The 114,691-nt window shown below is 66.4% G+C and carries 100 protein-coding genes, 1 tRNA gene, 1 other RNA gene and 1 pseudogene (2 of these 103 cut by a window edge); 44 read left to right on the plus strand and 59 right to left on the minus strand.

The genetic code is table 11. The features are described from left to right. From ACZK13_RS16775 to gap, 5 genes and pseudogenes are all read right to left on the minus strand, one after another. On the minus strand, positions 1-486 hold the 5' portion of the coding sequence (locus ACZK13_RS16775; RefSeq protein ID WP_253144758.1) for an HAD-IA family hydrolase. 168 nt of this gene lie to the left of the window's left edge; 486 of the gene's 654 nt are visible here — the first part of the coding sequence; the start codon lies at positions 484-486; the stop codon falls past the left edge of the window. Then, entirely contained in the window at positions 483-1,658 is a 1,176-nt protein-coding gene (locus ACZK13_RS16780; RefSeq protein ID WP_032127869.1) for a phosphoglycerate kinase, read from the minus strand. Before ACZK13_RS16780 ends, ACZK13_RS16775 begins: the two co-directional genes overlap by 4 nt. Before the next feature lie 638 nt (positions 1,659-2,296). Then, positions 2,297-3,673, minus strand: coding sequence for a DUF3999 domain-containing protein (locus ACZK13_RS16785; RefSeq protein WP_049422663.1), 1,377 nt, complete (start codon positions 3,671-3,673; stop codon positions 2,297-2,299). After that, positions 3,670-6,344: pseudogene (locus ACZK13_RS16790) on the minus strand (DUF2339 domain-containing protein). Before ACZK13_RS16790 ends, ACZK13_RS16785 begins: the two are co-directional and overlap by 4 nt. A gap of 125 nt (positions 6,345-6,469) precedes the next feature. Next, positions 6,470-7,474, minus strand: coding sequence for a type I glyceraldehyde-3-phosphate dehydrogenase (gap, locus tag ACZK13_RS16795; RefSeq protein ID WP_032127866.1), 1,005 nt, complete (start codon positions 7,472-7,474; stop codon positions 6,470-6,472). Between the two features lie 193 nt (positions 7,475-7,667). Between gap and ACZK13_RS16800 the strand changes: the two genes are divergently transcribed. Then, on the plus strand, positions 7,668-8,297 hold the full coding sequence (locus ACZK13_RS16800; RefSeq protein ID WP_125894137.1) for an OmpW/AlkL family protein: 630 nt from the start codon (positions 7,668-7,670) through the stop codon (positions 8,295-8,297). 272 nt (positions 8,298-8,569) lie between these two features. On the opposite strand, the gene ACZK13_RS16805 is transcribed toward ACZK13_RS16800, so the two are convergent. Continuing rightward, positions 8,570-9,484: an IS110 family RNA-guided transposase gene (locus ACZK13_RS16805; RefSeq protein ID WP_180838801.1), complete on the minus strand. Its 915-nt coding sequence runs from the start codon at positions 9,482-9,484 to the stop codon at positions 8,570-8,572. 621 nt (positions 9,485-10,105) lie between these two features. Between ACZK13_RS16805 and ACZK13_RS16810 the strand changes: the two genes are divergently transcribed. Beyond that, on the plus strand, positions 10,106-10,924 hold the full coding sequence (locus tag ACZK13_RS16810; protein ID WP_180838622.1) for a S1/P1 nuclease: 819 nt from the start codon (positions 10,106-10,108) through the stop codon (positions 10,922-10,924). Between the two features lie 11 nt (positions 10,925-10,935). Next, a complete protein-coding gene (locus ACZK13_RS16815) occupies positions 10,936-11,736 on the plus strand; it encodes an MBL fold metallo-hydrolase (protein ID WP_071229432.1) in 801 nt (266 codons plus the stop codon). 57 nt (positions 11,737-11,793) lie between these two features. Here the strand turns inward: ACZK13_RS16815 and ACZK13_RS16820 are convergent, their stop codons facing one another. Genes ACZK13_RS16820 through ACZK13_RS16830 form a run of 3 tightly spaced genes read right to left on the minus strand, consistent with a single transcriptional unit; the run spans position 11,794 to position 13,914 of the window. Beyond that, positions 11,794-12,357 (minus strand): hypothetical protein, encoded by a 564-nt coding sequence (locus ACZK13_RS16820; protein ID WP_180838621.1) that lies wholly within the window; start codon positions 12,355-12,357, stop codon positions 11,794-11,796. After that, positions 12,354-13,556, minus strand: coding sequence for a M56 family metallopeptidase (locus tag ACZK13_RS16825; protein ID WP_180838620.1), 1,203 nt, complete (start codon positions 13,554-13,556; stop codon positions 12,354-12,356). The genes ACZK13_RS16820 and ACZK13_RS16825 overlap by 4 nt, the downstream gene beginning before the upstream one ends. After that, on the minus strand, positions 13,549-13,914 hold the full coding sequence (locus ACZK13_RS16830) for a BlaI/MecI/CopY family transcriptional regulator (RefSeq protein ID WP_010484077.1): 366 nt from the start codon (positions 13,912-13,914) through the stop codon (positions 13,549-13,551). Before ACZK13_RS16830 ends, ACZK13_RS16825 begins: the two co-directional genes overlap by 8 nt. Before the next feature lie 118 nt (positions 13,915-14,032). Between ACZK13_RS16830 and ACZK13_RS16835 the strand changes: the two genes are divergently transcribed. Beyond that, positions 14,033-14,590 (plus strand): flavin reductase family protein, encoded by a 558-nt coding sequence (locus ACZK13_RS16835; protein ID WP_125894125.1) that lies wholly within the window; start codon positions 14,033-14,035, stop codon positions 14,588-14,590. Between the two features lie 34 nt (positions 14,591-14,624). Then, the gene (locus tag ACZK13_RS16840; RefSeq protein WP_180838619.1) at positions 14,625-16,577 is read left to right on the plus strand and encodes an acetyl-CoA hydrolase/transferase C-terminal domain-containing protein; all 1,953 of its coding nucleotides are present in this window, start codon (positions 14,625-14,627) and stop codon (positions 16,575-16,577) included. Positions 16,578-16,703: 126 nt separating this feature from the next. Here the strand turns inward: ACZK13_RS16840 and tkt are convergent, their stop codons facing one another. The 13 genes from tkt to ACZK13_RS16905 all read right to left on the minus strand — a co-directional run bounded on the left by tkt (position 16,704) and on the right by ACZK13_RS16905 (position 32,832). Further along, positions 16,704-18,701, minus strand: a complete 1,998-nt coding sequence (tkt, locus tag ACZK13_RS16845) for a transketolase (RefSeq protein ID WP_253146060.1) — start codon at positions 18,699-18,701, stop codon at positions 16,704-16,706. A 476-nt stretch (positions 18,702-19,177) separates the two neighbouring features. Beyond that, positions 19,178-20,497 carry a dicarboxylate/amino acid:cation symporter gene (locus ACZK13_RS16850; protein WP_032127858.1) on the minus strand — a complete coding sequence of 440 codons (1,320 nt, stop codon included), beginning with the start codon at positions 20,495-20,497 and terminating at the stop codon, positions 19,178-19,180. Positions 20,498-20,554: 57 nt separating this feature from the next. After that, positions 20,555-22,258: a BatD family protein gene (locus tag ACZK13_RS16855; RefSeq protein ID WP_197616973.1), complete on the minus strand. Its 1,704-nt coding sequence runs from the start codon at positions 22,256-22,258 to the stop codon at positions 20,555-20,557. Beyond that, the gene (locus ACZK13_RS16860; protein WP_197616971.1) at positions 22,255-24,093 is read right to left on the minus strand and encodes a tetratricopeptide repeat protein; all 1,839 of its coding nucleotides are present in this window, start codon (positions 24,091-24,093) and stop codon (positions 22,255-22,257) included. The genes ACZK13_RS16855 and ACZK13_RS16860 overlap by 4 nt, the downstream gene beginning before the upstream one ends. Then, positions 24,090-25,094, minus strand: coding sequence for a vWA domain-containing protein (locus tag ACZK13_RS16865; protein ID WP_197616969.1), 1,005 nt, complete (start codon positions 25,092-25,094; stop codon positions 24,090-24,092). Before ACZK13_RS16865 ends, ACZK13_RS16860 begins: the two co-directional genes overlap by 4 nt. Beyond that, positions 25,091-25,540 carry a DUF4381 family protein gene (locus ACZK13_RS16870; RefSeq protein ID WP_197616968.1) on the minus strand — a complete coding sequence of 150 codons (450 nt, stop codon included), beginning with the start codon at positions 25,538-25,540 and terminating at the stop codon, positions 25,091-25,093. The genes ACZK13_RS16865 and ACZK13_RS16870 overlap by 4 nt, the downstream gene beginning before the upstream one ends. After that, a complete protein-coding gene (locus ACZK13_RS16875) occupies positions 25,537-26,466 on the minus strand; it encodes a DUF58 domain-containing protein (protein WP_049422629.1) in 930 nt (309 codons plus the stop codon). Before ACZK13_RS16875 ends, ACZK13_RS16870 begins: the two co-directional genes overlap by 4 nt. An 8-nt stretch (positions 26,467-26,474) precedes the next feature. Beyond that, positions 26,475-27,500 (minus strand): AAA family ATPase, encoded by a 1,026-nt coding sequence (locus ACZK13_RS16880; protein WP_032127852.1) that lies wholly within the window; start codon positions 27,498-27,500, stop codon positions 26,475-26,477. Between the two features lie 196 nt (positions 27,501-27,696). Next, positions 27,697-29,670, minus strand: a complete 1,974-nt coding sequence (locus ACZK13_RS16885) for a type IV pilus secretin PilQ (protein WP_049422631.1) — start codon at positions 29,668-29,670, stop codon at positions 27,697-27,699. Positions 29,671-29,691: 21 nt separating this feature from the next. Further along, positions 29,692-30,198 (minus strand): pilus assembly protein PilP, encoded by a 507-nt coding sequence (locus ACZK13_RS16890; RefSeq protein ID WP_010484064.1) that lies wholly within the window; start codon positions 30,196-30,198, stop codon positions 29,692-29,694. A gap of 26 nt (positions 30,199-30,224) precedes the next feature. Then, entirely contained in the window at positions 30,225-30,881 is a 657-nt protein-coding gene (locus ACZK13_RS16895; RefSeq protein WP_049400744.1) for a type IV pilus inner membrane component PilO, read from the minus strand. Then, positions 30,878-31,774 (minus strand): PilN domain-containing protein, encoded by an 897-nt coding sequence (locus tag ACZK13_RS16900; protein WP_180838614.1) that lies wholly within the window; start codon positions 31,772-31,774, stop codon positions 30,878-30,880. Before ACZK13_RS16900 ends, ACZK13_RS16895 begins: the two co-directional genes overlap by 4 nt. Continuing rightward, complete coding sequence (locus ACZK13_RS16905) at positions 31,774-32,832, minus strand: pilus assembly protein PilM (RefSeq protein ID WP_010484061.1); 1,059 nt, start codon at positions 32,830-32,832, stop codon at positions 31,774-31,776. The genes ACZK13_RS16900 and ACZK13_RS16905 overlap by 1 nt, the downstream gene beginning before the upstream one ends. A gap of 219 nt (positions 32,833-33,051) precedes the next feature. Here ACZK13_RS16905 and ACZK13_RS16910 point away from each other — a divergent pair, with 219 nt between their 5' ends. The 3 genes from ACZK13_RS16910 to ACZK13_RS16920 all read left to right on the plus strand — a co-directional run bounded on the left by ACZK13_RS16910 (position 33,052) and on the right by ACZK13_RS16920 (position 37,827). After that, the gene (locus ACZK13_RS16910; RefSeq protein WP_197616961.1) at positions 33,052-35,475 is read left to right on the plus strand and encodes a penicillin-binding protein 1A; all 2,424 of its coding nucleotides are present in this window, start codon (positions 33,052-33,054) and stop codon (positions 35,473-35,475) included. A gap of 295 nt (positions 35,476-35,770) precedes the next feature. After that, positions 35,771-36,415 (plus strand): hypothetical protein, encoded by a 645-nt coding sequence (locus ACZK13_RS16915; protein ID WP_010484059.1) that lies wholly within the window; start codon positions 35,771-35,773, stop codon positions 36,413-36,415. A 506-nt stretch (positions 36,416-36,921) separates the two neighbouring features. Continuing rightward, positions 36,922-37,827, plus strand: coding sequence for an IS110 family transposase (locus tag ACZK13_RS16920; RefSeq protein WP_478477332.1), 906 nt, complete (start codon positions 36,922-36,924; stop codon positions 37,825-37,827). Positions 37,828-37,900: 73 nt separating this feature from the next. Here ACZK13_RS16920 and ACZK13_RS16925 read toward each other — a convergent pair whose 3' ends face one another. The 11 genes from ACZK13_RS16925 to ACZK13_RS16975 all read right to left on the minus strand — a co-directional run bounded on the left by ACZK13_RS16925 (position 37,901) and on the right by ACZK13_RS16975 (position 54,136). Next, positions 37,901-38,644: a hypothetical protein gene (locus ACZK13_RS16925; RefSeq protein WP_107432127.1), complete on the minus strand. Its 744-nt coding sequence runs from the start codon at positions 38,642-38,644 to the stop codon at positions 37,901-37,903. Positions 38,645-38,713: 69 nt separating this feature from the next. Further along, on the minus strand, positions 38,714-43,546 hold the full coding sequence (locus tag ACZK13_RS16930) for an ESPR-type extended signal peptide-containing protein (RefSeq protein WP_253145413.1): 4,833 nt from the start codon (positions 43,544-43,546) through the stop codon (positions 38,714-38,716). Between the two features lie 61 nt (positions 43,547-43,607). Beyond that, the gene (locus ACZK13_RS16935) at positions 43,608-44,315 is read right to left on the minus strand and encodes a pilus assembly protein (RefSeq protein WP_253145422.1); all 708 of its coding nucleotides are present in this window, start codon (positions 44,313-44,315) and stop codon (positions 43,608-43,610) included. Positions 44,316-44,333: 18 nt separating this feature from the next. Next, positions 44,334-45,473: a CfaE/CblD family pilus tip adhesin gene (locus tag ACZK13_RS16940; protein ID WP_253145424.1), complete on the minus strand. Its 1,140-nt coding sequence runs from the start codon at positions 45,471-45,473 to the stop codon at positions 44,334-44,336. Continuing rightward, positions 45,470-48,202 carry a TcfC E-set like domain-containing protein gene (locus ACZK13_RS16945; RefSeq protein WP_478481963.1) on the minus strand — a complete coding sequence of 911 codons (2,733 nt, stop codon included), beginning with the start codon at positions 48,200-48,202 and terminating at the stop codon, positions 45,470-45,472. The genes ACZK13_RS16940 and ACZK13_RS16945 overlap by 4 nt, the downstream gene beginning before the upstream one ends. Before the next feature lie 51 nt (positions 48,203-48,253). Further along, the gene (locus ACZK13_RS16950; RefSeq protein WP_253145428.1) at positions 48,254-48,763 is read right to left on the minus strand and encodes a CS1 type fimbrial major subunit; all 510 of its coding nucleotides are present in this window, start codon (positions 48,761-48,763) and stop codon (positions 48,254-48,256) included. Positions 48,764-49,268: 505 nt separating this feature from the next. After that, on the minus strand, positions 49,269-49,631 hold the full coding sequence (locus ACZK13_RS16955) for a NirD/YgiW/YdeI family stress tolerance protein (protein ID WP_125894097.1): 363 nt from the start codon (positions 49,629-49,631) through the stop codon (positions 49,269-49,271). 300 nt (positions 49,632-49,931) lie between these two features. Next, positions 49,932-51,002: a hypothetical protein gene (locus ACZK13_RS16960; protein ID WP_125894095.1), complete on the minus strand. Its 1,071-nt coding sequence runs from the start codon at positions 51,000-51,002 to the stop codon at positions 49,932-49,934. A gap of 290 nt (positions 51,003-51,292) precedes the next feature. Next, complete coding sequence (locus tag ACZK13_RS16965; RefSeq protein WP_032127838.1) at positions 51,293-52,570, minus strand: citrate synthase; 1,278 nt, start codon at positions 52,568-52,570, stop codon at positions 51,293-51,295. Positions 52,571-52,866: 296 nt separating this feature from the next. After that, on the minus strand, positions 52,867-53,109 hold the full coding sequence (locus tag ACZK13_RS16970) for a type B 50S ribosomal protein L31 (RefSeq protein WP_005418951.1): 243 nt from the start codon (positions 53,107-53,109) through the stop codon (positions 52,867-52,869). Positions 53,110-53,197: 88 nt separating this feature from the next. Beyond that, entirely contained in the window at positions 53,198-54,136 is a 939-nt protein-coding gene (locus tag ACZK13_RS16975) for a nucleoside hydrolase (RefSeq protein ID WP_032127836.1), read from the minus strand. A gap of 223 nt (positions 54,137-54,359) precedes the next feature. Between ACZK13_RS16975 and ACZK13_RS16980 the strand changes: the two genes are divergently transcribed. Then, positions 54,360-55,688: a Fic family protein gene (locus ACZK13_RS16980; RefSeq protein WP_478481965.1), complete on the plus strand. Its 1,329-nt coding sequence runs from the start codon at positions 54,360-54,362 to the stop codon at positions 55,686-55,688. Between the two features lie 144 nt (positions 55,689-55,832). Here ACZK13_RS16980 and recG read toward each other — a convergent pair whose 3' ends face one another. From recG to gmk, 5 genes are all read right to left on the minus strand, one after another. Continuing rightward, positions 55,833-57,884 carry an ATP-dependent DNA helicase RecG gene (recG, locus tag ACZK13_RS16985; RefSeq protein ID WP_478482528.1) on the minus strand — a complete coding sequence of 684 codons (2,052 nt, stop codon included), beginning with the start codon at positions 57,882-57,884 and terminating at the stop codon, positions 55,833-55,835. A gap of 67 nt (positions 57,885-57,951) precedes the next feature. Beyond that, a complete protein-coding gene (locus tag ACZK13_RS16990) occupies positions 57,952-58,338 on the minus strand; it encodes a RidA family protein (RefSeq protein WP_005410875.1) in 387 nt (128 codons plus the stop codon). Positions 58,339-58,515: 177 nt separating this feature from the next. Continuing rightward, positions 58,516-60,678, minus strand: coding sequence for a RelA/SpoT family protein (locus ACZK13_RS16995; RefSeq protein WP_106551287.1), 2,163 nt, complete (start codon positions 60,676-60,678; stop codon positions 58,516-58,518). 106 nt (positions 60,679-60,784) lie between these two features. Then, a complete protein-coding gene (rpoZ, locus tag ACZK13_RS17000; protein WP_005410877.1) occupies positions 60,785-61,084 on the minus strand; it encodes a DNA-directed RNA polymerase subunit omega in 300 nt (99 codons plus the stop codon). 110 nt (positions 61,085-61,194) lie between these two features. Further along, positions 61,195-61,860, minus strand: a complete 666-nt coding sequence (gene gmk, locus ACZK13_RS17005; RefSeq protein ID WP_032956072.1) for a guanylate kinase — start codon at positions 61,858-61,860, stop codon at positions 61,195-61,197. A 290-nt stretch (positions 61,861-62,150) separates the two neighbouring features. On the opposite strand from gmk, the gene fdnG reads away from it, so the two are divergent. From fdnG to ACZK13_RS17020, 3 genes are read left to right on the plus strand one after another with little or no spacing between them, the layout of a single operon-like run. Beyond that, on the plus strand, positions 62,151-65,219 hold the full coding sequence (gene fdnG / locus ACZK13_RS17010) for a formate dehydrogenase-N subunit alpha (protein WP_478481967.1): 3,069 nt from the start codon (positions 62,151-62,153) through the stop codon (positions 65,217-65,219). A gap of 10 nt (positions 65,220-65,229) precedes the next feature. Further along, on the plus strand, positions 65,230-66,147 hold the full coding sequence (fdxH, locus tag ACZK13_RS17015) for a formate dehydrogenase subunit beta (protein ID WP_012481154.1): 918 nt from the start codon (positions 65,230-65,232) through the stop codon (positions 66,145-66,147). Beyond that, the gene (locus ACZK13_RS17020; RefSeq protein ID WP_032127833.1) at positions 66,144-66,791 is read left to right on the plus strand and encodes a formate dehydrogenase subunit gamma; all 648 of its coding nucleotides are present in this window, start codon (positions 66,144-66,146) and stop codon (positions 66,789-66,791) included. Before fdxH ends, ACZK13_RS17020 begins: the two co-directional genes overlap by 4 nt. 49 nt (positions 66,792-66,840) lie before the next feature. Here ACZK13_RS17020 and ACZK13_RS17025 read toward each other — a convergent pair whose 3' ends face one another. Beyond that, entirely contained in the window at positions 66,841-67,080 is a 240-nt protein-coding gene (locus tag ACZK13_RS17025; protein ID WP_478481969.1) for a hypothetical protein, read from the minus strand. On the opposite strand from ACZK13_RS17025, the gene fdhE reads away from it, so the two are divergent. The 6 genes from fdhE to ACZK13_RS17055 all read left to right on the plus strand — a co-directional run bounded on the left by fdhE (position 67,079) and on the right by ACZK13_RS17055 (position 73,973). Then, positions 67,079-68,062 (plus strand): formate dehydrogenase accessory protein FdhE, encoded by a 984-nt coding sequence (fdhE, locus tag ACZK13_RS17030; protein ID WP_049422645.1) that lies wholly within the window; start codon positions 67,079-67,081, stop codon positions 68,060-68,062. The genes ACZK13_RS17025 and fdhE overlap by 2 nt on opposite strands. 4 nt (positions 68,063-68,066) lie before the next feature. After that, complete coding sequence (gene selA, locus ACZK13_RS17035) at positions 68,067-69,491, plus strand: L-seryl-tRNA(Sec) selenium transferase (protein WP_478481972.1); 1,425 nt, start codon at positions 68,067-68,069, stop codon at positions 69,489-69,491. Beyond that, positions 69,488-71,419: a selenocysteine-specific translation elongation factor gene (selB, locus tag ACZK13_RS17040; RefSeq protein ID WP_478481973.1), complete on the plus strand. Its 1,932-nt coding sequence runs from the start codon at positions 69,488-69,490 to the stop codon at positions 71,417-71,419. Before selA ends, selB begins: the two co-directional genes overlap by 4 nt. A gap of 24 nt (positions 71,420-71,443) precedes the next feature. Continuing rightward, positions 71,444-71,539 (plus strand) — tRNA-Sec (locus ACZK13_RS17045). Positions 71,540-71,565: 26 nt separating this feature from the next. After that, a complete protein-coding gene (gene selD / locus ACZK13_RS17050) occupies positions 71,566-72,645 on the plus strand; it encodes a selenide, water dikinase SelD (protein WP_478445011.1) in 1,080 nt (359 codons plus the stop codon). A 182-nt stretch (positions 72,646-72,827) separates the two neighbouring features. Next, positions 72,828-73,973, plus strand: a complete 1,146-nt coding sequence (locus tag ACZK13_RS17055; protein WP_071228189.1) for a Fic family protein — start codon at positions 72,828-72,830, stop codon at positions 73,971-73,973. A 151-nt stretch (positions 73,974-74,124) separates the two neighbouring features. Here ACZK13_RS17055 and ACZK13_RS17060 read toward each other — a convergent pair whose 3' ends face one another. Further along, positions 74,125-74,985 carry a YicC/YloC family endoribonuclease gene (locus tag ACZK13_RS17060; RefSeq protein ID WP_019661992.1) on the minus strand — a complete coding sequence of 287 codons (861 nt, stop codon included), beginning with the start codon at positions 74,983-74,985 and terminating at the stop codon, positions 74,125-74,127. Between the two features lie 124 nt (positions 74,986-75,109). Between ACZK13_RS17060 and rph the strand changes: the two genes are divergently transcribed. The 7 genes from rph (at position 75,110) to pepQ (ending at position 82,356) form a co-directional block, all read left to right on the plus strand. After that, complete coding sequence (gene rph, locus ACZK13_RS17065) at positions 75,110-75,835, plus strand: ribonuclease PH (RefSeq protein WP_012512000.1); 726 nt, start codon at positions 75,110-75,112, stop codon at positions 75,833-75,835. Further along, positions 75,832-76,221 (plus strand): VOC family protein, encoded by a 390-nt coding sequence (locus tag ACZK13_RS17070; RefSeq protein ID WP_049400723.1) that lies wholly within the window; start codon positions 75,832-75,834, stop codon positions 76,219-76,221. Before rph ends, ACZK13_RS17070 begins: the two co-directional genes overlap by 4 nt. Then, complete coding sequence (gene rdgB / locus ACZK13_RS17075) at positions 76,218-76,814, plus strand: RdgB/HAM1 family non-canonical purine NTP pyrophosphatase (protein ID WP_014038346.1); 597 nt, start codon at positions 76,218-76,220, stop codon at positions 76,812-76,814. The genes ACZK13_RS17070 and rdgB overlap by 4 nt, the downstream gene beginning before the upstream one ends. Positions 76,815-76,870: 56 nt before the next feature. Further along, positions 76,871-78,097: a radical SAM family heme chaperone HemW gene (gene hemW, locus ACZK13_RS17080; protein ID WP_253145461.1), complete on the plus strand. Its 1,227-nt coding sequence runs from the start codon at positions 76,871-76,873 to the stop codon at positions 78,095-78,097. A 201-nt stretch (positions 78,098-78,298) separates the two neighbouring features. Next, the gene (locus ACZK13_RS17085) at positions 78,299-80,578 is read left to right on the plus strand and encodes a DUF1631 family protein (protein WP_125894953.1); all 2,280 of its coding nucleotides are present in this window, start codon (positions 78,299-78,301) and stop codon (positions 80,576-80,578) included. Continuing rightward, positions 80,575-80,949, plus strand: a complete 375-nt coding sequence (locus ACZK13_RS17090) for a PilZ domain-containing protein (RefSeq protein WP_180838787.1) — start codon at positions 80,575-80,577, stop codon at positions 80,947-80,949. Before ACZK13_RS17085 ends, ACZK13_RS17090 begins: the two co-directional genes overlap by 4 nt. Positions 80,950-81,024: 75 nt before the next feature. Beyond that, the gene (pepQ, locus tag ACZK13_RS17095) at positions 81,025-82,356 is read left to right on the plus strand and encodes a Xaa-Pro dipeptidase (protein ID WP_478450141.1); all 1,332 of its coding nucleotides are present in this window, start codon (positions 81,025-81,027) and stop codon (positions 82,354-82,356) included. Positions 82,357-82,860: 504 nt separating this feature from the next. On the opposite strand, the gene ACZK13_RS17100 is transcribed toward pepQ, so the two are convergent. Both ACZK13_RS17100 and ACZK13_RS17105 read right to left on the minus strand, forming a co-directional pair. Beyond that, positions 82,861-84,183, minus strand: coding sequence for an aminopeptidase P N-terminal domain-containing protein (locus tag ACZK13_RS17100; RefSeq protein ID WP_100437673.1), 1,323 nt, complete (start codon positions 84,181-84,183; stop codon positions 82,861-82,863). Positions 84,184-84,188: 5 nt separating this feature from the next. Continuing rightward, a complete protein-coding gene (locus ACZK13_RS17105) occupies positions 84,189-84,737 on the minus strand; it encodes a YecA/YgfB family protein (RefSeq protein WP_032128368.1) in 549 nt (182 codons plus the stop codon). Between the two features lie 154 nt (positions 84,738-84,891). Here ACZK13_RS17105 and ACZK13_RS17110 point away from each other — a divergent pair, with 154 nt between their 5' ends. The 8 genes from ACZK13_RS17110 to ACZK13_RS17145 all read left to right on the plus strand — a co-directional run bounded on the left by ACZK13_RS17110 (position 84,892) and on the right by ACZK13_RS17145 (position 89,178). Beyond that, a complete protein-coding gene (locus tag ACZK13_RS17110) occupies positions 84,892-85,113 on the plus strand; it encodes a TIGR02449 family protein (protein ID WP_005410898.1) in 222 nt (73 codons plus the stop codon). Next, entirely contained in the window at positions 85,110-85,406 is a 297-nt protein-coding gene (locus tag ACZK13_RS17115) for a cell division protein ZapA (RefSeq protein WP_005410899.1), read from the plus strand. Before ACZK13_RS17110 ends, ACZK13_RS17115 begins: the two co-directional genes overlap by 4 nt. A gap of 152 nt (positions 85,407-85,558) precedes the next feature. Continuing rightward, positions 85,559-85,744: non-coding RNA, 6S RNA (gene ssrS, locus ACZK13_RS17120), on the plus strand. Between the two features lie 83 nt (positions 85,745-85,827). Beyond that, entirely contained in the window at positions 85,828-86,421 is a 594-nt protein-coding gene (locus ACZK13_RS17125) for a 5-formyltetrahydrofolate cyclo-ligase (RefSeq protein WP_478481975.1), read from the plus strand. Further along, positions 86,418-86,897, plus strand: a complete 480-nt coding sequence (locus ACZK13_RS17130; RefSeq protein ID WP_032128370.1) for an EVE domain-containing protein — start codon at positions 86,418-86,420, stop codon at positions 86,895-86,897. The genes ACZK13_RS17125 and ACZK13_RS17130 overlap by 4 nt, the downstream gene beginning before the upstream one ends. A gap of 22 nt (positions 86,898-86,919) precedes the next feature. Beyond that, positions 86,920-87,567, plus strand: a complete 648-nt coding sequence (gene rpiA, locus ACZK13_RS17135) for a ribose-5-phosphate isomerase RpiA (protein ID WP_019338635.1) — start codon at positions 86,920-86,922, stop codon at positions 87,565-87,567. A 21-nt stretch (positions 87,568-87,588) separates the two neighbouring features. Next, a complete protein-coding gene (locus ACZK13_RS17140) occupies positions 87,589-88,035 on the plus strand; it encodes a DUF192 domain-containing protein (protein ID WP_012512009.1) in 447 nt (148 codons plus the stop codon). Between the two features lie 297 nt (positions 88,036-88,332). After that, a complete protein-coding gene (locus ACZK13_RS17145; protein ID WP_010484022.1) occupies positions 88,333-89,178 on the plus strand; it encodes a SirB1 family protein in 846 nt (281 codons plus the stop codon). 59 nt (positions 89,179-89,237) lie between these two features. On the opposite strand, the gene ACZK13_RS17150 is transcribed toward ACZK13_RS17145, so the two are convergent. Further along, positions 89,238-89,462 carry a rubredoxin gene (locus tag ACZK13_RS17150; RefSeq protein ID WP_080291769.1) on the minus strand — a complete coding sequence of 75 codons (225 nt, stop codon included), beginning with the start codon at positions 89,460-89,462 and terminating at the stop codon, positions 89,238-89,240. Between the two features lie 34 nt (positions 89,463-89,496). Between ACZK13_RS17150 and thiE the strand changes: the two genes are divergently transcribed. Both thiE and hemL read left to right on the plus strand, forming a co-directional pair. Then, positions 89,497-90,123 (plus strand): thiamine phosphate synthase, encoded by a 627-nt coding sequence (gene thiE, locus ACZK13_RS17155; protein ID WP_125894961.1) that lies wholly within the window; start codon positions 89,497-89,499, stop codon positions 90,121-90,123. A gap of 16 nt (positions 90,124-90,139) precedes the next feature. Further along, positions 90,140-91,429: a glutamate-1-semialdehyde 2,1-aminomutase gene (hemL, locus tag ACZK13_RS17160; RefSeq protein ID WP_293795504.1), complete on the plus strand. Its 1,290-nt coding sequence runs from the start codon at positions 90,140-90,142 to the stop codon at positions 91,427-91,429. 111 nt (positions 91,430-91,540) lie between these two features. On the opposite strand, the gene azu is transcribed toward hemL, so the two are convergent. Continuing rightward, complete coding sequence (azu, locus tag ACZK13_RS17165; RefSeq protein ID WP_049460658.1) at positions 91,541-91,990, minus strand: azurin; 450 nt, start codon at positions 91,988-91,990, stop codon at positions 91,541-91,543. A gap of 123 nt (positions 91,991-92,113) precedes the next feature. Here azu and ACZK13_RS17170 point away from each other — a divergent pair, with 123 nt between their 5' ends. Next, positions 92,114-92,716 (plus strand): HAD-IA family hydrolase, encoded by a 603-nt coding sequence (locus tag ACZK13_RS17170; RefSeq protein ID WP_293795510.1) that lies wholly within the window; start codon positions 92,114-92,116, stop codon positions 92,714-92,716. A gap of 53 nt (positions 92,717-92,769) precedes the next feature. Here ACZK13_RS17170 and ACZK13_RS17175 read toward each other — a convergent pair whose 3' ends face one another. Further along, a complete protein-coding gene (locus ACZK13_RS17175) occupies positions 92,770-93,996 on the minus strand; it encodes an acetylornithine transaminase (RefSeq protein WP_285301595.1) in 1,227 nt (408 codons plus the stop codon). Between the two features lie 63 nt (positions 93,997-94,059). Between ACZK13_RS17175 and ACZK13_RS17180 the strand changes: the two genes are divergently transcribed. Then, the gene (locus ACZK13_RS17180) at positions 94,060-94,932 is read left to right on the plus strand and encodes an ion transporter (protein WP_125894967.1); all 873 of its coding nucleotides are present in this window, start codon (positions 94,060-94,062) and stop codon (positions 94,930-94,932) included. A 65-nt stretch (positions 94,933-94,997) separates the two neighbouring features. Here ACZK13_RS17180 and ACZK13_RS17185 read toward each other — a convergent pair whose 3' ends face one another. From ACZK13_RS17185 to ACZK13_RS17195, 3 genes are all read right to left on the minus strand, one after another. Beyond that, positions 94,998-95,963 (minus strand): YiiG family protein, encoded by a 966-nt coding sequence (locus tag ACZK13_RS17185; protein WP_121504500.1) that lies wholly within the window; start codon positions 95,961-95,963, stop codon positions 94,998-95,000. 17 nt (positions 95,964-95,980) lie between these two features. After that, complete coding sequence (locus ACZK13_RS17190; RefSeq protein ID WP_125894969.1) at positions 95,981-96,973, minus strand: YiiG family protein; 993 nt, start codon at positions 96,971-96,973, stop codon at positions 95,981-95,983. 93 nt (positions 96,974-97,066) lie between these two features. Then, positions 97,067-97,885, minus strand: coding sequence for an SDR family oxidoreductase (locus tag ACZK13_RS17195; RefSeq protein WP_071228178.1), 819 nt, complete (start codon positions 97,883-97,885; stop codon positions 97,067-97,069). A 108-nt stretch (positions 97,886-97,993) separates the two neighbouring features. Here ACZK13_RS17195 and ACZK13_RS17200 point away from each other — a divergent pair, with 108 nt between their 5' ends. Continuing rightward, complete coding sequence (locus tag ACZK13_RS17200) at positions 97,994-98,677, plus strand: hypothetical protein (RefSeq protein ID WP_125894971.1); 684 nt, start codon at positions 97,994-97,996, stop codon at positions 98,675-98,677. A gap of 45 nt (positions 98,678-98,722) precedes the next feature. Here the strand turns inward: ACZK13_RS17200 and ACZK13_RS17205 are convergent, their stop codons facing one another. The 3 genes from ACZK13_RS17205 to ACZK13_RS17215 all read right to left on the minus strand — a co-directional run bounded on the left by ACZK13_RS17205 (position 98,723) and on the right by ACZK13_RS17215 (position 100,408). Continuing rightward, complete coding sequence (locus tag ACZK13_RS17205) at positions 98,723-99,085, minus strand: DUF4288 domain-containing protein (protein ID WP_071228176.1); 363 nt, start codon at positions 99,083-99,085, stop codon at positions 98,723-98,725. Positions 99,086-99,242: 157 nt separating this feature from the next. Beyond that, positions 99,243-99,731 (minus strand): DUF2867 domain-containing protein, encoded by a 489-nt coding sequence (locus ACZK13_RS17210; RefSeq protein ID WP_478481978.1) that lies wholly within the window; start codon positions 99,729-99,731, stop codon positions 99,243-99,245. Positions 99,732-99,745: 14 nt separating this feature from the next. Further along, positions 99,746-100,408 carry a serine/threonine-protein kinase gene (locus tag ACZK13_RS17215; protein ID WP_478481979.1) on the minus strand — a complete coding sequence of 221 codons (663 nt, stop codon included), beginning with the start codon at positions 100,406-100,408 and terminating at the stop codon, positions 99,746-99,748. Between the two features lie 85 nt (positions 100,409-100,493). Here ACZK13_RS17215 and ACZK13_RS17220 point away from each other — a divergent pair, with 85 nt between their 5' ends. Then, positions 100,494-102,488, plus strand: a complete 1,995-nt coding sequence (locus ACZK13_RS17220) for a bifunctional DedA family/phosphatase PAP2 family protein (RefSeq protein WP_478481981.1) — start codon at positions 100,494-100,496, stop codon at positions 102,486-102,488. 170 nt (positions 102,489-102,658) lie between these two features. Here the strand turns inward: ACZK13_RS17220 and ACZK13_RS17225 are convergent, their stop codons facing one another. From ACZK13_RS17225 to ACZK13_RS17235, 3 genes are all read right to left on the minus strand, one after another. Then, positions 102,659-103,237: an LON peptidase substrate-binding domain-containing protein gene (locus ACZK13_RS17225; RefSeq protein WP_032128383.1), complete on the minus strand. Its 579-nt coding sequence runs from the start codon at positions 103,235-103,237 to the stop codon at positions 102,659-102,661. Further along, positions 103,234-104,598 (minus strand): UDP-N-acetylmuramate:L-alanyl-gamma-D-glutamyl-meso-diaminopimelate ligase, encoded by a 1,365-nt coding sequence (gene mpl, locus ACZK13_RS17230; RefSeq protein WP_180838357.1) that lies wholly within the window; start codon positions 104,596-104,598, stop codon positions 103,234-103,236. The genes ACZK13_RS17225 and mpl overlap by 4 nt, the downstream gene beginning before the upstream one ends. A gap of 328 nt (positions 104,599-104,926) precedes the next feature. Beyond that, positions 104,927-105,490: an adenylate kinase gene (locus ACZK13_RS17235; RefSeq protein ID WP_032128385.1), complete on the minus strand. Its 564-nt coding sequence runs from the start codon at positions 105,488-105,490 to the stop codon at positions 104,927-104,929. A 136-nt stretch (positions 105,491-105,626) separates the two neighbouring features. On the opposite strand from ACZK13_RS17235, the gene ACZK13_RS17240 reads away from it, so the two are divergent. From ACZK13_RS17240 to ACZK13_RS17250, 3 genes are all read left to right on the plus strand, one after another. Next, positions 105,627-106,883: a 6-phosphofructokinase gene (locus ACZK13_RS17240; protein ID WP_253145197.1), complete on the plus strand. Its 1,257-nt coding sequence runs from the start codon at positions 105,627-105,629 to the stop codon at positions 106,881-106,883. Positions 106,884-107,088: 205 nt separating this feature from the next. Further along, positions 107,089-107,883, plus strand: coding sequence for a hypothetical protein (locus ACZK13_RS17245; protein WP_049400701.1), 795 nt, complete (start codon positions 107,089-107,091; stop codon positions 107,881-107,883). A gap of 120 nt (positions 107,884-108,003) precedes the next feature. After that, entirely contained in the window at positions 108,004-108,393 is a 390-nt protein-coding gene (locus tag ACZK13_RS17250; RefSeq protein WP_478481983.1) for a DUF488 domain-containing protein, read from the plus strand. A gap of 165 nt (positions 108,394-108,558) precedes the next feature. Here the strand turns inward: ACZK13_RS17250 and ACZK13_RS17255 are convergent, their stop codons facing one another. Further along, on the minus strand, positions 108,559-109,062 hold the full coding sequence (locus ACZK13_RS17255; protein WP_032128388.1) for a hypothetical protein: 504 nt from the start codon (positions 109,060-109,062) through the stop codon (positions 108,559-108,561). A gap of 407 nt (positions 109,063-109,469) precedes the next feature. On the opposite strand from ACZK13_RS17255, the gene ACZK13_RS17260 reads away from it, so the two are divergent. Both ACZK13_RS17260 and ACZK13_RS17265 read left to right on the plus strand, forming a co-directional pair. Then, positions 109,470-110,432 (plus strand): IS110 family transposase, encoded by a 963-nt coding sequence (locus tag ACZK13_RS17260; protein ID WP_132808894.1) that lies wholly within the window; start codon positions 109,470-109,472, stop codon positions 110,430-110,432. Positions 110,433-110,623: 191 nt separating this feature from the next. Next, positions 110,624-112,651, plus strand: a complete 2,028-nt coding sequence (locus ACZK13_RS17265; RefSeq protein WP_032128389.1) for a sodium-translocating pyrophosphatase — start codon at positions 110,624-110,626, stop codon at positions 112,649-112,651. A 93-nt stretch (positions 112,652-112,744) separates the two neighbouring features. On the opposite strand, the gene ACZK13_RS17270 is transcribed toward ACZK13_RS17265, so the two are convergent. The 4 genes in view from ACZK13_RS17270 to ACZK13_RS17285 are tightly spaced (at most 9 nt apart) and all read right to left on the minus strand, a layout consistent with a single transcriptional unit that may run on beyond the window. Then, positions 112,745-113,464: an energy transducer TonB gene (locus tag ACZK13_RS17270; RefSeq protein WP_293795532.1), complete on the minus strand. Its 720-nt coding sequence runs from the start codon at positions 113,462-113,464 to the stop codon at positions 112,745-112,747. Continuing rightward, a complete protein-coding gene (gene exbD, locus ACZK13_RS17275) occupies positions 113,461-113,886 on the minus strand; it encodes a TonB system transport protein ExbD (protein ID WP_107431600.1) in 426 nt (141 codons plus the stop codon). The genes ACZK13_RS17270 and exbD overlap by 4 nt, the downstream gene beginning before the upstream one ends. A gap of 9 nt (positions 113,887-113,895) precedes the next feature. Beyond that, the gene (gene exbB, locus ACZK13_RS17280; RefSeq protein WP_478481986.1) at positions 113,896-114,624 is read right to left on the minus strand and encodes a tonB-system energizer ExbB; all 729 of its coding nucleotides are present in this window, start codon (positions 114,622-114,624) and stop codon (positions 113,896-113,898) included. Further along, a protein-coding gene (locus ACZK13_RS17285) for a YbaN family protein (RefSeq protein WP_253145186.1) crosses the window boundary here: on the minus strand, positions 114,611-114,691 show its 3' portion. The gene runs 387 nt beyond the window's last position; only the last 81 of its 468 coding nucleotides appear in the window; its start codon lies beyond the right edge, outside the window — the gene reads right to left on this strand; the stop codon is at positions 114,611-114,613. Before ACZK13_RS17285 ends, exbB begins: the two co-directional genes overlap by 14 nt.

Here is a 114,691-nt window from a genome sequence, read left to right on the forward strand (position 1 = left end):
CGCCGGCTGCACCTGCAACCGGCGCAGCGCTTCGCCGACCAGTTCCGGCTTGTGGCTGCGCGAGCCATCCAAGGTTGAACCGACGATCTCCTCGAACAGCCCGCCGAACGGAAGGTGGGCAAGGATGCGGCGCGCGTGCGGTTCGTTCTTGGCAGTGACCACCGCCAGGCGATGGCCACGACCATGCAGCGTGCGAAGGGTGTCTTCCACCTGCGGGTACACCGTGTGCTCGCGCCAGCCCTCGGCGTCGAAGCGCTCACGGTAGTAGCCCACCGCCTGTTCCACCCGCGCCGGTTCACCGAACAGCGGCGCGAAGGTGGTGCGCAGCGACGGACCGATCCAGCCCAGCAGGGTCTCCTGCGGTGGCACCGGATGGTCCATCTTCTGCAGCGCATAGGCGATGCAGGCGGTGATACCCACCTGCGAATCGATCAGCGTACCGTCCAGGTCGAAGAACAGGACATCCTTGCTGCGATCGGCACTCATGCGCCGCGCGCGTCGAGTGCGGCCACCGCCGGCAGGGTCTTGCCTTCCAGGAATTCCAGGAACGCACCGCCACCGGTGGAGATGTAGCTGACCTGCTGGGCGATATCGAACTTGTCGACCGCGGCCAGGGTGTCGCCGCCACCGGCGATGGAGAACGCCGGCGAACTGGCGATGGCACGGGCCAGCGCTTCGGTGCCCTTGCTGAAGGCCTCGAATTCGAACACACCGACCGGACCGTTCCAGACCACGGTACCGGCCTTCCCGATCAGCTGCGCGTACTGCGCCGCGGTCTGCGGGCCGATGTCCAGGATCAGGTCGTCTTCGGCAACGGCGTCGACCGCCTTCACTTCGGCAACCGCGTCCGGCATGAACTGCTTGGCGGTGACCACGTCCACCGGCAGCGGGATATCGGCGCCACGCGCCTTGGCATCGGCCACGATCTTCTTCGCGGTGTCCAGCAGGTCCGGCTCGTACAGCGACTTGCCGACGTTGTAGCCGGCGGCAGCGATGAAGGTATTGGCGATGCCACCACCGACGATCAGCTGATCGACCTTGCCGACCAGGTTGGCCAGCAGTTCCAGCTTGGTGCTGACCTTGCTGCCGGCGACGATGGCCAGCAGCGGCTTGGCCGGTGCATCCAGCGCCTGCGCCAGCGCGTCCAGCTCGGCCATCAGCAGCGGGCCACCGGCCGCGACCGGGGCGAAGCGGATGACGCCATGGGTCGAAGCCTGCGCACGGTGCGCAGTGCCGAAGGCATCCATCACGAACACATCGCACAGGGCGGCGTACTTCTTCGACAGGGCTTCATCGTCCTTGCCCTCGCCGACGTTCATGCGGCAGTTTTCCAGCAGCACCAGCTGGCCCGGCTGCACGTCGACACCGTCGACCCAGTCGCGCACCAGCGGAACCTCGCGACCGAGCAGCTCGGACAGGCGCTGGGCCACCGGCGCCAGCGAATCGGCTTCGCTCCACACACCTTCCTTCGGGCGCCCCAGGTGTGAGGTGACCATCACCGCCGCGCCCTGCTCCAGCGCGCGCTTGAGCGTCGGCAGCGAAGCGGTGATGCGCTGTTCGGAGGTGATGCGGCCATTCTCGATCGGCACGTTCAGATCCTGGCGGATCAGCACGCGCTTGCCGGAGAGGTCGAGGTCGGTCATGCGGACGATGGACATGGGCAACTCTTTGGCTCAGGGACGGGATGCCGGGCTACGGCAGACGGCCATTGTATCGGGTGCGGGTGGTGGGAGGGCCGATGCCTGCGGCAGGCAGAGGCGCACAGCAACTGCAACAGCTACGGCAACGGCCAAAGCGCTGGCGCTTCGTGATGCTGGGGCTGGGCCGGGGTAGTGTGGGCTGGCAGGGGACGCCGTGAATCCGTCCCTGGAGGCTTAGCCGCGCCATCCATGGCGCGGATACCCCTGCCAGCCCACACTACCCCGGCCTCGAAAGGTTCATGAGGCGGAGCGGATGGCAAAGGCACAAGCAGTGTGTGGTGTCGGATGAAGAACGAAGAGGTCAGATCCGTTTTCCTGCGGAAAACGGATCTGACCCCGATGGCCGTCGAGCGAAGCGATCCGCTTCCGCTCTTGCTCTTCTTCTTTCTCTTCCGTGGGTGGACGCACACGGAAACTGTCAGAGGCCGGGCGGGGTGGGTTCGCGGGGGTGTCAGCCGCATGGATGCGGCTGCCAAGCCTACAAGGACGTACTTGCGGCGTCCCCCGCGAACCCACCCCGCCCGGCCAAGCGCGGCTTCTGCTTTTGCTTTGCACGACAAACCCCACCCACGAGGGGCTGCGCCGTTCGCCGGAACCTACGCCGAAGGCGCCGGCTTCTGCCGAAGCAGGCTGACCGCCAGGCCGCCAACAACCAACACACCCAGCCCCAGCAACGCCCACAGCAGCCACGACTTCCAGTCGTGCTGCGGCTTCAGTGCCGACTCACCGGCCAGCGGCTCCGGGCTGCCCTCCAGGCGCGCCAGCGTCGGCTGCCACGACGGATCATTGCGCTGCCGCAGCTCCTCGATCAGCACACCGATCGGCGCCTCCATCCGGCGCGCAGTCGAGCTGCCCACCGCCAGCGCATACGGCGCCGCGCCCTGGCTCAGGAACACCAACACTTCCGGCTGATAACCCAGACGCAGGGTTGGAGCCGTCGCCGTTTCAGCCGGATTCGCTACCAGCTTCCAGTAACGATCCCGATGCACACCGCCCAGCGGCTGCGCGGCCGATTGCTGACGCTGGCCCTGCGCGCCCTGCTGCAGCTGATAGGCAATCCACGGTGCACTACGGCGCTGCCATTCCGCGCTCTCGTCATCGCGGCTGAACAATGTCCACTGCACCAGGCTGTTGTCGGTGCTGGCCACGTCAGCACGCGCCGCCGGGAAGCGGCCATCCATCTCGAAGGTGTATTCGCCCTTGCGCTTCGAGGTCGGTTCCAGCGACAGCCACTCCCACGGCAGTGTGGCCGGTGCCGGCGGCAACTCGGCCAGTACGCTGCGCAGCGTTGGCAGACGGGCATCGCCCTGCGCCAGCACACGCAGATAGCGCGCTTCACCATCCACCTGCAGACGGCGCTGCAGCAGGCGCTTGCCGGCGCGCTGCAGATCCACCAGCGGAATGTCGCGGCCAATCGCACGCCAGTGCTGCAGGTCGTCGCTGACGTCCAGCTGCACCTGTGCCTGCAACGGCTGGCCACTATCCGCCCAATCCAGCACCAGTGCCGCCAATGGTTGCTGGCCGAGCACGCTGGCATCGATCAGCCAACCGCCCTGCCCGTTCGCTACCGCACCACCACCCACACGCGCCTCGACCCGGCGTACGCGACCATCGGTATCGCGCTCGGTCAGCAACTGCAGGTCGTTGCGCTGCGCTTCGGCCAGCGGCGGCAACGCGAACCACGGCAGCTCACGCTGCACCGGCGGCTGTGCCAGCGGCTGGTCCGGCGCCAGCAAGGCCGACGGCAACGATTGGCCGGCGGCATTGAACACCTGCACATCGCCCAGGTCCGCACTACCGGCGCGACGGTAGATCGCCGGTTCCAGCACGACACGGTAGGCACCCGATTGTGCGCTGGACAACGTCAGCGGCCACTGCTCGGCGTACTGGGTACGGTAATCGGCGGCCTGTGCGGTGACGGCGGCCAGCATGCCGAACATCGCCGGCAGCAGCGCCCTGCTCCACGTCTTCATTGTTTTTCCTCCACGGTCGGCGCCGCGCTCGGCGGTGCCGGTGCCAGATAACCCACGACCGTGCACAGCAGGCCGTAGGCGATGAACGATGCGATGCCCAGCAGGTTGCCCAGGTGCTGGCGATCGACGATGACCAGCTTGGCCAGCACCACGCCCATCAGCACCGCACCGACCATCCACAACACGCGCTGGCCACGGCGCGAGCCCCACACCCAGGCAATCACGCCGAGCACGCTCCACAGCACGGTCAGGCTGGTCTGCGCCAGGCTGAAGCGCATCATCGACGCGTTCCAGGACAGGCCGCCCCACTGATGCACGCCATGCAGCACAACGCTGGTCAACGCGACGAAGGTTGCCAGTGACAGCAGCGGCATGCGGATACCCAGCAGCGCCTGCGGCGCCTGATCGCTGTACAGCCAACGCGCCAGCAGCAGCAGGCTCAGCCACTGCCCGATCTCCGCCGGATTCAGCACCGGCAGCCACAGCAGCGGCGCAGCATCGCCCGGCAGCAGCTGGCCGGACAGCCAGCCGATCGACAACAGGCCGAACAGCACGCACTGCAGCGGCTGGCGCACGCGGTCGAACGCTGCACCCAGCGGCCAGCGCAGCGCATTCCAGCGCCACAGCGACAGCGCCGCCATCAGCAGCCACGGCAGGGTCACCAGCAGCGTCGTCCAGCCCTGTGCCAGATCGGCCTCGCCACCACCCCACAGAGCCAGCAGCGAAAGCAGCGACGGCCACAGCAGCCACCACAGGAACTGCGCGATGCGTGCCACGGTATTGCCGCCCTGGCGCAGGCACAGCAGCGTGCGCACGCCCAGCACCGCGAACACTGCCCAGGCCAGCGCGCCGTAGCCAGCGAACGGCTGATGGTGCGCGTCGCTCTGTATCAGCGCCAGTGGGAAGCCCAGCGCCAGCATCGCGAGTGCGGTCACCCCCAGCGCACGCGCCGGCTGGCGCCGCTGTACTTCGGCGGCCAGCCATGCGGTAACGGCAGCCAGCACCAGCAGTGCATCCACTTCGGTGCGGTACGGGAAGAAACGGGTGATCTCGTGCACCAGACCACCCAGCCACCACAGCAGGCCCCACAGGTAGTAGACCAGGGCAATCTCGTGGCGCTGCCTGCGCTGGTAGCTCCAGGCCGACGCGAAGCCGGCAACGGCCAGCAGCAATGCACCGATCGCGGTCGGGTTGAGCAGGAAGCGCAGGTCCTCATGCCAGTGATCGCCACCGGCCACGAAAGCGAACGCTGCGCCCATCTGCAACAACGCACCGGACACCTGCGGCAGCCAGCGTTTCTGGCGCAGGCCCAGCCAGGCCAGGCCTGCACCTTCCAGCGCGAACACCGCGCCGGTGGCACGCGCCGACAAGGCCAGCGGCACCGCCAGCGTGACGAAGCCCACCGCCAGCACCGCATGCGACTGCGCCAGCACGGTGTACGACGCGCGCGCAATCAGTGCCCGCGCCAGTACGGCGTAGATCGCCGCCAGGCCCAGTGCGCACAGCGCCAGCGTCATCGGCTGCTCGTGCAGCATGCCGGCCTGCAGCGAGAAGGCGACCAAGGGCGTACCGAACACCAGGCTGCCGTCGACCAGGTCACGCCGCCCGGCGGGCTGCCGGCGTGCGTACAGCAGCGGGATCAGCAGGTAGAAGGCGAAGAACAGCAGCAGGAACGGCTCGGTGCTGCTGAACTTGTCCGGCGCGTACTGCAGCACGCCCCAGAACGTACCGATGCCGAAGGTGAAGGCGAAGCCCAGCAGGTTCAGCGCGCGCCACGGCCGGAACCAGGCAATGGCGAAGATGCCGGCGTTGAGCACCGCGTAGTAGCTGAACAACCCCACGTGGTTGCCGCTGCCGGTGGACAGCCACAGCGGTGCCATGAAGCCTGCGAGGATGCCCAGCACCGCCAGCGTGCGCGAGTTCTGCACCACCGCCAGCACGCACAGCCCGGCCACCAGCGCGATCGAACTGGCGAAGGCAAACCCGGGGTTGAGCAACTCGAACCGCTTGAATGCGGCGAAGATGGTCAGCAGCAGCACGCCGATGGCACCGCCCTGCAGCGCCAGTGCGAACAAGCGCCGGCGCTCGCGCTGATGCCAACCGAACGCCAGCAGGCCCAGCGCACCCACGGTGACACCGGCCAGGCGCAGCTCGATCGGCAGCACCAGCCAGCCCTGGTCACTGACGTACTTCAACAGCGCGGCAACACCGGCCAGCAGCACCAGCATGCCGATCTTGACCGGCACGTTGCCCTCGGTGAACCAGCGCTTGACCGCTCCGATGCCGCGCTCGATGAAGTTCGGCAGCGTCGGTTCGGAAGGCAACGGCGGCTGCACTGGCACGGGTGGCACCGGCGGTGGTGCGACCGGGCGCGGCGCCTCCACTGCCGCAGGCACCGGTTCGTGCACCGGCGGCGGCATTGGCTGGGGGGAGGCGGCGCGGCAGCCGCCACCGGCCGCAGGAACGGCGGATCGGCGCCAGCCGCAGGCATGGGCGCAGCCCGTTCCGGCGCAGGCTCGGCTGCAGCCGGGCGGGCGGCCGGCGCGGCGGCCAAGGCACCTTCCAGCGCGGCCACTCGGCGGCGCAGGCCGGCAATCATCACCAGCGCCACCACCAGCAGCAGCGGGATGGCCAGCAGAACCAGTACCACCAGGGCTATCAATGCTTCCATTGCATGCTTCCATTGCAATCCCGCGCCCCAGCGGCAGCGGTCGACCGCCCCATGCTACGACAGGGCTGGCCCCATAAACGACGAACCCCGGCCAGGCCGGGGTCCGTGCGCGATCTTGGCCGGCCTTACTTGGCGGCGACGACCTTGGCCATTTCCAGGCACTTGTTCGAGTAGCCCCACTCGTTGTCGTACCAGGTGACCAGCTTGACGAAGGTGCCGTCCAGGGCGATGCCGGCTTCGGCGTCGAACACCGAGGTGCAGGTCTCGCCGCGGAAATCGGTGGCCACGACCTTGTCTTCGGTGTAGCCCAGGATGCCCTTCAGCGGGCCTTCGCTCTGTGCCTTCACTTCCGCGCAGATCTCGGCGTAGGTGGCTTCCTTTTCCAGCTCGACGGTCAGGTCGACCACCGACACGTCCGAGGTCGGGACACGGAAGCTCATGCCGGTCAGCTTCTTGTTCAGTTCCGGGATGACCACGCCGACGGCCTTGGCCGCACCGGTGGACGACGGAATGATGTTCTCCAGGATGCCGCGGCCACCACGCCAATCCTTGTTGGACGGGCCATCGACGGTCTTCTGGGTAGCGGTAGCCGCATGCACGGTGGTCATCAGGCCACGCTTGATGCCCCACTTGTCGTTGATGACCTTGGCCAGCGGGGCCAGGCAGTTGGTGGTGCACGACGCGTTGGAGACGATTGCCTGGCCGGCGTAGGTCTTGTCGTTCACGCCGTAGACGAACATCGGCGTGTCGTCCTTCGACGGGGCCGACATGATGACCTTCTTGGCGCCGGCATCGATGTGCTTCTGCGCGGTTTCCTTGGTCAGGAACAGGCCGGTGGATTCGATCACCACGTCCACGTCCACTTCGTTCCACTTCAGGTTGGCCGGGTCGCGTTCCTGGGTCAGGCGGATCTTCTTGCCGTTGACCAGCAGGTCGTTGCCCTGCACCGCCACGTCAGCCTTGAAACGGCCATGCACGGAGTCGTACTTGAGCATGTACGCCAGATAGTCCGGCTCCAGCAGATCGTTGATGGCCACGATTTCGATGTCGTCGCCGAAGTTCAGCACCGCCGAGCGCAGGACGTTACGCCCGATGCGACCGAAACCGTTGATACCAACCTTGATTGCCATGTTCTCAAGCTCCTGCGGCCGCGACGGGTGCGGCGGGATGGATAGGGCCCACAAGTCTAGCAAACCGGGGCTGGCCACCGCCGGGCAGCCCCGGCAGGCAGCAGGCCGGCGGACAGGATTTGATCCGGATCAAAGCGTTAGCGCGATGTGAGGCCGAGACTGGCTGCATCCACCCAGCAACGAGATCACCCCCATGCGCAAGACCTCCCCCCTGATCGTGGCCAGCCTGGCCGCCGCCCTGTCCCTCGCCGCCGCCCCGGCCATGGCCCAGTCCAAGGGCGACTGGACCCTCTCCGCCGGCGTGCACCAGGTGGCCCCGAAGTCGAACAACGGCTGGCTGGCCAACCACACCCTGAAGGTCGACGTCGACAACGACGTCAAGCCGACCATCACCGGTGAGTACTTCATCGCCGACAACCTGGGCATCGAAGTGCTGGCCGCGCTGCCGTTCAAGCACGACATCAACATCAACGGCCTGGGCCGCGTGGGCAGCACCAAGCAGCTGCCGCCGGTGGTGACCGTGCAGTACCACTTCAACAGCAAGGGCAAGGTGTCGCCGTTCATCGGTGCGGGCGTGAACTACACGACCTTCTTCAGCGAAGACACCACCGGTGCGCTGAAGGACAGCCGCCTGAAGCTGCAGGATTCGTGGGGCCTGGCCGCGCATGCGGGCGTGGACTTCGCGATCGGCGGGAAGGGCGCACTGCGCGTGGACATGCGCTGGATCGACATCGACAGCAAGGTGAAGTTGAACGGCGAGAAGATCGGCACGGTCAACATCGATCCGCTGGTCTACGGCGCTTCGTACGTCTTCAAGTTCTAAAGCGGTGTGTTGAGCGCGGGGGCTTCGCCCCCGCTCCCCCGCTACATGCAAAACCCTCGCAGCATGTTGCCCCGGTGATTGCCGGGGCTTTTTTATTTGCACGAAAAGCACCGGCATCTGGAATTGGGCGGAGAGGGTGGGGTGATCGGGACACGCCGTAAATACGTCCCTGTAGCAACTGTGTTGCTGGAGAGTCTCAGGCCCGTCAGGTAAACGGGCACGGTAGTGCCGGCCGCTGGCCGGCAGCCTTTGGTCTTTCGCCCTGGCTCGCCTCAGGCGGGGACTAGCCCGCTTTCAGCGTCGCGCACACGGGCGTTGAGGATGACCAGCATCTTCCGCATCACTGCCACGATGGCCACCTTGCCTTCCTTGCCGCGGGCTCGTAGCGACTGGTAAAAATCGCGCAGCCGAGGTTCATGCCGCATGGCCGACATTGCCGCCATGTAGAGCACTTGCCGGATTTCGGCTCTTCCACCGTGGATGCTTCGTTTTCCTCTCATCGTGCCGCTGTCGTGGGACATCGGGGCTACCCCGACCAGGCTGGCGATGCGCTTGCCAGTGATCCTGCCAAGCTCTGGCAGATAGCTGGCTAGAACTGCCTGCAGCACAGGCCCTACGCCCTTCATCGACTTCAGCATCTTCAGTTGAGGCTGCTGACCAACCTGCTCGACGATCTGCTTGCCCAGACGCTCAACCAACGTTTGTAGGCGGGTGATGTTGCCCTGCAGTAGTCGGCGCAGTTCACGATCAAGCACCATTTCCTGCTGTTGCCGCGCGATGGTCAGGGCGTCCATCGCCTGCCGACGTGCCCGAACGAACTCCCGCATCTTCTGCTGCCAAGACTGCAGCGGCTGATAGGGAGGCAGCTTCACCAGGGCGGCCATCTGCGCCAACGCGTAGGCATCCAAACGGTCGGTTTTGGCAGTCTGACCCAACCCCTGAGCCAGTTTCCGGGCGCGCAAGGCATTGGCACGGGCCACCGGATGACCGGCCTTGTGCAGGAAATCCAGCACCGGCTGCTCATAGCCACCCGTGGCTTCAAGCACGATCTGGCGGGTCGGACGCTTCTTCAGCCAAACATCCAGTTCAGAAAACCCGGAGCGGTTGTTGCTGACCTGCAGGGTTTCTCCGTCCGTCGTACCGATATCCAGCTGACGCTTGCTGACATCAATCCCGATCCCGTTCATCACCTGACTCCGTATAGTCTGGAAGGGTCGAGAGCTCCCCCGCTTGCCCAGTCTTATCGCTTCGAGTGGTCGCTCCAGCAACTGTTCGGGCGGATCAAGGGAGATTCCGGCGTGGGCGCCAAGCTACATGGCGATCGTCGCGATCCTGGTTACGGATCGTCGAGATCTAGGCTCGCACGGCGGCCCACGCCGGCTCTCGACGCCTACGCTGCCAGATTCCGATCAGATAAGGCTCGATCGCCGCATCCATGCGGCGAACGGTCCCGATCACCCCACCCTCTCCACCCTTCCCATCTGCGCGCGCGTGCCAGCTCAAGCAAAGGCAAGAGCAGAAGCAGAACCTGAACATCCGAGGCGTAGTGGTTGCCTGTAATTGCAGGAGGCCGATTTTGATCCTGCATTTGTTTTTGATGTTGCCTTTGACGTTTGCATCCGCCTCCGCGGCCATGTTTGGAGGGGAGCGCAGCGGGAGGGGCGGCGGGACCGTTGGTGCCATGGATGGCGCCATCGAGCCCCCATGGATGGGTTTACGGCGTGTCCCGCCGCCCCTCCCGCTGCGCTCCCACTTCGGAACAGGAACGCGCCGCTCTTCAATCCACCTGCCCCCGCTAGAATGTGCGCATGAAAGCCCTGCACTCCTTCTTCCTCGCCGCCGCCCTGGCGCCGGCCCTGCTGTCCGTCTCCGCCCCCGCCCATGCCTGGGGCGCGCAAGGCCACCGCCTTGTCGCCGAAGTCGCTGACGCCCGCCTCAACCCCACCACCCGCGCCGAAGTGGACCGCCTGCTGGCCACCGAACCGGACGCCACGCTGGCCAGCATCGCGCCGTGGGCCGATCAGCTGCGTGCCAAGGATCCGGGCCTGGGCCGTCGCTCGGCCGGCTGGCACTACGTCAACATCGCCGAAGACAACTGCCACTACGAAGCACCGAAGCACTGCAAGAACGGCAACTGCATCGTCGAGGCCCTGAAGGCACAGAGCGCCATCCTCGGCGACCGAAGCCTGACCGACGGCGAGCGCCTGCAGGCGCTGAAGTTCGTCGTGCACCTGGTCGGCGACATCCATCAGCCGATGCATGCCGGTTACGCCCACGACAAGGGCGGCAACGACTTCCAGCTGCAGTTCGGCAACCGCGGTACCAACCTGCACTCGCTGTGGGACAGCGGCATGCTCAACACCCGCAAGCTGGACGACGCCGGCTATCTCCCGCTGCTGCAGAGCCAGCGCGCGCCGAAGCTGGCGCGCCAGTCCAACCCGCAGCGCGACCCGCAGACGTGGGCCGAAGCCAGCTGCCGCATCTCCATGCAAGCTGGCGTTTATCCGGCCTCGCGTAAAATCGGTGACGAATACACCGAGCGCTACCGGCCGCTGGCCGAAGCGCAGCTGCGACTGGCCGGTGAGAACCTGGCGCAGTTGCTGAACCGCGTGCTCGGCACGCGCTGAGGAGCGTTCCAATGTCAGTCCAGGTGCAGTCGTTCTTCCACCGTGACAGCAATACCTTCAGCTATCTGGTCAGTGATCCGGCCAGCGGCGAGGCAGCGCTGATCGACCCGGTCCTGGACTACGACCCGGATACCGATGCCAGCAGTGAAGCGCCGCTGCATGCCGCGTTGCAGGCCATCGAACAACAGGGCCTGCAGCTGCGCTGGCTGCTGGAAACCCATGCCCACGCCGACCATGTGTCAGCTGGGCGCCGCCTGAAGGAGCGCTTCCCGCAGGCCACGCTGGCCATCGGCGAAGGCATCCGCGCGGTGCAGGCCACCTTCGCACCGCGCTATGGGCTGCAGCTTCCGGCGGCCGATGACATCTTCGATCACCTGTTCAGCGATAGCGAAACCTTTGCTCTGGGCGAACTGCGCTGTCAGGTGATCGCCGTGCCCGGCCATACCAGCGACAGCATCGCCTACCTGATCGACGATGCGCTGTTCACCGGTGACTCGCTGTTCATGCCCGACGGCGGTACCGCCCGCTGCGACTTCCCGGGTGGCGATGCCGCGCAGTTGTACCGTTCAATCCAGCGCCTGCTGGCGCTGCCCGATGCGACGCGCGTGTTCGTCTGCCACGACTACGGTCCGGGTGGTCGTGCATTCGCCAACGAAACCACCATCGGCGAACAGCGCGCACACAACATCCACGTGCATGACGGCGTGGCCGAGGCGGAGTTCGTCAGCGTGCGCCAGGCACGCGATGCGACGCTGGAAGAACCCAAGCTGATGCAGCCCGCGGTGAAGGCCAACATCCAGGGCGGGGCCTGACCCACGCCGCTGCGCTCGCCGGGCATGGCCCGGCGCTACCCCGGTCATCGCAAGCGATCATTTTCCCTGCGTACGCACCACGTGCTGTCCCTTCACGATTTCGAAGGTGAAGGCATACTGCAGGGTGACCGCCACCGGCTCGACGCGCTCGGCGCCGCGACAGTCGCCACGGTCGGCAGGCACCTTGCCAGCCGCGAAGTGGCAGACCGCTGCGGACGAGTACTTCCACATCGCCACGGCTTCCTGCGCCGCCTGCAGCAGGGGCGCATTCTCGCCTGCAGCACCTGCCGCGCACTCAGGGCGATCGGTCAGCGGCACGCTGCGTTCGACACTGCCCTGTGCATCAACCACCACCTGCAGGCAGATGGTGGTCGGTGCCAGCTCCGCACGCGGGTCACGATCACCGACCTCCGGATCCGGCGCCGCGTACAACTGCGGCATCCGGTAGCCCTCGCTCGCGCCCAGCGAATACGTCTGCACTTGCCCGCTGCCGCCACCGGCCTGCGGCTGCAGGCGCTGATGGCCGACATTCTCGCTGCGGGTATCCACGGTGGTCAGCCGGTCCTGGGTTGCGCATCCTGCCAACAGCGCCGCCATCATCAACAGCGGCGCGGACTTCACTGGGAGTCCTCGGTGTTGTCCATGGCATAGGTGATCGGAATCTTCACAGCCCCTGCAACGGGCTTTCCGTTCTTCATCGCCGGACGATAGGTCCAGCTCCGCGCAGCGGCGATCGACACCGCATCGAACACACCCGGATTGCTTGCACTGAGCACCTGGACGTCAGTCGGATGGCCGTTGGCATCCACGTCCACGCGCAGGTTCACCACGCCCACCTGGCGCTGTTCGATGGCGGACTTCGGATAGGACGGTGGCGGCATCTTGTCGACCTCTATCTCCCGATCCATGGCGGCCCCTGTCTGGCCGTCTGCGGCTGCACCGCCCTGGCTGGCCCACGCCACCGCTCCCATTCCCAGACACAACCCGACCACCAGAACTTGCCCCGACACCCACGGCAATGCCTTCCGCTTGGACTGCTTCAACATGGCGATACGCTCCTTCAACACGGGTTGGCTGCGCCAATGGCAGACCGCTGGCGCAACCGGATGGACCAGCTGCGCCTTCAGCAGCGTGCTGGCGTAGAGACCGCGCAGCGCAGGCTGCGGGGCAATGGTGCGGGCATCGCAGGCCAGTTCCTGGTCCCGCAGGAAGCGGCGTGCAGCCCATGGCAGAAGCGGATGGAACCAGAACACCGCGCGTGCCATCAGCAGCGCCCCATTGGCCCAGTGATCGCCATTGCGACGGTGGCTGCGCTCGTGCTGCAGGATCAGGCCCTGCTCCTGTGCGGTGAACTGCTGGTCGAAGTCCGGGCCTACCACGATGCGCGGACGCCACAGGCCGACCAGCGCGGGCAGGCCCGGGTCGGCGCTGGCCTGCCAGCTGCCATCGGCGCGTGCACACAGTTGGCCCATGCCACGTTCAAAGCGCCGCTGCGCACGTAGATCGCGTAGCAGACAAAGGACCGCCCCCAGCATCCATGCCAGCAGCAACAGCCCGGCCCACGGCAACGACTGCCCTGCCATGCCTTCGACGGCGCCGGGTACCACTTTCAGCGGCAGCGTCGGCACATGCTCCAGAAGTGCCACCTGTGGCAGCGGCAGCAGCAGGGCCAGCAGCAGCAGCGGCAGCAGCCACCAGCTGCGGTAGGCCAGCCCAGCGCCCCCCAACCGCACGAGCAGCGGTCGCAGCACCGCCAGCAGGACCACGCCCACTGCCAGCCACAGGCTGGCCTGCCACAGTCCGTCGAGCAGCTCAGTCATGGTCCAGCTCCTGGATCAGCTTCTTCAGTTCGGCGATGTCCTGCGCACTCAGCTGGCCCCGTTCGCTGAAGTGCGCGACCAGCGGCGCCACACGCCCTTCGAAGACACGGCCGATGAAGTCCTGGCTCTGCGCCTCCACCCACGCCTGTCGCTGCAGCAGCGGCCGGTACAGGTAGCGCCGTCCATCGCGCTCGGCGGCGATCGCCCCCTTGGTCAGCAGGCGGTTGAGCAGGGTCTTGATGGTCGGCTCGGCCCAGTCACGATGGGCCAGCGCGGCCACCACGTCATCGGCGCTACGCGGTGCCTGCTGCCACAGCACCTCCATCACAACGGCTTCGGCTTCGCTGATCGGGGTCATGGTTTACATCCGTAATCGATAACCCGATTACGCGCGTAATCGAATCGTCTGTCAAGCCCCTCGACTCCAGGTTCATCCCGGCTGCGCCAGCATCGATTCCTCCCGCCCCAGGCCCCGGATGAAAGCGCTGCCCAAGAAGGAATTCCCGGTCGAGCAGGCCCGCCGCTTCCTCGAACCCGGCCCGATCGTGCTGGTCAGCACGGCGTGGCGCGGCCAGCGCAACCTGATGACGATGGGCTGGCACATGGTGATGGGCTTCTCGCCCTCGCTGGTCGCCACCTACCTGTGGCACGAGAACCACAGCCATGCACTGGCGCGCGGCAGCGGCGAGTGCGTGATCAACGTGCCGGGGGTGGAACTGCTCGATACCGTGGTGGACATCGGCAACTGCAGCGGCCGCGAGGTCGACAAGTTCGCCCGTTTCGAGCTTGATGCGCTGCCGGCGCGCGAGGTCGGTGCACCGCTGGTCGGGCAATGCCATTCGTGCTTCGAATGCCGCCTCTACGACGATAGCCAAGTGGAATCGAGCAACCTGTTCATCTGGGAAATCGTGCGGGCCCATGTTGCACCACGCCCAAAGCTGCCGCGCACGGTGCATTACCGGGGCGATGGGCAGTTCATGGTGTCTGGCGCCGAAGTCTCGCGTCGACGGCGGTTCAAGCCCGACATGCTGTAATGCCCGCACTCCCCCACACGCAGGACCGCCGCGCATGACCGAACACCTCACCGACCTGGACGCCGCCGTCGATTGGTTGTTCGCGCGCGTGGACGGGCCGCTGCGGATCGGGGCACCGCTGGCACTGGGCAAGCCGCATCGGCTGCTCAATGCCCTTTACGCACGCGTCGAGCACGATCCGTCGCGGCCACTGCAGCTGTATACCGCGCTGTCGCTGAACCCGCCGAAGGCGCGCGGCAACGGCCTGGAAGCGCGCTTCATGGCGCCGTTTGCGCAGCGCCATTTCGGCGACGATTTCCCGCGCCTGGCCTATGCCGATGCGATCACGCGCGACGCGTTGCCGGCACATGTGCAGGTGGAAGAGTTCTACATGCAGTCCGGCGCCCTGCTCGGCTCGCGGCAGGCGCAGTCCAGCTATACCAGCCTGAACTACACCCACGCTGCCGATGCGGTGGCGCAGCGCGCGCCGCAGGTGATCGTGCAGAAGGTGGCGATGCGGCCGAACGACCGCCGGCTCTCGCTGTCGTGCAACAACGACATCACCCAGGACACGCTGGATGCGATGACCGCTCGCGGGCTGCCTCGCCCGCTGCTGATCGCCGAGATCGATCCGCAGCTGCCCTATATGGGCGGCTCGGCTACGGTCGATGTGTCGTTCTTCGATCTGGTGATCACCCCGCCGCCGCCGTATCCGGCGCTGTTCGGGCTGCCGCGGCAGCCGGTCGGCGATGCCGACTACGCGATCGGCCTGTATGCCAGCACGCTGGTGCGCGACGGCGGCACCCTGCAGATCGGCATCGGCACGCTGGCCGACGCGCTCAGCCATGCGCTGGTGCTGCGCCACACCGACAACGCGCGCTACCGGCGCGTGCTGCATGCGCTGGATCCGCAGCTGGCCAGCCACCCGCTGGTGCAGGAAATCGGCGGACTGGATCCGTTCGAGGTCGGCCTGTATGGCTGCAGCGAAATGCTCAACGAGGGCTTCCGCCGGCTGGTGCAGACCGGCGTGATCAAGCGCAAGGTGCACGACGATCTGGCGCTGATGCAGCGCATCGAGAACGGCAGCACCCTGTCCATCGACCACGCCACCCTGGCTGCCGAGGGCGAGTATCTGCATGGCGCCTTCTACCTGGGCTCGCCGGAGTTCTACGAGTGGTTGCGCACGCTGCCGGAAGACGAATGCCGTGCGATCGGCATGCGCCGCATCAGCGAGATCAACCAGCTGTACGGTGGCAACGAGACACTGGAACGCCTGCAGCGCCGGCACGCGCGCTTCTTCAACTCCTGCATGATGGCCACCGCGCTGGGCGCGGCGGTGTCGGATGCGCTGGATGATGGACGTGTGGTGTCCGGCGTGGGTGGTCAGTACAACTTCGTGGCGATGGCACATGCGCTGCCGGAAGCCCGCAGCGTCTTGATGTTCCGCGCCGCGCGCGATGACAAGGGCCAGCGCGAATCCAACGTGCGCTGGAACTACGGGCACACCACCATCCCACGCCACCTGCGCGACATCTACCTCAACGAATACGGCATCGCCGACCTGCGCGGCCTGACCGACGAGGACTGCGTGCATGCGATGACCGCAATCACCGAGGCCCCGTTCCAGGGCGGCCTGCTGCAGCAGGCACACGCCTCGCGCAAGCTGCTGGCGGCCACGCAACCGGATCCGGAGCGCCAGCAGCGCAACACGCCGCAGGCACTGTCCGCGGCACTGGCACCGTTCCGCGTCGATGGCAGCCTGCCCGACTATCCGTTGGGCAGCGACTTCAACGAGATCGAGCAGGTGCTGGTGAAAGCGCTGGGCTGGCTGAAGGCCAACACGCAGACCCGCGGCGACAAACTGCGTACCGTCTGGGCAGCGCTGCGGCAACCGGCTGGCGACGGCGATGCGGTGTACCTGCAGCGCATGGGCCTGCAGGCACCCAAGGATTTCGCCGAACGCCTGGACGCGCGACTGCTGCGGCTGGCGCTGGCGCGTACCGCCTGAAAAAAAGGGACGGAGGGGATCAAGTCGTTTGTGCACAAACGACTTGATCCCCTCCGTCCCCTTTTCTCTCGAGCAAAGAAAAGGCCGGCGTGCGCCGGCCTTTCCCTTCCTGCTTCGCGAGGCTGCTTACAGCGCCTTGGCCGCTTCCACCACGTGGGCGGTGGTGATGCCGAAGTGCTTGTACAGCTGGTCGGCCGGGGCCGAGGCACCGAAGGTGTCGATACCAATCACCGCACCGTCCAGGCCGACGAACTGGCGCCAGAAACCGGTGACGCCGGCTTCCACCGCAACGCGTTTGCGCACGGCGTTCGGCAGCACCGATTCACGGTAGGCCGCATCCTGGCGCAGGAACACGTCGGTGGACGGCATCGAGACCACGCGGGTCTTGAGGCCAGCTGCATCCAGCTGGGCCTTGGCTTCGGTGGCCAGCGAAACTTCTGAACCGGTGGCGATCAGGATCACGTCCGGGGTACCGGCGGCATCGGCCAGCACGTAGCCACCGCGCTCGATCTGGGCGATCTGCTCGGCGTCGCGCGGCTGGTGCGGCAGGTTCTGGCGGCTGAACACCAGGCAGCTCGGGCCATCCTGACGGGTGATCGCAGCCTTCCAGCTCACAGCCGACTCGACCGCATCGCACGGACGCCACACGTCGTTGTTCGGGATGTAGCGCAGCGAGGCCAGGTGCTCCACCGGCTGGTGGGTCGGGCCGTCTTCGCCCAGGCCGATAGAGTCGTGGGTGTAGACGTGGATGGCGTGGGCCGGGATCAGCGCGCTCATGCGCACGCCGTTGCGGGCGTAATCGCTGAACACCAGGAAGGTGGCGTCGAACGGAATGAAGCCGCCGTGCAGGGCCAGGCCGTTGGCAATGGCGGTCATGCCGAACTCGCGCACGCCGTAGTACACGTAGTTGGCGTTGGCGTCGTCGCTGGCAACCGACTTGCTGCCCTTCCACAGGGTCAGGTTGGAGTGCGCCAGGTCGGCCGAGCCGCCGACGATTTCCGGCAGCAGCGGGGCGTAGGCTTCGATGGCCAGCTGCGAGGCCTTGCGCGAAGCGATCGTCGGGCCTTCAGCGGCCACCTGGGCGATGTAGGCATCGGCCTTGGAAACGAAGTCGGCCGGCAGCTCGCCGTGCGAACGGCGGGTCAGCTCGGACGCTTCAGCCGGGTACTGGCTGGCGTACTTGTCGAACAGCTGTTCCCACTCGGCCTGGCGCAGGGTGCCAGCGCCATTGGCGCGCCAGCCGTCGTAGATCGCCTGCGGGATCTCGAACGGACCGTATTCCCAGCCCAGCTGCTTGCGGGTGGCTTCCAGCTCGTCCTTGCCCAGCGGAGCGCCGTGGCTGGATTCCTTGCCCGCCTTGTTCGGCGAACCGAAACCAATGGTGGTGCGGCAGCAGATCAGGGTCGGCTTGTCGCTCTGCGACAGCGCGGCCTCGATGCCGGCCTTGATGCTTTCCGGGTCGTGGCCATCGACATCGCGCACGACGTTCCAGCCATAGGCCTCGAAACGCTCCGGGGTATTGTCGGTGAACCAGCCCTCGACGTTGCCGTCGATGGAGATGTGGTTGTTGTCCCAGAAGCAGACCAGCTTGTGCAGGCCCCAGGTGCCGGCCAGCGACGCCGCTTCATGCGACACGCCTTCCATCAGGCAGCCATCGCCCATGAACACCCAGGTGCGGTGGTCGACCACTTCCAGTTCCGGGCGGTTGAAGCGCTGTGCCAGCAGCTTCTCGGCCAGGGCGAAGCCCACGGCATTGGCGAAACCCTGGCCCAGCGGGCCGGTGGTGGTTTCCACGCCCGGGGTCTCGTGGCGTTCCGGGTGGCCGGCGGTGTGGCTGCCCAGCTGGCGGAACAGCTTCAGCTGCTCGATCGGCAGGTCGTAACCGCTCAGGTGCAGCAGCGCGTACTGCAGCATCGAACCGTGGCCGTTGGACAGCACGAAACGGTCGCGGTTGAACCAGTGCGGGTTGCTCGGGTTATGGCGGAGATAGTCGTTCCAGAGGACTTCGGCGATGTCGGCCATGCCCATGGGCATGCCGGGGTGGCCGGACTTTGCGGTTTCAACCGCATCGGCGGCAAGGAAGCGGATGGCGTTGGCCAACTGGCGACGGGTAGGCTGCGTCATGGTTCTGTCGGAATCGGGAGGCGGCCGCGGACGTGCGGGCGGCCTATTGTCCCATAGTCGCCGGGCGGGGGGTCGGTTCACCTTGCCCGGTCGTGCCGGCCGCTGGCCGGCAGTTGCGCAGAATTCAATGAAGATCATGAAGTTGCCGGCCAGCGGCCGGCACTACCCCGCCCCCGGAGTTCGGGGGCTGCGCCATAGGCGCCGGGGTGTGGAGGCCGGTAAGGGGGGCCCGCGATTCGCATCGCGAAACGTGGGAGCGGCAGCGCGCATGCGATGACGCGTACCCGGCCAGCGGCCGGCACTACCTGCCCCCGGAGTTCGGGGGCTGCGCCATAGGCGCCGGGGTGTGGAGGCCGGTAAGGGGGGCCCGCGATTCGCATCGCGAAACGTGGGAGCGGCAGCGCGCATGCGATGACGCGTACCCGGCCAGCGGCCGGCACTACCCGTCCCCGGAGTCCCGGGACGGGAATCCGGACTCAGTCCTGCTGCGGGCCCAGCGCCGGGCCATCGTGCGACTCACCCTTGGCCACCAGGGTGGTAAGGGCCAGGTCGCCGGTCACGTTCAGCGCGGTACGGCACATGTCCAGGAAGTGGTTCACGCCCAGGATCAGGCCGATGCCCAGCGGGTTCACGCCCACCATCGCGCAGATCATCGCCACCACCGGCAGCGAGCCTGACGGCACGCCGGCCGTGCCGATGCCACCGAGGATGCAGACCGCCATCACCATGATCTGCTGGCCGATGCTCAGGTCCACGCCGAAGAACTGGGCCAGGAAGATCACCGTCACGCCCTCGAACAGCGCGGTGCCGTTCTGGTTGGCGGTGGCGCCCACGGTCAGCACGAAGCGCGACACGCGCTGCGGCAGGCCCATCTGGTCGGCCACGCGCAGCGCGGTCGGCAGGGTGGCGTTGCTGGAGGCGGTGGAGAACGCCATCACCGTCGCTTCCTGGGTATCGCGGAAGAACGACAGCGGCGAACGACCGGACAGCCATACGGCCGTGCCGTAGCTCACCACCATGTGCAGGCCGAGTGCCAGCACCACCACGCCCACGTAGGCGCCGAGGCGGATGATCAGCTCGAAGCCGAACAGCGCGGCCAGGTTGAACATGAAGCAGGCCACCGCATACGGGGCCAGGCGGATGACCAGGTTGATCAGGGTCATCGAAATTTCGAACACGCCTTCGATGGCGCGGCGCAGCGGCGCGACCTTCTCGTTGTCGGTCAGCACCATGCCGATGCCGAACATCAGCGCGAAGAACATCAGCGACAGGATCGCGCCGTTGTCAGACGCGGCCTGCAGCACGTTGCTCGGCACGATCGACAGCAGCATGTCCATGCCCTTCGGCGTGCCATGGATGCCCGCGACAATCTCCTTGCTGCGCTCGGCGTTCTCCGACAGCATCATCGCAGCGACCTGCGGGTCGACGCCGACACCCGGCTTGAGCAGGTTCACCAGCACCAGCCCGATGCCCACGGCAATGCCGGACAGCAGCACGGTATAGGCCAGGGTCTTCCAACCGATGCGGCCAAGGGCGCGGATGTCGCCCATCTCCGACACACCCATGATCAGCGCCGAGAAGATCAGCGGCACGATCAGCATGAAGATCAGGTTGAGGAACAGGCCCGAAGCCGGGGTGGTGATGTAGTCCATTACCCACTTGGCACCGGCCTGCAGACCATCGACGCTGCCGCCCAGGGCGTGCACGATCAGTCCCAGGATCAGGCCGATCGCAAAGCCGATGCCCATCTTCCAATGCAGGGGCAACTTCTTCTTGTCGGCAGCAGCTGCTGTCATGCGCGGGTTTCCTCGAAAAATGAATGCACTCTAACAAAGCGCGCAAGCGGCGCCGGTTCAGGTTCGCCGCGGCGGATACAGCGGCGCCAGGCCAGTGTCAGCGGTGCCGGCAGCCGCCGACCAGTGCGGTCCGTCACGGAAGGCCTCGCGCAAGCGCGCACGCAGCGACGCCAGGTCGCCCTGCCCACCCCAGCGCGCCTGCTGCAGGTCCTGCAGCACCTGTCGCTGTCCGGGGTCAGCCAGGCGGTCGATGACCTGCTCGATACGTTCGACACCGGCCATCGCACACAGCTGCGCTTCCACCTGATCAAACCCTTCACCATCCAGCGCGCGGCGCAGTTCGGCCACGCCGGCACGTCCAGTCGCCACAGCCGGCACAGCGCCCTTGGCCGCCACGCGCGGGCGACGGCCTCGCTGCCAGCCCCACAACAGCGTCAACAGCCACAGCAACGCCAGGCCGATGGCGGCGCCCATCCACGGCCATGGCCGCTCGGACAAACCACTGGCGCGCGGATCGGTCGCCGCGATACGGCTGTCCTGGCCATCGCCATCCGGCAGCGCCGCATCGGTGTCGATCGGCGGCAGCGGTGCAGGTGGCGCACTGCCAGCCCCGCTACCGGCCACCACGTCCAGCGTCAGGTCCGGCAGCTTCGCTTCCTGTGCCTTGCCATTGCGCACGTCCCACCACGGCAGGCGCGGCCCCGGCACCACCAGCGAACCCGGCTGGCGCGGCACGATCGAATAGCGGCGGGTGATCTTCAGCCGCGGCGTACTGCCATTGAAGGTCTCTTCGTACTGCGCAGGTTCTGCGAACACCTGCGCCGCGTTGCCGACGTCGGGCACCGGCAGATCGGTGAACTGCGCGCGGGTAGCGCCTTCGGCAATCGCCTCCACCACCACGTTGGCCGCCTCGCCGGTACGGGCGCTGGTCGGTGCACTGGTGTAGCGCAGCTGCAGGCCCTGCAGCGGCAGCCATGGCTGCGGCGCCTGTGCCGGTTGCGCCTGCACCTGCAACGTGCGATCGGCGCCGGTGGCATTCATGCGCCCGTCGCCGCCGCCGAAGAAATCGTCGAAGAAGCCACCGGCACTGCGCCCGCTGAAGCGCGCACCGGCCAGCCGAAGTGCACCGCTGCGCTCGGGGATCAGCAGGAAGCGGCGCTCGACCACGTTGTAGCGGCGGCCGCTGACCTGTCGCACATCGGTGCGGTCATCGCCCACCCGCTGCAACGACGCGCCGGCCGGTGTATCCAGCACCAGTTCGCCGGAGGCCAGCTGCGAGGCGAAATACAACCGCACCACCACGCCTACGCTCTGCTGCACATACGGTGTCTCGTCATCGACAGCGGTTTCGATGAACGCCACCGCATTGCTGTCGGGACCGGCCACGGCAGCGGCATCCACCTGCAGGGTCAACGGTGCGGTGCGTACGCTGCCCACCTGCAGGCCCGGCACCACCAGTGCACCGCTACGCCGTGGCGTGAGTGCCACGCCATACAGATTGCGCTGCTGCATGCTGCCATTGCTCCACGCTACCTGGCGGCTGCTGGTCTGCCCGCTGAGGTCGAAGTCGGTGCGCAACGGTGTGAAGTCAGGGGCGCCCTGGTCGCTCTCGACATTGAGCGTGACCGTGTCGCCCATCGCGATGCGGTCGCGGTCCAGCCACGCACGCGGCTGCGCCCAGGCCAGCAGCGGCAGCCACAGCAGCAGTGCCGCCAGTACCTGTCGGGGCCAGTGCCCGTGCATGTTGATCGCCCGCGTCATCGCCCTTCCCTCTTCCTGCGTTCGTTTTCCAGCTGGAACTTGGCCCGCAGCAATGCGCCCGGATCATCCGGCACGCGTCGCATCCACGCCTCCACCGCCTGCTGCTCCTCGCGTTGGCGTGGGGTGGTGCCGTCGCTGCCTGGCACGGGCTTGCCATCCTGATCGCCTTTGCCCTCACGTGCCTGCTGAATGGCCTGCTGCATGCGCTGGCGCTGCTGCTCATCAGCCTGGGCCTGCGCTTTGGCATCCTCCACCTGTGGTGGCGCCTGCTGTCCATCGCGGCCTCGCTCGCCGGGCTGCGGGCTCGACTGGTTCTTGTCGTCACCGGGATTGGGCTGGCCCTGCTGACCCGACTGTGGCTGTCCCTGACCGGGATTCTGCTGGCCCTGCTGCGGCTGCTGGCCCTGCGGATTCTGCTGGCCCTGACCATTCTGCGGTTGTTTTTGCTGCCCGTTCTGCGGAGGCTTCTGCTGATCCTGGCCTTTGCCACCCGACTGCTTGCGCTTGCGCGCGGCATCGACCACGGCACGGTTGGCGACCGCATCTGCCATGCCGGGATGCAGTGCCAGCGCGCGGTCGTAGGCGGCAATGGCTTCGTCGTAGTTGCCCTGGCGGGCCAGCGTATTGGCCAGGTTGTACCAGCCCGCATCGCTGTCGATGCCCTCGAACTGCTTGCGGGCACTGGCGAAATCACCGTTGCGGTAAGCCTGCGCACCTTCGGCCAAGCGCTGGTACTGCACCTGGTCGGCGCGCTTCCACAGCGTGCCCGGCGCCGGCGGTGCGGCAGGCACCGCGGGCGCCTGCGCCTGCACATCACTCATCCATGGCAGCAGGCCCACCGCCAGCACCGCCGCCAGCAGCGCGCGGCGTCGGAAGGCCAACAGCGCCAGCAGCATCACCGGTGGCAGCAACCAGAACCCTTCATCACGCCATTGCTTGCCCTCGCCGGGCCGCTGCGCTGCAGTACCTTCGCGTGCATCAAGTACGCCCAGCGCACGCAGGTCACTGTCATCGGTGGCGATGCGGGCATAGCGGCCTCCGCCTGCGGTCGCCACCGCACGCAGGCTGCCTTCATCCAGCGCGGCCTGGCGGATCTGCCCAGTGCCATCCCGGTACGCCGCACCGGCAGATGTGCCCAGCCCCAGTACCGACACCTGCATGCCGAGGCTGCGCGCCTGCGCTGCGGCCAGTGCCGCTTCATCATCCGCCTGATCGCTGACCAGCAGGATCTGCCCCCGCAATGCCCCGATCTGGCGCATCAACCGCGTCGCCCAGTCGATGCCACGGTCGGCGCGTTGTCCGTCGCGCGGCATCACATCCGGCGACAGCGCGTCCAGATACAGCGCGACGTTGCTGCCGTCATCGGTCAGCGGTGCCACGGTGTAGGCATCCTCGGCATAGACCACCAGGCCCACCTGGCCACCCTGGCGGGCACGCAGCAGCTCGCCCACTTTCGCCCGAGCCTGCAGCAGGCGCGACGGCGGCAGATCGGTGGCATTGATCCGGCTGGACAGATCCAGCACGACCAGCAGCGGTGCGCTGGCCTGGAACATCGGTTGTGCCTGCTGCCGCCAACTCGGCCCGGCCATGGCCAGCGCTGCCAGGGTCCAGCCCAGCAGCACGGCCCAGGGCAGGCGTGCACGGCGGCGCGTGCCCGCAGCCAGCAGATGCGGCAACAGGTGGGCATCCACCGCTGTTCGCCACACATCGCTGCGCCGCTGCCGATACAACGCCACCACGATGATCAGCGGCAGCGCCAGCAACGCCCACAGCCATTCCGGGCGCAGGAAGTGCAGCGCGTTCCAGTCAGGAAGATTCGAAGCCAACGCGATCATCGACGGCGCTCCGGCCACAGCCAGGCCAATGCGCCCAGCAGCAACGCCAGGCCCAACGGCCAGGCATAACGCTCTTCGCGCGGACGCAGGCTCGGCCCCTTCGCAGCGATCGGCTCCAGCCGGTCCAGCTCGGCGTAGATGCCGGCCAGCTGTGCAGTGTCGCGGGCGCGGAAGAACTGGCCACCCGTCATGCTGGCAATCTTCTTCAAGGTAGCCTCGTCGACCGGATCCTGGTCGGCGGAAATGGGAATACCGAACAGGCGCATGCTGCCATCACCGCCAAAGGCGACGGTGTGGATACGCACACCCTCGGCACGCGCGACTTCGGCGGCACGCAGCGGTTCCAGCACGCCGGCATTGCTGACGCCGTCGGTCAGCAGAATCAGCACGCGCTGGCCTTCAGGCTGGCTGCGCAGGCGCTTCACCGCCAGGCCGATGGCATCACCGATGGCGGTCTCGCGCCCGGCCAGGCCGACCACGCTGTCGCGCAGCTGGTCGCGCACGCTGGCCAGATCGGCCGTAAGCGGCGTAAGCGTGTAGGCGCGGTCGCCGAAGATCAGCAGGCCGATGCGATCACCGGCACGACGATCAAGGAAATCGGCCAGCACCGCCTTCGCGGCAGTCAGGCGATCCACCGCCTGCCCGCCCAGCACCATGTCGCCCTCGCCCATGCTGCCGGACACGTCCATCGCCAGCATCATCTGCCGGCCCTCCTGCGGCGGCGTGATCGCTTCACCCAGCTGTTGCGGGCGAGCCAGTGCGACGCACAGCGCGCACCAACCCAGCCACAACAGCAGCGTGCGCAGCCACGACACATCAACGCGGCCGCCACCGGCCAGCGCTTCCAGTTCCGTCGCCGCATAGGGCACCCGCAGCGCAGCACCGGGATCGGCACGACGCTTCCACCAGCGCATCAGCAACGGCAACGGCAGCGCCAGCAGGGCCAACGGCCACGCCAGCTGCAGGTCCGGCCATGGCCAGTAACTTGCCAGCAGATTCATCGGCGCCGCTCCAGCAGCATGGCCAGATAGCGCTCGCGCGCCCAGCTGCGCAGCGCCGCCACATCGTTGGCGTCCACCCGTGGGCGATAGGCGCCTTCCGCCAGCAGACTGCGTCGTGCCGCGGGGAGCGTGCCTTTCGGATCCACGCGCTGCCACCAGGCATCATCGCGCAGGGATTCACTGCCGGGCTGCGCCTGGCGTGCGGCGCGACGCAGCAGTCCGGCGATGGCTGCCAGTTCCGCAGCAGCATCGGCGGTAGATGCCAGCTCCTGATCGAACAGCTGCAACCAGCGTTGGCGGCGACGGCGACGCTGCCACCAGAAGAAGGCCGCCACCACCAGCAACAGCAGCACCACGCCGCCGATCATCAGATAGCCCGGTGCCGGCGGCCACCATGATGGGGCGGGTGGCACCTGCACATCGCGCAGCGGCAGGTTCGCGCTCATGCCGGCACCTCGGTCGGTGATGGCGCCAGCCAGGCATCGCTGGGCGCGTCGGTGGACAGCACCTGCACATCGACGCGGCGCGCTCCCAGCTGGCGCCGCAGGTCCTGCAGCGGTTCGACGAAGTGGGCCTGCCAATGAGCCTGGACCTCGCTGCGTCGCAGGTCGAGGCCGATGCGCTGCTGCAGGGTCTGGAACTGCAGCGCGGCTGACGGAGGCTGCAGTTCCAATGGATCCACCAGCAGCACCAGACTGAGGTCGTGGTGCTGGGCCAGCGCACTCCAGCGCGCCGGCGGAATACGGATGGCCTGCTGCGGATCGGCCAGCACCAGCACACGTGCACCCGGGCGCAGGACGCGACCGGCATGGTCCAGCGCACGTTCCAGGCCAAGGTCATCGGCCGGGGGCTGCGCATACCAGCGGGTGAGCGCGTCCAGCACGCGCAATACGCCGCGCGGGCCGCCTGCCGGTGCAATCGGTGGTTCACGGTCGCTGCCACGCAGGGCGCCGATGCGATCGCCACGACGCTGCGCCGACCACGCGGCGACGGCACCCGCGCGTGCAGCCTGCACCGATTTGAAACGCACGCGGGTGCCGAAGTACAGGGCCGGCGAGGTATCGGCCACGATCAGGCTGACCCGCTCGCGTTCGGCCTGGAACAGCTTGGTATGGGCACGTCCGGTACGCGCGGTCACCCGCCAGTCGATATGCCGTGCATCATCACCGGCCACGTACTCGCGTGACTCGGCATATTCCATGCCACGCCCGCGCAGCGGCGACGGCGCCTGCCCGGCGTTGCCGGCGCGGCCACGGCGTGGCGGCGGCGGTCGCTGTGCAAGGCGGCGCAGCGCCACCAGTTCGGACAGTTGCGGGCGCAGCCCGTCACCGTCACTGACGGAGGAGGCGTGGTGCAGGGATGGATCGGTCATGCGCAGGCTCAGGGTGCCGGCACCCGGGCCAGCAGCTCCTGCACCAGGCGCTCACCATCCCAGCCTTCAGCGGTGGCTTCGTAGCTGGGCAGCACGCGATGGCGCAGCACGTCGGCAGCAACCGCACGCACGTCATCGGGGGTGACGAAATCGCGGCCGGCCAGCCAGGCGCGCGCGCGCGCACAGCGTTCCAGCGCGATGGAACCGCGCGGGCTGGCGCCCCATGCAATGCGGCGGCCAAGGCCAGCGTCATAGCGCGACGGATCACGCGAGGCCAGCACCAGCTCGATCAGGTAGCGTTCCAGCGCCGGCGCCATGTGCAGGTCCAGCACTTCGCGGCGGGCATCGAACACATCCTGCATCGGCAGCTTTTCCGGCGCTTGTGCGGCTTCGCCCAACGCACCACGGGCGCGCTCGCGAGCCAGGCGCAGGATCTCCGATTCGGCGGCCTGGTCCGGGTAGCCGATGCGCACATGCATCAGGAAACGGTCCAACTGCGCTTCCGGCAGCGGGAAGGTGCCTTCCTGCTCGATCGGGTTCTGCGTGGCCATCACCAGGAACAGCGGCGGCAGCGCGTAGGTGTGGCGGCCCACGGTGACCTGGCGCTCGCCCATCGCTTCCAGCAGTGCCGACTGCACCTTGGCTGGCGCGCGGTTGATTTCATCGGCCAGCAGGATCGGATGGAAGATCGGGCCGGGTACGAATTCGAAGCGGCCTTCCTGCGGGCGCCAGATCTCGGTGCCGGTCAGGTCGGCCGGCAGCAGGTCCGGGGTGAACTGCACGCGGGCGAAGTCGGCCTCCAGGCGCGAGGCCAGCGCGCGGATCGCCGTGGTCTTGGCCAGGCCCGGAGCGCCTTCCACCAGCAGGTGGCCATCGGCCAGCAGCGCGATCAGCAGGCGTTCGACCAGCGCGGCCTGGCCGACGATCTCGGCCGACAATGCGTCGCGCAGCTGGCTGAAAGCGGCATGCAGGCGGGAGGTGGCCGGCGCGGACGGCGGCGAGACGGTTTCGGGCATCGGCGGTGGCAGGTTCATGGGGGCCTTTGACCGGCGCGGGACGGCACGGGTTCCCGACATCATCGCAGGGTGCCCTGCGAATGGCATCAAGAACGGCTGAACGACCCATCCACGCATGGCGTGGATCTACTGGACATGGGCGGCGTGGATCTACGGGCGGAAACGCAGAAGGGCCGCGCAGGGCGGCCCTTCTGCGTTTCGCGGAGGCGCGGGCTCAGTTCTGCTTGGCCACGCGCAGCACCTTCGGGGTCACGAACACCAGCAGCTCGGCCTTGTCCTTGTTGCGGCCGCGCTTCTTGAACAGGTTGCCCAGGAACGGCACGTCGCCCAGGAACGGCACCTTGCTGATGCTGCTGCGGTCGGTGAACTCGTACACACCACCGATGACCACGGTCTGCCCATCCTCGACCAGCACCGCGGTGTTGACCTCACGGCGGTTGATCGACGGTACCGTGCCGTAGCCCTGCAGTTCGATCAGGCGGTCAACTTCGTCCTTCTTCACCTGCATGTTGAGGAACACGCGGTTGTCGTTGGTGATGGTCGGGGTCACCCGCAGTTCCAGCACCACTTCCTTGAACTGCACGTTCGGGGTGGAACCGGCGCCACCGGCAGCACCGGTGCCACTGATGGTGACGTAGCCGATTTCCTTGCCCTGCTTGATCATCGCCTCGCGCTGGTTGGTGGTGACCACGCGCGGGTTGGAGATCACCTCACCCCGCGACTCTTCCTGCATGGCCGACAGCTCCACGTCCAGCAGGTAGCCTGCGTTGAGGATCGACAGCGCCAGCGAACCCGGATTGCTGGCCGTAGCCACCGGCAGGTTCCAGTTCAGGCCACGCTTGATGGTCGGGCCGCTGGGAATCGGCGCCGGGCCGACGCTGCCACCGGCCTGCCACTCACGGACCGCCTTGGCGTTGGCCAGTGCGGTATCGACCTGCGACTTGCGGGTTTCCTCGTTGGCAGCGAGGCTGCCGCTGAAGTACACGTTGTCGCGGCTGCCGCTGATGCCGAACTTCGCACCCAGCTCGCGGGCGAAGGTGTCGGTCGCGATGACGATGCGGCTTTCGATCAGCACCTGGTCGACCGGGCGGTCGATCACACTGATCAGCTCGCGCATGCGCGCGATCTTCTTCGGAATGTCGCTGATCATCAGCGTGTTGGTGCGCTCGTCGGCGACGATGCGGCCCCGCCCGGACAGGAAGCCACTCTCCTCCTGCGACGAGCCGCCACCACCGCCATTGCCGCCACCACTGCCACCACCGATGCCCTTGGCCTCGGTCAGCGCTTTGAAGATCTGCGTGGCGCTGTGGTAGTTGATCTGGACGTAATCGGTGACCAGGTCTTCGCGGTTCTCGATGGCGATGCGCGCGTCTTCCTTCTCCTGCTCGAACTTGGCCAGCTCAGCCTGCGGAGCGACCCAGATCACGCTGCCATCGCGACGCTTGTCCAGGCCCTTGGCACGCAGCACGATGTCCAGTGCCTGGTCCCACGGCACGTTGACCAGGCGCAGGGTCACATTGCCCTGTACCGAATCGGAGGCCACCACGTTGAGATTGGATTCCTCGGCGATCAGCTGCAGCACGGTGCGCACCGGCACGTCCTGGAAGTTGAAGGTCACCGGCTTGCCGGTGAAACCGCGCTGGCCGACGGCCTTGGCAGCCTGGGTGACGCTGCCGGCGGTGACGGCACCGACGGCGGCCGGCGCCTGCCGCGGGCTGATCTCCACCACGTACTCGTTGCCACTCTGGTAGGCCAGCGACTCCACCGCGCCACCGGTGCTCAGCACCAGCTGGGTACCGGCACCGGACGGCTTGGCGTCGATGCGCTGCACCGGCGTGGCGAAGTCGATGACGTTCATCGGCTTCTGCAGGTTGGCCGGCAGTCGGGCGTTACCGACATCGACCACCACGCTGTTGCCCTGCGTACGGAGGTCCGGAACCGCGCCCTGGCCGTCGAACTGGACGATCAGGCGCCCGGCGCCATCATCGCCGCGCTTGAAATCGATCTTGGCCACCGACAGGCCGGCCGGCGCTGCCGCCGGTGCCACGGTGGCGCCCACCGGCTTTTCCGCCGGTGCGGCGGCCAGCGCCGGAGCGCAGGCCAGCATCAGCGCGACTCCCAACGCGCTGACACGGTTCAAGGTAAAGCGCCGGATGGGACGCAGCCCCTTGGCTTGGTGAAAGGTCATCGTGCTATCCCCAGTAAACGATCATTGATCTTCAAGCGAGAGCGTTGCCGGCCGTTCCAGCCAGCCACCCGCGCCATCCGGCACCAGTTCGATCAGCTCCACGTGGTCTTCGAAGACCGCCGTGACCCGCCCGTCGCTCTGCCCCAGGTAGCCGCCCGGGCGTACCCGGTAGGTCACCTTGTCCGGCCCCATCACCAGCGCCACGGTGGCGGCTCCGGTGCCGATGGTGCCGACCATGTCCAGTGCGTCCAGCGGGAAGCCTTCCAGCGGCTCCTTGCGCCGGTTCGGATCCGGACGCAATCCGCCATTCCCCTGCTGCGGATTGGTCCAGGCATCGGTGAACGGATCGCGCAGACCCTGTGCGGAGTATTCGAAGGTTTCGAACTGCTGCATCACCGGCAGCGGCTCCAGCGGCTGCGCCGGTCGCGCACGCTCGCCTTCCACCCACTTTTCAAGATTCGGTGCATCACCCGGCGTGCTGGTCACATCGCGGCCGCAAGCGGCCAGCATCAGCACGACGGCAGCCATCCCACAACGCGCAAAGAGGGAACGGATCACTTCTTCTCCTCCTTGCCGGCGTCAGCCGCCTGCTGTGCCTGCACCTCGGTCTCATCCAGATAGCGGTAGGTCTTGACCGTGCCGGACAGCTCCAGCGCACCACTGCGGGCGTTGCCGCTGGTCTTGTCCTTGGGCTTGAGGTTGATGTCGTGCATGGTCAGGATGACCACGCGCGGCAGCGACGCCACGCCACTGACGAAGGCACCGAACTGGTGGTAACTGCCCACCATGCGCAGCTTGATCGGCTTCTCGGCGTAGAACTCCTTGACCTGCTCCTGCTCCGGCTCGAACAGCTCGTTGGTCAGGCCGCTGGACAGCGCAGTCTGCGAGATGTCGATGATCAGGTCCGGCATTTCGGTCTTGCTGGGCAGCTGCCGCAGCATCTGCTGCAGCACCTGTTCCATCTGTGCCAGCTGCTGCTTCAGCGGCGCCAGGTTCACCGCACGCTCCTGCTGCTTGGTGAACTCCGAACGCAGCTCGACTTCCTTCGATTCCAGGCCGGCCAGTTCCTCGCGCTTGCCACTGATCAGCAGCATCCACGCCACGAACATGATCACCAGCGCCAACAGCGAACAGAAGACGATCTTGGCCTTCTGCGGCCAGTTGCCGATGTCGTTGAAATCCAGGTTCTTCAGATCGATTTTCTGGCTCATGCGCGATCCCCCTGCAGCGGGGCGTTGAAGGCCTGCGGCGGCTGCGCCAGGCGGCTGCCCTCGGGCTTCGGCGCAGGCTTTGCAGCCGGGGCTGCCGGTTGGTTCGGCGTGGCCGGGGCCGGGGTGGCAGCAGGTGTGTTGACCGGCGCGGCGGCGGGTGCGGGTGCAGCCGGTGCAGCAGCGGGCTGGCCGGCGGCCGGTGCAGCAGGTGCCGCTGCATCCGGGCCGGCTGCAAGCGGTGCCACTGCGGGCGGAGCCGGCGTTGCCACCGAACCATCGGCGTTGAGGCCTGGCGTACCAGCCACTTCCTCACTCTGTGCCGGCAGCTTCACCTTGACCACGAACACATAGGGCAGCGCCTTGATGTCGGCCAGCGGGCCCACCTTGCCGTCCTTGTCCTTCTCGGGATCACGCGCTTCGATGATCGACAGTTCCGGGTTGGTCATCCAACCGGAGGTCTCCAGGTTGCGCATGTACGCCGAAACACGGGCATTGGACTGGGTACGGCCTTCCAGGGTCAGCACGTCGCCTTCCTGCTTCAGCGCGGTCAGCACCAGGCCATCGGGAATCGTGCGCACCAGCGCATCGAACAGGTGCACCATCTGCGAGCGCTTGGCCTGCAGTTCCTCGATCACCTTCTTGCGGGCCAGCAGGCGTTCCTTCTGCGCGTCGAGGCGGTCGATCTCCTTGTTCTGTTCCTTGACCTTCTCGATCTCGGCTTCCAGATAGGCGTTACGGTCCATCTGGCCGCTCACCTGGCGGTCGTAGTAGAACCAGATCACCAGCGACAGCAGCAGGCCACCGATCGCGGCCATGCCCAGCATTGCGTAGAACTCGCGCTGGCGTTGCTTGCGCCGTTCGGCGCGCCAGGGCAATAGATTGATGCGTGCCATCAGTCGAAGCTCCTCAGCGCCAGACCGGTGGCGATCATCAGCGCGGGGGCATCCTGGGCGAGCGCATGCGCGTTCACCTTCGGCCCCAGGGTCATCTGTGCCAGCGGGTTGGCGACCACGGTCGGCACGCCCAGCTGTTCCTCGACCATTTCCGGCAGACCGCCCAGCACGGCGCAGCCGCCGGCCAGCACGATGTGATCAACGCGGTTGAACTCGCTGCCTGCGTAGAAGAACTGCAGCAGGCGGCTGATCTGCTGGACCGTGGCTTCCTTGAACGGCTCCAGCACTTCCATCTCGTAGCTTTCCGGCAGCCCGCCCTGGCGCTTGGCCAGTCCGGCTTCCTCGTAGCTCAGGCCGTAGCGGCGCATGATCTCGTCGGTCAGCTGCTTGCCACCGAACACCTGTTCGCGGCTGTACAGGCTGCGGCCGCCGCGCAGGACATTGAGGGTGGTCATGGTGGCACCGATGTCGACCAGCGCGACCACACCCTCGATGGATACCGGCAGCTCGCTGGCGACCAGGGCATAGGCGTTCTCGACCGCGAAGGCCTCCACGTCCATCACCTTGGCCTGCAGGCCACCCAGCTCCAGCGCCGACTGGCGCAGTTCCACGTTCTCCGAACGCGACGCGGCCAGCAGCACCTGGACCATCTCCGGGTTGTTCGGGATCGCCCCGATCACCTCGAAGTCCAGGTTCACTTCCTCGATCGGGTACGGAATGTAGTTGACCGCTTCCAGCTCGATCTGGGCTTCCATGTCGTTCTCGTCGAGCTCGGCCGGCATCGGGATCACCTTGGTGATCACCGCCGACCCAGCGACGGCGGCAGCGGCCAGCTTGGCCTTGCTCCCCGAGCGGTTCATCGCGCGGCGGATGGCCTCACCCACGGCCTCCACTTCCACGATGTTCTTCTCCACCACCGCATTCGGCGGAAGAGGTTCCACAGCGTAATGTTCCACACGAAAACGATTGCCACTGCGGGACAGCTGCAAAAGCTTTACCGCAGTCGAACTGATGTCGACGCCTACAAGCGGCGACTGACTTTTTGGGATGAGCCCCACGGTTTCTCCCCTGCCGACGGGCACTTGGACGCAAGACCTGCGCCCGAGCATTAATAACGTATTCTTAGCAAATGGCAACGGCCCTGCTGTGAAGTCCCTCACGGATTCACCATGCAGCCCCTGACTGTTCCCCTTGCGCTCCCCGGTGCCGACCCCAGCCGCCACCTTGCGTAATCTATACTCTGCGACCACGAAATTCGCAATCGGAATCTGAACCCGATGACTCGACTCCGCCGCTGGCTGCGCTGGATCTTCCTGATTGTCCTGGTCCTGGCGCTGATCGGCGCGGCCGCCGTGGGCGGTCTGTACTACGCCGTGTCCTCCAAGCTTCCCGACGTGCAGACCCTGCGCGACGTGGAAATGCAGGAGCCCATGTACGTCTATGCCGCCGACGGCAAGTTGATGGCGGTGTTCGGCGAGACCCGCCGTACCCCCATCACCATGAAGGACGTGCCCGAGCGCCTGAAGCAGGCGTTCCTGGCCACCGAGGATGCCCGCTTCTACGAGCATGGCGGTGTGGACTACATGGGCATCGGCCGAGCGGTGTGGCTGCTGGCCACCACCAACGACAAGCGCGTGCCGGGTGGCTCCACCATCACCCAGCAGGTGGCCCGCCAGTTCTTCCTCAGCTCCGAGTACAGCTACACCCGCAAGCTGGCCGAGATCCTGCTGGCGCGGAAGATCGAGTCCGAGCTGAGCAAGGACGAGATCTTCGAGCTGTACCTGAACAAGAGTTTCTTCGGCAACCGCGCCTACGGCGTGGCCGCCGCCGCCGAGTTCTACTACGGCAAGAAGCTGAACGAGCTGGACCTGGATGAAATGGCCTCGCTGGCCGGCATCCCCAAGTTCCCGTCTTCGGGCAACCCGATCTCCAACCCGGAACGTGCCCGCCAGCGCCGCGACAACTACGTGCTGCAGCGCATGGCCGACCTGAAGTTCGTCAGCCAGGCCGAGGCCGATGCGGCCAAGGCCGTGCCCATGCACGCCACCGCCCACGAGCCGCCGGTGCAGGTCGACGCGCCGTACGTGGCCGAGCTGGTGCGCCAGGAAATGATCGCCCGCTTCGGCGGGGATGTGGTCAACAAGGGTTACCACGTCACCACCACCATCGACTCCACCCTGCAGACCGCCGCCAACCAGTCGGTGCGCGACGGCCTGCTGCTGTACGACCACCGCCACGGCTGGCACGGCGTGGAGAAGCAGGTGCAGGTGGGTGCCGGCGAAGACGCCGCCGCCCTGGCCGAGCACCTGCGCGGCATGTACGGCCAGGCCGGCCTGCTGCCGGCGATCGTCGCCAGCACCGGCGCCGATGGCAGCGCCACCGTGGTGCTGGCCAACCGCAGCGAGATCGTGCTGCCGGCCGGTGCCGCCAAGTGGACCAACAAGACCCCGGGCAAGCTGGTGCAGCGCGGCGACATCGTGCGCGTGCGCGCCGGCGCCAAGGAAGGCGAGTGGCTGCTGGACCAGATCCCGCGCGGCCAGTCCGCGCTGGTCTCGCTGGATGCCCACAACGGCGCCCTGAAGGCGCTGGTCGGTGGCTTCAGCTTCTCCGGCAACAAGTTCAACCGCGCCACCCAGGCCCGTCGCCAGCCGGGTTCGAGCTTCAAGCCCTTCATCTACGCCGCGGCCTTCGACAAGGGCTACAACCCGGCCTCGATCGTGCTCGACGCGCCCGTCGTGTTCCGCGACCGCCGCGGCAAGACCTGGGCCCCGCAGAACGACGGCGGCGGCTTCCGCGGCCCGATGCGCCTGCGTGAGGCGCTGGTGCAGTCGCGCAACCTGGTTTCGGTGCGCCTGCTTGATGGCATGGGCGTGGACTATGCGCGCAAGTACATCAGCGAGTTTGGTTTCGCCGAATCGGAACTGCCGCCGAACCTGTCGATGTCGCTGGGTACCGCCTCGCTGACCCCGTTGTCGGTGGCCCGCGGCTACGCCGTGTTCGCCAACGGCGGCTCGCGCGTGGACACCTGGCTGATCGACCAGGTCAATGACCGCGACGGCAACCTGGTGTTCAAGGAAAACCCGGCACTGGCCTGCCGCGACTGCGCCGGCAGCAGCGACCAGCCGGTCAACCAGGTGGTGGATGGCTTCAACTTCGGTGCGCCGGCCCCGAAGGTGGACCCGGCCGCTGCCGCCAAGGCCGAAGCCAAGACCGAAACCCCGGCGGCGCCGGTCAACCCCGATGCCCGCACCGCCCCGCGCGCGATCGACGCCCGCACTGCCTACCAGCTGGTGTCGATGATGCGCGACGTGGTCCAGCGCGGTACCGGTGCCCAGGCCAAGGTGCTCGGCCGCGAGGACGTGGGTGGCAAGACCGGCTCCACCAACGACCACCGCGACGCTTGGTTCTCCGGCTTCGGCGGCCCGTACGTGACCACCGTGTGGGTGGGCCGCGACGACTTCCGCTCGCTGGGTTACCGCGAATACGGTGGCAAGGCCGCCCTGCCGATCTGGATCGACTACATGCGCACCGCGCTGAAGGACACCCCGATCGCACAGAACGAACCGCCCAGCGGCATGGTCCAGGCCACCCTCAACGGCGCCACCGAGTGGGTGAAAGTGGAAGACATGGACCGCCTGACCGACTACGACCTGAACCTCAATACCCCGCAGGCCGACGCCGCCGCGTTCGATATCTTCTGAGGAAGGGTACGGTGGGTGCCGCTCTGGTAGATGCCAACCTTGGTTGGCACCGATGCCGCCCCGGTAGTTGCCAACCTTGGTTGGCGCCCTGTGCCGACCAAGGTCGGCACCTACCAAAGCCTTGGTGGGTGCCAACCTCGGTTGGCACCGATGCCGCCCTGGTAGATGCCAACCTCGGTTGGCGCCCCGTGCCGACCAAGGTCGGCACCCACCAAAGCAGTTGCATCCGCCATACCCACGCAGATGTCACATCCGTGCGCTAGTCTGTAGCCAGGTCGCAACAGGGAGTCATCGCATGCATCGCGCCCGTCAGCATGCTGCCAGCCAGACCCGCGAGCGGCGCCACCGCCTCGCCCACGAAGCCGCCCGCCTGATGGCCGAAGGCGGCATCCGCGACTACCACCAGGCCAAGTTGAAGGCCGCCAGCCGGCTCGGCATCCACGACGATGCCTCCCTGCCCCGCAATACCGAGATCGAAGACGCCCTGCGCGAGTACCAGCGGCTGTTCTCCGGGCCCCAGCACGGCAACGAACTGCAGCGCCGCCGTGAAGCCGCGATGCGCGCGCTGGAGTTCCTGCACGGCTTCTCCCCGCGCCTGGCCGGTCCCGTGCTGGACGGCACCGCCGACGCCAACAGCCCCGTGCAGCTGCACCTGCACAGTGACGACCCGGAAGCCGTGCACCGCTTCCTGGACGAACACGGCATCCCCGCCGAATCGCGAACACGCCGCCTGCGCATGGACCGCGAACGCTGCCTGGACGTGCCGGTGTGGGTGTTCAGTGCCGAAGAGCTGACTTTCGACCTGGCCGTGCTGCCCTACGACGCCCTGCGCCAGGCACCGCTGTCACCGGTGGATGAGAAGCCGATGCGACGCGCGTCGGTGGCGCAGTTACGGCAGGTGCTGGCCGAGGCGGAGATCACCGCGTATATCGGCGGGTGACGGTAGCGCCGGTCCATGGCCGGCGAGCGCAGCGGTGCCTGCCTTGGGTGGGTGCGGACCGTTGGTCCGCACTGTGCTTCGGGCATTTCGATGGCTGACCGGAGAGCAGTCGAGCATGGCTCGACTCTACAGGGGCGCTGCACCCGTGTTTGGTAGGTGCGGACCGTTGGTCCGCACTGTGCTTCGGGCATTTCGATGACTGAGCGGAGAGCAGTCGAGCAAGCTTGTATGTTCCTCCCGGCTCCTACGAGGTATGTAGGAGCCAGGGTGGAGGGACCGTCAAGCATGCATCTGCGGATACTAGCCGACAGACGAGTCGAGCGATCCCCATCCCGCACACGAACGTCGATAAAGGATCGTACGGCCCCCAAAGGGGATCGTCGATGTAGGCAAGCTAACGTCGGTGCGGTACCACCCCAGCCCCTTAAAGATAGCTGGGAGCCGTACAAATGTCTGATTCTCTCGATATTGGCGTGGACGTGGACTCCAAGGAGTTCGTACCGGCAGTGGCCGACCGCAAGGCCGGCGACAGGATCGCCAACACCCGGGCCGGCATAGCCCAGTGGCTCAACACCTTGCCCCAGCGATGCCGGATTGGCATGGAGGCGACGGGGCGGTACTACGAGTTGTTGGCTCGGATGGCTGGCCAAGCAGGCCACGTTGTCTATGTGATCAATCCACGTCTGATCAAGCACTACGGCCGGGCGACGGGCTCGCGTGGCAAGACGGACGCCATGGACGCCGAAGCGATCGCCCGGTACGTGAAGAAGGAGAACGATCGCCTGCGTGAATACGTACCGCGTACCGACGAGCAGCAGCAGATGCACGATTTGCTGCGCAAGCGGCAGACGCTGGTAAAGACACGCGCGCGCCTGGAGCAATCCTTCGGGGTAAGCAAAAGTGCCCCCGGGGAGCTGTCAGATCTGTTCTGCGCTCTGGCTGGGACGCTGTCCGAGCTGGAAAGCGAACTGCAGCGCTTGGGTCGCGATGGAGAGCATGGCGCGCTCTACAAGCGCCTGTTGACCATCCCTGGTATCGGCCCTGCCGTCGCCGCTCACCTGATTTACTACATGACGCGCTGGCCGTTGGCCAACGCCAACGCGTGGATCGCCTGCACGGGCCTGGATCCCCGGCCCAACGAGTCTGGCGGCAGAACGGGACGGCGTCGGCTGTCCAAACAGGGCGCGCCAGTGCTGCGCCAGATGCTCTACATGGCCGCCATGGGGCTCAAGCGGTGTCGTCGGGGGCAACCGCTCTACGACGAGCTGTCAAAACGCGGTCACCCCAGCACCGCCGTCTTCAACATCCTGGCCAGAAAACTGGCCAGGATCGCCTGGGGTGTCTTCAAAAGCGGCCGGGACTTCGATCCGGCCATGCTGAAGGTGGGTCAAGCCTGCTTCCAGCAGGCTTGACCACGAACATAGGATCTCGACTCTACAAAAGCGGTGTTACCTGCTCTGGCAGATGATGCCCATCTTGCTCCCGCTACCAGACAAAACGGGTATCGCGCAGCGGGTCGCTGAGCAGCCGCGGCAACCACGGTGCGGGGGCACGCTGCGGATACTCCCGCATCATCTGTGCGTGCATGGCCTGCAGGTCCCGCAACACCCAGGACTGGTAGTAGATGTCGTTGAACCCATCCGACCAACCACTCTTCACCCGCTCATGCTCGTCTGCCTCCAACGACGGCATCTGGTCCAACGACACCTCCAGGATCGTCGCCAGCGCCGCGTTGATCTGCGCATTCTCCACACCGGCCTGGCGCACGTAGTCCAGCCGATCCAGCACCCGCCGGCAATCGTAGGGGAAGCACCCGCCTGTGGCCGTGATGTAGTCAGCGATGTCCGCCAGCATGTCGGCTTTCAGCCGCCACACCACTTCGCTGTCCATCACCTGCCGTACCCGCATCGTGCGCAGCGTGCTTGCCCGCACCTCCTCCGGCGTAGTGAACGGAGCACCCGGCGTGCTGCCCGCGTGGCGCACCAGCACGATGCGATGGATCGCCTCCCTGGTGACACCTTCGATGCGCAGCGCCGCTGTCTCCGGGTGCACGCGCGGCGTCGGCACGCTCAGCATCCGCCACATGTACCACAGCACCAGCAACAGACCGGCGATGCAAAGCCCGCTCATCAGCGTCCACAGATCCAGGTTCCGTGTGTAGTAGCGATAGCGCGCCCGCCAGATGTAGAACGTGCGATAGCTGATGATTCCCTTTACCCATCTGTACATCGCCATCTCCTGAGCGAGGACCCCGGCGCGGCGGGGTGGATTACGCGCGTCACGCCGGGGCTCCATGGCTTACCAGCCGATGCCCACACCGACGCCCATGGTGCGCTCACCGCTGTTGGTGAACGCACCATTGAGGCTGAAGGTGGCCGAGCCCTTCTCGTTGAGCACGCGCTGGTAGCCCACCGCCATCGCCGACTCACCCTCGCTGTAACCCACGCCAGCACCGAGGCGGTTGTAGGTGGCCAGGCCGGCGGTGTTCATCGCCATCGCCGTCTGCGCGCTGCTCATCGCGGCCATGCGGTTGAAACGCTTGTCCATCTTGTCCAGGCGGCGCTCGACGTTGCTGATCGCGCCATCGGTGTACTCGTTGGCGCGGGCCAGCATCTTCTCCAGCTCAGCGGTGTCGACCTGCGGCTTCGGCGAGTCGTCCTGCTTGGCCTTCGGCTGTGGTGCGGGCTTGTCGCCCTCGCCCACCGAAGCGACCTGCTGGGAATCCTTGCCTTCCGGCACCACAGGAGTGTCCTCGGCCTGCGGCTTCGGCACCGAGGACGACGCCAGCGCACGCGGTGCCGGGGCATCGTCGATGCGCTGCTCCAGCCCATCCATGCGGCCGTTGAGCTGCTGCTGCATCGAATGCAGCTGGCCGCCGTTGACCGCGTCGCGGCTGCCGGCCGCGATCAGGCCGTTGGCCACGTTGGAAATGACCATGCCGTTGGCGCCGGCGAGGGTGAGCTGGCTGACACCGTCGGCGCGGACCGAGGGAGTGTCCTGGAACACGGAGCGGAGCTGGGTTTCGACCTTGTCCACGCGCGAGGTGTTGGTGACGACCGCACCATCCAGCGCCTCCAGTGCACCGTTCAACGTGGACTGCGCCTGGCCCTGGATGTTGAAGCTCGGGCCGACGATGTTGCCGTTGGCATCCACCTCGCCGCCGAGGGTGGAAAGTGCACCGCGCAGCTGGCCGACGGTGGCGGCGTTGTGGTTGGCGGTGCCGTTGGCGATGTTTACGAGACGGCGCTTCATACCGACACCCCCAAATGACACAACTCCTTCTTCGTCTGCTAGAGAGCTATTTCCAAGTGCCAGCGAGCCGTGGGCCCCGTCTCCAACTCTTGCGCCAGCTCCAATCGCGATACCTTCATTCGCGCCGCCCGAGCCTCCACCGACCTGTGCACCGACTCCCATTGCGAATCCATTCTCGGAATCCACAGAGACACTCGCCGCTCTACCGATTGCGGTGGAGTTCTTTCCCATCGCCTCCGCAAACGTACCCACCGCGGTTCCTCCTTCTAGTCCAGTCTTTGCTGAATTTCCGACCGCAACGCCTGCCACACCAGCTGCTGCGCGCTCACTGAAGGGGGCTGAGCCGATACTCACAAACCGTGCGACGTCCTCAAGCTCCGAGACTCGGCTGTTGGTTTCATATAGCTGACTTCCGCGCACAACGTCCGAGCTATCAGCCGACAGCCCTGCCTCGGCCACGCCAGTCAAACGCGCACCACCGTAGTCGATGACGCTCGCATCCAATCCACGCATCGCCCGCTCGCCCATCTCCCGCTCCTTGCGCATCGCCTCCAGATCATTCCGATTCTGCGAGATCTTCTGCTCTGCGGCGTACAGCTGGTTGCCGGTTACAGCATCACGGCTTCCTGGGGCCACCCGGCCGTCGGCAAGATTGGTCAGCACCATGCCATTCACGCCATTCAGCGCGATCTGGCTCATGCCGTCGGCACGGGCCGAAGGTGAATCCTGAAAGATCGAGCTGAGCTGACCTTCCAGCTTGTCCGCGCGACGGCCGGTAGTGATGACGGCGCCATCGAGTGCCATCAGTGCATCCTCGACGGTGTTCTGCGTTCCGCCCTGCACCGCGTAGGTCGGGGCAATGATGTTGCCGTTGCCGTCCACGCCTGCGCCGCCGCCGAGGGGTGCGAGGGAGTCCTTGAGCTGGGCGACGGTGGTGGCGTTGTGGTCGGCGGTTCCGCGGGCAACGTTGGTGAGCCGACGCTTAACCTCGTCACTACCAAATGACGCGGTATGAGCCTCATCGGCTACAGAGGAAGCCCCCAGAGCCAATGCACTAGTGGCACCCTTCTGAACAATGCTATTCGCCCCGATCGAGACACCGCCAGATTCCTGCACTGAAGCGAGAACGCCAAGAGCAAACCCATTGTCAGCAAGCTCATCCACGCGGGCAGCCCTCCCCAAAGCAACAGAATTCTTCCCGCGAGCAGCAGAGAAACTACCTACGGCGACTGCCCCCTCACTTGAAACTGATGCCTCGGCGGAATCACCAATAGCGACGCCGATCAAGCCTGCTCGCGCCGCACCTTGAGGCCCTCCCTTCCCGCTCGAAAAATAGCGAGAACTCTCGGCAAGCCCCTCAATTCTTCTCACAGCTTCATCTGCAATGCTCCTCGCCCCCTGCGCAGACTGCTCAACGGCATGCAGCTGCCCACCATTGACTGCATCGGTGCTACCGCCGTCCATCAAGCCATCCGCTACACCACTGATTCTCCGATTGGCATTGGTACTGTTACGCACATCCAACGTCGTACCGCTGTTCTTCTCACCCAAGCGCACATTGCCAGACGCAGACACCTGTGCCACCAGTCCACCCAGCGCCGCAGTCTCGACCAACGCCTTGGCCGCATCCCCCTTTGCCGCGGCAGCTTCCGTGCCCGCAGACTTGGCAATGCCCTCCACCGTCGCCACCTTGTCATTGATCGCGTTGAGCTGCCTGCCGTTGACGGCCTCATAGCTGCTGGCGTTGACCACGCCATCAGCCACACCAGTCAGCTTCCGATTCGCATTCGCGCTGTTGCGTACATCGAGCACGGTGCCGCTGTTCTTCTCGCCAACACGAAGGTTGCCGTTGACAGCGACTTGACCGACAAGACCCTTCAGCACTCCGGTGTCAGCCAGTGCCGTGTCCGCGCTGTCCTTCGCTGCGCTGGCTGCCGCCTGTGCCGTAGTCACGTTCGCGTTGGTTTCATGGAGCTGCTTGCCGGTCACGGCCTCGTTGCTGGTCGCGCTGATGGCCCCATCGGCGACGCCCAGAATCCTGCGGTTCGCATTGGCGCTGTTGCGCACATCCAGCTGCGTGCCACTGTTCTTCTGACCCAGACGAACACTGCCATTGGCAGCGGTCTGGTTGACCAGGCCACCCAGCACCGCCGTTTCGGCCAGTGCCTTTCCCGATTCCACCTTTGCGGCATTGGCGGTGGCCGTCGCTCCGTCAGCTGCTGTCTGGGCCTTGGTCACGGCCTGGTTGGTGGCATGAAGCTGGTTGCCGGTGATGGCATCGGTGCTGCCGGCGCCCACCACACCATCGGCGATGTACTGGATCTTCCGCTTCCTGCTGGCGCTGCCAACCGACACCGAATTGGCCGAGGCGGTCACTGCACCTGCACCCAAGGCAACGGCATTCTCATGCGTGGCCTGAGCGCGGTCACCCAGCGCCACGGAGCTGGTGTTGGTAGCCTTGGCCAGATTGCCCAGCGCGCTGGCAAACTGCGCCGTCGCCTCACTGCCACGCCCCAGTGCGGTGGCCTGGCTGGCACTGGCCTTGCTCAGATAACCAATCGCCGTAGCGTGCTCTGCCTCGGCCTTGGCGTCACCGCCTACGGCAATGGAGAAGTTGCCGCTTGCGTTTGCACGGAAGCCGGTTGCAACCGCGCCGTTGGCGCTACGGGTTCCGGCGCCGACCGAGACGCCTGCGTTCTGGTTGGCCACCTTGTTGCCGTCCGCATCCACACCAGCGCGCGCGTCGTCGCCCAGTGCCACGCTGCGGCCGTTGTACGCTTTTGCGTTGTTGCCGAGTGCGGTGCTGATGCCGAAGCTGCCATTCTCTGCGGTAGCTCCCTTGCCCAAGGCCAGAGTCGCGGCGTCGATCCGATTCGCGGCCGCCTGCGCGATGGCCCGTACCGCTGCCACGTCTACTTTCGCAGCATCTGCGGTCTTCTCAACAGTCCCCAACTTGGTGTTGGTGGCATGAAGCTGCTTGCCGGAAACCGCGTCGGTACTGTTTGTGCCCAGGGTGCCATCCGCTACGCCGGTAACTTTGCGATTGGCTCCCGTGCCATTGCGTACATCAAGCACGGTTCCAGTATTACCAGAGCCCAGCCTGATGTTTCCGGCCGCGGACGTCTGATAGATCATGGATTCGGTCTTCTGGCGCTCTTCATACAACTGCTTGCCCGTGACTGCGTCTGTGCTACCCGAATTCAAACGCGCATCCTGAACATTGACGATGCGGCGCTTCTCGCTGGAGCTGCCCACAGAGACGACATTGTCTTCGTTGGTGATTGCGTTGGCTCCCAGCGCCACCGAGTTCTGGTTCTGCGCGAGCGCGCCGCTCCCCAGTGCCACCGCATTCGTGCGGGTTGCGCCGGAATCATTGCCCAGCGACGTTGACCCGAATCCTGATGCTCTGGATTTCGCTCCCAGACCCACACTGTGTCCACCCACAGCCTTCGATTGATAGCCTATGGCAACGTTGTCGACGCCATAGGTCTCCACCGAGTTGCCAAAGGCGGAACTGTTGTTGCCGTTGATGCGAATTCCGTGCCCGAACCCGGTTGTATTCTGCCCTATCGCTATAGCGCCACCACCTGTAAGCAAGGGTGCCGTCGAACTCAGCAGCGAAAATGCGCGGACGCCCGGAGCCGTCGCCGCCTTGTAGAGGCACCCCTCACGCCACGCCTCTTCCGCTCCGCAGTCAGGGCTCGCTACTGCAGCGGCGTGAGCGGCCACCGTGAGCGACTGGAAGGCTACAAGCAAAGCCACGCGCTGTGCGCCCTTGCGATGCTGCGACGATGCTCCGCACACCGTCTTGGCGAATTCACTGCCCACCACCCAGCACTGCTTGGCCACACTCCAGATACGTCGATAGATTCGATTCATGCTTGTTCTCCTTAACAACAAAGGGAAATGAAGCCCCGCGCTTGCGCGGGGCGATAAAGGGTCAGGCGCTCGGCGCCAAGGTCGTTACGTGATCGCGATAGCCGTCGTTCGACAGGCGGTACTGCAACTGCAGGGTGTTGCCCGGCTGGAGCTGGAACGGCAAGGTCAGCGCAGCGTCGGGGTAGAGGCTTCTTGACAGCTCAAGCGGCGTGCACACGCCACCGGCGCTGCACTCGGCAGCACCGGTGATGCCCACACGCAGCGTGCCGGTGTTGCGCAGGGTGTTGCCCTGCAGTTGCAGGTCCACGCTGCCCTTGGCGGGCACCACGTTCACCAGCGCGCCCCAGACCAGACTGACGCCGACGTTGGCCTGCGCCGCTTGTTCATCGCCTTCCAGGATCGTGCCGTCGGGACCTTTCACCCCCTCGAAGTAGATGCGGTAGGCCGCCTCCTTCTCGACGGTCCGCAGCGGGATCACCCGGATCAGGCGATTGCCACCACCGCTGAGTGCGAACTTGCCAGGCGTGATGGCAATCGCCGCATCGGCGGCTTCTACTTCGATCTCTTCCTCACCCACCTGCGCCGGGTTGTTGATGCGCAGCAGGCGCGCCTGCACGTACTGCGGCTGGGTGGACTGCGAGTACACGCGGATCTTCGTGCCGTGCTTGGCATCCACCGCGGCACGCATCGGATGAATGGAAAGATTGGCCTGTGCCGGCGGGGCCAGCAGTGCACTCAGCGGCAACAGGCAGAACAGCAGCTTCTTCATGATGAGCCTCCGGGGAGATCAGGGTTTGGCAGTCGGCACGCGCAGCTCTACCGTCAGCTCGCCGTCGTAGAGACCGGGGCGCTTGCTGGCGATGGGCGTGGGCGGTGTTTCCAGCGTCAGCGGCGTGGGCACGCAGTACACGGGTTGGCCGATGCCCGGCAGCAGCACCATGCGCAGCTGCGCGCTGTCGATGCCGCGCAGCTGCTGTTCCTCGCCGTGCTTCATCGCCAGCAGATTGCCGCCGTAGTTGAGGCCGACCTGGTAGTCGAGGCGCTGGGTATCGTCGCTGCCGCCATCCTGATGCCAGACCGCGAAGTCCCGCCCTGGCGGCGGGCGCGGCCCGCTGTCGCGCACGGTGACGCCGAGGAATTCGCTCTGCGAACCCACGCCGTCGTAGAGACACATATCCACGTCCTTGCGCCCGGCGACGACCTTGCGGATGGGGTCGTAGCGCAGGTCCATGTTGACTAGGGGTGCAACGCCGTCGAAGCCGGGGAAGTAGATTGAAATCGCGTCGTAGTCAGTGACGGTGAAGTCGAAGTTGACGACATACTTCGCCAAATGCCTGCCTGGTGGCATTCTCAGATTGAGTACGAGACTGCCCCTCCAGCGACCGGCCACCAAGCGCGCAACGCTATCTCCGGCAATCGCAATGGTCAGACCTGTGCCGACTGCGTAGTCACTGCCGCAAGGTCTGGAATGCGAAGACCAGATTGCGTATCTGGTATCCCGAAAGTAGTCGAGTGAACAGATTTGGGTGGAATCAGCCCTATAGATGGAAGCAGCGAAGTTGATCGTACTCGGACTTCCCGTACGCTCTTCTATCGCCCGTACCGGTATCACACTGGTTACATCGCCACTTTCTGCCTCTGTATCTTCCGTACGGCACATTCCAGATGCGGGATCAATGATTGACTCGCACGTCAGATAGAGCTTTCCGTATTGCTTACTCAGATCTATGTCATACGCGATCAAAGTCTTGGGCACCCAAATCTCGATATCCCCCGGCATCGCCGAGCGATCCCACGCCATCTTGATATCGCGCGTAATCACACCACTGGGCGGATCCGTATCGGGTGGGCGCTGCGCCCACGCCCTCGGCGCCAGCACCACCAGCGCACACATCAGCATCAACACCAACAACACTCGCCGGTTCATGGCGTTCCTCCTGCAGCAGCGGTCTGGGGCGTGGCGGCAATCAACGCGCGTTCCTGCAGCAGGCGGGTCACCCGGGCCTGCTGGCGGATCTGCGGCGGCAGCTGGGCCACAGCCAGCGGCTCGCAGTGCACGGCGCCCACCAGCAGCACCACCTGGCGGCGCTCGCGCACCTGCAGCGGGCAGTGCAGCAGGCGGTCGTCCTGCAGCAGGTACAGCGTTGTCTCGCGACGCGGGAAGTCGGCAACGAAGCCGCCGTTGGCGCTGGTGCCGGGCACCGGCGCGTTGAGGATGCGGGCGCCGCCCAGCGGCGCTCCGGCAAGATCCTTGGCGTTGCCGATGAAGGTGTAGGTCACCTCGATCGGCACCGGCATGCGCATCAGCCGCCCGGGGCTGAGGAACATCGGCCGCGCGCCACCCACGCCGGTCACGCGGATGGCGGCAATGCTGTCCAGCGTGCTGGCGTCCTGTACTTCGGCGCGGTGCGACTGGTACGACGACAACGGCAGCAACCTGCGCTCGCCAATCTGCAGGCGTTGCCTGCGCAGGCCACCCACCTGCAGTTCGGCCGCCACACCACGCAGGTCAACGTCGTCGGTGTCGGACACCTGCACGGCCAGGCCGGCGTCGGCGCCGTTACTGCCGCTCCAGTAGAAGCCGCGCTTGCCCAGTGCGAAGCCGGAGCTGTGCATGCCGCTGTAGGCGGTCTCGCTGCGGCCGCGCTGCTGGTAGTGCGCCAGCGTGGCGCCACTCTGGCCGAGGCTGTTCTGCAGCTGGCCACTGAGCGTGGCGCTGTAGCGGTCGCTGTTGTTGGCGCGCAGTTCGGCCGAAAGCTCGCGGTACTGCGCATCGACTTCCTGGCGCAGGCTGTGGCCAACGCTGTAGTTGATGTCCGGGCGCTGGTGCTGCGGCTGGCGCACGTCCACGCTGTAGCGGCGCTGGCCGCTGCCGGCGGTGCCGCGCAGCAGGCGGGTCAGGCTCAGGTTGAAGTAGATGCCGCGATCACGTTGGTCACTGCCGCGCAGGCTGTCGCTGGCGCGCTGCTGCCACACACCCACGCGGGTGGAGACGCTGAAATCCTGCCAGCGATGGCTGCGGCTGAAGCTGGCCTGCCAGGTGCGGCTGAGCTGCGGCTCGCGACGTGGCTGCCACGGCGGCGGCGGTGGCAGCAGCGGGTCCAGCCCGGCCAGCGGGTCGCCCTCTGCACCGGGGAGCTCGCGCCCGGCGCGCCAGGTCTGCCGCCGCGTGTAGCCCACATAGGCACTGCCACCGGCCAGCGGCAGCGCCATCGAGGCGCTGAGCGAGTTGGTGCAGCCCAGCTGGTCGCGGGCGTCGGCCTCGAACTGGCAGGCCTTGCCGCGCATGCGCTGCTGGTAGATGTTCCAGGATGCGGTGCGGCGGTACGACAGCTGGTGCTGCTGGCCGGTGCTGCCATCGTTGCCGCGCATGCCGCCGATGCTGGCGCGCAGTTCCTGGGTGGCGTACAGGCGGCGCAGGTCCACGCGCAGTTCGCCATAGCGGAATCCGCCGAGGTCGGCGGCGCCGGCCACCATCGCCACGTCGCGGCCCAGCGGCACGCGCATCCCGGCCACGGCCACGCGTTCGCCATCGAAGCGGTCACTGCGGCGCTCGTTGCGCTGGCCGCCCTGCACGAACCACTGCCACTGGCTGTTGGTCCAGTCGCCGCCCTTGTCGAACGGCGCGTCTTCGCTGCGCACCAGCACGCCGTCTTCGTAGATGCGCAGGGTGACGTTGTAGTTGCCGAACGGGAAGTTACGGGTGTCGATCTGGTTGATGCCGGCCTGCAGGTAGGAGGTCTGCAGCAGCCGCGTGCCGTCGTAGGCATCCACGCGTGCATCGCGCGCCAGCAGCACGGTCAGCGGCGTGGCCTGCACGGCGGCATCGGCGTCGACATAGGCCTGGGTGGTGCCCACGCGCAGGCCCTGCAGGCGGTCCAGCGGCAGCATGCTGAAACTGAAGGTGCCGCCCTGCGGGCTGGACAGGTTGCGGCGGTCCATGCGCCCGGCCTGCAGGTAATGCGCCTGCCCCAGGTCATGGCGGTAATAAACGTTGTCGAACTCGAACGCGCTGTCACTGCCGCGGCCGCGGTAGCGCTGCTGGTTGAAGTTCCATTCGGCGGAGACATGCCCGCGATCGAACAGGCCCAGCACGCCGGTGCCACGCGCGGAAAGCGTCTGGTAGTCGCGGCTGCCGCTGACATTGATCACCTGCTGGTGCAGGAAGGCGTTCTCGGCGTTGGCGCTGACGGTGTGGAAGCGTTCGGCAGCGGGCTTACCGGGAATCCATTGGCGAGCAACGAACAGGCGCACCGCGCCCTCGCCTTCGTCGTACAGCGCGCGCACGGCAGCGGGGTCTTCTGGAGGATCGAGATAGCCACAGCCGGCGGTGGCTCCACCGAAGCGGCAGGCCAGATGGCTGTTGCGCGGCATCGGCTGGGACAACGCGGGCAGCAGCGCGGCCTGCGCCTCGGCGGGCAGGTCGAGTGCCTGCAGCACCTGCGCGGGGTCTTCCAGCTGCACGTGTTCCAGGGTCACGCGCACCGGCGACAGCCCGGCCGAGCGGCCGAACAGTTGGATGTCGAGTTGTTCGGTCTGGCCTTCGACCAGATCCTCGAAGCCGGGCGGGACGCCGCGCGCCGCCACCAGCGGCGTTGCCAGCGCCAGGGCGAGCGCGACCGCCAGCCGGGTGATGGCGGGGGCGTGTGGGGTCATGGGGGTACCGCTGGAAAAGCAGCCGGCCCGGCGTGCGGGCCGGCGCGGGGATTACGGCGTGGTGGCCTTCTGGTTCAGCACGATGTTGACGATGCCGGTGTAGGCACCCTTGGTGGCAATCGGGGCCGGCGTGGTCTGCGCGATGGTCAGCGGCATCGAGATCGACGCGCCCGGGGTGGAACCGGCACCGGTGAACAGATCGGCGGCCTTGAACTCAATCGGAGTCACTGCCAGCGCGCGGTTGTTGAGGCTGACCGTCATCGGCACAGTAACCTTGCCATCACCGTTGGCGAGCACGAAGGCGCTACCAATCTTGGCCTCGATATCGGCGGCTTCATCATTGGAGTGGATGCGCACATGCTGGGTGCTCGGCACCAGGCCGCGTAGCGGATCATGGGTCAGGGTGACGGCGTCCGGCAGTGCGCTGCCGTCATCACGCAGCAGGGCCAGGGTTGGGTCGACGTCGGCGTAGACGGAGATCTTGGTTTCCACGGCGTGCGCGGACAGCGAAGCCGTGGCCAGCGCTGCAGCGAGCGCGGCCTTCTTGAGAATGGCGTGCATGGGGCGTCTCTCTCGGACAAGGGGGGAATGAGAAAGCCCCCCTCCCCTAAGGAGAAAGGGAGGGAGGCGCCGCCCGCAGAGGTGGTTGCGGGCGACGGAGAGAATGTTAGAAACCCATTGTCCTGCAGGCCATTCAAGCATTCCTAAAACGTTGAACGTTAAGAAGAATCTTTGAATTAGTTCAACGTTCCAGGCTTATGCAATTTCCCTCATTCGGTAAATGCAAAAAATCTCATTGCTTCGCCTTTGTAGAGTCGAGCCATGCTCGACTGCTGTTCGCGCTGTTCGCGCTATGCGTGCGAGTCGAGCATGGCTCGACTCTACAGTGGGCCATCCACGCATGGCGTGGATCCACCGGCCATGGCTATGCAATTTTCCTCATCCATTGAATACAACAAACCTCATTGCCTCGCCTTTGTAGAGTCGAGCCATGCTCGACTGCTGTTCGCGCTGTGCGTGCGAGTCGAGCATGGCTCGACTCTACATGTCGCAATGAGCGCGAGCCTCAGCCTGCGGGCACCACGGCCACGCGATCAACATCGATGTCGGTCGGCTTGAACCGATGCGTATCGACCTTGCCATGCAGTTCCACCACGGTGTCCGCACCAATGGCCTGCTGCGGCAGGTCTTCGTCATCGATCTCCACTTCGATCTGGCCACTGGCATCGCGGAACTGGTAACGCTCGTGGCCAAGCTTGGCGACGAGGTTGCCACGCAGCACCACCGGCTGGTCGTCGCGCTGGGCGCGCGCATCGGCCACGGTGCTGGCAGCGGTTCCTGCGCCTGGGCCGGTGTACTGGGCAAATGCGTGCGGGCTCAGCAGAGCCAGCGGCGTGGCGATGAGGGCAATGGCAAGCAGTCGGTTCATGGTGGTCTCCGTGGCTGAGTAAGTGCCCTCAGGTTCTATCGCCCCGGATGTGATGCCTATGCAATAGATCCGAAAAGATGCGAAAGCGACACTCAGTGTCAGAATTCGTTCAGATCCTGAAGCAAGGTTTTGTAGAGTCGAGCACGGCTCGACCCTACAAATACCCATCCACGCATGCGTGGACCTCGCATTGGCGCGCGATCAGAAGAAGATCGCGTACAGGATCAGCAGCGGAATCGGCACGCCCAACAACCAGAGCAGAATCATTTTCATGGCAGGTCTCCTTGCATGGAACGGGGGTTACAGGTCGCGACGGCGGCCGCCCCAGGTGGCGCTGAGGCTGGCGAAGAACGCGCCGATCAGCAGCGTGATGAACAGCCACAGCGCGGCATACGCTGCTGCCTTGCGGGCGTCGTCGGCCGCCTGCTTGGCAGTGTTCTTGGCCTTCTCCAGCGCAGCACGCATGCGCGTCTGCACATCGGTCACGCGCGCCTGCGCTTCGGCCTGACTCATGCCGGTCTCGCGCGCGATCAGCTGGGACAGGTACTGGGTGTCGGCCGGATCCAGGCCATCTCCCTGCAGACTGTTGACGATGATGCGATTCACCTCGGCACGCACTTCACGGCGGTCAGCCACCGGGCCATTACCCGGCATCGGACGCGGCGGTGCGGCCATGCGCGCGTCGCGCGGGCCGACGCTTGCGACCGGCGGCGACGGGGCCGCATTCGGATCCATCGGCGCACCCGGCGGAGGCGGCGTTGCAGGATCAGACGGCCCTGCGCTGGTGGCGCTGCGGAACAGCGAGTCCACCCAGTAGTTGAGGTCGCCTTCCGGTGCAGCCGCCGCAACGCTACCGGCGCCCGCTGCGGCGACGCCGGCGGTGGATACTGCAGCACCAGCCGTGGCACCGGCCACTTTCGCGCCCGTGCCGAGTACGCCGCCGATGGCCGAGGTGAGCAGACCGGCGGTGAGCAGCGTGGCCACCGCCCACGACACGAAGCCATGTGCGGTATCGCGGAAGTAGGTTTCGTCGCCGTGGATCTGCGTCCACTTGGTACGCAGGCGTCCTGCCAGATAGCCACCCAGACCCGAAGCCGCCAGCGCAGTGAAGGTGAGCCAGATGATGCTGGACCAACCGAAGGTTTCCTTGCTGACGCCTTCGAACGACCACGGCGACACCGAGGACAGCCCCAGGCCCACGCCGAGAATCAGCAGGATGAGGGACAACGCGGCGGCGGCGGCGGCACCGGCGAAGATTGCACCCCAGGACACGGCGCTTTCGCTTGGCGGGGCGACGATGGGGGCGGCGACGACAGTGCCGACGTCAGGGCCGAGCGGGCCGCGCTCGGGTGGGTCGAATCGGGTACTCATGGGACGGACGCTCCGGATCAGATGCTGCGGATGCAGCTGGCGTCCTGAGGCTGCGCGAGCGCTTGTGAAGCTGGCGAGACCCTTGAATCACGCGGTCTTGGCGCGGTGAAGAGCGTGCCAACCAAGGTTGGCACCTACCGAAGGCGGATGCGGTGGTAGATCCACGCCATGCGTGGATGATTTTTCGCGGGCGCCGAAATCGTGCGGACCAACGGTCCGCACCTACCAGGTCCGCTCAAAAAAAACGCCCCGCAGATGCGGGGCGTTCTCGGCACAATCTACGCGGGCGATCAGCCCTGGTAGTCGCGCACGTCGCTGCCGGTGTAGACCTGGCGCGGACGGCCGATCTTCATTTCCGGGTCAACCTGCTGTTCCAGCCAATGCGAGACCCAGCCGGAGGTACGGCCCAGGGCGAACATGACGGTGAACATCTCGGTCGGGATCTGCAGCGCCTTGTAGATGATGCCGCTGTAGAAATCGACGTTCGGGTACAGCTTGCGGGCGACGAAGTACTCGTCCTGCAGCGCAGCCTGTTCCAGCTTCACGGCCACGTCCAGCAGCGGATCCTGCACGCCCAGCTGCTTGAGCACCTTGCTGGTCATCTCGCCGATGACCTTGGCGCGCGGATCGAAGTTCTTGTACACGCGGTGGCCGAAGCCCATCAGGCGGAAGCCGGAGGTCTTGTCCTTGGCCTTGACCACGGCGGACTCGACGTTGTCAGCGCTGCCGATCTCTTCCAGCATCTTCAGCACGGCTTCGTTGGCACCGCCGTGGGCCGGACCCCACAGCGCGGTGACGCCAGCGGCAACCGACGCGTACGGGTTGGCACCGGTCGAGCCGACCAGACGCACGGTCGAGGTCGAGGCGTTCTGCTCGTGGTCGGCGTGCAGGATGAACAGCAGGTCCAGCGCCTTGACCACGTCCGGGTTCAGATCGTACTGGCCATCAGCCGACTCGAAGGTCTGCTTCAGGAAGCGGCTGACATAGTCCAGCGAGGTGTCCGGCTTGTTGGCCGGCAGGCCCTTGCCGTGGCGGTAGATCAGCGCCGACAGGGTCGGCACCTTGGCGATCAGGCGCACAGCGGCCTGGCGGCGCTGTTCGGCGTCGGACAGGTCCAGCGAGGCGTGGTAGATGCCCGACAGCTGCGCGATGGCGGCGGTCAGGATGGCCATCGGATGTGCATCCTTGGCGAAGCTGCCGATCAGGGTGTTGATCGACTCATCGACGTTGGCTTCAGCCGCCAGCTCGTCGGTGAAGGCCTTCAGCTGCTCGGCGCTCGGGCGCTCGCCGTTGATCAGCAGGTAGGCCACTTCGACGTAGCTCGACTTTTCCGACAGCTGTTCGATCGGGTAGCCGCGGTACAGCAGCACGCCCTTGTCGCCGTCGATGTAGGTGATGGCGGACTTGCAGCTGGCCGTCGCGGTGAAGCCGGAATCGTAGGTGAAATACCCCGTTTCCTTGGTCAGCTTCGCGATGTCGACGCAGTCGTTGCCAAGGGTGGGTTTGATGACGGGCAGAACGACCGACTTATCGCCGGCGTTGAGCGTGACCTGATCAAGATCGGACACTGTGTGCGCTCCTTCATGGGAAGGCGCCTGCCCAAGCGCATTGGTCAGGCACGTGAATGACGTCCTCGGCCTGTGCCGGGGATCACGCCATTATCGCACAGCAGCATTTGCCCGGCGCTAGACAGAAGTCGTATACGACAGGCGGCCAGACGCCGGCCGTTGAGCGGCCCGGATCGGCAAAAGCGTTGTCACACGAACGCAGTGTTCCGTCCATCCAAACGCCCGTTGGGTTGGCGTTGGGGAAAAACAAACGGCCGCGCAGAGCGCGGCCGTCGGTTCGAAGCTGGATCGACAGATCAGCGCGCGTAGCGCTTCTGGAACTTGTCGATACGGCCCGAGGTGTCGATGACCTTGTGCTTGCCCGTGTAGAACGGGTGCGAAGCAGAGGAAATTTCAACCTTGACCAGCGGGTATTCGTTGCCGTCTTCCCACTGGATGGTTTCCTTCGTGCCCATGGTCGAGCGGGTCAGGAACTTGAAATCGGAGGTGACGTCATGGAAGACGACGTCGCGGTAGTTCGGATGGATATCGGCCTTCATGGGCTCACACCGTAAATGGGCTGGTGGTCAAGAGCGGCATTATAAGCACCGGTTGCCGCTCGGGGCAACCGGTGCGGGCCAACAGACTTCAGTCCGCGCCCAGGGCCTGGCGCACCAGGGCCTCGAAACGCTGCTGGTCGTAGGCCATCAGCAGATCGCAGTTGTCCGGCTGGCCGGTCTGGCGGTTCCAGTCGACGATGGTGGCGCCGCGGCTGAACGTACCGTTCAGCTCCACGTTCAGCGGCCGCGATTCGACCTGCAGCTGCCCTTCCGGGTTCAGCGCCCAGGCCATGGCGACCGCATCGGCGGTATACCAGCGGCCACCCTTGCTGTCTTCGGACAGGCCACGGGTCTTGCGCGAGATCAGCTCGTAGAAACGGGCGCGATCGGAATCGGCCTGCAGCCACTTTTCAGCATCCTGCAGCGGCAGGCCATGGGCAACGGTGGCCTCCCAGTCCGACACCAGCAGGTGCTTGAACGAAGTGAACACCACGTGCGCCGCTTCCGGATCGAACGCGATGTTGAATTCGGCCGCCGGGGTGATGTTGCCGTGGCAGGTGACCGCACCGCCCATCACCACGATGCGCTTGATGCGCTCGGGAAGGGTCGGGTCCAGCTTCAGTGCCAGGGCCAGGTTGGTCAGCGGGCCAAGCATCACCAGCATCAGTTCACCGGCGTGCTCGTGCGACAGGCGCAGGATGGCCAGTGCGGCGTGCTCGGCTTCAGCCTGGCGGCTCGGCGGCGGCAGGTCCACGTCGCCGTAGCCGTCACGGCCATGCACGTGGGCGGCGTCAACGGAGGGATGCAGCAGCGGATCCGGGCTGCCGGCAAACACCGGTACGTCGGCGCGGCCGACGATGTCGCAGAGCTTGAGGGCGTTGCGGACGGTGTACTGCAGGCCGACATTGCCGGCGGCGATGGTCAGGGCGACCACGTCATGCCGTTCATCGGCAAAGGCCATCAGCAGGGCCAGGGCGTCGTCCACACCGGGGTCGGTGTCGATCAACAGGGGGATCTTGTGGGTCATCGTTGCCGTCTTCAGATCGGCAACGAAGTGTGGACCGGGATGATGACCGTTGCAATACCGGTCTGCCCCGGCGGCAAAGATGTAGTGGAGAGGGTTGGATCCGTTGCCCCACCAACGCCCCGCCCAACGCACTCACGAACATGAACAGATTCTAGTTCGGGTCGCTTGGAGCGCCCAACATCATTTGCTATAAAAAGTGTTGAACATTTTATAGAAAACAACCATGAAGCTGCCCGCGCCAGCTCCCGATCTGGCAACCCTCACCCGGAAGTACATGGAGACCCTCGGTACCATCCTGGACGCCCGGATCGGGCCCGAGGTGAACGGCGCCTATGAGCACTGGGACAAAGTCCGCCACAGAGCGCCACCGGCGGGCCTGAACGCGGAGCAATGGTGGCTGGGCATCACGTGGACGCGCGCAGCATTGCTGAAGCCGCTACCGCTGTTGCTGGACAAGACGCAGCAACCCTTCAGGCTGGCACTTACCGATTCAATGCAGCGGCACCTGCACTACATTGATCGGGAGGCCGCAGGCTCGGTGAAGGGTGTGGATGCTGCCAGCGGCCAAGGACGGTTCCTGATCCGCTCGCTGATCGAGGAAGCGATGACCTCATCGCAGCTGGAGGGCGCCTCGACCACGCGGGCGGTGGCAAAGGAAATGCTGAGCACAGGCCGTGCGCCGCGCGACCAGTCCGAGCGCATGATCTACAACAACTACGTGGCAATGAACGTGATCCGCGAGCGCGGCATACGCCCGATCACTCCCGGCGAGATTCTGGAGCTGCACAGCATCCTCACCGACGGCACGCTGGAGCTTCCAACCGACAGCGGGCGTTTCAGAACCGCCGAAGACAACGTTGCGATCTTCGATCGCGGCTCACCACCTACGCTGCTGCACATCCCTCCTCCGGCCGAGGAAGTGCCCGCACGGATCGAGCGGCTGTGCACGTTCATCAATGAGGAAAGCACACCGTTCATCCATCCTGTCGCCAAAGCCATCGCACTGCATTTCCAGATTGGCTATGACCATCCTTTCGTGGATGGCAATGGCCGTACGGCACGCGCACTGTTCTACTGGGCGATGATGAATGCCGGATATTGGGTGACCGAGTACTTCTCCATTTCCAGCGTGTTGAAGGAGTCCCCAGGCAAGTACATGCGGGCCTACCTCTACACCGAAAGCGACAACCGGGATCTTGGCTACTTCGTGGCGCAACAACTGGAGGCGATTGAGCAATCGATCCAGGGTTTGCATGCCTACATCGCCAGGAAGCATGCGGAGGATCAGGCAGCGCGACGCGTGCTGCGAACCGCCCGGCTTGGCGGTGTGCCTCTCAATCATCGTCAGCGCGCGTTGCTGGCCAACGCGCTGAAGGATCCTGACCGGACCTACACCGTCGCCAGCCACCAGGCGGCACACACCATTACCTATCCGACCGCGTTGAAGGATCTGAACGGATTGGTGGCGTCTGGGCTTGTCAGCAAAGAGCGCGTCGGGAAGGCGTCCGAGTATCTCGTGCTACCCGGTCTGTCGGAACGTTTGGCGCTGTAGATCTACGCCATGCGAGGATGACGGGAAGGTGATCGAAAGCGCTGCCTGTAGAGTCGAGCCATGCTCGACTCACGCGCGCAGCGCGCAGTAGATCCACGCCATGCGTGGATGTGTGAACCAGGGTCCACACCCACCAATGCGGCATTACGCCGAGGCGTAACGCACGGCGGTGCCGATCCAGCGCTGCACCACGCGATCGGCCAGCGCGGGTTGCTGGTCCAGCAGGCGTTCGGCCAGGTCATGCACGCCGGGCAGCAGGCCGGCATCACGCGCGAGATCGGCGATGCGGAAACCGGCCAGGCCGGTCTGGCGGGTACCGAGCAGTTCACCGGGGCCACGCAGCTCCAGATCCTTCTCGGCGATGACAAAGCCATCGTTGGTTTCGCGCATGGTCTGCAAACGCTCGCGTGCCATCTGCGAAAGCGGCGCCTGGTACAGCAGCACGCAGCGCGACACCGCCGAACCGCGGCCCACGCGGCCGCGCAACTGGTGCAGCTGGGCCAGGCCGAGGCGCTCGGCATTCTCGATCACCATCAGCGAAGCGTTCGGTACGTCCACGCCCACTTCGATGACCGTGGTCGCCACCAGCAGATCGATCTCACCCGCCTTGAACGCCACCATCGTCGCCAGCTTCTCGGCGGCCTTCAGGCGGCCATGCACCAGCCCCACGCGCACGCCCGGCAGCAGCGCCTGCAGCGATTCGTAAGTGGCCTGCGCCGGCGTGGCGTCGAGCTCTTCGCTTTCCTCGATGAGCGTGCACACCCAGTACACCTGCCGCCCTTCCTGGCAGGCCAGCGCGATGCGCTCGATCAGTTCGGGACGGCGGTCGTTGTTGAGTGCCACGGTCTGCACCGGGGTGCGGCCCGGCGGCAGTTCGTCGATGGCCGAGACATCCAGATCCGCGTATTCGGACATCGCCAGCGTGCGTGGAATCGGCGTGGCGGTCATCACGAGCTGGTGCGGCACGCTGTTGCCACCCGCGCCCTTGTCGCGCAGGGCCAGCCGCTGGTGCACGCCGAAGCGGTGCTGCTCGTCGACGATGGCGAGCGCCAGATCCTGGAACACCACCGCCTCCTGCATCAGCGCGTGGGTGCCGACCACCACCTGCGCTTCGCCGTTGGCGACCTGCTCCATCACCTTGGCGCGCGCCTTGCCGGTGACCTTGCCGGCCAGCCAGGCGATACGCACGCCGAGCGGTTCCAGCCAACCGCGCAGGTTGTTGAGATGTTGTTCGGCCAGCAGTTCGGTGGGCGCAGCCAATGCAACCTGCTTGCCCTGCTCCACCGCCAGCATCGCCGCCAGCGCGGCGACCACGGTCTTGCCGGAGCCCACATCGCCCTGCACCAGCCGCAACATCGGGCTGGGCCGCGCGAGGTCCTCGCGGATCTGCTTGAACACGCGCGCCTGCGCGCCGGTGAGCGCGAACGGCAGCTGCTTCAGCAGCGCCTTGGCCAGCTTGCCAGGACCGGCCAGCGGCGGCGCATGGTGCGCCTGCAAGGCAATGCGCTGGCGGCGCAGGCTGAGGTGGTGGGCCAGCAGCTCTTCCATTGCCAGACGACGCTGCGCCGGATGGGTGCCTGCGGCCAGCGCGGCCAGATCGGCATCCGGCGGCGGCCGGTGCACAGTGAGCAACGCGCTGCGCAGTGACGGCAGGCCGAGGCCATCCAGCCAGCCGCTGGGCAGCAGTTCCAGCGTGCTTTCCTCGGGCAGGCGGTCCAGCGCCTGGCCGATCAGCTTACGCATGGTCATCGGGCCAACGCCTTCCACGGTGGGATACACCGGGTCGAGGCGGTCGCCGAGTTCGGGATCGTCGTTGCGGCCCAGCACCTGGTAGCTGGGGTGGACGATTTCCAGGCCGAGCTGGCCCGGTTTGGGCGTGCCGAAGCAGCGCAGCCGGTTGCCGACCGCGAACTGGCCGACCTGCTGCTGGCGGAAGTGGAAGAAGCGCAGCACCAAAGTGCCCCGCCCTTCGTCTTCCACCGCCACTTTCAGCATCGGCCGGTAGCGCATGCCGCGCTCGACCGCGACCACCCGCCCTTCCACCTGCGCCGGTACGCCGTTGCGCAGGTCTTCGATGCGGGTCAGCCGGGTCCGGTCTTCATAGCGCAGCGGCAGATGAAGCCAGAGATCCTGCAGGGTGGCCAGGCCACGCGCCTGCAGTTTGGCGGCCACGGCCGGACCGACGCCCGCGAGCATCGCCAAGGATGCTTCGCCGGACGGTGACAGGACCGGGGTGACCGCCGCCTTGCGTGCCACGTGGCGGTCAGTCGATGACCATCACCGCGTCGACCTCGAAGTTGGCGCCCTTCGGCAGGCCGGAGACTTCGATGGTGGAACGGGCCGGGTACGGGGCCTGGAAGTAGTCCTGCATGACGGCGTTGACCTTGGCGAACTCGCCCAGGTCGGTCAGGTACAGGCCAAGGCGCACGACCTTGTCCAGCGAGCCGCCGGCGGCTTCGGCCACGGCCTTGAGGTTGTCGAAGGCGCGGCGGGCCTGCGCTTCGACGTCACCGGCGCCGACGATGTCACCGGTGGCCGGGTCGAGCGGGATCTGGCCGGAGAAGTACACGGTGTTGCCGGCGCGCACGGCCTGCGAATACGGGCCGATGGCGGCGGGAGCCTTTTCGGTGTTGATGATCTGGCGGGACATGGGTCGCTCCGGTGCTTGGGGGAAAACAGAGCGGTGATTGTACCGGGTGGGGGTGCATCCACGCATGGCGTGGATCTACCGCGCCGCTTCGGTAGTGCCGGCCGCTGGCCGGCAAACCCATGAACGTCGGAAGCATCGCGAAGTTGCCGGCCAGCGGCCGGCACTACCGGGTTCGCGTTACTGGCGGCGTACCGACTGCACGACCGACAGGCGGCGCAGGCGGCGCATCACTTCGGCAAGGTGGTTGCGGTCGCGCACCTGGATGTTGAACGCCAGCACGGCGGCGTTGAAATCACGGTCCAGGTAGTCCACACGCTCGATGTTGGAATGGCTCTGCGCGATGGCGGCGGCCAGCTGCGCCAGCACGCCGGTGCCGTTCTCCACTTCCACCACCAGCGAGGTGTCGTAGTCGCCGGAGACGGTGGTATCCCAGCCGATCGGCACCCAGCGCTCGGGCGACTTGCGCAGCTCGGCCAGGTTCGGGCAGTCCATGCGGTGCACCACGATGCCCTTGCCGGCGGTGTGGTAGCCCATGATCTCGTCGCCGGGAATCGGCTGGCAGCAGCCGGCGAAGGTGACCACGCCGCGCTCGCTGCCGTTGATCAGGATCTTTTCCTGCGAATGGTGGCGCGAATGCGGGCCGCCACGCAGTTCGGCGTAGGCCATCAGTGCCTGCGCGGCCTGGGTCGGCATCCAGTTGCCCAGCGCGACCTCGGCCAGCAGCGCCTCCAGGCGCGGGAAACGATGCTCGGTGAGGAACGCATCCAGGCGCCCCTTCGGCAGCCGCTCCAACGAGGAATCCATCGCTTCCAGCGCACGGTCCAGCATGCGGTGGCCGAGCTGCACGGCGTCTTCGTGCTCCAGCTGCTTGAGCTGATGGCGGATGGCGGTGCGCGCCTTGCTGGTGACCACGAATTCCAGCCACTGCGGTTTCGGCGTGGCCGAGCGCGCGGTGATGATCTCCACCGACTGCCCCGACACCAGCTTGGTGCGCAACGGCACCAGTTTCTTGTCCACGCGCGAGGCCACGGCCATGTTGCCGACGTCGGTATGCACGGCGTAGGCGAAATCGAGCGCTGTGGAGTTGCGCGGCAGGGCCAGGATCTTGCCCTTCGGCGTGAACAGGTAGACCTCGTCCGGGAACAGGTCGACCTTGACGTTGTCGAGGAACTCCAGCGAGGACCCGGCGGCGCGCTGCGAGTCGATCAGCTCGACGATCCAGGCGTGCGCGCGGCTCTGTGCGCTGTTGGGCGAATCACCACCGAACTTGTAGGTCCAGTGCGCGGCCACGCCGCGTTCGGCAATCAGGTCCATTTCCTCGGTACGGATCTGCACTTCGATCGGCGAGCCATACGGCCCGAACAGCACGGTGTGCAGCGACTGGTAGCCGTTGGCCTTGGGAATGGCGATGAAATCGCGGAAGCGGCCATCCAGCGGTTTGAAGGTGGCATGCACCGAACCCAGCGCGTGGTAACAGCTGGGCACGCTGCGCACGACCAGGCGGAAGCCGAACACGTCCATCACCTGGTCGAAGGATTTGTTCTCGTCGCGCATCTTGTTGTAGATGCTCCACGGGGTCTTGATGCGGCTGATCAGCCGATGCTCGATCCCCTCCTTGGCCAGGCGCTGCGACAGCTGCACTTCCACCTGCGCCATCGCCTCGCGGCGCACCACCGGCTGGCTGCGGATGTGTTTTTCAATGATGGCGTGGCGCCACGGGTAGAGCGCCTTGAAGCCGAGGTTCTGCAGCTCGCTCTTGACCAGGCTCATGCCCAGGCGCTGGGCGATGGGCGCGTAGATCTCCAGCGTCTCGCGGGCGATGCGGCCGCGCGCTTCGCGGCTCTGCGCGCCCAGCGTGCGCATGTTGTGCAGGCGGTCGGCCAGCTTGATCATGATCACGCGCAGGTCGCGCGACATCGCCAGCAGCATCTTGCGGAAGCTCTCGGCGGCCGCTTCCTGGCGGTCGCGGAACTTCAGCTTGTCCAGCTTGGTCACGCCGTCAACCAGTTCGGCCACGGCTTCGCCGAACTCGGCGGCCAGCGCTTCACGGGTCAGCGGAGTGTCTTCGATGGTGTCGTGCAGGATCGCGGCGATCAGCGCTTCCACGTCCAGGCCCAGCTCAGCCAGCACCTGGGCCACGGCCACCGGATGGGTGATATAGGGCTCGCCCGACTTGCGCGTCTGCCCAGCGTGCGCGGCGGCGCCGACTTCCCAGGCACGGCGCAACAGCGGCAGCTGTTCCGGCGGCAGGTAATGGGCGGCGCGTTCAAGCTGGAGGACGTAGTCGGGTACGGCGGCAGCGGGGGCTGCGGCGACCTTGGCAGTGGGGCCTGGGTTCATGCCCGCAGCCTATTCCAGCGCGACGTTTACGGCAAATCCTGAATGCGAAACAGCCCGCACGGGGCGGGCTGTTCGGCACATCCAACGATTACGTTGATCGATGCGATCAATCGTCGTTCTTGGACATGTCTTCGTCGGCGACCACTTCCGCGGCAGCCCACTCCAGCGCTTCGCGCTCGGCGCGCTCACGCTCGGCCTTCTCGACTTCGTCGATCAGCGCGTTGTCGATCTTGCGGGCGGCGATTTCGCGCAGCGCCAGCACGGTCGGCTTGTCCTCGGTCTCGCTGTTGTCCAGCGTGGCCTGCACGCCGTTGGCGAGCTGGCGGGCACGCTTGGACGCCATCATGACCAGTTCGAAACGGTTGTTAACGACTTCCAGGCAATCTTCTACGGTGATGCGGGCCATACGGGCTCCCGGCGACCGGTCGGCCGCTCAGTCGAATGAGGGAAAGGGGACGGAGTGTACTGGCAGGGGCTGGACAAAATCAAGCCAGCCCCTACCCGATTCTTTTGGAATCAGTCAGTTGCGCCCGGATCGGGGGTCAGCAGGGCCTGGATCAGGCCGGCGTGGCGGACCTTCTGGGCCTCCCGGCGCAGCCGGCTGGCGGTGAAGATGGCGCACAGCTCGTCCACGGCGGTGTCGAACACCTCGTTGACGATCACGTAGTCGAACTCGTTGAAGTGCAGCATCTCGTCACGGGCCGCGCCCAGGCGCTGGGCGATGACCGCCTCGCTGTCCTGGCCGCGCTTGCGCATGCGGTCCTGCAGGGCCTGCTTGGACGGCGGCAGGATGAACACGGTGACCGTGCCCGGCACCAGCTGGCGCACCTGCTGCGCGCCCTGCCAGTCGATCTCCAGCAGCACGTCCTGGCCGGCGGCCAGCTGCGGCTCCACCGACTGGCGGGCGGTGCCCTTCCAGTCGCCGTGCACCCAGGCATGCTCGAAGAAATCGCCGGCGGCGATCATTTCCTCGAACCTCTCCGCAGAGACGAAATGGTAGTGCTGGCCGTTCACTTCACCCGGGCGCATCGCGCGCGAGGTGAAGGAGATCGACAGGGCGATCTGCGGGTCACGCGCCAGGGTGGCATTGACGATGCTGCTCTTGCCGGCACCGGACGGGGCGGCAACGATGTACAGCGTGCCGCGCGCAACGGCGTCCGACGGCTTTGACGGGGCGCTCATGCGGGGGATCCAACGGGTTGATTTCGCAAAATTTTTCCTCGGTGTTCCAGATCCGGCGCGGAGGATCGCGCCAGGACGGCGGGGGCTGCGCGGAACATCCTGGAACCAGGCCCGGCAGACGCTTCCCCGTGGGGCGGGCACGCAACTTTACCAGAGCCGCCCCTTTGCGCGCCCGCCCGGCAGGCGCCGGGCCTTGTGCCACATGGGCATGCGGGGGCCTGTGCTATAACCGGGCCGTACCCAACGACAGCCCGGAGGCCCGTGCCTCCCCGCCATCCCAGGAGAACGGCATGTCCTCGATGACCCGCCGCCAGTTCCTGAAAGTGACCGGGACAACCCTGGTCGGCTCCAGCCTGGCACTGATGGGCTTCGCGCCCGGCATCGCGCTCGCGGAGGTCAGGCAGTACAAGCTGACCCGCGCGACCGAGACCCGCAACACCTGTACCTACTGTTCGGTGGCCTGCGGCATCCTGATGTACAGCCTCGGCGATGGTGCCAAGAACGCCGAGCCGAGCATCTTCCATATCGAAGGCGACCCGGACCATCCGGTCAACCGCGGCACGCTGTGCCCGAAGGGCGCCGGCCTGGCCGACATCATCCACAGCAAGTCGCGCCTGCTCTACCCCGAGTACCGCGCACCGGGCTCGAACGAGTGGAAGCGGCTGAGCTGGGACGATGCGCTGGACCGCATCGCACGGCTGATGAAGGAAGACCGCGATGCCAACTTCGTGCAGAAGAACGAGGCTGGGCAGACGGTCAACCGCTGGCTGACCACCGGCATGCTCGCCGCCTCGGCGACCAGCAATGAAACCGCGGTGCTGACCCACAAGGTCGTGCGCTCCCTTGGCATGCTGGCATTCGACAACCAGGCACGTGTCTGACACGGCCCGACGGTGGCAGGTCTTGCCCCGACGCTAGGCCGTGGTGCGATGACGAATCACTGGGTCGACATCAAGAATGCCGACCTGATCCTGATCATGGGTGGCAATGCCGCCGAGGCACACCCGTGCGGGTTCAAATGGGTGACCGAGGCCAAGGCACACAACAAGGCCCGGCTGATCGTGGTCGATCCGCGCTTCAACCGCTCGGCCGCGGTGGCCGACGTGTATGCGCCGATCCGTACCGGCACCGACATCGTGTTCCTGGGCGGTCTGATCAACTACCTGTTGACCGAGGACCGCATCCAGCACGAGTACGTGCTGAACTACACCGACATGTCGTTCCTGGTGAAGGACGAGTTCGCCTTCAAGGACGGCCTGTATTCGGGCTACAACGAGGAGAAGCGCAGCTACGACCGTTCCAGCTGGGACTACGCCTACGGTGACGACGGCTTCGTGCGCAGCGACCCGACGCTGAAGGACCCGCGCTGCGTCTACACCCTGCTCAAGCAGCACTACGCGCGCTACACCGTGGAGATGGTCGAACGCATCTGCGGGACGCCGGCGGACAGCATCCGCCAGGTCTGGGAGATGATCGCGTCCACCGCCGGCAAGGACAAGGCGATGACCATCCTGTACGCGCTGGGCTGGACGCAGCATTCGATCGGTGCGCAGAACGTGCGTGCCGGCACCATGGTGCAGCTGCTGCTGGGCAACATCGGCGTGGCCGGCGGTGGCATGAACGCCTTGCGCGGGCATTCCAACATCCAGGGCCTGACCGACATCGGCCTGATGTCCGACCTGCTGCCCGGCTACCTGACGCTGCCGAAACAGGACGAGCAGGACTACGACGCCTACATCGCCAAGCGCACGCAGAAGCCGCTGCGCGCCAACCAGATGTCGTTCTGGCAGAACTACCCGAAGTTCCACGTCAGCCTGATGAAATCGTGGTGGGGCGACGCCGCCACCGCCGACAACAACTGGTGTTTCGATTACCTGCCCAAGCTCGACAAGCCGTACGACATGCTGCAGGCGTACGAGCTGATGAACGAGGGCAAGATCCACGGCTACATCTGCCAGGGCTTCAACCCGCTGGCCTCGGCGCCGAACAAGGGCAAGCTGATCAGCGCTTTCTCCAAGCTGAAGTTCATGGTCAGCATGGACCCGCTGGAAACCGAGACCATCGCGTTCTGGCAGAACCATGGCGCGCTGAACGACGTTGACCCGAGCACGATCCAGACCGAAGTATTCCGCCTGCCGACCACTTCCTTCGCCGAGGAAAACGGCGCGGTGGTGAACTCCTCGCGCTGGCTGCAGTGGCACTGGAAGGGGGCCAATCCGCCGGGCGAAGCGCGCAGCGACATCGAGATCATGTCCGAGCTGTTCCATCGCATCAAAGCGATGTACGAAAAGGACGGCGGTGCGTGGTGGGAGCCGGTGCGCGACCTGGCCTGGAAGTACTCCAACCCGGAACTGCCGACGCCGGAAGAACTGGCGATGGAATACAACGGCAAGGCACTGGCCGACGTGTTCGATCCGAAGGACCCGACCAAGCTGGTGCGCAAGGCCGGCGAGCAGCTGGCGGCATTCGGCGACCTGCGCGACGACGGCAGCACGTCCTCCGGTTGCTGGATCTACATCGGCGCCTGGGGCCCGACCGGCAACATGATGGCGCGACGTGACAACAGCGACCCCACCGGCATCGGCAACACGCTGGGCTGGGCCTGGGCATGGCCGGCCAATCGCCGCGTGATGTACAACCGCGCCTCGTGCGACGTGGCCGGCCAGCCGTTCGATCCGCGCCGCACGCTGCTGGCCTGGAACGGCAAGAACTGGGGCAGCGTGGACGTGCCGGACTTCAAGGCGGATGAAGATCCCGCCGGCGGCATGGGCCCGTTCATCATGAACCCGGAAGGCATCGCCCGCTTCTTCGCCAAGGCTGGCATGGCCGAAGGGCCGTTCCCGGAGCACTACGAACCGTTCGATACCCCGCTGCGCAGCAACCCGCTCAGCCCGGGCCAGGCACTGACGTTGAACAACCCGGCGGCCCGCGTGTTCGCCAGCGATCGCGCACAGATCGGTTCGCCGGACGAGTTCCCGCATGTAGCCACCACCTACCGCCTGACCGAGCATTTCCACTTCTGGACCAAGCACGGCAAGTTGAACGCCATCATCCAGCCCGAGCAGTTCGTCGAGATCGGCGCGGCGTTGGCCGATGAGCTGGGCATCAACAACGGCAGCCGCGTGCGCGTCAGTTCCAAGCGCGGGCATATCGAAGCGGTGGCGATGGTGACCAAGCGCATCAAGGCCCTGCAGATTGATGGCAGAACCGTGCACCAGGTGGGCGTGCCGATCCACTGGGGTTTCCTCGGTGCGGCCAAGCCCGGATACATCGCCAATACGCTGACCAACGCCATCGGTGACGGCAACTCGCAGACGCCCGAATCGAAGTGCATCCTGGTCAAGGTCGAGAAGGTGTAGGAGACACGCCATGTCACTGCAATCCCTGGACATCATCCGCCGCTCGGCCACCACTACGCCCTCGCCGGAGGCGCGTGGCGCGCACACCGGCCAGGTCGCCAAGCTGATCGATGTGAGCAAGTGCATCGGCTGCAAGGCCTGCCAGGTCGCCTGCATGGAGTGGAACGACCTTCGCGACGAGGTCGGCAGCTGCGTCGGCAGCTATGACAACCCGCCCGACCTGAGCGAACAGTCGTGGACGGTGATGAAGTTCCGCGAGTACGAGGACGAGAAAGGCAAGCTGGAGTGGCTGATCCGCAAGGAGGGCTGCATGCACTGCAGCGATCCGGGCTGCCTGAAGGCCTGCCCGTCGCCGGGCGCGATCATCCAGTACGCCAACGGTATCGTCGACTTCCAGGAAGAGAACTGCATCGGCTGCGGCTACTGCGTGACCGGTTGCCCGTTCGACGTACCGCGCATTTCCAAGAAGGACCACAAGGCCTACAAGTGCACGCTGTGTTCGGACCGGGTGGCGGTGGGCCAGGAACCGGCCTGCGTGAAGACCTGCCCGACCGGTGCGATCACCTTCGGCAGCAAGCAGGCGATGACCGAGCACGCGGCGGGACGCGTGGAAGACCTGAAATCGCGCGGCTACGAGAACGCCGGCCTGTACGACCCGCAGGGCGTGGGCGGCACCCACGTGATGTACGTGCTGCAGCATGTGGACAAGCCGGAACTGTATGCCGACCTACCGAAGGACCCGCGCATCAGCCCGATGGTGGAAGTCTGGAAGGGCGTGGCCAAGCCGCTGGGCGTGCTGGCGATTGCCGCTACCGCCTTCGCCGGCTTCCTGCATTACATCGGCATCGGCCGCAACACGGTCAATGACGAGGAAGAAGAGGAAGCCGAGCACGAGGCGAAGAAGATCGAAGAGGAGCAGCGGCCATGAAGTACGCCCCGCACCCGCGGCAGATCATCCGCTACCGCGCGCCGACCCGCATCAATCACTGGATTGTGGCGATCTGCTTCGTGTTGACCGCGCTGTCCGGATTGGCGTTGTTCCACCCTGCCCTGTTCCCGCTGACCCAGTTGTTTGGCGGTGGGCCATGGACGCGCATCCTGCACCCGTTCATCGGCCTGGCCATGGTCGTCGGCTTTGCGCTGCTGGCGTTCCGCATGTGGCGCGACAATCTGCCGACCGCCGACGATGGCAAGTGGATGCGCGGCATGCGCGATGTACTGCGCAACGAGGACGAGAAGCTGCCACCGGTGGGTCGCTTCAATGCCGGCCAGAAGCTGCTGTTCTGGGCCATCATCGGTTGCCTGTCGGCGCTGCTGCTGACCGGCTTCGTGATCTGGCGGCAGTACTTCAGCCACTTCTTCCCGATCGGGGTGATCCGCTTCTCGGTGCTCGCCCATGCGCTGTTCGGCTGGGTGCTGGTCTGCGCGATCGTGGTGCACATCTATGCAGCGATCTGGATCAAGGGCTCGGTGCGGGCGATGACCCAGGGCAAGGTGACCTACGGGTGGGCGTACAAGCATCACCGGCAGTGGTTCCGGGACATCCTGCGCGGACGGCGGGAAGAGGGGTAGCGGCAGGGCCTGCGGCCCTGCACCCGCTGGATCAACGTCAACATCAACGTCAAGAGCGGGTTTCCTGAGGGATGGCGGGGTGGGTCCGGTCCCCCTCGACAGGTCCCCGGTGCTTTTGGTGGGTGTCGACCTTGGTCGACACGATGAACACGGCAATGATCGAAACCGGCTTTTTTGTAGAGTCGAGCCATGCTCGACTGCTTTGCTCGACTGCTTTGCCTGGAACACGCTGGACGCCGGCGTCGACAACGGCGAGGATGGAGCCTGGTTCTTCTGGCTCGCCCTGCATGGCGCAACGCATCCTTGAACCCGGTGAGATCGAGACGCTGGCCTCGCGCGATGTTCCGCGCATCATCCTGCCCGATACCGCGTCGCTGTTTGCCGGACGTGCGGACCGCCTGCGCAGTCTGGCTGCACACAGTGCCATCGGTGGTTACCTGCAGCTGCTGGCGGCGTTGGCCGATGCGCAGCAGGCGCTGCTGGAGGATCTGACACCGCAGCAACGCGAGGAACTTCAGGCACAGGCGCGTGCACAGCAGTCGAGTGCGGCAGCCGGCGCCGGTATGCCGTTGCGGCCCGCCAACACACTTCAGCTGGATGGACGCTGGCGCGGCTGGCTGCGCACGCTATGCCAGCACTGCGCTGAAGAAGCCGGGCTGCCCGCGGAAACCCGCCAGGAACTGCAGCGCGTTGCTGCTGCCGATGACGGGTGGCTGGATGCGCAGGCGCATGCGGTACTGGAGCGTGATGACGCGCCGTCGGTGGATGCGGTGGCTGCGCTGCTGGTGATGAACGCGCTGCAGGTCTACTGGGCGGTGCTGGCGGACAGCTTCCGCCCCACCGAGCTGAAGCCGCTGGCCGATGCACCGGGGCTGTGCCCGCTGTGCGGCACCCTGCCGGTGGTCAGCGTGGTGCAGGCGCGGCCGCCCTATGCCTCCTACCGCTACCTGTCGTGCTCGCTGTGTGCCTGCCAGTGGCACTACGTACGCGTGCAGTGCAGCCAGTGTGGTGCCGCCGGCAAGGACATCGCCTATCGCGCCCTGGCCGATGTGGACGGCGACAGCGGCGAGGCGGTGCGCGAGAGCGCGGTCCGTGCCGAGACCTGCGACCACTGCCACAGCTACCGCAAGATCCTGTATCTGGAGAAAGACCCGTCGCTGGAGCCGGTGGCCGACGACCTCGGCACGCTGGCGCTGGACCTGCTGCTGGGCGAGGAAGGGTATGCGCGCGCCAGCCAGAATCCGCTGCTGTGGCAATCCGACGGCGAGTGAGGCGATGACAGCCACGCCCCCCACCCCGGCATCGGCCGCTGCCCTGCCCTCGCTGGACCGGTTGCTGCGTCTGCCTGCCCTGGCAGCACTGATCGAGGGCCACGGCCGCAGCCGTATCACCCAGCTGCTGCGTTCGCACCTGCAGGTGCTGCGCGACCGTATCAGCGCCGGCCAGCTCTCGGCCACGCAGCTGCAGGAAGCGGTTGACGGCCCGGCGCTGGTGGCAGCAGTCGAGGCCGCACTGGCCGCTGACGCACGGCAGGATCTGCAGCCGATGTTCAATCTGACCGGCACCGTGCTGCACACCAATCTCGGCCGCGCCTTGCTGCCGGATGCCGCCGTGCACGCGGTCACCCGCGCGATGACCGCGCCGGTGGATCTTGAATTCGACATCAGCCGCGGCCGTCGCGGCGACCGCGATGCACGGGTGCAGGCATTGATCTGCGAACTGACCGGCGCTGAAGCCGCCACTGTGGTCAACAACAATGCCGCGGCGGTCCTGCTGCTGCTCAACAGCCTGGCCAACCGCCGCGACGTGGTGGTGTCACGCGGCGAGCTGGTGGAGATCGGTGGCGCCTTCCGCATTCCCGACGTGATGCGCAGTGCCGGTGCGCGGCTGCTGGAAGTCGGCACCACCAACCGTACCCATCCGGCTGACTTCGCCAATGCCATCGGCACGCGCACCGCGCTGCTGATGGAGGTGCACGCCAGCAACTACGCGATCACCGGCTTCACCGCCAAGGTCGACACCGCGGCGATGGCCGCGATCGCGCACGAGCACGGCCTGCCGCTTGTGGTGGACCTGGGCAGTGGCAGCCTGTGCGATCTGGCGGCCTTCGGCCTGCCGCACGAGCCCACCGTGCAGGAAACGCTGGCGGCCGGCGCCGATCTGGTGTCGTTCAGTGGCGACAAGCTGCTGGGTGGTCCGCAGGCCGGCATCATCGCCGGTCGCGCCGACCTGATTGCACGGATCAACCGCAACCCGCTGAAGCGGGCACTGCGCATGGACAAGATGGGCCTGGCTGCACTGGAAGCGGTGCTGGCCCTGTACCGCGAACCGGAGCTGCTGGCACAGCGGCTGCCGACCCTGCGCACCCTGTCACGTACGCAGGAGGACATCGATGTGCAGGCCCAGCGCCTGCTGCAGCCGATGCGTTCCGCGCTCGCGGCCGACTACGATCTTGAACGGTCACCAATGCAGAGCCAGATCGGCAGCGGCGCCCAGCCACAGGCGCAGCTGGCCAGCGCCGGACTGCGCATTACCAGCGCGCGGCGTGGCGGACTGGATCGCCTGGCCAAGCGCTTGCGTCAGCTGCCGCGACCCGTGCTGGGCCGCGTTGCCGATGACGCGCTGTGGCTGGACCTGCGCTGCCTGGAACCGGCCGACGAAGCCGACTTCCTCGCCCAGTGGAGCACGCTGCAGGCATGATCGTCGGCACCGCCGGGCATATCGACCATGGCAAAACCAGCCTGGTGCGCGCACTGACCGGCATCGAAACCGATCGCCTGCAGGAAGAGCGAACGCGCGGTATATCGATCGAACTGGGCTACGCCTATGTCCCGGTGGAAAGCAGGGACGTCGAAGGCCCCGCCGCGACGCTGGGCTTCGTCGACGTGCCAGGCCATGAGCGCTTCGTGCATACGATGGTGGCCGGCGCCACGGGTATCGATGTCGCCCTGCTGGTGATCGCTGCCGACGACGGCGTGATGCCACAGACCCGCGAGCATCTGGCCATCCTGCAGCTGCTGGGCGTGGATCGTGGTGCGGTGGCGCTGACCAAGATCGACCGTGTGGATGCGGCGCGCCTCGCACGGGTCGAGATCGAGATTACCGCGCTGCTGGCCGCGACACCGCTGCAGGATTCTCCTCTGTTCGCCTGCAACAGCACCGCACCCGACGATGCCGGCATCAGCGCACTGCGTACCCAGCTGCACGCATGGGCGGCGGACGATGCCAGCACACGCCAGGCCGAGCTGCGCAGCGAACTGTTCCGCATGCCGGTGGACCGCGTATTCTCGCTGGCCGGCCACGGCACACTGGTAACCGGCGCGGTGCATGGCGGCATCGCCGCGGTGGGTGAGCATCTGCAGCTGATGCCAGCCGCCACCGACGTGCGCGTGCGCAGCATCCATGCGCAGAACCAGGCCAGCGAGCACGCGATGGCTGGGCAACGCTGCGCGTTGAACCTGGCCGCCATCGCCCGTGACGAGATTCATCGTGGCGACTGGATTGCCGATCCACGCGCGCTGCTGGCCACTACCCGCGTCGACGTGCGCCTGCGACTTTCCGCACTGGCGCCGCCACTGCGCGACTGGTCACCGCTGCACATCCATTGGGGCACGATGCACCGGCAGGCCCATGTGGTGGTGCTGGAAGACCACGACCACGGCGATGGTCAGTTGGTGCAGCTGGTATTCGATGCACCGGTCTGCGCGATGTGTGGCGATCGCTTCATCGTCCGCGATTCCGCCGCGACCCACACGCTGGGCGGTGGCGTCGTGCTCGATCCGGATCCTCCGCAGCGGCGTCGGCGCAGTCCTGCACGACTGGCCTGGCTGGAGGCACTGGAGCAGCTGGCGGCCGGTGCCGGTGTTGTCCCGCTGCTGCAGCAGGCACCTGCCGGCATTCCCCTCACCGCGCTGCAACGCTATTGCCGACGCGCCGCCGACCGCATCGACCTGCCCGAGGACGCGCGACGCATCGCGACCCGCGATGACACGGTGATCATCCTCGCACCGCACTGGCAAGCACTGCGCGAGCAGGTGATCACCTCGCTGCGCGGCTGGCACGAGCGACGCCCCGACGAACCCGGCGTCGACAGCGGACGCCTGCAGCGCAGCACCCTGCCCATGCTGGCGAGCGACCTGTGGAATGCGCTGCTGCAGGACCTGCTGGCCGATGGCACGCTGCAGCGCGTGGGCGCGTGGTGGCGCCTGCCCGGCCATGACCATGCGCCACCGGAACGCGAACGTCTCCTGCTGGAACGCATGCTGCCGCAACTGCACGCCGGTGGCTTCGATCCACCGTGGGTGCGCACCCTGGCCGCCGACGCCGGACTGGCCGAAGACGAGGTCCGCGCGGTCCTGCGCCGCGCCGCCGCACGTGGTGAACTGTTCCAGGTGGTACCGGACTTGTTCTATTCACCCGCGCGCATTGCGGCACTCGCTGCTATCGTCGCGCAGCTGTCACAGACCAGCGGCACGGTGGATGCGGCGGCCTTCCGCGATGCCATCGGCCTGGGCCGCAAACGCAGCATCCAGATCTTGGAGTTCTTCAATCGCGTTGGCTACACTCGACGCGTCGGTGACCAGCATCGGCCACGCGGCGACCTGCAGTGGAACGCGGCCCGCGACTGAGCCCACCGGTACCGCCGTACTTTCGGAAGGCATGCGCATCCGGGCATGCGGCTGGGCTTCAAACCCAGTAGGGGGCGTCGATCGTTCCCTGGTAGGTTCGACTCCTGCTGCCTTCCGCCATTCGTGTTTCCGCAGGAGATGTCGGCATGGCCACGCACGCGCAGCCCCCCGCCCCCTCAACGGCCGATGCCCCGCAACGACTGACGTCTCTCGCGCATGGCGGTGGCTGCGGCTGCAAGATCGCGCCCGGCGTGCTGACCGAACTGCTGCGTGGCGTTCCAGCGCTTCCGGCACCGGTCGAACTGCTGGTCGGCCGCGAGACCAGCGACGACGCCGCAGTGTACCGCCTCGATGACCACCAGGCGATCGTCGCCACCACCGATTTCTTCATGCCGATTGTCGACGACCCGTTCGACTTCGGCCGCATTGCCGCCACCAATGCGCTGTCGGACCTGTACGCGATGGGCGCGCGGCCACTGTTCGCGCTGGCCATCGTCGGCATGCCGATCAACAGCCTGCCGCAGGACACCATCCGCGGCATCCTGCAGGGAGGCGAACGCGCCTGCGCTGATGCCGGCATCGTGGTGGCTGGTGGCCACAGCATCGATTCGGTGGAACCCATCTACGGCCTGGCCGCGATCGGCGTGCTCGACCCGCAGCGGCTCAAGCGCAATGCTGATGCCCGCGCCGGCGACGTGCTGGTGCTGGGCAAGCCGTTGGGCGTGGGCGTGTATTCGTCAGCACTGAAGAAGGAAGTGCTGGATGCCGACGGCTACCAGCAGATGATCGAGTCGACCACCCGCCTGAACACCGTGGGCGTGCCCCTGGCTGCGCTGGACGGCGTGCATGCCATGACCGACGTCACCGGCTTCGGCCTGCTCGGCCACCTGCTGGAAGTGTGCCGCGCCAGTGGCGTGGCCGCCGAGGTGGACAGTGCACAGGTGCCGCTGCTGCCGCAGACCCTGGACCTGCTGCAACGTGGCTGCGTAACCGGCGCCTCCAACCGCAACTGGGCCTCGTATGGCGCCGAGGTGCGCTTCGCCGAGGGCTTGGCCGCCCACTGGCAGTCACTGCTGACCGACCCGCAGACCAGCGGCGGCCTGCTGGTGTCCTGTGCGCCGGAAGCGTTGGATGCGGTGCTGGCCTGCTTCAACGATGCGGGGTTCGGCCAGGCGGCCGTGGTGGGGCGCTTGAGCGAGGGAGTGCCGGGCGTCAGGGTGGTTTGAGATGTTCTTGCCTCGGGCGCGCATCCCCCGTCGTTGAGATCCGCAGCCATGGCGGCGGCACCACTTCATCGGTTTGCTCGGATAACGTGCCACTGGGAGCAACCTCAGCACTATTAAAGCATGCTTTAATAGCGGCCGGGATTCTTAAAGATCCCTTTAACAACGCCTCGCCAGGAGCGCAAATGCCCAGGACCACCGGCACTTACACCACCACCGATTCGGGCGGCGAGCTTGTCAAGGCCTTCGTGCCCCATCCATTGCCGCCCACGATGCCGCCCCTTGATCCTGCTTGCTACATGGCCAATGCGGCAGCCGAGGCGGCGCTGGGACGGCTCTCCGCCATGTCAGGTTTGGTCGCTTCTGCTGAATGGCTGATCTACAGCTCCATCCGCAAGGAGGCCTTGTTGACCTCCCAGATGGAGGGCACTCAGGCGACACTGACGGATCTGCTGGATCAAGAATCCGGAATCGACGTGGCCAGTACCACGGACGTCAGCGACGTGACGAATTACCTGCAAGCGTTCGCGTATGTGCGAGACCAGCTGAAACACGATTGGGGCCTGCCGATCTCAACGCGCCTGTTGTGCGAAGCACATAGCATCCTTTTGAATAGTGCGCGCGGCGAGCAGAAGTTACCTGGTGAAGTGCGCCGCTCCCAGAACTGGATCGCAGGTACCCGGCCAGGCAATGCTCTTTACGTCCCCCCTCCTCACATGGAAGTCGGACGGTTGCTGGGTGAGATGGAGCGCTATATCCACGAGCCTACGACAGACCTTCCTCCTCTGGTCCGCATTGCCTTGATCCATGCACAGTTCGAAACGATCCACCCGTTCCTTGATGGCAATGGGCGCATAGGCCGCTTGCTGATTGCAGCATTGCTGGAAGACTGGAAGCTGCTGCCGGAGCCACTGCTCTATGTCTCTGGCGAACTCAAGAAACATCAAGACGAGTACTACCGGCTTCTGTCGGCCATCCGCGCCGATGGCGACTGGGAGAGTTGGATCCGCTTCTTCCTCGACTGCACGACCGAAGCCGCCGAGAACGCCCAAAGAAACATCATCGACATCGCCTCACTCATCGCAGCCGACCGGAGAAAGGTCATGGCTGCGAAAGACGGCACGGTGCAGGCGATCCGCTTGTTCGAAATGCTGCCTACGATGCCGCGCTTCACCATTACATTTGCAGCTGAAAGGCTGGGGGTGACATTTCCCACCGCCAGCGCGGCTGTCAAAGTCCTGCAAAGCGTTGACGTCCTTGTCGGTACCGGGAATCAGAAACGGAACCAGCAGTTCAGCTACAAGCAATACACCGAACTGCTGCAGCGCTAGAGAGGTAGGCGCAGCCCGTGCATCGAAGTGGAGACGTTGAATATCCCCCAAATGCGTACCCAGGCGGATCAATGATCACCCATCACACGCTCGTCCCAACCGCCAGGGCACGCATCTTCGATGACCTGACGGCACGCCCGGCCACGCCCTATCACTCGATGTTCTGCACCTGCTCGCGGATCTGGTCGATCAGCACCTTCAGCTCCACCGCAGCATTGGACGTACGGCTGTCCACCGACTTCGACCCCAGCGTATTGGCTTCGCGGTTGAACTCCTGCAGCAGGAAGTCCAGGCGACGGCCGACCGGCTCGCGCTGCTTGAGCACGCGGCGGATCTCGACGATATGGCTGCCAAGACGGTCCAGTTCTTCATCCACGTCCAGCTTCTGCAGCCACAGCACCAGTTCCTGCTCGGCGCGACCGGGGTCGACCGGGTGCGGCAGGTCGGCCAGGCGTGCGGCCAGCTTGGCGCGCTGGCCGTCGCGAATGGCCGGAATCAGCGTGCGGACTTCGGTGGCGATACGCTCGATGCCGTCCACGCGCTCGCTGATGGCCGCGGACAACTTGCCGCCTTCGCGCTCACGGGCCTCGACGAAGCCGTCCAGCACCTGGTCCAGCAGGGCCAGTGCCTCGACCTGCAGGGCGGCGGCATCGGTGGCCTCGCCGCGGGTCACGCCCGGCAGCTGCAGCAGGTCGGTGAAACTGACCTGCAGGTTGGGGAAATCGGAGGTCAGGCGGTGCGCCAGGCGGCCCAGCTGGCCCAGCAGGGCCTCGTCCACCTGCAGGTTGGCGGCCGCTTCCGGCGCGCGCAGGCGCATCACCAGATCCAGCTTGCCGCGGCTCAGGCGCGCGGCGATACGCTCGCGCAGCTGCGGCTCGAGCGCCCGCAGTTCCTCGGGCAGGCGGGTGCCGACCTCCAGGAAGCGGTGGTTGACCGAGCGCAGCTCGCAGCCCAGCGTGCCCCACGGGGTGACCCGCTCGCCGCCGGCGTAGGCGGTCATGCTTCGAATCATGGATTGTGTCCGGTGCGTGCAAAGGGGGAATGGTACCCTAGCGCCCTCACCAGAGCCCCCTTGCCCGCCCCGTGAAGGCTGCGGGCGTGGCGGCGTACTCCCTCGCCATTACGGAACCCGCACCATGTCCGATTCCCGCCCCAGCGGCCGCCAGCCCGACCAGCTCCGCCCGGTCGTCATCCAACGCGGCTTCACCCGCCACGCCGAAGGTTCGGTGCTGGTGTGCTTCGGTGAAACCCGTGTGCTGTGCACCGCCAGCGTCGAGAACCGCGTGCCGGGCTTCCTGCGCGGCAAGGGCGAAGGCTGGGTGACCGCCGAGTACGGCATGCTGCCGCGCGCCACCCACACCCGCAGCGACCGCGAAGCCGCCCGTGGCAAGCAGGGCGGCCGCACCCTGGAGATCCAGCGCCTGATCGGCCGCAGCCTGCGCGCGTGCGTGGACCGCAACGCGCTGGGCGAGCGCACCATCACCCTCGACTGCGACGTGCTGCAGGCCGACGGCGGCACCCGCACCGCCGCCATCACCGGCGCCTACGTGGCCCTGGTCGATGCGGTGAATGTGCTGATGAAGCGCGGCGACATCAAGCGCAACCCGATCCTGGGTGCAGTGGCAGCGGTGTCGGTGGGCGTCTACCGCGGCACCCCGGTGCTGGACCTGGACTACGCCGAAGACAGCGACTGCGACACCGACATGAACGTGGTGATGAACGACGGCGGTGGCTTCATCGAGCTGCAGGGCACCGCCGAAGGCCATGCCTTCCGCCGCGATGAACTGGACGCGCTGCTGGGCCTGGCCGAGAAGGGCGTGCGCGAGCTGCTGGACGCACAGCAGGCGGCGCTGTCGGCATGAACCGGCGCATCGCCCTGACCACCCTGGTGGTGGCCGACTATGACGAAGCCATTGCCTGGTACACCGGCAAGCTCGGCTTCGCACTGCTGGAGGACATCGACCAGGGCCACAAGCGCTGGGTGGTGGTGGGGCCGACCGACGGCAGCGCTGCCGCCCTGCTGCTGGCCCGCGCCAGCGACGAGGAACAGCGCAGCCGCATCGGCAACCAGACCGGTGGCCGCGTCGCCTTCTTCCTCAACACCGACGACTTCCACCGCGACCACACGGCGATGCTGGCCGCCGGGGTCGAGTTCCTGGAAGCGCCGCGCGAAGAACCCTATGCAACGGTCGCGGTATTCCGCGATCTGTATGGCAACACCTGGGACCTGCTGGAGCCCCGTCAATGAAGAAACTGGTACTGGCCAGCCACAACGCCGGCAAGCTGGTGGAGATGCAGGAGATCCTCGCCGACCTGCCGCTGCAGATCACCTCGGCCGCCGAGCTGGGCCTGGGCGACGTGGAAGAGACCGGCCTGACCTTCGTCGAGAACGCGCTGCTGAAGGCGCGCGCGGCCTGCGAAGCGACCGGCCTGCCGGCGCTGGCCGATGATTCGGGCCTGATCGTCGATGCCCTCGGCGGTGCACCGGGCCTGTACAGCGCGCGCTATGCCGGCCACCCGACCAATGCCGCGGCCAACAACGCCAAGCTGCTGGAGGCGATGGCCGACGTTCCCGATGGCCAGCGCGGCGCCCGCTTCTATGCGGTGATCGTGCTGCTGCGCCACGCCACCGATCCGCAGCCGCTGATCTGCGAAGGTCGCTGGGAGGGCCAGATCATCCGTGAACTGCGCGGCACGAATGGATTCGGCTACAACCCGGTGTTCCTTGACACCACCCACGGCCTGACCGCCGCGGAGATGGAGCCGGCCCTGAAAAACGCCATCAGCCACCGTGCCATTGCCCTGCAACAGCTCAAGCAGCAGCTGGCGACGCTGTACTGACGCCACCCGATCGAACCAGGGAAGCTGGCCAGCGGCCGGCACTACCGATGAAGCCCATGCCGCACGCCCACGACCACTGCAACCACCTGCCCGGCGAAGCCTGCTCCGCTGACCACGACACCTCGCCGCGGCTGGTACCGCCACCGCTGTCGCTGTACGTGCACCTGCCGTGGTGCGTGCGCAAGTGCCCGTACTGCGATTTCAATTCGCACCAGGCCAAGGGCGAACTGCCGTTCGATGCCTACATCGATGCGCTGCTGCGCGACCTGGACCAGGACCTGCCGCTGGTCTGGGGCCGGGTGGTGCACAGCGTGTTCTTCGGTGGCGGCACGCCCAGCCTGTTCCCGCCGGAAGCGATCGACCGCTTCCTGCAGCAGGCCAGCGCGCGCCTGCGCTTCGCGCCCAACGCCGAAATCACCCTGGAAACCAACCCGGGCACGGCCGAGCATGGCCGTTTCGACCGCTACCGCGCAGCCGGCGTGAACCGCCTCAGCTTCGGCATCCAGAGTTTCGACGACGCCATGCTCAAGCGCCTGGGCCGCATCCACGACAGTGGCGAAGCCGAGCGCGCGGTGAAGATGGCGCAGGACGCGGGCTACGACAACTTCAACATCGACCTGATGTACGCGCTGCCGGAACAGACCCTGGCCGGTGCCGAGGCCGATCTGGAACGTGCGTTCGCGCTGCAGCCGGCGCATATCTCGCACTACCAGCTGACCCTGGAACCGAACACGGTGTTCTTCGCGCGGCCGCCGCAGGGCATTCCCGATGAAGACAACGCCTGGGACATGCAGGAACACTGCCAGGCCCTGCTGGCGCAGGCAGGCTTCGGCCAGTACGAGGTGAGCGCCTACGCACGCCCTGGCCGGCAGAGCGCGCACAACCTGAACTACTGGCGCTTCGGCGATTACCTGGGCATCGGTGCCGGCGCGCACGGCAAGATCAGCTCCGGTGCAGAGGAACACGTGCTGCGACGCTGGAAGCTGAAGCATCCGCAGGCTTATCTGGACAGCGCGGGCACCCCGGCCTCGTTCGGGGGTGACGATGTAATCGCTCCTGAGCGCCTGCCCTTCGAGTACATGCTGAATCTGCTGCGCCTGCACGAAGGCTTCGGCCTGCGCGATTTCGAGTCGCGTACCGGGCTGTCGCGCAGCGTGCTGGATGCACCGTTGGCCGAGGCCGTGCAGCACGGCTGGCTGGACGTGACCGATGGCCATGTGCAGCCGACCGAACTGGGCCGCCGCTTCACCAACGATGTGGTGAGCCTGTTCCTGGAGGAGTGAGCGTCTTGCAGTAGCGGGTAGTGCCGGCCGCTGGCCGGCAGCTCGATCGGCGCGGATTGCCGGCCAGCGGCCGGCACTACCGTTCATCGGTCGGGCCATGCCTGGCGAACGGGATGCACATTCGCCCTAAAGTAGCGCCGACAGCGGCCGACACGGTAGATTCACCAGATCGATCCGCGGGAATCCGGATACCGCCTGCCGATGTCAGCTGTCTTTTCCATCACTCCTGCCGACAAGAACCGCCTGGCCGCCAGCGACCTGCCACCGCGGGTACGTGAGCTGCTGGGCGCGCTGATCGGCCTGTGCCGGCAGACGCTGGCCGCGCCCCTGATCCTGACTGTCGAAGCGCTGGAGCAGACCCTGCTGCACGACGCCGATCGCGCACGCAATCCACAGCAGCAGGCCGAACTGATGGCCCAGCGTGGACAGCTGCACGCCTTCGCTGGCCACTTCGCCGACCGCATGCTCGATGCCGTTGCCGACGCCCTCGCACGGTTGCGCGAACCGGCCAACGGTGTCAGCACCAGTGCTACGCCGCCAGCGCTGCCGGGCATGCTCGGGCTGTCGCTGGTTGATGAGCACGAAGTGGATCGCGACCTGCTGCTGACCGAGATGGTGCGGCGCGAAACCCTGCGTTCAACCAACACACTGAACCTGCTCGGCCAACGCCTGGGGGTACTGGCGGCGGCGCCGGCCTTCGAGGCCGACACCCTGCCGCTGGCGCCGCAGGCACTGTGCGCGATGGTGCGCCGGATTGCCGAACAGGACGCGCTGAGCGTCGAGGTACAGCTGGCGCTGTATCGCAGTTTCGAACGACAGGTGCTGGAACGGCTGGGCGATATCCTTGACCGTGCCAATGCCCTGCTGGCCCAGTCCGGCGTACTGCCGGGGCTGGTCTACACCCCCTACCTGGCACGCTCGTCGAGCACGCGGCGGATCATCACCCAGTCGGTGGGTGGCGGCCGCACCACGCAGCCGGCCAAGCGCAGCGCGGCCCCACTGACCGGCTGGAACGGTTCGGCACCGGCCGGCTCCTGGTCCAGCCTGGTACAGGACGCCTTCCACGAGGGTGGTGCAGCCGGCCCCGCCACGCCGGGCGTGACCACATCCACCGGCAGTGCTTTGCATGAGCTGCTGCAGCAGGCCCGGCACGCCAGCCCTGCCCCGGCGGACAGCGGCGCAGTGCCCAGTGCGGCAGTCGACGCGGTACTCGCGCGTCTGCAGGCTCAGTCCAGCGCGGCAACCGGCGTGGCCGACCTGCAGGCCGCCGTGGTCGCGCAGCTGCGCAGCGAGCATGGTGCGCAGGCCCAGCTGGGCAGTCACGACCGGGACAACCTGGACCTGCTGCGCATGCTGATGCAGCAGGTGCAACAGCAGCAGCGTCCCGATCCGGTGCCGGCCGCCCTGCTGGCCCGCCTGCAGGTGCCCCTGGCACGCGCGGCCATGGCCGACCCGGGCTTCTTCGTGCGCGACGAACATCCCGCGCGTGAGCTGCTCAACCAGATTGCCGAAGTCGGCGCCAACTGGCTGGGCGACGATGACGTCGACCCACAGCTGCTGCAGCGCATGGCGCAGAGCGTGCAGGGCCTGCTGGGGCAGGATGCGCGCGCACCGGAGGCCTTTGCCGCCGCCAACGAAGACGTGCAGCAGCACCAGCGCGCGGCGGCCCATCGTGCCGAACTGGCCGAGCGCCGCCACGTGGAAGCCGCGCGCGGCAAGGAACGATTGGAACTGGCCCGTCGCCAGGCCACCGCACAGATCGACCAGTGCTGCGACACGCAGTCGCCACCGCGCTTCGTACAGACCCTGTTGCGCCAGGCCTGGGCCGATGCACTGACCCTCACCCGCCTGCGCCATGGCGATGATTCGCCACAGTGGCAGGAACGCCTGCAACAGACCGAGCGCATCGCTGCCATCACCGCACAGGCCATCGACGCCCCCGGCGGCACCGATACCGCGTTGGCAGCGGACGTGGAGGCCGCGCTGCTGCAGGTCGGCTACCACGCCGAGGAAGCCGCCGCCGTCGCGCGCAGGCTGGCCACGCCCGGCGGCGAGGATGAAAGCACCTCGCGTACCGAACTCAGTGCCCGCCTGAAGGCACGTGCGCGCCTGGGCGAACACGCCGGCGCGCCCACCGGCACGGCGCCTGCAACGCCCCGCAGCAGTGCCGAAGAAGCCGCCTACCAGCAACTGTCCACGCTGCCGTTCGGCAGCTGGTTCGACATCGATACCGGTGATGGCACGCTGCGCCGCCAGCGCCTGTCCTGGTACAGCCTGCTGACCGGCCACGCCCTGTTCGTCAATCCACGCGGGCAGAAGATCACCGATACCGACCTGGATACGCTGGCACGGCAGATCAGTGCCGGGCGCGCGCAACTGGTCACCGAAGACAAGGGCCGGCTGGTCGACCGTGCCTGGGAAGCCAGCCTTGGTGCGCTGCGCGCACTGGCCACAGGCCGCGCACAGGAGACCCCCGCATGAAAGCCGTACCGCCGCAGGACACCCGCCGCGCGCCGCGCCGCCAGGTCTCGGACCTGGTGCCGGTCACCGACCAGATGCGCGAGTGCGTGGTCGGGCGCCTCGGCAATGTCTCCGAAACCGGCATGCTGATGCTGGCCAGCGTGCCGCTGCGCGAGGATGCGCTGTACCAGCTGCGCTTCCCGTTGCCGCTGGGTGATGGCCGCCAGCAGGCCATCGACGTGGGCGTGCACCTGCTGTGGAGCGAGCCCGCACACGTTCCCGGCCAGAGCTGGACCGGCTTCCGCTTCCTGACCCTGTCACGCGAACATCGGCAGCTGCTGCGCCAGTGGGTGGGCGAGGACAGCGACGAGGGACCGGTTTCGACGGTCTGAGTGCCGGTTCCGGCACAGCGGTTTTTCGCGGTATGCGGCAGAATCTAGGGCCGTTTTCCGTGTCGAGCCACCGCAATGATCCAGCAAGACCCCGGCGCCCTGTATCCCGACCACCTGGCCGTGCTGTGCCGACGCGCCGAACAGGCGCTGGCCCGCGGCGGCTTCGATCACCTGGTGGTGCCCAGCGGCACCCTGCACTACCAGGTGTTCGACGACCGCGACTACCCGTATGCGGTGAATCCGCAGTTCAAGGCCTGGCTGCCGCTGACCCGCGTGCCCAACAGCTGGATCGTGTTCACCCCCGGCAAGCGTCCGGCGGTGATCTTCCACCAGCCGTTCGATTACTGGCACGTGGTACCGGACGCACCGAGTGGCTGGTGGGTGGAGCACTTCGACATCCACATCATCCGCAAGCCCGAAGAGGCGCTGGCCCTGCTGCCGGCCGACCCGTCGCGCTGCGCGATCCTCGGCGAGCCGCAGAGCACGCTGGGCAACTACGTGCCGAACAACCCGGCGCCGGTGGTGAACTACCTGGAATGGCACCGCGGCAGCAAGACGCCGTATGAAATCGCGCTGATGCGCCAGGCGCAGGTGCTGGGCGTGCGCGGCCACCGCGCCGCCGAAGCCGCGTTCCGCAACGGCGCCGACGAGTTCAGCATCCACATGGCGTACTGCCAGGCCGTCGGCCAGGACGCCAACGAGCTGCCCTACGGCAACATCGTGGCGTTGAACGAACATGCCGCCGTGCTGCATTACACCGAGCTGGGCCGCAAGGCGCCGCAGCCGCTGCGCAGCTTCCTGATCGATGCTGGTGCCAGCGCGCACGGCTACGCCAGCGACATCACCCGCACCTACGCCGCGCAGGGCCACGACGAGTTCGCCGCGATGATCGCCGCCGTCGACGCCGCCCAGCAGCAGATGTGCGCAGCGGTGCGCCCGGGCTTCGACTACAAGCAGCTGCACGTGGACGCACATCTTTCGCTGATGGGCGTGCTGAAGGACTTCGGCGTGATCAAGGTCTCGCCGCAGACCGCAGTGGAAACCGGCGTCAGCGCCGCGTTCTTCCCGCATGGCATCGGTCACCTGATCGGCCTGCAGGTGCACGACGTGGCCGGTTTCGCGGCCAGCGACGAGGGTGGCCGCATCGAGCGCCCGGCGGGCCACCCGTACCTGCGTCTGACCCGCGTGCTGGAACCGGGCATGGTGGTGACCATCGAACCGGGCCTGTACTTCATCGACATGCTGTTGAATGAAGTGAAGGATGCCGGCCATGGCGATGCGATCAACTGGGAGCGCGTGGATTTCTTCCGTCCGTATGGCGGCATCCGCATCGAAGACGAAGTGCTTTGCACTGAGGGCGAGGCGGACAACCTGACGCGGCCGGAGTTTGCGGCGGCGAACGGCTGAGCCCCTTGTGGTTGGTCGCAGAAGTCAAAAGCCGCGCTTGGCGGGGCGGGGTGGGTTCGCGGGGGACGCCGTGAACCCACCCCGCCCCGCCTCTGACAGTTTCCTGCCGCGTTCAACCACGGAAAAGAAAAAAGAAAAGCAGAAGCGGGTCGCTCGCTGCGCTCGCTCTGTGTCGACCAAGGTCGACACCTACCAACAGCCGCGCGTTCCAACGGCCGCAGTGGCCAGTAGATCCACGCCATGCGTGGAGGATTCATTCGATATCTGACAGATGTGCCGACCAACGGTCGGCACACACCAACAGCCGCCTGAACCTGTCAAAGGCGGGGCACTGTGGGTTTGCGGGGTGTGAGCCGCATGGATGCGGCGACCAAGCCTACAGGGACGTACTTGCGGCGTCCCCGCAAACCCACAGTGCCCCGCCCTCCCACGGAATGCCGCTTCGGCTTTTGACGTTGCCGTTGATTGCAGCAGGTGCAGGGCTGCAAGCCCTGCCGAAACCCCTTACCCCGCCATCACCGCTTCAATCTCGTCGGCGCTGCGCGCCAGGCCTTCGGTCAGCACGCGATGCCCGTCATCGGTGATCAGCACGTCATCCTCGGTACGGATGCCGATACCGCGCCAGCGCGGTTCCACCGTCGTATCGTCCACGCCGATATACAGCCCCGGCTCGATGGTGAACGCCATGCCCGGCTCCAGCAGCCGCGAATCGCCGGCCAGGCGATAGTCACCCACGTCGTGCACGTCCATGCCGATCCAGTGCCCGGTCTTGTGCCGGTAGAAACGCTGGTACAGGCCCTCGGACAGGTTCTTTTCCAGCGTGCCCTTCAGCAGGCCCAGCCGCAGCAGGCCTTCGGTCAGGGTCTGCACCGCCGCCAGGTGACCCATCTCGTAGGCCACGCCCGGCTTGGCCTGGGCCAGTGCCGCGGCCTGCGCGTCACCGACCAGGTCGTGCAGCGCGCGCTGCTCGGCGCTGAAGCGGCCGTTCACCGGGAACGTGCGGGTGATGTCGCTGGCATAGCCGCGGTATTCGGCACCGGCGTCGATCAGCACCAGCTCACCATCGCGCGAACGTGCGTTGTTGTCGCGGTAATGCAGGATGCAGCCGTTGCGACCTGCACCGACGATGCTGCAATAGGCCGGCACCGCGTCGTTGGCGCGGAACACGCGTTCCAGCTCCGCCTGCAGTTCGTACTCGTGGATGCCGGCCTTCGCCGCCTTCATCGCTGCCAGATGTGCACGTACACTGATCTGCGCGGCGTGGTGCATCAGCGCCACTTCGGCGCCGGACTTGAACAGGCGCTGCTCATGCAGCAGGTGGCCCAGCTCCAGGAACTCATGCGGCGGCTGCGCGCCGTGGCGCACCTGCGAACGCACGCGGTTGACCCAGCCGATCAGCTTCAGGTCGAAATCGGCGTCGCGACCGAAGTGGTAATAGACGCGCGAACGCCCTTCCAGCAGGCCCGGCAGGATGTCGTCCAGATCGTCGATCGGGTACGCATCGTCCATGCCGTACTGCGCCACCGCACCTTCCTGGCCGGCGCGGCTGCCGTCCCAGGCCTCGCGCTCGGCATCGCGCTCGCGGCAGAACAGGATGGCCTCGCCGTGGCGGCGGCCCGGGATCAACACCAGCACCGCTTCCGGCTCCGGGAAGCCGCTCAGGTACTGGAAGTCCGAATCCTGCCGGAACGGGTAATGGGTATCGAGGCTGCGCACCTTCTCGGCGGCGGCGGGAAGCACCAGGATCGCATCCTCGCCGGCCATGTCCATCAGCTGGCGGCGCCGACGCTTGTATTCGCCGGCCGCGATGCCGGTGCGCTGCTTGATGTCCATCAGTTCAGGCGCTGCCGATGGCGCGAGGCCAGCACCACGTCACCGTGCAGCAGCAACACCGCCACGCGGATGAATTCCTCGATCTCGGACAGGGCTTCGTCATCGTCATCGCCGCCGGCCTCGAAATCCTCGCTGGAGGCACGCGCCAGGCTGGCCATGTCGGTCAGCGCTTCTTCGCCCTCTTCGGACAGGGTCGGGCGGCGGCCGCCGCTGCCCAGGCCGAAGCCGCCCAGGAAGGAACGGGTCCAGCTGAACATGGCATCAGCCTGCGCGGACACGTCGTCGCCATCGGTCAGCAGCAGTTCGAAGGCGAAATCGCGGTCTTCCAGTTGCTTGATGGTGACCTGCAGCAGCTGCCCCAGCACGCTGTCGGCGGCCACCGGCGGCAGGTTGTCGTCGGCCAGCACACGCGCCGGCCAATCATTGCCGGGGGCACCACCGGCGGCCAGCCAGCCGCACAGTGCGCCGTGCAGCTCGGCAGCGGTGGCGCCCAGGCCCAGTTCCTGGCTGGCGCGGGTAACGTCGTCGACGGAGGGAAGTTCGGTCATCGTGCGGCTCGTTCGGATAAGGAAACCCGGGGCGCGCACGCGCGCGCCCGTGAGACCCCGTAGTGTAGCAACCCGACGGCATCCTCTCTGCGACCGTCAGGCCTTGCTGCGACAACGCTTGACCGCCCTTACCCGGCTTGCCTATCGTGCCCGTATGGAACCCGCCGATCCCCTTGCCCAGCTGCAGGACTTCGCTGCCCGCGTGGAAGCGTTGCTTGAACGCAACCAGCGCCTGGCCGAGGAGAACCGCAGCCTGCGCCACCAGCAGGAACAGCTGGTGGCCGAGCGTTCCACGCTGCTGGCCAAGAACGAGCAGGCACGCTCGCGGGTGGAAGCAATGATCAGTCGGCTCAAATCCCTGGAGCAGCACACATGAGCGCCGAACCGGTCAGTGTCCGCATCCTCGATCGTGAATACACCGTGGGTGTCGGCGGCGATGAACGCGATAGCCTGATGGCCGCCGCCCGCCTGCTCGATGCGCGCATGCGCGAAATCCGCGGCAGCAACCGCATGGCCGCGGTCGACCGCGTCGCCGTGCTGGCGGCGTTGAACCTGGCCCATGAACTGCAACTGCTGCGCGACGAGAACGCCCGCCAGGCAGTCGCCCTGCAGCAGACGCTGGCCGACCTGAACCGGCGCCTGGACCGCGCGATCGACGGCACCCCGTAGAAGAGGGGACGGAGGGAATCAAGGCGCATTCGCCCCTTCCGTGCCGGAAACGTCTTAATCCCCTCCGTCCCCTTTTCTCATATCTGAATTGGCACGGACTGTTGCCGACGAACGGCCTATCCAGATCCTGCGTGCTGGCTATAATGGCCACGCGTTCTCTGCGGTACTCGACGGCATGTGCAAACATTCGCCTTGTCCCTTAAGAACGACACCGGGAGCGCGACAGCGCCGGGAGTGCAGGTCCGCCTTGTAGCGGGAAGCCCGATGGTTCTCCAGCGTTCCCACTTGAGCCCCCGGGTTCAAGGTCGTTTCGCATGCATCGACATTGCGGAGAATGCAATATTCCAGCAAGGGCGGCGTCTTCGGGCGTCGCCCTTGTTCTTTCCGGCACAATGACGGCTGATCCTTGCCGCACGCTGCCATGACCGACCCGCGCCAGGCCCTGCGCCACGACCTGCGGCAACGCCGCCGCGACCTTTCCGCCGCTGAGCGCATCGCCGCCGCCGAATCGCTTGCCGATGCCCTGCTCGCCCTGCCGTTCGCCCCGCGCGAAGGCGCCGTGGCCGGCTACTGGGCGCTGGATGGCGAAATTGCCCTGCACCGCTGGCAGTTGCAGCTACCCGACACACTGACCTACTGCCTGCCGGTACTGGCGGGTGACGTGCTGCGCTTCGCACCGTGGCGCCCCGGGCAGCCGCTGACCAGCAACCGCTACGGCATTCCCGAGCCGGACGTGGCGCTGGAAGACACCCTGGAACCAGCACAGATGGCGCTGGTGGTGGCCCCGCTGGTGGGTTTCGACACGCAGTGCCGGCGGCTGGGCATGGGGGGCGGCTGGTATGATCGCAGCTTCGCCTTCCGCCACGACCGGCCGGCGCCGCCCTGGCTGGTCGGTGCTGCGTTCGCGGTGCAGCAGGTCGAGTCCTTGCCGGTGGCGTCGTGGGACGTGCCGGTGGATGCGATCTGCACCGAAGACGGCACCCTGTTCCCCTCCGCTGCCCCCGTGAACGCATGACCGCCCGCAAGCGCTACTGGCTGATGAAGTCCGAACCGGACGCCTTCTCCATCGATGACCTGGCCAAGGTCAAGGTCGAACCCTGGAACGGGGTGCGCAACTACCAGGCGCGCAATTTCATGCGCGATGGCATGCAGGTGGGCGACGGCATCCTGTTCTACCACTCCAATACCAAGGTGCCCGGCATCGTCGGCCTGGCCACGGTCGCCAGCCCGGCCTATCCGGACGACACCCAGTTCGACCCGAAATCCGACTACCACGACCCCAAGAGCACGCGCGAGAACCCGCGCTGGATGCTGGTGGACGTGGCCTTCGACCGCAAGCTCAAGCAGGTGATCGCGCTGGACGAGATCAAGCTGCACGCCGAAGAACTCGGCGAGGGCTTCCCGCTGGTTGCCAAGGGCAACCGCCTGTCGGTGTTCCCGGTGACCGCCGCGCAGTGGAAGCTGCTGCTGTCGCTGGAAAAGAAATCCTGATTCCCTGCCTGAGAGTTCTCCCATGTCCGAAGCCAAGCGCCTGGCCGCCGAGAAAGCCATCGAGTACGTTGAAGACGGCATGATCGTCGGTGTCGGCACCGGTTCCACCGTGGCCTATTTCATCGATGCCCTGGCCCGCATCCAGCACCGCATCAAGGGTGCCGTGTCCAGCTCCGAACAGAGCACCGCGCGCCTGAAGCAGCACGGCATCGAGGTGATCGAGCTGAACCACAGCGGCAACCTGTCGCTGTACGTGGACGGCGCCGATGAGTGCGATGCCAACAAGTGCCTGATCAAGGGTGGCGGCGCCGCACTGACCCGCGAGAAGATCATCGCCGAGGCCAGCGAGCGCTTCATCTGCATCGTCGACCCGAGCAAGCAGGTGCCGGTGCTGGGCAGGTTCCCGCTGCCGGTGGAAGTGATCCCGATGGCGCGCAGCCTGGTCGCCCGCCAGATCCGCGACATGACCGGCGGCCAGCCGACCTGGCGCGAAGGCGTGGTCACCGACAACGGCAACCAGATCCTGGACATCCACAACCTGCAGATCACCGATCCGGAAAAGCTGGAGCGCGAGCTCAACCAGCTGCCCGGCGTGGTCTGCGTCGGCCTGTTCGCGCGCCGTCGCGCCGATGTGGTGATCGTCGGTGGTGAGCCGCCGGTCGTGCTCTGACCCTTTCGAAGGATCCTGACGATGTCGCTGTTGCGTTCGCTGCTGATGCTTCCGCTGCTGGCCCTGGCCGGCTGTGCCACCGATGCGGCCCGCCACTGGGTCGAGCTGGATGGTGCGCGCTACCAGGTGGAGCTGGCCACCAACGATGAAACCCGCGCGCGCGGGCTGATGTTCCGCGACCAGATGGCCGCTGACCACGGCATGTTGTTCATCCACGACCGCGAAGAAATGCAGGCGTACTGGATGAAGAACACCAAGCTTGCGCTGGACATCCTGTACTTCGACAGCCAGCGCAAGCTGGTCAGCCAGCAGCGCGACGTGCCGCCGTGCTCGGCCGGCGACATGTGCCCGCCCTACCCCAGCGGTGGACCGGCGCGCTATGTGCTGGAGCTCAACGCCGGCCAGGCCGAGAAGCTCAAGCTGAAGGACGGCACCGAGCTGACCTTCGGCCCGGGCATCGAAAAGTAAACGATGCGGCCGGCCAGCGGCCGGCACCCGCCGAATCAACATCAAGGGCAAAAGCTGGGTTACCGAGGGATGGCGGGGCGGTGTGGACTTGCAGGACACGCCGTAAACCCGTCCCTGGGGGCTCGTAGGCGCCATCCATGGCGCCTGCGGTCCTGCAAGCCCACACCGCCCCACCTCTGACAGTTGGCCGGCGGCTGTTGGTAGGTGTCGACCTTGGTCGACACGACATTTCCAAGACGATGTTCTTTTCACGCGGCACCGCTTGAAACCGCCTGCGAATGACGCCAGTCTGTGGTCATGCAGGACCGGATCTCACTCCCCGACTGGGATGCACTGGCCGACCTCGAAGACGAGGCGCTGCCACTGTTGCCGACCGCGCTGCTGATCGCGCGCGATGAATACCCCGATCTGCAGCCGTCCACCTACGACGCGCTGATCCAGAGCCATGTCGACCACCTCCGTTCGGAAGTGGACAGCATCGACAACAGCCCGCTGAAGATGGCGGCGATCAACCGCCACCTGTTCGACGAGCTGGGCTACAGCGGCGACCACGACGAGTACTACGACCCGCGCAACAGCTACCTCAACCAGGTATTCGAGCGCCGCCTGGGCAACCCAATCTCGCTGGCGCTGGTGCAGATGGAAGTCGCGCGCCGGCTGGGAATCCCGCTCGACGGCGTGTCCTTCCCCGGCCACTTCCTGGTGCGCCTGCCGGTGGACGACGGCGTGCTGGTGATGGACCCGTTCAATGGCGGCCGCCCGCTGGACGTGGACGAACTGCGCGAGCGGGCCAAGTCACACCTGGGCGGGCAGATGCCCGACGACCAGGTGCTGGCGCAGATCCTCGACCCGGCGCCGGCGCGCGCGATCCTGATGCGCATGCTGCGTAACCTGCACGGCGTGTATGCCGAAGCCGGCGAATGGGACCGCGCCGCACGCAGTGCCGACCGCCTGCTGAAGCTGGCCCCGGAGCAGGACGACGCGTTGCGTGATCGCGGCCTGGCCTACCTGCAGCTGGAGTATCTGGCCGGTGCCCGCCACGACCTGGGGCAGTATCTGAAGCGCAACCCGGAAGCCAGCGATGCGCAGTGGCTGCGCGAGAAGCTGATCGACCTCGGTGGGCCGGTGCCACGGCTGCATTGAGGGTGTCCGGTGTGCGGACCAACGGTCCGCACCCACAGAAGGGCCTGCAGGCCCCGCCATCAATCGACCTCGACCATCTCGAAATCGGCCTTGGTCACGCCGCAATCCGGGCAGGTCCAGGTCTCGGGAATGTCTTCCCAGCGCGTCCCCGGCGCGATGCCTTCTTCCGGCAAGCCTTCCGCTTCGCTGTAAAGAAAGCCGCAGACCACGCACATCCAGGTACGCAAGGTGGTGGGGGTGGCATCGCTCATCGGATAATCAAGGCTGGATTCACGGGCCGCCATTGTCCCATCGCGGCTCACTCACCGGTAGCCATCGATGACTTCTGCTTCCCCGGCGCCCCGCGGCGTCTACCTGATCACCCCGGACGAGCCCGATACCGCACGCCTGCTGGCCCGCACCGCGCCGCTGCTGGCCGCCGGCGCCACCTGGCTGCAGTACCGCAACAAGACCGCCAGCGACGCGCTGCGGCGGGAGCAGGCCACCGCCCTGCAGGCGCTGTGCGCGGAACACGGCGTGCCGCTGATCGTCAACGACGACCCGGCGCTGGCCAAGGCGGTCGGCGCCGCCGGCGTGCATCTGGGCGGCACCGATGGCGATATCCCCAGCGCGCGTGCCCTGCTCGGCGCGGACGCCATCATCGGCGCGTCCTGCTACGACCAGCTGGCCAACGCCGAGCAGGCCGTGGCGGCCGGCGCCAGCTACGTGGCCTTCGGCGCGTTCTTCCCGACCACCACCAAGATCACCACCAGCCGCGCCCACACCGACCTGCTGCGGCAAAGCGCCGCACTGGGCGTGCCGCGGGTGGCGATCGGCGGCCTGACGCCGGACAATGTCGGTCCCATCATCGACGCCGGCGCCGATCTGGTCGCCGTGGTCAGCAGCGTGTTCGCCGCCGAAGACCCGGTTGCGATCCAGCGCGCCTACCTCGCCCAGTTCGCGTAATGCCCAGGAAATCCGCATGAACCACGACCAGTCCCACGCCCTGTTCTCCCGCGCCCAGCAGCTGCTGCCGGGCGGCGTCAATTCGCCGGTGCGCGCGTTCAAATCGGTCGGCGGCGAACCGTTCTTCGTCGAGCGCGCCGATGGCGCCTACCTGTACGACGTCGATGGAAACCGCTACATCGATTACGTCGGTTCCTGGGGCCCGATGATCGTCGGCCACAACCACACGGCGGTGCGCCAGGCGGTGAAGAAGGCGATCGACAATGGCCTGTCCTTCGGCGCGCCCTGCGCGGCCGAAGTGACCATGGCCGAGACCATCACCCGACTGGTGCCGTCGTGCGAGATGGTACGCATGGTCAACTCCGGCACCGAAGCCACGCTGTCGGCGATCCGGCTGGCGCGCGGCGCCACCGGTCGCAACCGCATCGTCAAGTTCGAAGGCTGCTACCACGGCCACGGTGACTCGTTCCTGGTCAAGGCCGGTAGCGGCATGCTGACCCTGGGCGTGCCGACCTCGCCGGGCGTCCCGGCCGGCCTGAGCGAACTGACCCTGACCCTGCCCTACAACGACTTCGAAGCGGCCACTGCCCTGTTCGAAAAGCAGGGTGACGACATCGCCGGCCTGATCATCGAACCGGTGGTCGGCAACGCCAACTGCATTCCGCCACGCGAAGGCTACCTGCAGCACCTGCGCGAACTGTGCACGAAGCATGGCGCGCTGCTGATCTTCGACGAAGTGATGACCGGTTTCCGCGTTGCCCTTGGCGGTGCACAGGCGCACTACGGCATCACCCCGGACCTGACCACCTTCGGCAAGATCATCGGCGGCGGCATGCCGGTGGGTGCCTACGGCGGCCGCCGCGAGCTGATGCAGCAGATCGCCCCGGCCGGCCCGATCTACCAGGCCGGCACGCTGAGCGGCAACCCGGTGGCGATGGCCGCCGGCCTGGCGATGCTGGAACTGATCCAGCAGCCGGGCTTCCACGCCGACCTGGCCGAGCGCACCGCGCGCCTGTGTGCCGGCCTGGAAGCGGCCGCTGCCGACGCCGGCGTGGCGGTGACCACCACCCACGTGGGCGCCATGTTCGGCCTGTTCTTCACCAGCGAGAAGGTGGAGACCTATGCGCAGGCCACCGCCTGTGACATCCCGGCGTTCAACCGCTTCTTCCACGCGATGCTGGACCAGGGCGTGTTCCTGGCACCGTCGGCGTACGAGGCCGGCTTCCTGTCCAGCGCGCACGACGATGCCGTGATCGAGGCCACCCTCGCCGCTGCATGCGTGGCGTTCAAGGCCGCCAAGGGCTGAGCCCGCTCTGCACGAAAAAGGGGACGGAGGGGATTAAGTCGTTTGTGCACAAACGACTTAATCCCCTCCGTCCCCTTTTTTTCCTGGTAGAGCCACGCCATGCGTGGCTGCTCAACCGAAGACGAACTTGCCCTTCATCATCGCGAAGTGGCCGGGGAACGAGCAGAAGAAGGTGTAGTCACCGCCCTTCTGCAGGCCCTGGGTAGAGAAGCGCACGCGCGCGGTTTCACCACCGCCGATCACCTTGGTGTGCGCCAGCACGCGCTTGTCGGCCTTCGGCAGGTAGCTGTCGGCCAGGGTCATACGCATGCCAGCCATCGCCACCGGCTGGTAATCCGCGCTGCGGGTCAGCACCCAGTTGTGGCCCATCGCGGTAGCGGCCAGCTTGCCGGTGTGGCGCAGGGTCAGATCCACGGCGGTGCAATCAGCGGCCACCTTGATCTCGCGGCTGCTGAAGCTCATCTGGTCGGTGCTGTCGATGCTCACCGCACACACCCGCGCCATCGCTGACGGCGCCAGCATCAGCGCGCCCAGTCCCACTGCCACCATCCAAGCCTTCATCGTTGCATCTCCTGCGGATTCAAGCGCCATTCTAGGCAGGCCCCTGCGGCCGCGTCTGCGACCGTCTGTCGCATGGCTGCTCCAGGGTTTCCCGCGTGTTCACTGCAATGGCATGCTCGACCAATGCGGATCGACCTGTTGCTGCTGGATGTGGATGGCGTGCTGGTGCAGTACCAGCGCGCGCAGCGCGTGCTGTACCTTGCGCAGGCGCTGGATGTCGTGCCGGAAACCGTGCAGGCCGCGCTGTACGACAGCGGGCTGGAAGCGGCACATGACAATGGCACGCTGGATGGCCCGGCCTATCTGGCGCAGCTGGGAGAGCTTCTAGGCACGACGGTCGATGTGACTGCTTGGACCGCGGCGCGGCGGGCCGCCAGCCATCCGCAGGCTGCCGTGTTGCAGCGGCTGCAGGCCCTGCAGTTGCCGATGGCAGTGCTGACCAACAACGGCGCGCTGATGCAACAGGCCTTGCCCACCCTGCTGCCGGAACTGTTCCCTGCCCTGCAGGACCGCGTGTTCTGCAGCGCCGATTTCGGCCTGCGCAAACCGGCGCCGGAAGTCTTCCTGCGCACGCTTGAGGTACTCGGCGTGGCACCTGCGCGCACGCTGTTCGTCGATGACCTGTTCGCCAACGTGCGCGGCGCACGCGCCGCCGGCCTGCACGCGGAAACCGTGCGCGATGGCCGGGGATTGGGCAAGGTGTTGAAGCGTTACGCGGTGAGCTGATCAGGGTCAGAGCCCTCTCCGCAGGAGAGGGATCCGACCCCAGCGCCGCGGCGTCAGCGCGCGGCGATGAACGCGGCAATTGCCGCGCGCAGGCGCTTGAGGCCTTCGGCCACTTCTTCGTCGGTGATGTTCAGCGACGGCACGAAGCGCAGCACGTCCAGGCCGGCCTGCAGGGTCAGCAGGCCCTGCTCGGCGGCATGGTCGAGGATCGCACCGGCCTGGCCGGCGAAGTCCTTGCTCAGCACCGCGCCCAGCATCAGGCCACGGCCGCGCACGTCGCTGAACACACCGAACTCGTCGTTGATGCGGGCGAAGCCATCGCGCAGCGCCTTCGACTGGCGGCTGACGTTGGCGGCGATCTCCGCCGAGGCCAACTTGCGCAGCGCCACGCGCGCGACTGCGGCCGCCAGCGGGTTGCCACCGAAGGTGGTGCCGTGCGCGCCGAACTGCATGGTCTCAGCCACCTTCGGGCCGGCCAGCATCGCTCCGATCGGGAAGCCGCCGCCGAGCGCCTTGGCCAGGGTGACCATGTCCGGTACCACATCGTCCTGCCAGTGCGCGAACAGCGTGCCGGTGCGGCCCATGCCGGCCTGGATTTCATCCAGCACCAGCAGTGCGTTGTGCTGGTCGCACAGTTCGCGCACGCGCTTGAGGAAACCGGACTTGGCCGGCATCACCCCGCCCTCGCCCTGGATCGGCTCCAGCATCACTGCGGCCACGTCACCGGCGGCCATCGCCGTTTCCAGCTGCACCTCATCGTTGAAATCGATGTAGCGGAAGCCACCGGGCAGCGGCTCGTAACCTTCCTGGTACTTCGGCTGGGCAGTAGCCGTCACTGCGCCCATGGTGCGGCCGTGGAAGCTGCCACGGAAGGTGATGATGACGCGCTTGTCAGCCGGGCGGCCCTGGCTGGAGGCCCACTTGCGGACCATCTTGATCGCCACTTCGTTGGCTTCGGCGCCGGAGTTGCACAGGAACACGCGCTCGGCGAAGCGGCTGGCCTTCACCAGCTCCTCGGCCAGGTGCAGCGGCGGTGCACTGTAGAACACGTTGCTGGTGTGCCAGAGCTTGCCGGCCTGCTCGACCAGCGCGGCGACCAGGTCCGGGTCGTTGTGGCCCAGGCCACACACGGCGATGCCGGCGGCCAGGTCGATGAACTCACGGCCCTGGCTGTCCCACACGCGGGCGCCCTGGCCTCGTTCCAGTACCACCTGGCGGGGCTTGTAGACCGGCAGGTAATAGTGCGAAAGGGAGATCAGCGGATCGGTAGCGGCGGTCATGGCAGTCGGCAGGGTTCAGGAATCCCCATTCTCGCGCCGGAACCCCTGCGGCACAATGCGCCCATGCGACCGTTTTCCGCCCCCCAGCTGAACCCCGCCACCGAGACCGGCTGGCGCCGTCGGTGGTTCGACATCATCTACCGCCACGACTCGCGGCCCTCGCGCAATTTCGACCTGATCCTGGTGGTGGCGATCGTCGCCAGCATCCTGGTGGTGATGATCGACAGCGTGCAGCACCTGCATGCCGAATGGTCCACCGGCCTGTACATCCTGGAATGGGCCTTCACGATCATCTTCACCGCCGAGTACCTCCTGCGACTGGCGGTGGTCAAGCGCCCGCTGCGCTACGCGGTGAGCATCTGGGGCATCATCGACCTGCTGTCGATCCTGCCCGCCTACCTGTCGATGTTCATCCCCGGCGCGCAGAGCCTGCTGGTGGTGCGCGCGCTGCGCATCCTGCGCGTGTTCCGCATCCTCAAGCTGACCCGCTACATCGAGGAAAGCGGCGTATTGATGACGTCACTGTGGCGCAGCCGGCGCAAAGTGCTGGTGTTCCTGTTCACGGTGATCACCATCACCATCATCGCCGGTGCGCTGATGTACGTGATCGAGGGCCCCGAACACGGCTTCACCAACATCCCGGCCAGCATGTACTGGGCGGTGGTGACCATGGCCACGGTCGGTTTCGGCGACATCGTGCCGCAGACCGTGCTCGGCCGCTTCGTCACCTCGGTGCTGATCCTGATCGGCTACAGCATCATCGCCGTGCCCACCGGCATCTATACCGCCGAACTGGCCAGCACCATGCGTGAAGCCGAGCAGGCCGCGCGCCGCGATGCGCGCGGCTGCCCGGACTGTGGGCTGGAAGGCCATGAACCAAATGCACTGCACTGCCGCAAGTGCGGCGGCAAGCTGCCGGATGCGTTCAACCATTGAGGCACATGCCGGCCAGCGGCCGGCACTACCTCTCGGCGGTTACGCATGGATGCGTGTGCCGTTGCTCACCGCATGCGGTTGCTGGTGGTCACCAGATCATTGTATGCAGCGAGGATCGTTGACTGCGCTCCTTCCGGGTCGGTGGTGAGCCAACTGCCCGACGCCTTCCGCTCTGCCGCCAGTGCTTCGGCGGTGATCGGCTTGTGCTGCTCCAGGCGCTCGACGCCACGTCCCGCAGTACGCACCAGCTTGTCCGCCGAACGCTGCACGTGGCCCCACATCGGGTCGTCCTTGCCGACGCCGCCGTTCTGGATTTCCGTCACCAGTGCCTGATAGTCAGCCAGCTGCACGCGCAGCGCCGCAACATCCGGTGCGTCGTCCTGGAACGCCGTGGCCAGTAGCTTGCCGTCGCCCAGCAGGCGAAGGTGATAGTAGGCCAGCGAGCGCCCTTCGCTCTCCTCGATCTGCTTCAGCTGCGCGGCACGGCGATCGTTCTCGTTCTTTTCCAGCGCCACATCCATCGCTTCGCTGGCCTTGAAGAAATCAGCATAGGCCTGCATCAGCGGGGCATGCTGGCTGCGCATCCCTTCACCGCCATCACGACGATAATCCTCGCGGGTGAAGTATCCATCGGCGCGCTCGACCAGGGTGTTCAATGCCTGGAAGGCCTGCTGATAGTCACGCGCGGGGCCATCCATCGGCAAGGCCGGGGTCTTCGCCAGCGCGTCGGTCAGTGGCTGGCCGCAGTACTCGACGCGGTGCGACAGCACCTTGCCGGGCGAACGCGGTTGCGCTTCATTGCCGGTCGGGCCGGCTTCAGGGTCCTTCATCCAGCTGGTGTAGGTCTGGAAACCCTCGTGAATGGGTTGTTCAACGCCGTTGTAGCACTCGATGTAGGCGTTCACCTTCTCCAGGCTGGGGTCGGCCAGCGACAACCCTGCCGGTTTGTTGCAGCCGCTCAGGCCAGCCACAGCGCCGATCAGCAGCAGCGGCGCGATACGCAGACAGGAAGTCGTCATGGTCTCTCGCATGGGTGCTGGCGCGCCGGTCACTGGCGGTTGCTCTGGAAAACGAGCGTGTTGTATTCCTGCATGAGCTTGCTGGCAGAGCCACGCGGCGCCATCGACGGCGAATCAAGCATGCGTCGTTCGAAATCGGTGTAAGGCTTTTTCTCGCTGACGCGCTGCAGCCGCTCCTTGCCTTCGCGCCGGAAATTCTCGGCCCCACGCTCGAAGCCTTCCCAGTCCGACTTGCCCGGTTCCTGGTCGGCAACCTTGGCGTGCGCTTCATCGGAAATGCGGTTGAAGGCATCCAGGCGTTCGCGGGCCTTGGCCTGATCGAAATCATCCTCGCTCATCAGATCCATGATGGCCTTGGCTTCCAGCATCATCGCCAGACGGTAGTACTCGCGCGTGCGCCCCTCGGCCTGTTCCAGCGCCTTGAGCTGCTCGCGCTGGGCGGCGTCGTTCTGGCGCTCCAGCTCGGCATTGAACGTTTCGCTGGCAGCCACGAAATCCTTGAAGGCGGCCATCAAGGGCGCGTGCAGCTGCTTGCCCTTGGCGAACTGGTCGTCTTCGTAGTCCTGGCGATCGTAGTAGTCATGCGCGTCCTTGCTGACCGGCACCAGTGCCTTCAGCGCCTGCTGGTAGTGACCTGCAGCCGCATCGAGTTCGGCCAGCGCCGGCTTGGCAGCAATCGCCTCGGTCACCGGAGCGTCGCACTGCTTCATGTCGTAGTCGCTGATCTCGAACGGGCCATACACGTGCGTCTCGCGTCCGGTCGGGCCAGCGTCGACATCCTTGATCCAGCGCGTGTAGGACTGGATGCTGCCGTGGGTTTTCGAATCCAGCGCGTTGAAGCAGCCGATGTAGGCGTTGAGCTTGGCGGTCAACTGCTGCTGTGTATCGGACGGGGCCGTGCTGGCGTCCGGCGTGCCGGAGGCAGCGGCGCCGCCCGCAGCTGCGGGTGCCTTGCCACCGCAGGCGGTCAGGATCAACGACAGCGAAGCGGCCAACGCCGCGACGGAAAGAGTGCGTGACATGTGCTCACATCCTTGTTGAAATCGATTACAGCCACGCATTCTAGCGCAGCAGGCCGAGGGTCGCAGCCCTCGGCCTCTTCCAGCGACGCGCGGTCAATCCAGGAACAGATCCGGCAACAACGGCCGCGACGGATCCACCGCGTATCCGGAAAGATCGGTGATACCGGCCTGTGCCAGCACTTCATCGTCGATCAGGAACTGGCCGTGGAAGCCGGCCGCTTCACGCACCAGCACCGCATGTGCGGCATCGGCCATGATCTGCGGCGTGCGGCAGCCAGCCGCATCCACGCCCGGAATCATGTTGATCGCATCGGTGGCGATCACCGTGCGGGGCCACAGCGCATTCACCGCCACGCCCTGCGGACCGAATTCGGCGGCCAGGCCCAGGGTGACGAAGCTCATGCCCATCTTCGCCAGCGTGTAGCCGGTGTGCGGTGCCCACCACTTCGGCTCCAGGCTCGGCGGCGGCGCCAGGGTGAGGATGTGCGGGTTCGGCGCCTGCAGCAGGTACGGCAGGCAGGCCTGCGCACACAGGAAGCTGCCACGCGAATTGACCTGCTGCATCAGGTCGAAGCGCTTCATCGGCGTATCCAGCGTGCCGCGCAACCAGATCGCGCTGGCGTTGTTGATCAGGATGTCGATGCCACCGAAGGTATCGACCGTGGCCGCCACCGCCGCCTGCACCTGCTCTTCCTCGCGGATGTCGCACTTCAGGGCCAGGCCCTGGCCGCCAGCCGCCGTTACCGCTTCGGCCGCGGTATGGATGGTGCCCGGCAGCTTCGGGTTCGGCACCGACGACTTGGCCGCAATGGCCACATTGGCGCCGTCGCGCGCAGCGCGCAGTGCGATGGCCAGGCCGATGCCGCGCGAGGCACCGGTGATGAAAAGCGTTTTGCCCTGCAGACTGCCCACGTTCCACACTCCAGCGTATGCAATGAGCCGCTAGTATGCCGCGCCGACGCGGAGTTCACCCGCCCTTGACGATACTTGGGCCTCCAGACAACGCACGAGGTCCACGCCATGCGCCGTTCCCGCCTGTTGCTGCCTGCCCTGGGGCTTGTCCTGCTGACCGCCTGCCAGGGCCGTTCGCCGGAACCCGGAAAGGAGCCGCCCGCCGGTGACGCGCCCAGCGCGGAGAAGGCCGCCGCCGACGGCAGGATGCGCTGGAGCGAGGCGGTGGTCTGGGATGGCGATCTCAACGCCTGCCGCCAGGGTGAGAACGCCGCGACCCGCGATTGCCTGCGCGATGCGATGCGCGCGGGTGGCGCCAGCGCCGATGCCATCACCGCCGCCGAGCAGTTGTCCAGCGGCGGCGAGCTGGCCTATGTGACCGCCTGGCACGAGAACGAAGGACTGGGCATTGCCACGGTCGAGTACCCGTTCCGCGCCAACACCAATGAAGGCACCCGCCTGGTCGATGCCAGCGGCAAGCGCATCGATGTGGATGCCGTGCAGTTGGACGACACCCTGCGTGCCGACCCCGCTGTGCAGGAACTGCTGAAGGCCAACCCGCAGGCCACGCCGTTCGCGCCGGCACAGTCGGCCGGCGCTTCGCCATTGGACAACGGCGGCATCCGCCTGCTGTACCGCACGCCGCTGCGCGACTGCCACGCCTGCCCGGATGTGGGGCAGTTGCAGATCGCCTATGACTTCGATGCCAAGCGTAACTTCATCGGCCAGCAGGTGGTGCCGGCAACGCCGTAAAGCCACCGCCCTCTATAGAGCCGAGCATGGCTCGGCTCTACATTTCTATTCCTGGTACAGCACTGCCACGCCATCACCACGGGCAAGCCGCTTCACCTGGTCCAACGTATCCACCGCCATGACGGAGTACGTGACCTCCACACCCGAGTGCAGGCGTCCCTCGGCAGTGTCCTCATCACTCGCCACTGATATCAGCTTGCGAATTCCGGCGAATCGATAGAGGGAAGGCCTACCGTCTTCACCCACCAGGCGACCGGTCAGATCCTCATACCCGGAAGCAAGCGCTTCTGCATTCTCAAGAGCGTGTTCATCGTTGTCGGCACTGATCAGATACACGTTCTCATGCACCCGGAACGCCCCCTGTCCTGGACTCTCGTAGTAGAAAATGGCGTGTGCGCAATACCACATGCATCACCTCAATGATTCTTTTGCGGGTTGTCCCTGGTTTGGATGTCGCGAGCCTTCTGCTGCCAGCGGAATCCACATTTATGCGGCACTTGGCAATGAGCCGTTTAGCCGTTAAGCAGCCCACGGATCACAAACCACATCCACGCATGGCCTGGATCTACCGGTACAACCGCACCTGCTTCTCCAGCAGATGCGGCACGATCAACCGATGCACCGGCGCAACCGGCAGCATGTACACGCGCCCGAACGCGTTGTGCGTATGCACCACCGTCGCCACTTCCAGCACATCGCCCTGCCATTGCAGCGCCAGCTGCACGCGCAGGTGGCGGTCGTCGTCTTCCAGCACGATGGCATCGACGTCCAGCGACTGCAGGGTGAAGATGCCCAGCCGCTGGCCGGGTTGAGGATCCGCAACAACCTGCACCGCACGCAACGAGCCCAGGTGCTTCATGCCGAGCAGGCGCATGCCGCGATTGCGCAGTGCCATCAGCCCATCGAACCAGCCGGGAATGGTCGCCGCCATATCGCGATAGGCCTGCAGGGCCGAGCGCCCATCGCGACGGGTCGTCGCCTGGCAGGCGTGCACGAAGTCGGCACCGGGCAACTGCGCACGCAGCACGCTGCAGGCAGTTGGCGGCCTGCTCACGACGGACGCACTGCTCACGGCTTCGGCCCCTGCCCTTCGTTGTCTTCCCAATGCAGGATGCGGCGGGTGACGAAGCGATAGACCGGCTTGCCGGTAGCAAACCACAGTCCGCGCACCCACGAGGTGCGCTTGAGCAACCGCTTCTCCACCGGGGTGAGCGATTCACGGCAGTACATGCGCTTGTGCTTGAGCAGGTGGCGCAGGTCCTCGCGGGCCAGCAGCCGCATCCAGCGCGAGCGCGGGTTGCCGATCACCGCCAGCTGGAAGTCGATCAGCGCCGGACGACCGTCTTCGGTGACCAGCCAGTTGGCTTCCTTGGCCAGGTCGTTGTGGGCCACGCCATTGCGGTGCAGCTGCTGCAGCAGCCGACGCGCCGAGCGGAACCAGGCCAGGTCACCGCGTGGTGGACGCTGGTACATGGCGTCGCCGGCCATGAAACTGCGATCGAGATGACGGCCATCCCACGCCAGCAGCTGCGGCACATCGGCCATGCCGTGGATGTGGCGCAGCGCGCGTGCTTCCCGGCGGGCCAGCCACCAGGCCGGCAGCCGCAGCCACAGCGGCGTGGCGCCCAGATCACGGCGCACGAAGGGGCCATCGGGCCCTTTCACAAGAAGGATCTGGCCGAAGCTGTCGGCCTTCAAAGCATGCGGTGGAGCGTCTGGCGTATGCGGCATGAGCCCATTCTAGGCGATGGCGCCGGTTGCAAACGGTCACGAAGCGGCTGGGAACCAGTCACCTTCACGCCCCTATAATCGGGCAATGGACTCTTCATGGATCGACGCCACGCTCGCGTGGATTGCCGCTCACCCCGTGCTGGCGGGTGCCGTTATCTTCCTCATCGCCTTCTGCGATGCGGTGATCATTCTTGGCGCCATCGTGCCGGCGCTGCCGCTGCTGTTCGCGGTGGGCGTGTTCATCGGCCTGGGCCAGATCTCCGGGCCGTACGCGGTGGCGGCTGCAGCCCTGGGCGCATTTGCCGGCGACGGTATCAGTTACTGGATCGGCCGACGCTGGGGCGACCGCCTGCGCGGCATCTGGCCGTTCAGCCGCTACCCGCAGCTGCTCGACCGCGGCGAGAACCTGTTCCGCCGCAACGCCTTCAAAAGCATCCTGATCGCACGCTACGTCGGCGCGATCCGCCCGTTCGTGCCGGCCATTGCCGGCATGATGAAGATGCCAGCCAGCCGTTACGTGCAGGCCAGCGGCATCGCCAGCATTTCCTGGGCGGTGCTGTTCCTGGCGCCAGGCTGGATCCTCGGCGAAGCCTACGACGCAGTCGCGGCGGTGGCCGGGCGTCTGGTGGTGGTGGTCGGCCTGCTGGCGGTGATCCTCAGCCTGGTCTGGGCCATCGTGCTGTACGGCTACCGCTGGTCGGCCGCGCGCATGGACAACTGGCTGGCGCGCCTGCTGGACTGGTCCAACCGTCATCCGACGCTGGGCCGCTACACCGTTGGCGTGCTGGACCCGAAGCGCCGCGAGTCGGTGCCGCTGGCGATGCTGGCACTGATGCTGCTGGTGCTGGGCTGGGGCTGGTTCGCGCTGCTGACCGTGGTAGTTGCGCATGGGGAGCCGCTGGCAATCGATCTGCTGGTGCACCAGGCCATGCTGGCACTGCGCAACCCGCTGGCCGACTACCCGATGGCCGCGCTGGCTTCGCTGGGGGCGTGGCAGGTACTGCTGCCGGCCACCGCTGCGGCGATGGGCTACCTGATCTGGCGCCGGCGCTGGATGGCGGCCGCGCACTGGCTGGCCGCCCTCGCCTTCGGCCTGGCGCTGACCATGCTGCTGGGCGCCACCGTGGATGTGGTGCGCCCGATCGATGCCAGCAGCGGCTTCGGCTTCCCGTCGGTGTCGGTGACCATGGCCACCATCACCTTCGGCTTCTTCGCGGTGCTGATCGCCCGCGAGATGCCCGGCCGCACCCGCGTCTGGCCGTACCTGGTGTCGGGCATCGTGGTCAGCCTGATCGGCTTCTCGCGCCTGTACCTGGGCGCGCATTGGCTGAGCGATGTGATCGGCGGCATGCTGTTCGGCACGTTCTGGCTGCTGGTGCTGGGCATCGCCTACCGCCGCCGCTTCAACCGCTCGTTCTGGGTGAAGCCGGTGGCCTGGCTGTTCTACGGCGTCTTCGCCGTGGCGGCGATGTGGTACGCGCCGCGCCACATTCCGGTGAAGCTGGAGCGTTTCGAGCCGACCCTGCCGGCACCGCAGGCGATGGATGCGCAGGCCTGGTGGCAGCACGACTGGGCCACGCTGCCGGCGCGCCGCAACGAGTTCGACGACGACCAGCGCTGGCCGCTGGACGTGCAGGTGGCGGGCCCGCTGGCGCCGCTGCAGGCGCAGCTGGAAGCCCGCGGCTGGAAGCGGCAGGAGCAGGCCGGCTGGCAGCAGGCGCTGCTGATGCTGGACAAGAACACCGGCGCCGATGAGCTGCCGGTATTGCCGGCAACGCTGGACACCCGCGTGGAAGCCTTGCTGATGGTGCGCCAGGGCGCGAAGCCGGATGAGCGCTATGTGCTGCGCTTGTGGCCGGCACCCGCGCAGCTGCAGCCGGGCAACACGCCGCTGTGGCTGGGCAGTGCACAGACCCTGCGTTACGAGCGCCACTTCAAATGGATCGGCATGTGGCACCCGCTGCGTGGTGTCGACCCGGCGTTGAACGCGGTGAAGGACGCCGTGCAGAACCTGCCGCAGCGGGAGGATGTGCACAGCGAAACCGGGCTGCCGGTGTTGCGGCTGAAGACCATGCCGTGATCGAGCCGGTGCTTCTCTGGTAGTCGCCAACCTTGGTTGGCGCTTCGGGAGAAGGCTGCCAACCAAGGTTGGCAACTACTGGTTCCGGCGCGCTCTGTCCGTCGCCAACCCTGGCGTTTCCCGGTTCCGCTGCGCTCTGGTAGTGGCCAACCTTGGTTGGCGGTTATCGGCTACGGCATCCAGCCCAGCAACTGCTGCAACCGCTGGTGCGGGTCATCCATCTGCAGCAGCTGCAGGCGCTGCTGCTCGCTCAGCGGCAGCAGTTCGGCCAGCCGCCAGCCGACCCAGCTGGCCTGGTCCAGCAACGCCGGGTTGGCCGGCGCATAGGCCTCGCCGGCCTGTTCGATGATGTGACCCAGCACCGTGGCCAGCAGCGCATGCTGCGGCCGTAGCTCATCGTCCGGGTCTTCATCACACCAACGCACGTCGGCCACCACCAGGCCGTTGTCGCGCACGCGGGTGCGCTCGACATGGAAGCGGCGGGTGCCACGCAGGCGCAACTGCAGCACGCCGTCGGCGCCGACATCGAAGTCTTCGATGCGTACCTGCACGCCATAGGCGGCCGGCGTTGCTGGTGCGCCGACTTCCTCGCCATCGAGGATCAGACAGACACCAAACCCCTCACCACTGCGGCCGCTGTCGCGGACCAGGTCCAGATAGCGGCGCTCGAACACGCGCAGGCCTACCGCCGCACCCGGCACCAGCGTGGTGTGCAGCGGAAACAGCGGCAGCGAACCGTCGACGCTCATCGGGCCTGCAGCGCGGCCAGGAAACGGCGCGGTGCACCGTCGAAGCCACCATTGGACATGAACACCACGTGGTCACCACTGCGCGCGCTGGCCTGCAATTGCGCCAGCAGCGCGTCGGTATCGGGCACGGCGTGCGCTTCGCCACGCACCGCAGCGATCACCGCAGCGGCATCCCAGGCCAGTTCCGGACGATGCAGGAACACCACTTCATCGGCCAGCGCCAGCGACGGTGCCAGCGCCTGCGCATGTGCGCCCAGCCGCATCGAATTGCTGCGCGGCTCCATCGCGACCACGATGCGCGCATCACCCACCTTGGCACGCAGGCCTTCCAGTGTGGTGGCGATCGCGGTCGGGTGATGGGCGAAATCGTCGTAAATGGTGATGCCGTCATGCTGGCCGATCACTTCCATGCGGCGCTTGACGCTGCGGAAGCGTGACAACGCAGGAATCACGTCGGCCGGTGCCACGCCCACCGCATGCGCGGCAGCCAACGCAGCCAGGCCGTTGAGCACGTTGTGGCGGCCCAGCAACGACCACTGCACGTCGCCCATTGCCTGCCCGCGGTGATGCACGCGGAAGGCGCTGCCATCGGCGGCCAGCAGCTCGGCATGCCATTCCAGCGACGGATCGAATCCGAAGCGTTCGACCGGCGTCCAGCAGCCCATCGCCAGCACTTCGGCCAGATGCTGATCCTCGCCGTTGACGATCAGTCGGCCACGCGCCGGCACCGTGCGCACCAGATGGTGGAACTGGCGCTGGATCGCGGCCACGTCGGGGAAGATATCGGCGTGGTCGTATTCAAGGTTGTTGAGGATGGCCACCAGCGGCCGGTAGTGCACGAACTTGCTGCGCTTGTCGAAGAAGGCGGTGTCGTACTCGTCGGCCTCGACCACGAACTCGCGGCCCTGGCCCAAGCGGGCCGAGACGCCGAAATCCTCGGCGACGCCGCCGATCAGGAAACCGGGTGAACGACCGGCGCTTTCCAGCAGCCAGGTGAGGATGGTGGTGGTGGTGGTCTTGCCGTGGGTACCGGCCACGGCCAGGGTGTCGCGGCCCGGCAGCACCTGTTCGGACAGCCACTGGGCGCCGGAGATGTAGCGCTGGCCGGCGTCGAGCACGGCCTCCACGGCCGGGTTGCCGCGCGAGAGCGCGTTGCCGATCACCACCTCGTTGGTGCCGGCCGGCACGCTGTCGGCGCGGTAACCCTGGTCCAGGGTGATGCCCAGCTGTTCGAGCTGGGTCGACATCGGCGGATAGATGGCCTGGTCGCTGCCGCTGACCGTATGGCCCAGTTCCCGCGCCAGGGCGGCCACGCCGCCCATGAAGGTGCCGGCGATTGCAAGGATATGTACGCTGCTCATGACCGAGGATTGTGACCGATGACGGCTGTATAGGGCCAATGTCCGATCCGGGGTAAGACAAGTCCTACACAGGATGTGAGAAAACTCCAATCATCTGTCAGGGAAATCCCGATAGCGATGTTCTGTGAACCCGGACACAATTCGAACTGCCAGCCGCAGTACCCGAACCGGTCCTACTCCCCAAGAGGCCATCCCCAAGGGAGCTCATGCTGCGGGGCCCTGAGCAAGCCCTCTGCTGGCGCCTATCAAACGACACAGGCCTGGTCCTCGCGGACCAGGCCTGTGCTTTTTGCGCCCGAAGGACCGGCAGTGCACCGGCCCTGCAGGATCAACCCTTGATCGCCGCCAGGATGCGGGCTTCGATCTCATCCAGCTCACCGACGCCGTCGACGCGGGCCAGGGTGCCACGACCGGCGTAGAAGTCGACCACCGGGGCGGTCTGGTCGTTGTAGACCTGCAGGCGCTGGCGCACCGCTTCCGGCGTGTCATCGGCGCGGCCCTGCTCCTTAGCACGACCGGCGATGCGCTCGACCAGCAGCTCGGTGGCCACGTCCAGCTGCACCACGGCATCCAGCGGCTGGCCGATCTTGGCCAGCAGGCCGTCCATCGCATTGGCCTGGGCCACATTGCGCGGGTAGCCATCGAGGATGAAGCCCTTGGCGACATCGGCCTGGGTCAGGCGCGACTCCAGCATGCCCAGCAGGATGTCGTCCGACACCAGGTTGCCGGCATCCATCACCGTCTTGGCCTGCTTGCCCAGCTCCGTGCCCGCGGCGATTTCCGCGCGCAGCATGTCACCGGTCGAAATGTGGGCGATCCCCAGCTTTTCCTTCAGGCGCGTCGCCTGTGTCCCCTTGCCCGAACCGGGCGGTCCCAACAGAACCAATCGCATTGACCTGACTCCAACGTGTTGAAAACAAAGAAGGTTCGCGTCCCGGACGGACCGGTATCGCTGCACCGCAATAGCGCCACTTTACCGCATCCGGGTAATGTCCCTGCAATGTCCCCTCCCCCGAGCAGGTAGAAGCATGCGCAACGGTACTCTCCTTTATGCCCAGTCCGGCGGTGTCACCGCAGTCATCAATGCCACTGCAGCGGCGGTGATCGAGCAGGCCCGGGCCAAGGGCATCAAGGTCCTGGCCGCCCGCAACGGCATCCTCGGCGCGCTGCGCGAGGAACTGATCGATACCAGCAAGGAGAGTGCTGCGGCCATCCGCGCCCTCGCCCACACCCCGGGCGGCGCCTTCGGTTCGTGCCGGGTCAAGCTGAAATCGCTGGACGCCGACCGTGCCCGCTACGACCGCCTGCTGGAAGTGCTGCGCGCGCACGACGTGCGCTGGTTCCTCTACAACGGCGGCAACGACTCGGCCGACACCGCGCTGAAGGTCTCGCAGCTGGCCAAGGCCTCCGGCTACGACCTGACCTGCATTGGCGTGCCCAAGACCATCGACAACGATCTGGCGGTGACCGACACCTGTCCCGGCTTCGGCTCGGCGGCCAAATACACCGCCGTGTCGGTGCGCGAGGCGGCGCTGGACGTGGCGGCAATGGCCGAGACCTCCACCCGTGTCTTCATCTACGAGGCCATGGGCCGCCACGCCGGCTGGCTGGCTGCGGCCGCCGGTCTGGCCGGCAACGGCGATGACGAAGCGCCGCACATCATCCTGCTGCCCGAACGCGCCTATGACGAAGCAGCGTTCCTGGCCAAGGTCAAGGCGGTGGTCGAGCGCGTCGGCTACTGCGTGGTGGTGGCGTCGGAAGGCATCGCCACCGCCGATGGCCGCTTCGTCGCCGACGCGGGCGGCGGCAAGGACTCGTTCGGTCACTCGCAGCTGGGCGGCGTGGCCGCGCACCTGGCCGGCCGGGTCAAGGACCAGCTGGGCCTGAAGGTGCACTGGGCGCTGCCCGACTACCTGCAGCGCTCGGCCGGCCACCTGGCCAGCAAGACCGACTGGGAGCAGGCGCAGGCGGTCGGCAAGGCCGCCGTGCAGCTGGCGCTGAAGGGCCAGAACGGTGTGATGCCGGTGATCGTGCGCAGTAGCGATGCGCCCTATCGCTGGAAGATCGAAGCGGCGCCGCTGTCGAAGATCGCCAATCATGAAAAGAAGATGCCCGCCGGCTTCATCCGCCGCGACGGCTTCGGCATCACCGCCAAGGCACGCGCCTACCTGTCGCCGCTGATCAAGGGCGAAGCCCCGCTGCCGTACGGCACCGACGGCCTGCCGAAGTACGTGACGCTGAAGAACGTGGCCGTGAAGCAGAAGCTGCCGGCCTTCGAGGGCTGAGCCGAAAAAGGGGACGGAGGGGATTAAGTCGTATACGCCCCTTTGTGTTGAGCCCTGTGCGGAGCGCAGGGCACATTGCGGCGGCCGTCGAAGCACCCCACAATCGGGCTCCGGCCCGGGGCAAAGGGGCCGCCGCAAGCCAGATTCGACGCTGCCCGGCCTTCAAGGCCCGGGCCTGTGCTGCCATTTCACAAGGACTGTAACCATGAAGCACCCGATCCTGATCGCCGCGCTGCTGTGCGGTGCCGCCGCGCCGGCCTTCGCTGCGACCTGCGAAAGCAACTTCCAGAAGAAGGGCAATCCCTTCGTCGGCACGACCTTCACCTCATCGGTCACCCATCCAGACCTGACCGTGGCCAGTGCCATCGGCCAGATGCGGGTGATCGCCAAGAACGCCAACATGGACGTCCTCAGCGAGGACGTGGAAGGCGGCTCGATGCTGATCGAAGAGCCGGAATCCATGGCCCACAAGCCGATTCCGATGATCATCAGTGCCACCTCCGAAGGCGGCCAGGGCACCGTCGGCATGGTGGTGAAGGTCAACAAGGGCGCCATTGCCTCGGCCGATGGCGTGCGCGAAGAAATGTGCAAGCTGCTCAACCAGATCAAGCCGGGCAAGGCTGGCGAACAGGCAGCCAAGGCCACTCCGCAGGCGTCGGTGGTAACGATTGCCGCCGACCGCTTCGGCTTCCAGCTGCGCAACCAGAACAAGGACAACCCGGCCGCGGTCGAGCCGCGCTACAAGGGCAAGACCTACGCCATCACCGGTCGCATCACCTCCGTGCTGCGCAGTGGCGGCACCTACAACACCAGCTTCGACCTGCCCAGCGATGGCAGCATCGACTTTGAGCGCGTGGCCATTTCCTGCTCGTTTGCAGCCAACCAGGCCGCGTATGCGCTGGCCCTGCGCCCGCGCGAGAAGGTGACGCTGACCGGCGTGGTCGACAGCTACGACCAGATTGGTCGTGTGTTGTGGTTGAAGGACTGCCGCGGCAATTGATCGCTGCCAGCATGGGAAAAGGCCCGGGTGCGCAGGCGCCCGGGCCTTTTCGTTTCCACAGCGGTTCACACCTGGCGCACGTGCATCGCAGGATGATGGATGCCCCGTCCGGAGGTCATCATGGCACTGCGTGTTGTTCGGCTGGGTACGCCGCGCCACCCCGGCGAAGGGCTGCGCATCGGTACCGTGCGACGGCCGCCGCGCGGCGTGCCGCGCAGTGAGTTCGCGGTACAGGACTGGTACGACGTCTGGTTCCCGACCCTGTCACCCAGCGCGGAACTGGTAAAGCGGGCGCACGAAGCGAAGACCGCCGCCGACTGGAATGCGTTCTTCCGCCACTACAAGGCCGAGATGAAGGCGCCGGACGCGGCCCACGCGCTGGATCTTCTGGCCGCGATGTCACAGCACAGCGACATCAGCGTGGGGTGCTACTGCGAGGATGAAGCGCATTGCCATCGCAGGGCCCTGCGAGAGCTGCTGGTGGCGCGCGGGGCGACGCTGGCGGAGTGATGATTGCAGGGTTGCCGGCCAGCGGCCGGCACTACCAAGTTGCCCGCCGGGCATGGCCCGGCACTACCGATGCGCTGCGAAGTAGATCCACGCCATGCGTGGATGCGCAGCGCCGGGCACGTCAGTAGATCCACGCCATGCGTTGATGCGCGCTGCTGGGCGGCCTCAATTGCAGGCCTTGCCTTCCATCTGCAGCTGCGCGGCGAACATCGTCACCTGCGGAATCTGGCCGGCAGCGGCCTGCTTCTTGGCCTCTTCCAGATAGATGCGCGACTGGCCCTGCCCGTCCAGCTCGACCTTGTTGCTCGACGGCAGGCGCCACACCCGCACTACCGCCTGTTGCGCCGGGCACGCGGCATTGGGTACGCGGATCACATCATTGAGCTTCCAGCCCTTGTCGGCGCTTGGCTGCGCCTTGGCATAGTCGACGAAACGCGCGCGCGGCTGGCACTGCTCGCTGGTCCGCACCGGCGCGAAGCGATACGGCTCGGCCGCCTGACCGGTGAAGGCACCTTCCAGGCGCGCGCAGGCCTCGGGAATCTGCCGCAGGGTATGCACCGCGCCCACGGCCTGGGGGGCACCCACGGCGCGCTGCAGCTCCGGGGTTTCCGCAGCGAGTGCCGGTACGGCCGGGACCAGGGCGGCAAGCATCAACAGGGACAGGCGCATGGGGAATCTCCTACGGGACTGAGCGCAGGCTTGCAGAGGCTGGCTTAACGGGGTGCAAAGGCCTGTGGATCTCGAAGCATGCTCATGGACTGGCGGCGGGTTCCGCGCGCACGGCGATGCGTTCAGCGGGAGGGCGCCCACGGGTGATGCGGCGGGGCTCGTAAAAACCAGTCGAGCACGGCTTGTATGTTCCTCCCGGCTCCTACGCGGTATGTAGGAGCCAGGGTGGAGGGACCGTCAAGCATGCATCTGCGGATACTAGCCGACAGACGAGTCGAGCGATCCCCATCCCGCACACGAACGTCGATAAAGGATCGTACGGCCCCCAAAGGGGATCGTCGATGTAGGCAAGCTAACGTCGGTGCGGTACCACCCCAGCCCCTTAAAGATAGCTGGGAGCCGTACAAATGTCTGATTCTCTCGATATTGGCGTGGACGTGGACTCCAAGGAGTTCGTACCGGCAGTGGCCGACCGCAAGGCCGGCGACAGGATCGCCAACACCCGGGCCGGCATAGCCCAGTGGCTCAACACCTTGCCCCAGCGATGCCGGATTGGCATGGAGGCGACGGGGCGGTACTACGAGTTGTTGGCTCGGATGGCTGGCCAGGCAGGCCACGTTGTCTATGTGATCAATCCACGTCTGATCAAGCACTACGGCCGGGCGACGGGCTCGCGTGGCAAGACGGACGCCATGGACGCCGAAGCGATCGCCCGGTACGTGAAGAAGGAGAACGATCGCCTGCGTGAATACGTACCGCGTACCGATGAGCAGCAGCAGATGCACGATTTGCTGCGCAAGCGGCAGACGCTGGTAAAGACACGCGCGCGCCTGGAGCAATCCTTCGGGGTAAGCAAAAGTGCCCCCGGGGAGCTGTCAGATCTGTTCTGCGCTCTGGCTGGGACGCTGTCCGAGCTGGAAAGCGAACTGCAGCGCTTGGGTCGCGATGGAGAGCATGGCACGCTCTACAAGCGCCTGTTGACCATCCCTGGTATCGGCCCCGCCGTCGCCGCTCACCTGATTTACTACATGACGCGCTGGCCGTTGGCCAACGCCAACGCGTGGATCGCCTGCACCGGCCTGGATCCCCGGCCTAACGAGTCTGGCGGCAGAACGGGACGGCGTAGGCTGTCCAAACAGGGCGCGCCAGTGCTGCGCCAGATGCTCTACATGGCCGCCATGGGGCTCAAGCGGTGTCGTCGGGGGCAACCGCTCTACGACGAGCTGTCAAAACGCGGTCACCCCAGCACCGCCGTCTTCAACATCCTGGCCAGAAAGCTGGCCAGGATCGCCTGGGGTGTCTTCAAAAGCGGCCGGGACTTCGATCCGGCCATGCTGAAGGTGGGTCAAGCCTGCTTCCAGCAGGCTTGACCACGAACATAGGATCTCGACTCTACAGTGCGCGGCACGCATACTGCGGGCACCAGGGAATGCTGAACACCGCCATACGTCGGACGACCACCAAGGTCGGTACGGGTTGGTTCCAGGCTGCAGCCCGTCGTCCCCCTCGTGGTGCCGTTCATCGCCACTGGATGCCTACATCCATTCTGCGGAGGGGTCTAATGCTGGAACGTCACGGGCTGTCATTGGCGCTGGGCTGCGCCATTCTCGCGATCCTGTTCGGAATCGTCTCGGCGCGCTGGATCCTGCGCCAACCCACCGGCAATGAACGCATGATCGCGATCGCCACCGCGATCCAGGAAGGTGCGCGTGCCTACCTCAACCGCCAGTACCTGACCATCGGCGTGGCCGGTGTGGTGCTGTTCGTGCTGGTCGGCATCTTCCTCAGCTGGTACACCGCGATCGGCTTCGCCATCGGTGCGGTGCTGTCCGGCGCGGCCGGCTACATCGGCATGAACGTCTCGGTACGCGCCAACGTACGCACTGCCGAAGCTGCACGCCACGGCATCAGCGCCGCAATGGACGTCGCCTTCCGCGGCGGCGCCATCACCGGCATGCTGGTGGTCGGCCTCGGCCTGCTGGGCGTGGCCGGCTACTACGCGCTGCTGCTGCGCATGGGCCTGCAGATGGACCAGGCGCTGCATGCACTGGTCGGGCTGGCGTTCGGCTCGTCGCTGATCTCGATCTTCGCGCGCCTGGGCGGCGGCATCTTCACCAAGGGCGCGGACGTCGGTGCCGACCTGGTCGGCAAGGTCGAAGCCGGCATTCCCGAAGACGATCCGCGCAACCCGGCGGTGATCGCCGACAACGTCGGTGACAACGTCGGCGACTGCGCCGGCATGGCCGCCGACCTGTTCGAGACCTACGCGGTGACCGTGATCGCCACCATGCTGCTGGGCAGCCTGATGCTGGCCGAGGCAGGCGCCAATGCGGTGCTGTATCCGCTGGTGCTGGGCGGCGTATCGATCATCGCTTCGATCATCGGTGCGCTGTTCGTCAAGGTGAAGCCGGGCGGTTCGATCATGGGCGCACTGTACAAGGGCGTGATCGTCTCCGGCGTACTGGCCGCCATCGCCTTCTACCCGATCACCACCGGGTTGATGAGTGACAACGTGCATGGGCCGATGGCGCTGTATGGCTGCGCATTGATCGGGCTGGTGCTGACCGGCCTGATCGTGTGGATCACCGAGTACTACACCGGCACCCAGTACAAGCCGGTGCAGCACGTGGCACAGGCCTCGACCACTGGGCATGGCACCAACATCATCGCCGGCCTTGGCATTTCGATGAAGTCCACCGCGCTACCGGTGGTCGCGGTGTGTGCGGCAATCTGGGGCGCGTTCGCGCTTGGGGGCCTGTACGGCATCGCCATCGCCGCCACCGCGATGCTGTCGATGGCCGGGATGATCGTCGCCCTCGATGCCTATGGACCGATCACCGACAACGCCGGTGGCATCGCCGAGATGGCCGAGCTGCCCTCGGAGATCCGCGACATCACCGACCCGCTGGATGCGGTGGGCAACACCACCAAGGCAGTGACCAAGGGTTACGCGATCGGCTCAGCGGCGCTGGCGGCACTGGTGCTGTTCGCCGACTACACCCACAACCTGCAGGCGGCACATCCGGGGCAGGAATTCCGATTCGACCTCAGCGACCACACGGTGATCATCGGCCTGCTGATCGGCGGCCTGATTCCCTACCTGTTCGGTGCGATGGCGATGGAAGCGGTCGGCCGCGCCGCCGGTGCGGTGGTGGAAGAAGTGCGCCGCCAGTTCCGCGAGATCCCCGGCATCATGCAGGGCACCGGCAAGCCGCAGTACGACAAGGCGGTGGACATGCTGACCCGCTCGGCGATCCGCGAAATGATCGTGCCCTCACTGCTGCCGGTGGCGGTGCCGGTGGTGGTCGGCCTGCTGCTGGGGCCACGCGCACTGGGCGGCCTGCTGATCGGCACGATCGTGACCGGCCTGTTCGTGGCCATCTCGATGACCACCGGCGGCGGTGCCTGGGACAACGCCAAGAAGTACATCGAGGACGGCCACTTCGGCGGCAAGGGCAGCGAGGCGCACAAGGCGGCGGTAACCGGCGATACCGTCGGCGATCCCTACAAGGACACCGCCGGTCCGGCGATCAATCCGCTAATCAAGATCATCAACATCGTGGCGCTGCTGCTGGTGCCGCTGCTGTAGATCCACACCATGCGCAAACCCGTAGAGTCGAGCTTGCTCGACTGCTTCTGGCCCACACCGCAAGAGCAGTCGAGCAAGCTCGACGCTACGAGGTCAACGCCCGCGCAGGAAGAACGACACCGGCACCATCACTTCCACCGGGTCGCCGGCCACTTCGGCCGGCGGCGGCGGTACCGGGCTGGCCCGCTGCACGGTGTCCAGCGTCTCCTGGTCGAGCAGCGCGAAGCCACTGCTGCGGCCCAGTTTCACCCCCGAGACCGCGCCATCGCGGGCAACCGCAAAGCGCACGTAGACCACACCCTGCTGGCGCAGCCGCTCGGCCTGGCGCGGATAGCGGCGGTGTTTCTGCAGGTGCCCGAGCAGGCGTCCTTCCCAGGTCGCCTCGGCACGACTGCGTTCGCCGGCCGTGGTCTGCGGTGCGGTGTAGCGTGTGGCCGCGTCAGCCGCCACCTGCGGCGGTGCGCTGGTCTGCGCGACATTGGCGTCAGCGGTGTCCGGCGACGGCGTCGGCTCCGGTGTACGCGGCGGTGGCAGCTCACCGTGCGGCTGCACCGGCGCCTTGGGTTGCTCGCGCAGGGCCGGCGTCGGTGCCTGCCGCTGTTGTTGCTGCTGCAGCGGCCCGGTCGCGACCTCGCGCGGCGGCACCGGCGGTGCCTGCGCCATCGGCGCCAGTTCCAGCATCAGCGCAGCGGGTGGCGCCGCAGCCGTCAGCGCTGGCGCACGGGCCGCCCACCAGCAGGCCGCGCCGATCAACAGCGCATGCACCAGCAGCACGATCGCCAGGCTGGTCGCCCAGCGCCGCAGTCCATTCATCGTGCGCCCTGCTCCAGGCCGACCAGTGCCACCTTCAGGTAGCCGGCCGCTCGCAGCGCATCCAGCGTGGCCATCAGTTCGCCATAGGGCACGCGGGTATCGGCACGCAGGAAGATGCGCTGCGTGGTGTCACTGTGAGTGGCCGCCTGCAATGCAGCCGCCAGGCTGTCGCGCGCCACGGCCTGTTCACCAACGCGCAGCGACAGATCGGCCTGGACGGTCACGTACACCGGTGCCTGTTCCGGCGGCGTGGCACTGGCATTGCTGGCCGGCAGCTGCACCGGCACCGACACGGTGGCCAGCGGTGCGGCCACCATGAAGATGATCAGCAGCACCAGCATCACGTCGATGAAGGGCGTGACATTGATCTCGTGTGCTTCTTCCGGCACATCGTCGCGGTCGGACGCGGTCCTGATCGCCATCGACGCGCCTCAGTGCACCGCACGCAGCGGCGCCGCTGCGGTACGCGGAACGGCACGATCGAGATCGCGCGAGACCAGTTGCTGCACAGCCGCGGACAGATCGCCGAGCAGACCCCGCAGGCCGGCCAGCACACGGCTGAAGTGGTTGTAGACCAGCACGGCGGGAATCGCTGCGACCAGACCCAGCGCGGTCGCCAGCAGAGCCTCGGCGATGCCGGGCGCAACCACCGCCAGGTTGGTGGTGTTGCTCTGGGCGATGCCTATGAAACTGTTCATGATGCCCCACACCGTACCGAACAGGCCGACGAACGGCGCCACCGCGCCGATGCTGGCGAGCACGCCGATGCCACGTCGCTGCACGCGCGCGGTTTCCAGTTCAATGCGGTCCAGGCGCGAGGCCACGCGCTCCTTGATGCCGTCGCGGCTATCCAGTTCCTGCGACAGGCGCAGTTCGGTGCGCGCTGCGTCCAGCATGGCGAGTGCGGTGCCCTGCTGCAGGATGGCCTCCACGCTCCCGCCGGGCAGGCTCGGCGCCTGCAGCAGCAGCGCACGCGCTGCGCGCAGCTGCCGTGCCTGGCGGGCCAGTTCCCAGCCCTTGGCCAGCAGCACGGTCCAGGTGGCCAGCGACGCCAGTGCCAGCGCGATCATCACCGTCTTCACCACCACGTCGGCGGCCAGGTACATGCCCCACGGGGTCAATGCGTGGGCGGCCACGGGGGCCAGGTCAGCAGGCAGCATCGTCTCGGTTTCCATCAGCATCAGGTGTCGCTGCGCGGCGGCGGGCCGCGCGCGGATCATTGGCGTC

The sequence above is a fragment of the Stenotrophomonas sp. 99219_Sma genome, assembly GCF_056480785.1.

Coding starts and splice junctions, on each gene's coding strand:
- ACZK13_RS16780 (WP_032127869.1), bottom strand. CDS start 1,658: ATGTCCATCGTCCGCATGACCGACCTCGACCTCTCCGGCAAGCGCGTG.
- ACZK13_RS16785 (WP_049422663.1), bottom strand. CDS start 3,673: ATGAAGACGTGGAGCAGGGCGCTGCTGCCGGCGATGTTCGGCATGCTG.
- gap (WP_032127866.1), bottom strand. CDS start 7,474: ATGGCAATCAAGGTTGGTATCAACGGTTTCGGTCGCATCGGGCGTAAC.
- ACZK13_RS16800 (WP_125894137.1), top strand. CDS start 7,668: ATGCGCAAGACCTCCCCCCTGATCGTGGCCAGCCTGGCCGCCGCCCTG.
- ACZK13_RS16805 (WP_180838801.1), bottom strand. CDS start 9,484: ATGAACGGGATCGGGATTGATGTCAGCAAGCGTCAGCTGGATATCGGT.
- ACZK13_RS16810 (WP_180838622.1), top strand. CDS start 10,106: ATGAAAGCCCTGCACTCCTTCTTCCTCGCCGCCGCCCTGGCGCCGGCC.
- ACZK13_RS16815 (WP_071229432.1), top strand. CDS start 10,936: ATGTCAGTCCAGGTGCAGTCGTTCTTCCACCGTGACAGCAATACCTTC.
- ACZK13_RS16825 (WP_180838620.1), bottom strand. CDS start 13,556: ATGACTGAGCTGCTCGACGGACTGTGGCAGGCCAGCCTGTGGCTGGCA.
- ACZK13_RS16830 (WP_010484077.1), bottom strand. CDS start 13,914: ATGACCCCGATCAGCGAAGCCGAAGCCGTTGTGATGGAGGTGCTGTGG.
- ACZK13_RS16835 (WP_125894125.1), top strand. CDS start 14,033: ATGAAAGCGCTGCCCAAGAAGGAATTCCCGGTCGAGCAGGCCCGCCGC.
- ACZK13_RS16840 (WP_180838619.1), top strand. CDS start 14,625: ATGACCGAACACCTCACCGACCTGGACGCCGCCGTCGATTGGTTGTTC.
- tkt (WP_253146060.1), bottom strand. CDS start 18,701: ATGACGCAGCCTACCCGTCGCCAGTTGGCCAACGCCATCCGCTTCCTT.
- ACZK13_RS16850 (WP_032127858.1), bottom strand. CDS start 20,497: ATGACAGCAGCTGCTGCCGACAAGAAGAAGTTGCCCCTGCATTGGAAG.
- ACZK13_RS16855 (WP_197616973.1), bottom strand. CDS start 22,258: ATGACGCGGGCGATCAACATGCACGGGCACTGGCCCCGACAGGTACTG.
- ACZK13_RS16860 (WP_197616971.1), bottom strand. CDS start 24,093: ATGATCGCGTTGGCTTCGAATCTTCCTGACTGGAACGCGCTGCACTTC.
- ACZK13_RS16865 (WP_197616969.1), bottom strand. CDS start 25,094: ATGAATCTGCTGGCAAGTTACTGGCCATGGCCGGACCTGCAGCTGGCG.
- ACZK13_RS16870 (WP_197616968.1), bottom strand. CDS start 25,540: ATGAGCGCGAACCTGCCGCTGCGCGATGTGCAGGTGCCACCCGCCCCA.
- ACZK13_RS16875 (WP_049422629.1), bottom strand. CDS start 26,466: ATGACCGATCCATCCCTGCACCACGCCTCCTCCGTCAGTGACGGTGAC.
- ACZK13_RS16880 (WP_032127852.1), bottom strand. CDS start 27,500: ATGAACCTGCCACCGCCGATGCCCGAAACCGTCTCGCCGCCGTCCGCG.
- ACZK13_RS16885 (WP_049422631.1), bottom strand. CDS start 29,670: ATGACCTTTCACCAAGCCAAGGGGCTGCGTCCCATCCGGCGCTTTACC.
- ACZK13_RS16890 (WP_010484064.1), bottom strand. CDS start 30,198: ATGGCTGCCGTCGTGCTGATGCTGGCCGCTTGCGGCCGCGATGTGACC.
- ACZK13_RS16895 (WP_049400744.1), bottom strand. CDS start 30,881: ATGAGCCAGAAAATCGATCTGAAGAACCTGGATTTCAACGACATCGGC.
- ACZK13_RS16900 (WP_180838614.1), bottom strand. CDS start 31,774: ATGGCACGCATCAATCTATTGCCCTGGCGCGCCGAACGGCGCAAGCAA.
- ACZK13_RS16910 (WP_197616961.1), top strand. CDS start 33,052: ATGACTCGACTCCGCCGCTGGCTGCGCTGGATCTTCCTGATTGTCCTG.
- ACZK13_RS16915 (WP_010484059.1), top strand. CDS start 35,771: ATGCATCGCGCCCGTCAGCATGCTGCCAGCCAGACCCGCGAGCGGCGC.
- ACZK13_RS16925 (WP_107432127.1), bottom strand. CDS start 38,644: ATGTACAGATGGGTAAAGGGAATCATCAGCTATCGCACGTTCTACATC.
- ACZK13_RS16930 (WP_253145413.1), bottom strand. CDS start 43,546: ATGAATCGAATCTATCGACGTATCTGGAGTGTGGCCAAGCAGTGCTGG.
- ACZK13_RS16935 (WP_253145422.1), bottom strand. CDS start 44,315: ATGAAGAAGCTGCTGTTCTGCCTGTTGCCGCTGAGTGCACTGCTGGCC.
- ACZK13_RS16940 (WP_253145424.1), bottom strand. CDS start 45,473: ATGAACCGGCGAGTGTTGTTGGTGTTGATGCTGATGTGTGCGCTGGTG.
- ACZK13_RS16945 (WP_478481963.1), bottom strand. CDS start 48,202: ATGACCCCACACGCCCCCGCCATCACCCGGCTGGCGGTCGCGCTCGCC.
- ACZK13_RS16950 (WP_253145428.1), bottom strand. CDS start 48,763: ATGCACGCCATTCTCAAGAAGGCCGCGCTCGCTGCAGCGCTGGCCACG.
- ACZK13_RS16955 (WP_125894097.1), bottom strand. CDS start 49,631: ATGAACCGACTGCTTGCCATTGCCCTCATCGCCACGCCGCTGGCTCTG.
- ACZK13_RS16960 (WP_125894095.1), bottom strand. CDS start 51,002: ATGAGTACCCGATTCGACCCACCCGAGCGCGGCCCGCTCGGCCCTGAC.
- ACZK13_RS16970 (WP_005418951.1), bottom strand. CDS start 53,109: ATGAAGGCCGATATCCATCCGAACTACCGCGACGTCGTCTTCCATGAC.
- ACZK13_RS16975 (WP_032127836.1), bottom strand. CDS start 54,136: ATGACCCACAAGATCCCCCTGTTGATCGACACCGACCCCGGTGTGGAC.
- ACZK13_RS16980 (WP_478481965.1), top strand. CDS start 54,360: ATGAAGCTGCCCGCGCCAGCTCCCGATCTGGCAACCCTCACCCGGAAG.
- recG (WP_478482528.1), bottom strand. CDS start 57,884: ATGCTCGCGGGCGTCGGTCCGGCCGTGGCCGCCAAACTGCAGGCGCGT.
- ACZK13_RS16990 (WP_005410875.1), bottom strand. CDS start 58,338: ATGTCCCGCCAGATCATCAACACCGAAAAGGCTCCCGCCGCCATCGGC.
- ACZK13_RS16995 (WP_106551287.1), bottom strand. CDS start 60,678: ATGAACCCAGGCCCCACTGCCAAGGTCGCCGCAGCCCCCGCTGCCGCC.
- rpoZ (WP_005410877.1), bottom strand. CDS start 61,084: ATGGCCCGCATCACCGTAGAAGATTGCCTGGAAGTCGTTAACAACCGT.
- gmk (WP_032956072.1), bottom strand. CDS start 61,860: ATGAGCGCCCCGTCAAAGCCGTCGGACGCCGTTGCGCGCGGCACGCTG.
- fdxH (WP_012481154.1), top strand. CDS start 65,230: ATGTCACTGCAATCCCTGGACATCATCCGCCGCTCGGCCACCACTACG.
- ACZK13_RS17020 (WP_032127833.1), top strand. CDS start 66,144: ATGAAGTACGCCCCGCACCCGCGGCAGATCATCCGCTACCGCGCGCCG.
- fdhE (WP_049422645.1), top strand. CDS start 67,079: ATGGCGCAACGCATCCTTGAACCCGGTGAGATCGAGACGCTGGCCTCG.
- ACZK13_RS17025 (WP_478481969.1), bottom strand. CDS start 67,080: ATGCAGGGCGAGCCAGAAGAACCAGGCTCCATCCTCGCCGTTGTCGAC.
- selA (WP_478481972.1), top strand. CDS start 68,067: ATGACAGCCACGCCCCCCACCCCGGCATCGGCCGCTGCCCTGCCCTCG.
- selB (WP_478481973.1), top strand. CDS start 69,488: ATGATCGTCGGCACCGCCGGGCATATCGACCATGGCAAAACCAGCCTG.
- selD (WP_478445011.1), top strand. CDS start 71,566: ATGGCCACGCACGCGCAGCCCCCCGCCCCCTCAACGGCCGATGCCCCG.
- ACZK13_RS17055 (WP_071228189.1), top strand. CDS start 72,828: ATGCCCAGGACCACCGGCACTTACACCACCACCGATTCGGGCGGCGAG.
- ACZK13_RS17060 (WP_019661992.1), bottom strand. CDS start 74,985: ATGATTCGAAGCATGACCGCCTACGCCGGCGGCGAGCGGGTCACCCCG.
- rph (WP_012512000.1), top strand. CDS start 75,110: ATGTCCGATTCCCGCCCCAGCGGCCGCCAGCCCGACCAGCTCCGCCCG.
- ACZK13_RS17070 (WP_049400723.1), top strand. CDS start 75,832: ATGAACCGGCGCATCGCCCTGACCACCCTGGTGGTGGCCGACTATGAC.
- rdgB (WP_014038346.1), top strand. CDS start 76,218: ATGAAGAAACTGGTACTGGCCAGCCACAACGCCGGCAAGCTGGTGGAG.
- hemW (WP_253145461.1), top strand. CDS start 76,871: ATGCCGCACGCCCACGACCACTGCAACCACCTGCCCGGCGAAGCCTGC.
- ACZK13_RS17085 (WP_125894953.1), top strand. CDS start 78,299: ATGTCAGCTGTCTTTTCCATCACTCCTGCCGACAAGAACCGCCTGGCC.
- ACZK13_RS17090 (WP_180838787.1), top strand. CDS start 80,575: ATGAAAGCCGTACCGCCGCAGGACACCCGCCGCGCGCCGCGCCGCCAG.
- pepQ (WP_478450141.1), top strand. CDS start 81,025: ATGATCCAGCAAGACCCCGGCGCCCTGTATCCCGACCACCTGGCCGTG.
- ACZK13_RS17105 (WP_032128368.1), bottom strand. CDS start 84,737: ATGACCGAACTTCCCTCCGTCGACGACGTTACCCGCGCCAGCCAGGAA.
- ACZK13_RS17110 (WP_005410898.1), top strand. CDS start 84,892: ATGGAACCCGCCGATCCCCTTGCCCAGCTGCAGGACTTCGCTGCCCGC.
- ACZK13_RS17115 (WP_005410899.1), top strand. CDS start 85,110: ATGAGCGCCGAACCGGTCAGTGTCCGCATCCTCGATCGTGAATACACC.
- ACZK13_RS17125 (WP_478481975.1), top strand. CDS start 85,828: ATGACCGACCCGCGCCAGGCCCTGCGCCACGACCTGCGGCAACGCCGC.
- ACZK13_RS17130 (WP_032128370.1), top strand. CDS start 86,418: ATGACCGCCCGCAAGCGCTACTGGCTGATGAAGTCCGAACCGGACGCC.
- rpiA (WP_019338635.1), top strand. CDS start 86,920: ATGTCCGAAGCCAAGCGCCTGGCCGCCGAGAAAGCCATCGAGTACGTT.
- ACZK13_RS17140 (WP_012512009.1), top strand. CDS start 87,589: ATGTCGCTGTTGCGTTCGCTGCTGATGCTTCCGCTGCTGGCCCTGGCC.
- ACZK13_RS17145 (WP_010484022.1), top strand. CDS start 88,333: ATGCAGGACCGGATCTCACTCCCCGACTGGGATGCACTGGCCGACCTC.
- ACZK13_RS17150 (WP_080291769.1), bottom strand. CDS start 89,462: ATGGCGGCCCGTGAATCCAGCCTTGATTATCCGATGAGCGATGCCACC.
- thiE (WP_125894961.1), top strand. CDS start 89,497: ATGACTTCTGCTTCCCCGGCGCCCCGCGGCGTCTACCTGATCACCCCG.
- hemL (WP_293795504.1), top strand. CDS start 90,140: ATGAACCACGACCAGTCCCACGCCCTGTTCTCCCGCGCCCAGCAGCTG.
- azu (WP_049460658.1), bottom strand. CDS start 91,990: ATGAAGGCTTGGATGGTGGCAGTGGGACTGGGCGCGCTGATGCTGGCG.
- ACZK13_RS17170 (WP_293795510.1), top strand. CDS start 92,114: ATGCGGATCGACCTGTTGCTGCTGGATGTGGATGGCGTGCTGGTGCAG.
- ACZK13_RS17175 (WP_285301595.1), bottom strand. CDS start 93,996: ATGACCGCCGCTACCGATCCGCTGATCTCCCTTTCGCACTATTACCTG.
- ACZK13_RS17180 (WP_125894967.1), top strand. CDS start 94,060: ATGCGACCGTTTTCCGCCCCCCAGCTGAACCCCGCCACCGAGACCGGC.
- ACZK13_RS17185 (WP_121504500.1), bottom strand. CDS start 95,963: ATGCGAGAGACCATGACGACTTCCTGTCTGCGTATCGCGCCGCTGCTG.
- ACZK13_RS17190 (WP_125894969.1), bottom strand. CDS start 96,973: ATGTCACGCACTCTTTCCGTCGCGGCGTTGGCCGCTTCGCTGTCGTTG.
- ACZK13_RS17200 (WP_125894971.1), top strand. CDS start 97,994: ATGCGCCGTTCCCGCCTGTTGCTGCCTGCCCTGGGGCTTGTCCTGCTG.
- ACZK13_RS17205 (WP_071228176.1), bottom strand. CDS start 99,085: ATGTGGTATTGCGCACACGCCATTTTCTACTACGAGAGTCCAGGACAG.
- ACZK13_RS17215 (WP_478481979.1), bottom strand. CDS start 100,408: ATGCCGCATACGCCAGACGCTCCACCGCATGCTTTGAAGGCCGACAGC.
- ACZK13_RS17220 (WP_478481981.1), top strand. CDS start 100,494: ATGGACTCTTCATGGATCGACGCCACGCTCGCGTGGATTGCCGCTCAC.
- ACZK13_RS17225 (WP_032128383.1), bottom strand. CDS start 103,237: ATGAGCGTCGACGGTTCGCTGCCGCTGTTTCCGCTGCACACCACGCTG.
- mpl (WP_180838357.1), bottom strand. CDS start 104,598: ATGAGCAGCGTACATATCCTTGCAATCGCCGGCACCTTCATGGGCGGC.
- ACZK13_RS17235 (WP_032128385.1), bottom strand. CDS start 105,490: ATGCGATTGGTTCTGTTGGGACCGCCCGGTTCGGGCAAGGGGACACAG.
- ACZK13_RS17240 (WP_253145197.1), top strand. CDS start 105,627: ATGCGCAACGGTACTCTCCTTTATGCCCAGTCCGGCGGTGTCACCGCA.
- ACZK13_RS17245 (WP_049400701.1), top strand. CDS start 107,089: ATGAAGCACCCGATCCTGATCGCCGCGCTGCTGTGCGGTGCCGCCGCG.
- ACZK13_RS17250 (WP_478481983.1), top strand. CDS start 108,004: ATGGCACTGCGTGTTGTTCGGCTGGGTACGCCGCGCCACCCCGGCGAA.
- ACZK13_RS17255 (WP_032128388.1), bottom strand. CDS start 109,062: ATGCGCCTGTCCCTGTTGATGCTTGCCGCCCTGGTCCCGGCCGTACCG.
- ACZK13_RS17260 (WP_132808894.1), top strand. CDS start 109,470: ATGTCTGATTCTCTCGATATTGGCGTGGACGTGGACTCCAAGGAGTTC.
- ACZK13_RS17265 (WP_032128389.1), top strand. CDS start 110,624: ATGCTGGAACGTCACGGGCTGTCATTGGCGCTGGGCTGCGCCATTCTC.
- ACZK13_RS17270 (WP_293795532.1), bottom strand. CDS start 113,464: ATGAATGGACTGCGGCGCTGGGCGACCAGCCTGGCGATCGTGCTGCTG.
- exbD (WP_107431600.1), bottom strand. CDS start 113,886: ATGGCGATCAGGACCGCGTCCGACCGCGACGATGTGCCGGAAGAAGCA.
- exbB (WP_478481986.1), bottom strand. CDS start 114,624: ATGCTGCCTGCTGACCTGGCCCCCGTGGCCGCCCACGCATTGACCCCG.